This is a genomic window from Streptomyces sp. NPDC056224, from assembly GCF_042267665.1.
Classification (GTDB): Bacteria; Actinomycetota; Actinomycetes; order Streptomycetales; family Streptomycetaceae; genus Streptomyces.
The window spans coordinates 111742-225829 of record NZ_JBHJTK010000008.1 but is presented as its reverse complement, the minus strand read 5'-3'; the positions used below and the strand labels follow the sequence as shown (position 1 = coordinate 225829).

The window sequence follows — 114088 nt, the reverse complement described above, 5'->3', positions numbered from 1 at the left end:
TCGCCAGGACGGTGACCCGCGCGCCCGCGCGCTCGGCCTCGGCGAGCACGGCCCGCGCGATGGCGGGTTCCCCGTTGCCGTGGAAGGTGAGGGCCACCCGGGGCCGGTCTCGTGGACCGTGGCCGATCTCGACGGGCTGCCCGGAGAACCTGCGCGGGACGGCCGGGGCCACCTGCGCGGAGCGGACCGGTCTGGCCGGGCCCGGGGGCGGGGTGGTGGGCGCGGCGGCGGACACGGAGGCTGAGCGGTCCGATCCGCAGGCGGCGCTGAGGCCCGCCGCGGCGGCACCGGTCACCCCGAGACTGGCCGCGCGCAGGACCGCACGGCGGCCTGGTTGTGAGAGCACCTGCCCATTTAAGGGGCGGAAGGCCCGGAAGGTAATGATTGACCCAATTAGGGACGTTCGCCGAAGTGGACCAACAGGGCGACCCAACCGCTACGTGATCAACGATTTACACAGAGCGGTCGATATTTATTCATGGATTGCGAGGTGAGTGGCCCACCTCACCTAGGATTCAGCAAGAAGCTCTCACTATTTGCACACTTATGTCCGAGTAGGGACTTTTGGCGTTCGGGCCCATGTCTGTCATAGTCGGGACCACGACTTCCCCATTGACCCGAGCGAAGTCGCCACGCCGGGGATCACACCCCACTCGATCGTCGGCGCACCCGTGAAGCCCCCGCACCGCCCCACGACGGCGAGCAGGGGGCTTCAGGCGTTCTGGCGGTCGGCGACGCGCATCTCGAACCACGTGATCTTCCCGCGGGGCAGCAGGTCCGCGCCCCAGCGGTCGGAGAGCTTGTCGACGAGGAAGAGACCGCGACCGGTGACGTCCATCTCGTGGACCGGCATCAGACAGGGCAGTCCGCGCGAGGGATCGCGCACCTCCACCCGGATCCAGCCGCGCCGCCTCTTCATGCGCAAGCCGAACGTACGGGCCCCGGTGTGCCGCACCGCGTTGCCGACGAGTTCCGAGACCAGCAGGACGGTGTGCTCGGCGATCTGCGGGGAGAGGCCCCAGAGGCGGACCACCACGCACTGGGCGAGCCTGCGCGCGGTACCGGCCGATTCCGGCATGGACGGCAGGATCACCTCCTCCTCGGCCGGGTTCCCGTGCGACTCCAGCGCCCTGAAGCCCTGTTCGTCCTCGACCGCCGCCGTGAGCCGTACGGCCGAAGCGCTGCCGCGCTGCCGCGGCTGTTCCACACCCTCCAGGCCCGCCATGCCCCCATCATGGACGGCCGCCCCGCCCCTCCGCGCCGTTCCACGGGAAAACACCCCCCGGATCCCGGGAACCCGAGGGGGCGTCCAGGCATATGCGTAAGGCAAGCGGAGGGCTCTTCAACCCATCCTGACCTGCCGTGACGCAGTGCGCGGCGACGATCACCGTGAGTGGATCAACGATGTCGCTTAAGGCCCCCTTAAGGCCTGGCTAATCCACCCACAGGGAGGAACGGGCAACTCGCCCCGCGCGACCGCGTCCCCTGCGAATGCGCCCCCTGCGGTGGCGCCTGCACGACTGCGGCTATACGAACTTGGCCTTGCCCGGGCCCTCCTCGACGAAGCTGCGCATGCCGCGCTCGCGGTCCTCGGTGGCGAACAGGCCCGCGAACCAGTTGCGTTCGATGGTCAGACCGGTGTCGATGTCGGCGTCCAGGCCGGCGTCCACGCACTCCTTGGCGGCGCGCAGCGCGATCGCCGGCCCCTGGGCCAGCCGGGCGGCCCAGGCGTGCGCCTGCTCGTACACCTCGGCGGCGGGGACCACCCGGTCGACCAGGCCGAGGGTGAGCGCCTCGTCGGCCTTGACCATGCGCCCGGTGAAGATGAGGTCCTTGGCCCTGGACGGGCCGATCAGCCGCGACAGCCGCTGGGTGCCGCCCGCCCCCGGGATCAGGCCGAGCAGGATCTCGGGCTGGCCGAGCTTGGCGTTGTCGGCGGCGATCCGGTAGTCGGCGCACAGCGCGAGCTCGCAACCGCCGCCCAGCGCGTAGCCGGTGACGGCCGCGACGACGGGCTTGGGGATCCGGGCCACGGCGGTGAAGGCGTCCTGCAGCGCGCGGGACCGGGCGATCATCGCCGCATGGTCCATCGCCTGCATCTCCTTGATGTCCGCGCCCGCCGCGAACACCTTCTCGCCGCCGTAGAGGATGACCGCGCGGACGTCGGCCCGGTCGGTCGCCTCCACCGCGAGCTCGCGCAGCCGGTCCTGGGTGGCGATGTCCAGGGCGTTCATGGGCGGCCGGTCCAGGCGAATGGTGCCGACGCCTTCGGAGACTTCGAGAGAGAGGGTCATACGCGGAAGGTTAATGGCCAGGGGGTCCGGGGTCTCCCCCGGAAGGACGCAGCACGACAGGTGGCCCGGTGCTGTGTGTCACAGCACCGGGCCACCTGGGGCTACACAGGGGGAACTACTTGATCCACTCCGCCCAGTCCATGTTCCAGCCGTTGAGGCCGTTGTCCGGGGCGATCTGCTTGTCCTTGGAGTTCTTCACGATGACCACGTCGCCGATCAGCGACTCGTTGAAGAACCAGGCGGCGGGCTGGTTGCCGTCGCCGGCGCCGCGGACGTCCTTCAGGCCGACACAGCCGTGGCTGACGTTCTCCGAGCCGAAGGTGCCCGCGGAGGCCCAGTAGTTGCCGTGGACGAAGGTGCCCGAGTTCGACAGCCGCATCGCGTGGGGGACGTCGGAGATGTCGTACTCGCCGCCGAAGCCGACGGTCGCGCCGTTCATCCGGGTCACCTTGTACTTCTCGCTGATGACCATCTGCCCGTTGTACGTGGTCGTCGACGGGGCGCCCGCGGTGATCGGGACGTTCTTGAGCACCTGGCCGTCGCGGACGACCTCCATGGTGTGCTCGCTCGCGTCGACCGTGGAGACCTGGGAGCGGCCGATGTTGAAGGTGACCGTACGGGTCTGCTTCCCGTAGACGCCCGGGCGGCCTTCGACACCGTCGAGGGCGAGCTTCACGGTGACCTTCGTGCCCGCGGCCCAGTACTTCTCGGGGCGGAAGTCGAGGCGGTCGTTGCCGAACCAGTGGCCCTCGACCGGCACGGCCGGCTCGGCCGTCACGGTGATCGCCTTCTCGACGGCCTCGGGGTTGGTGATGCCGCGGCTGAAGTTGATGGAGACCGGCATGCCCACGCCGACGGTGGCGCCGTCCTCGGGCGTGTAGTGGCCGACGAAGGTGTTGGTCGGGGTCAGCGTGGTGAAGGTGGTGTCCTTGGCGGACTCACGGCCGGCCTCGTCCTTGGCGACCGCGTGCACCTTGTACTCGGTGGCGGAGGCCAGGTGGCGGGACGGCTCCCAGCTCGCGCCGTCGTCGGCGACCTTGCCCTCGACCGCGTTGCCCTTGGTGTCGGCGACGGTCACCGTGGTGAGCTTTCCGCCCGTGCTGGTTATCTTCAGGATGCCGCTGGTCGCGACCTCCTTGGCACCGTCGTCCGGCTTGACGTTGACCACGGCCTTGGACGCCTCGGTGCCGGTCTTGCCGTCGCCCCCCGCGTTGTCTCCACCGCTGCCGCTGCTGCTGCCGCCGCCGCTGCACGCGGTGGTCAGCAGCAGGGCCGCCCCCAGCAGAAGGGCCGGCAGGCCGGTGCGGGCGCGGCCGCGTATCGGCTGCAGGTTCACTCGTGTTCTCCCCATGTCCCCCGCGCGCGGGCAGTCGCGCGCTTGTCGACAGGTAATCACATGGGAAGAACACGAAAAGCCACGGTCTTGTCACCGTTCCGTCCCAACTGTCGGTGCCCGGACGGTGACGGTGTCGCAGGTCAGTCCTCGGTTCCGGGCTTGGTGCCCCAGACGTAGACGGCGTCGCCCTCGGTCAGCAGGTTCCAGAGGCGTTCGGCGTCCGCCACGGCGAGGTTGACGCACCCGGCGGATCCGCCGTGGGCGTAGAGGTAGCCGGTGCGGCCGTGCAGGGCCTGGCCCCCGTCGAAGAACTGGGCGTAGGGCATAGGGGAATCGGCGTACAGCGTCGACTTGTGGTCCTTGCTGCGCCAGTACACCTCGTGCCAGCCGGGCCGGGTCTCCTGGGTGTCGCGGCCGGTGCGGATGGGCACGACCGGGAAGACGATCCGGCTGCCCTGCTGCACCCAGAGCAGCTGACGGTCCATGTCCACGCACGTCACGCGGTACGAGCGGACGGGGCAGTCGCCCTCGGCGTTGGGGTTCGGGCGGGCGGCCACGACGAGCATCGTGCGGTGGGTGGCCACGCCGGGGTAGCCGTCCGCGGGAGTGACCCCGTTCTTGCGCTGGAAGGCGCGGACCGCGAAGCAGTCCGCCGAGGACTGCACCCCGTCGACCGGCCGGCCCACGTGCCTCTCCAGTTCGCGCTGGTAGGGCCCGGTGCCCGCCGTGCACGCGGCCTCCGGGCCCGGCCCCGGCGCCGCTGCCGCTGCCGCCGGGGCCGGGTTCAGTCCCGCCAGTACGAGCAGGGCGCCGAGCGCGGCCGCCCGGACACCGCCGCGGCGGCTCGCCACCTGACCTGTAGTCATCCGGGCCTCCTCGGGCCCGCCAGCCGGACCCCCGCCGCCCAGCTAACCCGCGGGGCGGGCGTACGGCCCGTGCTGCTCCGCCGAGGGGGTGAGCGGGCCACTCCGGCGGCGCACCCGCTGGGCGCCCTCGTCCTCGTCCGGGTCCGTGATGGGGACACCGGCGTACGGGTCCCGCTCGTTGCGGACGGTGACCGCGCGCCGTCCGCCCGGGGTTTTTCCGTCCAGGCCCAGCGGGCCGGTCACCGTTCTCGCCGGCAGCACGTACCCCTCGGGGACGTCCGTCTCGACCAGGTAGTACTCGCCGTCGGGAAGCCGGTCGAAGTCGCAGACGCCGTCCTCGTCGGTGGCGCAGCCGGGCCTGGCCCGATGGTCGGCGTTGATGCCCCTGGTCTGCAGCCCCTCGGTGCCGTTGGTCTCCTTCCAGAGCTCGAAGACCGCGCCGGCCAGCGGCGACCCGGTCTTGGCGTCCTTCTTCAGGACCCGGACGACGCCGCTGTACACCGCGCCGCGTTTGCGGTGGGGGACGTTGAGGACGATCCCCACCGTGGTGTCCTCCGCCCTCACGGTGAAGCCGGTGACCGGGTCCTCGGGGGGCTCGTACCCGGCCGGGACGGCGGTCTCCCGCCAGTAGTACGTCTCGCCGGCGGGCAGTTCCACCGTGCAGCTGCCGCGCGCGTCGGTCACGCAGGCGCCCTCGTGCCGCTCGTCGGCGCCCGGTCCGGTGGTCTGGAGCCCCGGCTGGTCGTTGACCTCCCGCCACAGTTCGAAACGGGCACCGGGCAGGGGTGATCCGGTGTCCAGGTCCGTGTTCCGCAGCACCACCCGGGCGCTGGGGACGGGGCCGTCGACACCCGCGGAGTGGGCCGGCGCCGCCGCGGCGACCACCGCCACGGCGGCGGCGAGGCCGAGCGGCCACACCCTTGCTGTCCTGGCTGCCATGACACTCCGTCCGTCGCCTGGGGCTGTCGCGCCCTGACAGGCTGGGGGAGCTTCGTACGCGAGTACGGGAGGACACTCGGCCACTACGGCATTCCGGTCATACCCATCACCCTCCCGTGGCCCCGGGAGGGTGGTGGGCGGTGACGGACGGCGGCCGTCAGGCGATCGCCGAGCCCGCGACCCAGTCGGCCCAGGACATGTTCCAGCCGCCCAGGCCGTTGCTCGGGGCCACCGTCTTGTCCTGCGAGTTCACGACCTCCACGACGTCCCCGACCAGGGTCCGGTCGAAGAACCAGCCGGCCGGGGTGTCCGAGCCGCCGCCCTTGTCGTCGCGCAGGCCCACGCAGCCGTGGCTCATGTTGCTGTTGCCGAAGGTGTCGGGGCTGAGCCAGTAGTTCCCGTGCAGGAAGGTCCCGGAGGAGGTGAGCCGCATGGCGTGCGGGACGTCGGGGATGTCGTACTCGCCGCCGAAACCGACGGTCTGGCCGTTCATCCGGGTGACGTCGAACATCTCCATCACCACCATCTTGCCGTTGTAGGTGGTGGTCTTGGGCGCTCCGGCGCTGATCGGCACGGTCGACAGCAGCTGTCCGTCCCGGCGGACCTCCATCGTGTGCGCGGCCGCGTCCACGGTGGAGATCTGGGAGCGGCCCACGGTGAAGGTGATCGTCTTGTCCTGGATGCCGTAGGAGCCGGGCGCGCCCTCGATGTCGCGCAGCTTCAGCTTCACGGTGACCGCGGTGCCCGCCTTCCAGTACTCCTTGGGCCGGAAGTCGAGCCGCTCCTTGCCGAACCAGTGGCCCACGACCTGCACGGCCGGGTCCGAGGTGACGGTGATCGCCCGCTCCACCTCGGCCCGGCGTTCGATGGGCCGGTTGAAGTTGAAGGAGAGGATCATGCCGGTGCCGACGGTCGAGCGGTTCTCGGGCTTGAAGTAGCCGATGAACCGCTCCTCGGGGACGTAGGTGGTGAAGGTGGTGTGCCGGGCCTGGCGGCGGTTGTGCCCGTCGAGGGCCACGGCGTCCACGGTGTACTTCGCCGCGAGCGAGAGCCGGGCGGCGTCGGGGTCGGGGCTCCAGCTGAGCCCGTCGGCGGCGATGGCGCCGGGAACCTGCTCCTCCTGCGCGTCCTCCACCTTGGTGACCACGACCCGCTCCAGCCGGCCTTCGGGCACGGTGACGCCGAGGCGTCCGTCCGCGGGGACCGCCTTGGCGTTGTCGTCGGGGGTGATCCGGATGGCCTCGTCCGGCGAACGCGGTTTGCCCGGCAGCGCGATCTCGACCGGGGCCCGGCCGTCCTGGGTACATCCGGTCAGGCCGCCGAGGAGGCCCGCCCACGCCGCCACGGCGGCCAAGCCCGCCCCTGCCCGCCTCGTCAGAAGTGTCACGGTCCCTCCAACGACCGGGCCCCTCCGGGGGAAACGTGGGCGGGCCGCACGTTCCGGGCGGATCAGTCCGGGCAGAACAGTGGGAAGGAGCAGACGGGGGCGGGCCCGGGCCGGGACGCCGGGGCCGCACTCCCCTCCCCCGCAGGTACCCAGGAGCCGTGGAGGCGGGCAGTGTCGAGCGCAGCCGAGCAGGAAGAGGCGGTGGAAGCCGCCGGGAACACGGTGGACGCCGTGGATGCCGTTGATGCCGTGGACGGGGTGCGGGGCGGTCTCGCCGCGCCCGCGCCCCGGCTGGACGAACCGCCGGGTGAGCGGCCGAACGGCCAGGTCAGAGGGCAGGTGTTACGGGCGTCGGGGCGCCCGGGACCACCGGTGTGGCCCGGGTCCTCGCATCCCCTGGGGGCCCGGTTCCGCCAGGGCGGGACCGGAGCCGGCGGGACGGAGGGCACCAACTTCGCCCTGTGGGCGCAGGGCGCCGAGGCGGTGGAGGTGTGCCTGTTCGACGCGGGCGGGGCCGAGACCCGCTGCGCCCTGACGGAGCTCACGCACGAGATCTGGCACGGATTCGTGCCGGGCGTGCGCCCCGGGCAGCGGTACGGATTTCGGGTGCACGGGCGCTGGGACCCCTGGACGGGCGCCCGGCACAATCCGGCGAAGCTGCTGCTGGACCCGTACGCCCGGGCCGTGGACGGTGACTTCACCCTGCCGCCGGAGGTGTACGGGCACGTCCGCGACTGGCCGCAGCAGTACATCGCCGACACCGTGCGCGACGACCGGGACTCGGCGCCCTTCGTCCCCAAGGGGGTCGTGGTCCACGATCAGGACGACTGGGCGGACGACGTCCGGCCGAAGACCCCCTGGGCCGATTCGGTGATCTACGAGCTGCACGTGCGCGGCTTCACGATGCGCCATCCGGGGGTTCCCGAGGAGCTGCGCGGCACGTACGCGGGGCTCGCCCATCCGGCGGCCGTCGAGCACCTGGTGAAGCTGGGCGTGACGGCGGTCGAGCTGCTGCCGGTGCACCAGTTCGCGCACGAGGACCACCTGTTGCGCAGGGGGTTGCGCAACTACTGGGGCTACAACTCGGTCGGCTACTTCGCCCCGCACGCGGGGTACTCGTCGAGCGGTACGGCGGGCCAGCAGGTCGGGGAGTTCAAGCGGATGGTGCGGGCCCTGCACGCGGCGGGGATCGAGGTCATCCTCGACGTCGTCTACAACCACACGGCGGAGGCGGGCGAGCTGGGCCCGACCCTGTCGCTGCGCGGCATCGACAACCGGGGCTACTACCGGCTCCAGTCGGACCAGCGTCGCTACGCCGACTACACGGGCTGCGGGAACACCCTGCACGCGGGCCGCCCGCACGTGCTGCGCCTGATCACGGACTCGCTGCGCTACTGGGTCACCGAGATGGGGGTGGACGGTTTCCGCTTCGACCTGGCGGCGGCGCTGGCCCGCTCGATGCACGACGTGGACATGCTGTCGCCGTTCCTCGCGGTGATCGCCCAGGACCCGGTGCTGCGGCGGGTGAAACTGATCGCGGAGCCGTGGGACGTGGGCTCGGGCGGCTATCAGGTGGGAGCCTTCCCGCCGCTGTGGACGGAGTGGAACGACCGGTACCGCGATGCCGTACGGGACTTCTGGCGGGGCGCGCTGCCGGACGTACGGGACCTCGGGTACCGGCTGTCGGGGTCGAGCGACCTCTACGCGTGGGGCGGGCGGCGGCCGTACGCCTCGGTGAACTTCGTGACCGCGCACGACGGTTTCACCCTGCGGGACCTGGTGAGTTACGAGCGCAAGCACAACGAGGCGAACGGGGAGGCGGGCCGGGACGGGACGAACGACAACCGGTCGTGGAACTGCGGGGCGGAGGGCGAGACGGACGATGCCCGGATCGCCGCGCTGCGCCGGCGGCAGCTGCGGAACCTGCTCACCACCCTGCTGCTGTCGACGGGGGTGCCGATGCTCGTCGCGGGGGACGAGTTCGGGCGCACCCAGGGCGGCAACAACAACGCGTACTGCCAGGACAACGAGACGGGGTGGGTGGACTGGTCGCTGCTGGAGGACCCGGCGTGGCGGGAGCTGTTCGCGCTGACGGCCCGGCTGATCTCGCTGCGGCACGCCCACCCGGTGCTGCGGCGGCGGGCGTTCTTCTCGGGGCACCCGCAGGGGGTGGACGGGCTGCGGGACCTGGCCTGGTTCACGCCGGCGGGTACGGAGATGACGGAGCGGGACTGGTACGCGCCGGGCGCCGCGCTGGGGATGTACCTGTCGGGGCGGGACATCCCGGGCCGTGACGAGCGGGGCCGGCAGGTGACGGACGACAGCTTTCTCGCCCTGCTGCACACCGGGGACCGGCCGGTGGCATGGGTGCTGCCGGGGGCGCGGTGGGCGGAGGGCTACGAGGTCGTCCTGGACACCTCCCGCGAGGACCAGTCCGCCGCCCCGCTCACCCGCCACCGCGGCGGCGGGACGGTGACGGTGCCGGCCCGGTCGGTCGTGCTGCTGAGGGTGGTGGGCTGAGTCCGGGCCCCGTGGTCGGCACGGAGCGGGCGCCCCAGTTCGTCCTGCGATGATGTGTTCGACATCGTCGCTGAGGGGGTCCGTGGATGGGCAGAGTCACAACCGCGCTGCGGGAGCTGCGCGGAGCGCAGAAGTCGGCGAAGGGGGTGTCGCTCTACTCGCGGTTCGTCAACCGGCCCGCCGGGCGCTACCTCGCCGCCGGGTCGTACGCGCTCGGGCTCACCCCGAACCAGGTGACGCTGGTCAGTGCCGCCTTCAGCTTCGCGGCCGCCGCCGCGGTCGCGCTGACGGCGCCGTCCTGGGGGCTCGGGATCGCCGTGTGGGCCGCGCTCGCCGTCGGGTTCGCCTTCGACTCCGCCGACGGGCAGCTGGCCCGGCTGCGCGGGGGCGGCAGCGCGGCGGGCGAGTGGCTCGACCACGTCGTGGACTGCGCCAAGCTGACCGCCCTGCACTCCTGTGTGCTGATCGCCTTCTACCGCTTCCCCGACGCGTACGGGACCGGCGGGGCCGGCTGGCTGCTGGTGCCGCTCGGCTTCCAGTTCGCCGCGATCGTGACCTTCTTCGGCGGCCTGCTGACCGAGAAGCTCAAGCCGAGGACGGCTCCGGGAAGTCCCGCCGCCGCGCCGTCGACCGTCCGCGCGGTGGCGTTGCTGCCCGTGGACTACGGGGTGTTCTGCCTGGTGTTCCTGCTGCTCGGCGGCGGAGGGCTGTTCCGGTGGGCGTACGCGGGCCTCGGCGTGGTCGCCGGACTGTTCCTGCTGGCGTTCCTCGCCAAGTGGTACCGGGAGCTCAGCGCCGTTCCGCGGTGACCGGCTCCGAGAGGGGTTCGGCGAGCGCGTCCAGCGCCCGGCGCAGCTGGGTGCTGGAGGTGTGGACGGTGTAGGGGAAGTAGACGACGTCGACGCCGTGGGCGGCGAAGTCCCGCTCCAGCTTGTCGCCCTTGGGGGTGCCCCGCCAGTCGTCGCCCTTGAAGATGACGTCGAAGCGGACCTGCTTCCAGGTCTCCACCTTGTCCGGGACCGTCTCGACGAAGGCGGCGTCCACGTACTTCACGCTGCGGACGATCTCCAGCCGCTCGACGAGCGGGATCATCGGGCGGCGTCCCTTGGCGAGTTCGGCCATCTCGTCGGAGACGACTCCGGCGACGAGGTAGTCGCACCGACTCCGGGCGTGCCGAAGGATGTTGAGATGCCCGATGTGGAACAGGTCGTAGGCGCCCGGCGCGTAGCCGACCCGATACGGCCTGCGCGCGGGCGCACCAAGTTCGGACATCTCCCGCTCCGTCATCTCTTACCCCCCAGCAGCCACACCCCCCGGTGTAGCGGATTAGCAGACAATAGCGTGCACGTTCCGCACCGTGCGGGTGAACGAATAGGGTGACGTGCGCATCATCCAGGGGAGAAGGGGACGTTCAGTGTCGAGATCCGGTCACCGGCGCATGCTGCTGGTTTCCACCAATTACGCTCCCGAACACGCGGGGATCGGGCCGTACGCCACCCAGATCGCGGAGCACTGGGCAGATCTCGGCCACGAGACCCATGTCCTCGCCGGGATGCCGCACTACCCGGCGTGGTCACTGGAACCGGAGTACCAGGGGGCGCTCCGGCGCACGGAACAGCGCGCGGGGGTCACCGTACACCGGCGTGCGCACACCGTGCCGCGGGAGCAGACCGCCGTGAAGCGGGCCCTCTTCGAAGGATCGATTCTGCTGCACGGTGCCGTGGCCCCGCCCCGGATGCCCAAGCCGGACGCGGTGCTCGCCCAGATGCCCAGCCTGGCCGGCGGCGTGCTCGCCGCCCGGCTCGCGGCGCGGTGGAAGGTCCCGTACGTCCCGGTCGTCCAGGACCTGATGGGCGCCGCCGCCGCGCAGAGCGGGATCAGCGGCGGCGACAAGGCCGCCGCGGTCGCCGGCCGCGCCGAGGCGTACGCGCTGAAGCGGGCCACCCTCGTCGGCGTCATCCACGAGACCTTCGTGGACCGGGTCGTGGGCATGGGCGTGGATCCCGGCAGGATCCGCCTCGTCCCCAACTGGTCCCACGTGGCGGTGCCCACCAAGCCGCGCGGCGAGACCCGCCGCCACCTGGGCTGGGCCCCCGGCCAGACCGTGGTGCTGCACTCCGGGAACATGGGCCTCAAGCAGGGGCTGGAGGTCCTCGTGGGCGCCGCCCGGCTGGACCCGGGCGTCCGCTTCGTCCTCATGGGTGACGGCAGTCAGCGCTCGGCCCTCGCCGAGCTCGCCGCCGACGTGCCGAATCTGGACATCATCCCCCCTGCCGCTGACGGCGAGTTCCCCGATATCCTCGCGGCGGCGGACGTACTCGCGGTCACACAGCACGCCGCCGTGCTGGACATGAGCGTTCCGTCGAAGCTCACCTCCTACTTCCAGGCGGGCAGGCCGGTCGTCGCCTCCGTGGCGGCGGAAGGCGGAACCGCCCAGGAGGTGGAGCGCTCGGGGGCAGGGGTGCTCGTACAGCCGGAGGACCCCGAGGCCCTGTTGAAGGCCGTACGGGCCCTGGCGGAGGACCCCGAAGGCGCGGACGCACTGGGAGCGGCCGGACCCCGCCACGTGGCGGCCCACCTGAGCCGCGAAGCGGGCCTGGCCCGCATCGACGCACTGATAGACGAAGCACTTGGGGGATCCCGGCCGTGATCGAGACGAACCGCCCAGCAGCGGCACCGGCCGAGGACGAACCGGACCTCCTCCGGGATCAGTTCCGCCAGCTCCTGCGCTACCGCAGACTCATCGGCGCGGGCATCGGGGTCGGCCTGCTGGGCGGCGTCTACCTCGGCATCTCCACGGCCGACACCTACGTCGCGACCGCCGACGTCGTCCTGCGCGCACCCACCGACGACCCGTTCAACCCGAGCCTCGCCCCCGACAAGGCGATCAACATCGGCTCGGAGCGCCAGGTCGCCCTCAGCTCCTCCATAGCCAACGAGGCCGCGAAGAAGCTCGGCGTGTCCGCCTCCGGCTTCGCGGCCCTGCGCAGCGGCCTCCAGGTGACCAACCCGCCGCAGACGATGGTGCTCCGCTTCACCTACACCGCGTCCTCCCCCAAGGAGGCCGCCAAGCGCGCCAACGCGATGACCGAGGCGTACCTGCTCAAGCGGCAGGAAGCCCTCGACGCCACCCGCGACAAAATGGTCAAGGGCTACAAGGAGCAGCGCGACCCGATCGCCAAGCAGCTCGACGAACTCTCCAAGGAGATCGCCCGGATGCCCGCCGGCGCCGGGCGCGACGCCGCCTCCTCCGCCAAGACCGACCTGCAGAGCGAGGTCGGCGGCTACAACACCAAGATCACCAAGCTCGAAGCCCTCGACATGACCCCGGGCCGGGTCACCAGCGCCGCGACCGCGCCCACCGCGACCGACGGACCGGGCATCGTCATGTCGCTCGCGCTCGGCGCGGCCGTGGGCCTGGCACTCGGCCTGCTGGCCGCCTGGGTCCGGCTGGTCTTCGACCCGGCGCCGCGCTCCGAGGGCGACGTGGCGCGGTCCCTGCGCGCGCCCGTCCTGGGCTACCTCCCCCGCGACAGGACGGGCGGCGGACCGCTGCTCGCCGCCGGCGAGGCCGATCCGCGGGTCGCCGAGGAGTACCGCTCGGTGGCCTTCCGGCTCGCCTACGACTCCCGCTTCGCCGACCGGCGCCGGCTGCTCGTCGTCGCCCCGCGCGGCAGCAGCGAGACCGCCGCGGCGGTCGCCGTGAACCTCGCCGCCTCCTTCGCGGAGACCGGCAAGGACGTCCTGCTCATCGAGGCCGACCTGCGCACCCCGGTCCTGGCCAGCCAGCTGCCGACGGACGCCGGCGGCCGGCCCCGGTGGAGCCGGAACCCGGGCAGCCCGGCCGCCGGACGCCACGCCGACTCCGAGTGGCCCGACGGACGCCAGCTCGTCGTCGACGCCGGGGAGTCCGGCTCGTTCGAGCTGATTCCGGGCGAGCGGGCGCGCAACGTCCCGCGCGCGCTGACCTCCGCACGCGCCACCCAGCTGATCTCCGAGGCCGACTCGCCCAACTCCACCGTGGTCGTGCTCGCGCCGCCCGTCCTCTCGTACGCCGACGCCCTCGCCCTCGTCGACCGTGTCGACGGCGTCCTGGTCGTCTGCAACCCGCGCGCCGTCCACCGCACCGACCTTGCCCGGATCCGCGAGCTGATCAGCGGCGCCGGCGGCACGGTGCTGGGCGCGGTGCTGCACGCGCCGCTGCCGGGCGAGAAGCGCGGCCGGGTCAAGGACAAGGCCGGCCCGTCAGCGGCGGCCCCGGCCACCGGCTCCAAGGCGTCCGGGAAGTCCGCTCCGCAGCCCCAGCCGATCCCGTACGAAGTGGCCGAGCCCGAGCAGCACATCCCCGGCGACGGCACCGACACCGTCGCGCTGCGCACCGTCCGCATGGGCCGCAGATGAGCCGACGCGGCCTCGCCGCCGTCGCGTCGGTGCTGGACCAGGCCGCCTCCAGCGCCACGAACATCCTGGTTCTGGTGCTGGCCGCCCGGCTGTCGACGGAGTCCGGCTTCGCCGACTTCTCGATGGTGTACGTGACCTTCACCGTGCTCCTCGGGCTGAACATGGCCTACGTCGGCCAGAGCGTCGTCCTGGAGAAGGGCGCGCGGCTGGGCGCGGTGTGCCGGTCGGCCGTGGGCTTCACGGGGGCGGCTTCGACGGCGGCCGGGGCCGCGCTGGGGGCCGTGGGCCTGGCCCTGTCCGGCGCCACGGGCCGGGCGTTCCTCGCGCTGGGCCTCGTCCTGCCGCTGGTGCTCCTCCAGGACGGGCTGCGGTACTGCTTCTCGGCGCTGCGCGCCCCCGAGCGGGCGCTGGCCGCCGACGCGCTGCGCCTGGCGTGCGTGGTCGCAGCCCTGGCCTCCCAGCCGTCCGGGGCCTCCGCGGGGCGGCTGGTGCTGGTGTGGGGCCTGTCCGCGCTGCCGGCGCTCGGCCTGGGCCTGTGGCTGCTGCGGCCGTACGTGCACGGGACGCGGGCCGATCTGCGGCCGTACCTGCGCCGCGGGCACCTCGGGCAGCGGTTCGTGGTCGAGTTCGCCGTGGGCAACGGCTCCAGCCAGCTCGCCGTACTGGGCCTCGGCGTCTTCGCGACGCCGCTGGCCGTCGGTGCGCTGCGGGGTGCGACGACCCTGTTCGGCCCGCTGAACGTGCTGTTCAACTCGGCGAACTCGTTCGCGCCGCCGGTGCTGTCGCGGCTCGGCGGCAAACGCGCCACGGTCCGGGCGACCGCGCTGCTGGGCGGGGTGCTGGCGCTGCTCGGCGCCGGGTGGGGAGCCGTGCTGTTCGCGCTTCCCGACCGGGCGGGCCGTCAACTGCTGGGCGACACCTGGGCGTCGGCGTCCGCGCTGCTGCCGGCGACGGGGGCCCAGTACGCGGTGATGGGGCTGGGCACCTGCGCGCTGCTCACCCTGCGGGTGCTGGCCCCCAAGGCCACGCTGTCCCTGCAGGTGGTCTTCTCGCTGCTGTCGGTGGGGCTGCTGCTGGGCGGCTACGCGGTGTTCGGCGTGGCGGGCGCGGCCTGGGGCCTGGCCGCCGGCTCCGCCGCGAAGGCCGGCGCCGGCTGGCTGCGGGTGGCGCGCCTCCCCGCCCCCGGGGCCGCCGCGCCCCGCCCGGCCGCGGCTCCCCTGCCCTGACCCGTTGCGCGGAGCCTCGCCCCGCGCCGCCCCTCCGGGAAACCGGGCTCCGCCCGCACCCGCGCCTCGGTCATGGGCGGGGCCGGACCGCCCTGCGGGTTCTTCACCGGCGGACGGCATCAGCCCGTCCGGCCCCGCCGGCGATCGAGGCGCAGGGGCCTGGGGCGCAGGGGCCTGGGGCGCAGGGGCTTGGGGCGGAGCCCCGGCAGCGCGGCCCCGCACATGTCAGCGCAGGGTCTTGGACTTGTCCGTGCGGTGGGTCGCGACCAGCGCCAGGCACAGGGCCGCGATCGCGACCCGCCCCGACGCCTGCAGCAGCGGCCCGCGCAGCAGGATGAAGGAGTAGCCCGCGACCAGCGGGACCACCACCGAGATCAGACTCCCCGGCGGGGCCCGCCGGGTGGCGCGCTTCGCGTAGCGCCGGTCGACGCGGGCGGAGGCGTAGCCCATGGCCAGCAGGCCGGCGCCCATGCCCAGCGGGCCGAAGTCGATCCACAGCTCCGCCCAGATCGGGGAGGAGAGGTTGGTGTTGACCGTGCCCATCCACTGGCCGACCATCACGCCCGTGTCGCGCGGCTTGCCCGGCCACACCGAGCGCGGCACCGCGAAGAAGACCGACCCGGCCAGCTGGCGGCCGTAGAAGTGCCCCGGTCCGGAGTTCGAGAAGGTGATGGTGTTCGCGAACATGCCGATCTGGTCGTAGTCCTTGAGCGCCATCGGCTCCAGGAAGGACGTGGTCTCGACCGGCCGGTAGTTCTTCTCGTCGTACCGGAAGCGGTCCGCGAACGGGAAGACGAGGAGGGCGATGACCACGGCCATCGACAGGGCCACCCGGTACATGGCCGCGCTGACCGGGAAGACGGTGAAGAGCATCGCGAACATGACCGTCAGGAACCAGTAGCGCGGGTTCGAGATCGGGTTGTTGACCACGAGGTTCAGCAGCGCGAGCGCCGACCAGGTGACGATGATCGAGACCTTGCGGCGGGCGAACTTCGAGGTGATCAGCCAGCGCGTGTAGAGCAGCAGCGAGAGCAGCGCGGGGACGGTGCCGAACCCCCGCAGCAGGGCCTGCCCGGCCTGGCCGTCGCCGTTCGAGACGCCCGCCTCCTGAATGCCCGCGATGATCTCCTGGCGGCTGGAGAAGAAGACCGCCGGACCGCCGAGTTTCACCACGAAGGCCGCGCTGCACGCGAAGGACAGGAGCGTGAGCAGCTGGAGCCGCCGCCGGTGGGCCATGACGGGGCGGGACTTCTTCTGGGAACCGCCCGCGCGGCCGGCGGGCCGGTGACGGGCGAGCAGGACGCCCACGTCGAAGGCGGTGCAGCCGAGCAGCACCAGTCCGATGGCCACGGTGAGGTCGGAGCGGGGCCCGACGACGGGCGTCGGGACCTGCCCGAGGACGGCCTGTGCGAGGGGGGCCACGCCCATGGCCATGTAGACGAAGAGCCAGAAGGAGCCCTGGAGCAGCTTGCGGCGGCTGGTGAGCACCATCGCGGAGAGGCGGGCGCCCGCGTACATGGTGAGCAGCAGCTGGAGCCAGAAGGCCGCGTCGCGCTTGCCCGCGCCGGGCTGCACGGCGACGAGGAGCGGCAGGAAGACGCTGAACCCGAGGGCGAGCGGGACGGACAGCGCGCGGGAGAGCAGGGTGCGCGGGGTGGTGACCCGGCCCCACAGGGTCTCGTCCTCGAGGGGGTGTGGCGGCGGCGCTACGGAAGGCTTGCGTATGTCCGTTGCCACTGCCGCCCCCACCCCATGTGCCTGGTCCGCGCGCAGTCTAGTCTGAGCGGGCGGCGCCCGGGGAGGCGCTGGGGGTCCTCCCGACGCTGTCGGGGGGAGGGTGGACGATCGGGGCTTCAGGTGCGTGACCTTCCTGCCTTCACGCTGGCCGGATACGACAAGGGGCGCGGGCTGCTGACGCAGGCGCTCTGGTTCGCCGTGATGAACACGCTGTTCATGAGCTGGTTCTGTCCGGCGCGGCTGCGGGTCGCGCTGCTGCGCGCCTTCGGCGCGAAGGTCGGCGAGGGGGTGCTGATCCGGCACCGGGTGCGGGTGCTGTGGCCGTGGAAGCTGACCGTCGGGGACCACACGTGGATCGGCGAGGGCGCCTGGCTGCTGAACCTGGAGCCGGTGACGATCGGTTCGCACGTGTGCCTCTCGCAGGAGTCGATGCTGTGCACCGGCTCGCACGACCACCGGGCCGCCGACTTCCGCTACCGCAACGCCCCGATCACGGTCGAGGACGGCGCGTGGGTGGCGGTACGGGCGACCGTGCTGGCCGGGGTGACGGTCGGCCGCTGCGCGGTCGCGGGCGCGGGAGCCGTCGTGCACAAGGACCTGCCGGAGCTGACCCTGCAGACCCAGGACGGGCGGCGCCGCCCGGTGGAGGAGCCGAAGTGAGAGTCCTGCACGCCGTAACGCTGCACTCCCCCACGCACGCCTTCGGCGGGCCCGTCCGGGTCGCGCTGAACCTGGCGAAGGGGCTGCTGGCCCGCGGCCACGAGGCGCGGCTGCTGGCGCTGGGCGAGGGCTTCGAGCAGTGGCCCGTCTCCGTGGAGGGCGTCCCGGCGAAGCTGTTCCCGGCCCGGCGGCTGCTCCCGCTCGGTTTCAGCGGAATGACCTCGCCGGCGCTGCTGGCGTCGGCCGGGCGCCTGGTCCGGGACGCCGATGTCGTACACGTCCACCTGGCCCGGGACCTGGTGACGTTGCCGGTGGCCCTGGCGGCGCTGCGGGCCGCCAAGCCCCTCGTCCTGCAGACCCACGGCATGGTGGACCCGAGCGAGAAGCTGCTGGCCAAGGTGCTGGACGCGGTGGCGGTACGCCGGCTGCTGCGCGGCGCCGACGCGGTGCTCCACCTGACCCCGCACGAACGGCAGGGCCTGGACGCGGTGGTGGGGGCGCCGCCGCTGGCGAACGCGGTCCGCCTGGTCAACGGCACCCCGGCGCAGGAGGAACGCCCCGCCCTCAGCGGCCCGCCGCGGGTCCTGTACTCGGCGCGCCTGCAGGCCCGCAAGCGGCCGGTGGACTTCGTGGACGCGGCCCCGGCGGTCCTCGCCGCTCATCCGGAGGCGCACTTCGTGGTCGCGGGGCCGGACGAGGGCGAGCTGGCGGCCGTCCGCGCCCGCATCACGGCTCTGGGCCTCTCGGCGCGCTTCACCGTCCCGGGAGCCCTGTCCGGCGCGGAGGTCCTGGCGGAGCTGCGCCGCGCGCACGTCTACGTACTGCCCTCCGTGGACGAGCCGTTCCCCATGTCGGTCCTGGAAGCCCTCGCGGTGGGCGTCCCCCCGGTGGTGACCCACTCCAACGGCCTGGCCCGTGACATCGCCGCGGCGGGTGCGGGTCACGCCGTCGAGCCGGGCCCCTCGGGCGTGTCGGAGGCGGTCCTGTCCCTGTTGGACCCGGCGGCGAACGCGGCGGCCTCGCGCGCGGCCCGGAAGCTGGCCGCGGAATCGTTCTCGATGGACGCGGTCCTGGACACCCTGCTCCTGGTGTACGGGTCCGCCCGCGAGAACCGGGCCCTGTCGTCGAAATAGCGTGACGACAGGGCCCGGGCCGCTCTAGACGCCGTCCCGGCGGCGCTCCTCCACCACCGGGATGGCGCCCGCCGTTCGACGGCGTTTGAGGACGCTGGAGTACACGGCGAGGCCGATGGCTCCCGCCGTCATCATGATGAGGCCGACCAGGTCGAGGTCGACGCTGCGCATCTCCCAGTCGGTGGCGAAGGTGAGGATGGCCCCCACCACGATCAGGCCGATGCAGCCGCCCAGGCCGCGCATAGGATCGCCTCCGGAAGCCGGTGTCGTCGTTGCGTACTGGCCCGCGGTTACCCCGCCCCGGTGCACGAAAACGCCCCCGGAGACCGGCAGTCCGGTCCCCGGGGGCGTTCGCGTACGGCGGTGGCCCTTACGCGGGCAGCCAGGCGTAGCAGCCCGAGGAGTTGAACTCCGCCGTGCCGGACGGGATCGTCGCCGTGATCTTGTCGCCCGCCTTGGGCTGGGTCTCGGGGCCCGAGGCCAGGATCGAACCGTCCTTGGCCTTGGCCTCCCACGTACAGGTGGTGGCCTGGGTCAGCGCCCGGTACGTGCCCGCCGCGGGCGACTGGCGGGGCCCCTCGGGGAAGCCCTTCTCGGCCGCCGCGAGGATCGGCTTCTGCTCCGGGCACAACAGGGTGATCGCGTCCTTCGCGCCCGGGATCTCCCCGGTGATGACCGCGCCGGTCGCCGCGTCCTTGTCGCGCTTCGCGGTGCGCTCCACGCGCTGGCAGGCCTCCTGGCCGCTCTGCAGGACGGCCGCCGGGTCCATCTTCTCCGGGACCCGCCCGCTCAGGTACTTCTTCTCCTGCGCCGTGAAACTTCCCGTCTTCGGGGTGAGCTTCGCGTCGGGCAGGACCGGGCCCGTCGGCTTCGCGTCGGGCGCGGAAGCCGAGGGCGCCGCGCTGTCCGCGGGGTCGGGGGCCGCCGACGAGGCCGGGGGCTTCGCCTTGGCCTCCGCGCCGGAGTCGGCCTTGCCCGAACTGCAGGCGGTCAGCGTCAGTGCGGCGGTCAGCAGAACAGCGGCCGCTGCGGAGCGTCGGTACATCGGATGGCTCCCGTACTTACTGGGTGGGACAGGAATGCGGGGCCCGGCCACGTAGAGCCGGGCCCCGCACGCCGTCAGGCGGTTACTACGGTTCTCGTCGCTACTTCGCGCCGAAGGTGAGAACCAGCTGCGGGATGCCGTCCGCCGCCGTGGACTCCGAGGACCAGATCCACAGCGGGTCGGTGCCCGTGCTCGTCAGGCCCAGGCTGTAGTTGGTGCCCAGGACCGCGGAGATGGCGGCGGTGTCCAGCTCGACGTTGTGGACCGCCGAGCCGTCCGGCACGCCCGCGATGGTGCCGAGCGGGGTGGTGCCGAGGGTGGGCTTGGTGTTGAAGGTCGTGCCCGCGCCGCTCCAGGTGCCGGTGACCGGGACCGCGGACACGGTGTCGGCGGTGCCGGCGCCCGTCTGCGTGGTGGTCTTGACCTGCAGGGAGGCGGACTTGAGGACCTGGCCGGCCGGGGCGGCCGGGAGGTCGAAGCGCAGGTACGTCTCGTACGCCGAGGTGCCGCGCACCGCGAGCGAGGAGGACGTGCCGTACGCGGTGCTCGGGGCACCCTGGTTGATGTAGGTGTCCTCGGTCGCGTTGACCTTGGAGACCGTGTCGGTGGGTGCCTTGGCCAGGGTGAAGTGGTTCTTGACCTGGGTCTCGGTGAGCGCCGACGGGTAGACGGCCGTCTCGTCGATCTGGCCGGCGAAGAAGTTGCTCGTCGGGCGGGTCGGCCAGCTGGCCAGGTTGTCGCCGCCGACGTGCCAGTAGCCCGCGTAGGTCGCGTTGCTGGTGGCGTTCAGCGAGCCCTTGTTCTGTCCGTCGACGTACAGGGTGATGCCGCCGGGGCCCTGGGTGCCGACCACGTGGTGCCACTTGTTGTCGTTGTACGTGTCGAGCAGGCCGGTGGTGACGGTCCGCGTCGAGCCGTTGTAGACGCCGAAGACCAGACGGCCGGCGTTGGTCATGTAGATCTGCCGGTCGTACGAGCCGCTGTTGCGGTCGGTGTTGTTGCCGAAGCCGATCAGCTTGCCGCCGCGCGTGGTGCCCGTCTTGAACCAGGTCTCGATGGTGAACGCGTTGCCGACCGTCTGGCGGTGGTCGCTGTAGACCTGCTGGCTGGTGCCGTTGAAGCCCATCGCCGTGCTGGTGCCGGAGACCGCGCCGGGGGTCTGGCGCAGGGCCGGGGCGTTCAGCTGGACGCCGCCGGTGTTGCCGCTGACCGAGGAGTCGGCGACGTACGGGCTGACGGTGTCGTCGTAGCGCCAGTACAGGTTGGCGCCGTCCGCGCGGACCTGGTTCGGGTACGGCTGGACCGCGGTCGGGACCGTCACCGAGACGCTCGCCGACAGGGCGCTGGTGTTGCCGGCGCCGTCGGTCGCGGTCACGCGGTAGCTGTACGACTGGCCGGCCTTGACCGTGGTGTCGACCCAGGAGGCCTGGGGCCGCTCGAACTCCAGGGAGTCCGCGTTCACCGTGGCGGCGGGCGTGGCCGAGCCGTTGCGGTAGATGCGGTAGGTCAGCTTGCTGTCGTCCGCGTCGTAGCTGGTGCGCCAGCGGACCTGCGCCTCGCCGGGCTTGACGCTCGCGGCGCTGACCACCGGGGTGGTCGGGGCGCCGACGTCGCCGGTGGAGGCGAAGCGGGTCAGGGCCTGCTGCGGCTTGCCGTTGATGAGCGTGAACTCACCACCGACCCACATGTACTTGACGTCGTTCTTCTCCGCGACGGACATGACGCGCGGGCCGATGCCCTCGCCGAGGCCGTCGTTGGCCGTGGGGAACCAGCCGAGCTTGCGCGGGCCGCGCACGAAGCCGTTCACGGGCGCGGGGGCTGCGCCGGTGTGATCGGTCGGCTGGGCCAGCAGGAAGTGGCGCTTGCCGTCCGGGTACTCCAGCTCGGTCGAGCAGTCGTGCGCGTGCGAGGAGCTGTAGAGCACCCCGTCGTACGGCTGCACGTACTGGGTGGCGCCGAGGCAGCGGTCGCGCCACTTCTCGCTGAAGTCGGTGCTCAGGCCGATGCGGCCGTCGAAGACGCCGCCGCCGGAGCCCTCGCTGCCCGTGTAGTAGCCCGTCGCGTCGGCCGAGATGTCCTTGACCACGGAGTTGGACGGGATGCTGGTGTACGTCTTGGTGACCGCGCCGGTGGTGGCGTTCACGACGGCCAGCGCGTGCGTGTTGGCGCCGTTGACCGAGAAGAAGTCTCCGCCGAGCAGGACGTTCTTGCCGTCGTTGCTCACCTCGATGGCACGGCCGGGCTCGTCCGCGTTGGCGACGAAGGGCTTCAGGGCGCCGGAGGAGGCGTCGACCGCGGCGAAGCGCTCGCGGGTCTGGCCCTCGACGGAGGCGAAGTCGCCGCCCACGTACAGGGTGTCGTCGGTGACGGCGAGCGCGCGCACGGTGGCGGGGACGCCCGGGTGGAACGCGGCCTTGGGGGTGCAGGTCTCGATGTCGACCGCGGCGAGGCTGGAGACCGGGGTGCCGTTGACGGCTCCGAAGTATCCGCCCGCGTAGAGGGTCTTCTTGTCCTTCGAGACGGCCAGCGTGCGGACCGTCGCGGTGCCGTCGCCCACCGTGAAGGCGAGCTTGCAGGAGGTCGGGTTGCCCGTCGCGGCGTCGAGCGCGACGAAGTTCACGGCTTCCTGTTCGGCGCCCGCGGCACCGTCGGGCGGCCTGACGGCCGAGAAGGTGCCACCGGCGAAGACGGTGCCGTTCGCCTGGGCCATCGCCCACACGATGCCGTTGGGCTGCCACGTCGGCAGGTTGTCGGCGGTGAACGCCACCGGCGCCGTGATGGCGGACGCCTGCGGCATCAGCACCAGGCCGATACCGGTGCCGGCACCGGCCAGTGACAAGACGAGGGCAGCAGTCAGCCCTCTGGATCTACGCATGAGCCCCCCAGGGCAATCGCCCGGTTTGATGGCTGGAACTATCCGAACAGCCATATGTACTGGCGCAGACTAGGGCTCACATAAGGGCCCGGTCACCTCACTTGACCCATTGCATACCAACTTGGAATACAGGGTTCAGCCAGGAGGGTGCACTTCGGACATATAGCAGGTTTGACCCGGCCACACCCACACGGACCTGCGGAATATGACCGGGACAGGGCAAATCGTAGGGGAAATATAAGGCTTCAGCGGTCGATGCGTACGGTCACGCCCGCCAGTTGGTCCTCGACCTGGCGGATGTCGGCGTCGACCATGATCTTGGCCAGTTCGGACACCAGGACCGTCGGCTTCCAGCCGAGTCGGTCATGGGCCTTGGAGGCGTCGCCGATGAGCGCGTCGACCTCGCTGGGGCGCTCGTACTTGGGGTCGTAGCGCACGTGCTCGTTCCAGTCGAGACCGGCGTGCCCGAACGAGGCCTCGACGAACTCGCGTACGGTCGCGGCCACACCGGTGGCGACCACGTAGTCGGTGGCCTCGTCCTGCTGCAGCATCCGCCACATCGCGTCCACGTACTCCGGGGCGTAACCCCAGTCGCGGACGGCGTCGAGGTTGCCGAGGTAGAGCTTCTCCTGGAGACCGGCCTTGATGCGGGCGACCGCGCGGGTGATCTTGCGGGTCACGAAGGTCTCGCCGCGGCGCGGGGACTCGTGGTTGAAGAGGATCCCGTTGACGGCGAACATGCCGTACGCCTCGCGGTAGTTCACCGTGGTCCAGTACGCGAAGACCTTGGCGGCGCCGTAGGGGCTGCGCGGGTGGAAGGGGGTGCCCTCGTTCTGCGGCGGCGGGGTCGCGCCGAACATCTCGGAGGACGAGGCCTGGTAGATGCGGGTGTCGATGCCGCTGGCCCGGATCGCCTCCAGCAGGCGCAGCGCGCCGAGTCCGGTCACGTCGCCCGTGTAGAGGGGCGCGTCGAAGGAGACGCGGACGTGGGACTGCGCGCCGAGGTTGTAGACCTCGTCGGGGCGTATGTCGCGGAGCAGGTTCACCAGGGCGACGCCGTCGGAGAGGTCGGCGTGGTGCAGGACGAAGGACCGGTTGGCGGTCTGCGGGTCCTGGTAGATGTGGTCGATCCGCTCCGTGTTGAAGCTGGAGGACCGCCGCACCAGACCGTGCACCGTGTAGCCCTTGGAGAGCAGGAGCTCGGCGAGGTACGAGCCGTCCTGTCCGGTGACGCCGGTGATCAGTGCGGTCTTGCCCATGGGGTCCCCCTGGTGGTGGTTGCTGTTCGTTGTGTTGAGCGGGCTGCACCCCCGGCAGCCCCCGGCCCGCCGGGGCGCGTGCCCGGGGACTGGATGCGTACCGTACACGCCGGGTCCGGCCGCGTTTGCGGCGGATTCCGCGGTGCGCCGCGCGAGGCGGGAGCGGGACTCCCGCGGGAGGCCCGCCCGTTGCCCGACCGCCCGGGGCCCGGCCGGGCGGGGACGGACCGCGCGGGGACGGACCGGGCGGGGACGGACTGCCGCCGTCTCCGCGGGAGCGGACTGGCATCATCGGCGGTATGACAAGTTCGCTGCCGCTGCTGCCCCCGAACGCCCGTGTCTTCGTCGCGGGCCACCGCGGCCTCGTGGGGTCGGCGGTCGCCCGCCGGCTCACCGCCGACGGCCACGAGGTGCTCACCCGGGGCCGCGCCGACCTCGATCTGCGCGACGCCGCCGCGACCGGGGCGTACCTCAGGGACGTCCGCCCGGACGCCGTGGTGCTGGCCGCCGCCAAGGTCGGCGGGATCATGGCCAACAGCACGTACCCGGTGCAGTTCCTGGAGGACAACCTCAAGATCCAGCTCAGCGTCATCGCCGGTGCGCACGCCGCCGGTGTCGACCGCCTGCTGTTCCTCGGCTCGTCGTGCATCTACCCGAAGCTGGCCCCGCAGCCGATCAGCGAGGACGCGCTGCTGACCGGTCCGCTGGAGCCGACCAACGAGGCGTACGCCCTCGCGAAGATCGCCGGCATCGTCCAGGTCCAGTCGTACCGCAAGCAGTACGGGGCCTCGTACATCTCGGCCATGCCGACGAACCTGTACGGCCCGGGCGACAACTTCGACCTGGAGTCCTCGCACGTCCTGCCCGCCCTCATCCGGCGGTTCCACGAGGCCGCCGCCGAGGGCCGCGAGGAGGTCACCCTGTGGGGCAGCGGCACCCCGCGCCGGGAGTTCCTGCACGTGGACGACCTCGCCGCCGCCTGCGCGGTGCTGCTCGGCGGCTACGACGGCGACGAGCCCGTCAACATCGGCTGCGGCGAGGACCTGACGATCAGGGAACTGGCCGAGACGGTCGCCGAGGTGACGGGCTTCCGGGGCAGGCTCGCCTGGGACACGTCCAAGCCGGACGGGACCCCGCGCAAGCTGCTCGACGTCGGCCGGCTGACCGCCCTCGGCTGGAAGCCCGGCATCCCGCTGCGGGACGGTATCGACGCCACCTACCGGTGGTGGCGCGAGCAGAACGGCTGATCCCAAACCAGAGCCCCTCAGTACGCTCCGCGACCGTCGACGACGGCGCGGAGCGTGCGGCCCATCACGTCGACGTCACTGGTGAAGGACCAGTTGTCGACGTACTGCAGGTCGAGCTGGATCGTTTCATCCCAGGACAGGTCGGACCTTCCACTGATCTGCCACAAACCTGTCATCCCGGGCCGCACGGTGAGCCGGCGCAGTTCGACCTCGTCGTACTTCGCCACCTCCTCCGGCAGCGGCGGGCGCGGGCCGACCAGCGACATGTGTCCGGTCAGGACGTTGATGAGCTGGGGCAGTTCGTCCATCGACGTGCGGCGCAGCAGCCGGCCCACCCGGGTCACCCGGGGGTCGCGGCGCATCTTGAACATCAGGCCGTCGTTCTCGTTGGACCCGGCCAGCTCGGCCTTGCGGGCGTCGGCATCCACCACCATCGTGCGGAACTTCCACATGACGAACGGGATCCCGTCGCGGCCGATGCGCCGCTGGCGGTAGAAGGCCGGGCCGCGCGAGCCCAGCCGTATCGCCAGGACGATCCCGAGGAACAGCGGGGAGAGCAGCAGCAGTCCGGCCGCGGCCCCCGCCCGGTCCAGGACCGACTTGAGCAGGGTCTGCAGGCCGCGGCCGACGGGCGGCGCCACCCGCAGTACGGCGAGTCCGCCCGCGGACAAGGTCTCCAGGCGCTTGACGGATACCTCCACCAGGCCGGGGAAGACGGCCAGTTCCAGCCCGGCGTCGTGCAGGGCCCAGGCCACCCGGCGCAGTCGCTCCCCCGCGATCCGCGCCCCGGGTGCCACCAGGACCAGGTCGGCGTTGTGGCTGTCGACGGCTCCGAGTACGGCCGCGGCGTCCCCTGCGGGCGCCGCGGACATGACCGCGTCGAGCCGGGCCGCCACGGGCACCCCGCTGGTGAGGGTCCCGCCGCCGACCGGGACCACGCCGACGACCACGTACGGATGGTCGGTGCGCGCGGCGAGGTGGGCGATGACGTCCTCGGCGGCGTCGGGCTCCCCTATCACCAGGACCCGGCTGACGGCCTGGGCCTCGCGGCGGGCGGCCGACAGGTGACGGTAGGTCAACTTGTGGCAGGCGACGGTGATCAGCAGGGCGGGCAGCAGGGCCCCGAGGGCGGAGAGCCGGGGGGTGTCCTCCTCGGTCACCACGCGGGCGACGGCCAGCACGCCGATCAGAATCAGCCAGTCGTGCACGACCGGCAGTACTCCGCGGGATTCTCCGAGCACCCGGGCGGCATAACGCCGGCGCAGCAACTGCACCCCGGTCCACGCCAGGGCGGCGCCGAGGGCGCAGTAGAGGGGCCGGACCTGCTGGGCGGCCGCGAAGACGAGTCCTACCGGAACGGCGGCGCCGAGGAAATCGGCGGTGACGGCGGCGGGCAGGTACCAGCGGGCCTTGTCACCCAGGCGCCGTGTGGACTCACGGGCCGTTCCGGCCACCCTTTGCGCAGGAAAATGGACATGCCTCATGGGCCCCCCTGGCACGTGGTCTATGACAGCGGCGAGTATCCACGGCTTCCCCAGGCAGTGGACATCTGTCGCACCGGGAAACAGTACGACAAACACCCGTTCGCCAGGTGCCGTTTGGGGCATCACGACCCCTTGTTGTTCAAGTGTTAGCAAGCGGTACTAGTTGCTCCGCATACCGGACGCCCCTTTGGCACGCAAAGGTGAAGGGTTCGGATACCGGATATGACTGATCGGACAACGAACCGTTTCCGGCCAACCTTTTGACGCGGTCCTGACATCATGGCGAACAGGTGGCACTCTTCGACCGTTCATCGCACCAGCCCTGATCTGCCCGGAGGCCCACCCAGCCATCCGGAACCCGCCTTGCAGAAGGAGTCTGCGTTGAGAGCCACCCCCCAGAGGCGTGCCACCGCGGCCGGCGCGCTCGTTGCCGCGGCAGCCCTGCTCGCCGTAGGCATTCAGACCGGCACCGCGACCGCCGACGCGAACGCGCCGCAGGCCCGACAGGCCGTCAAGTCCAACCCGGGCGCGGCCAACCGCGTACTCAGCGCTTCGGAGCGTGCGACGCTCCTCGCCGAGGCCAACTCGACCACCGCGCAGGCCGCCAAGGCGCTCGGTCTCGGCGGCGGCGAGAAGCTCGTCGTCCGCGACGTGGTCAAGGACGCCGACGGCACCACGCACACCACGTACGAACGCACGTACAACGACCTCCCCGTGCTCGGCGGTGACCTCACGGTCCACGCCAAGGACGGCGTCACCAAGAGCGTGACCAAGGCGACCAACCACGAGATCAAGGTCGCGGACACCGACGCCGCGGTCGCCCCGTCGGCCGCGGAGGGCCAGGCGGTCGCCGCCGCCAACGCCGCCGGCTCCAAGGAGACCAAGGCCGCCAAGGGCGCCCGCAAGGTGATCTGGGCGGCCGAGGGCGCTCCGGTCCTCGCGTTCGAGACCGTCGTCGGCGGCGTCCAGGACGACGGCACGCCGAGCCAGCTCCACGTGGTGACGAACGCCAAGACCGGCGCGAAGATCACCGAGTGGCAGGCCATCGAGACGGGCACCGGCAACACGCAGTACAGCGGCCAGGTGACCCTCGGAACCTCCCAGTCGGGCAGCAACTACACGCTGACCGACGCCGGGCGGGGCAGCCACAAGACGTACAACCTCAACCACGGCTCCTCCGGCACCGGCACGCTCTTCACCGGCACGGACGACATCTGGGGCAACGGCCTGGCCTCCAACCTGGAGACGGCCGGCGCGGACGCCCACTACGGCGCCCAGGTCACGTGGGACTACTACAAGAACGTGCACGGCCGCAACGGCCTGCGCAACGACGGCGTGGCCCCGTACACCCGGGTCCACTACGGCAACGCGTACGTCAACGCGTTCTGGGACGACTCCTGCTTCTGCATGACCTACGGCGACGGCGAGGGCAACAACAAGCCGCTCACCTCGACCGACGTGGCCGCGCACGAGATGACCCACGGCCTGACCTCGGTCACCGGCAACATGACCTACAGCGGTGAGCCCGGCGGTCTGAACGAGGCCACCTCCGACATCATGGCGGCGGCGGTCGAGTTCTACGCCAACAACCCGCAGGACGTCGGTGACTACCTCGTCGGCGAGAAGATCGACATCAACGGCGACGGAACCCCGCTGCGCTACATGGACAAGCCGAGCAAGGACGGCGGCTCCAAGGACTCGTGGTACTCGGGCATCGGCTCCATCGACGTCCACTACTCGTCGGGTCCGGCCAACCACTGGTACTACCTGGCCTCCGAGGGCTCCGGCGCCAAGGTCATCAACGGCGTCAGCTACAACTCGCCGACCTCCGACGGCCTTCCGGTCACCGCGATCGGCCGCGACGCCGCCTCCAAGATCTGGTTCCGCGCGCTGACCACCGGTCTGTTCAAGTCGAACACCAACTACGCGGCCGCGCGTACGGCCACCCTGCAGGCCGCCGCCGACCTGTACGGTGCCGGCTCGGCCACGTACAACAACGTCGCGCACGCCTGGGCCGGCATCGGCGTCGGCTCCCGCCCCGCGGTGGGCGTCTCGGTCACCAACCCGGGTAACCAGACCACCGTCACGGGCGGTGCCGTCAGCCTTCAGATCCAGGCCACCAGCAGCAACGCCGGTGCCCTGAGCTACGCGGCGACCGGTCTGCCGGCCGGCCTGTCGATCAACTCCTCCACCGGCCTGATCTCGGGTACGGCCACCACCGCGGGCACGTCCAACGTGACCGTCACGGTGACCGACTCGGCGAGCCAGACCGGTACGGCGGCCTTCACCTGGACGGTCGGCACCACGCAGCCGAACGTCTTCGAGAACACCACCGACTACCAGATCGCGGACAACTCCACGGTCGACTCCCCGATCACCGTGAACCGCACGGGCAACGCCCCGAGCACCCTCAAGGTGGACGTGAACATCGTCCACACCTACCGCGGTGACCTCCAGATCGACCTGATCGCCCCCGACGGCACGGCGTACCGGCTGAAGAACACCTCCAGCTCGGACTCCGCGGACAACGTCGTCGCCTCCTACACCGTGAACGCCTCCTCCGAGGTCGCGCAGGGTGTGTGGAAGCTGCGGGTCAAGGACGTGTACACGGCCGACACCGGCTACATCAACAGCTGGAAGCTCACGTTCTGACCCCCATCGGGGCCGTGTGAGCAGGAGCTGACCCGCTAGACCACGGGGCCGCCCGGGAGGAACCCTCCCCGGGCGGCCCTGTTCCATGTGACCCGACGCGGGTCCGGCGCCGGATCAGCCGATGGTGCGCAGGACCCGGTCGAGGAAGTCCTCCCCTTCCGCGTCTCCGCGGGCCATGTCCTCACGGGCCATGTCCTCACGGGCCATGTCCTCGCGGGCGGCCTGGTCGTCACGGCCGTTCCAGTCGCCCCGGCCCTCGTCCTGGCGGGCCTGGTCCTCGCGGGCCTGGTCCTGGCGGCCCTGGTCGTCACGCGCCTGGTCGTCACGGCCCTGGTCGTCACGCGCCTGGTCCTCGTGGGCCTGGTCCTCGTGGGCCTGGTCGTCACGGCCCGCGTCCGGCCGGTCGACCGGCTTGAAGAAGACCGAGACGGCCTCCACGTCCTGCGCCCGCTGGCCGGGCTCCAGGACCCGCTCCGCCTTCCCGTCGCACGTCCGGTTGTCGAAGAGGACGGCCAGCGACTCCGTCTCGTTGACCACCTCGACGGCCGGCTCGGCGTCGGAGGTCCGCGTCAGCACGTAGCAGGTGTCGTTCTCGGCGGGCCGGAGCTGCGCGCTGCGCTCGTCGCCCCCGTCGTCGACGAAGCGGTAGTGGAGGGTGCCGAGGGTACGGCCGCCGTTGTCGTCGGCCAACGACTGGCCGGCGGTGGGCAGCACGAGCGCGAGGGCACCGGCGAAGACGACGGCGGTGGTGGTGCGAAGACGCATGGGAAGTCCGTTTCTCGGGGTCCTGGGATGCCGGGTCCGGTGGCATCCGCGGGTCAACGTAGGAGCGGACGGCGGTGACGAAACGATTCGGCATGCTCAGCGCGTTCGAAGGTTCACCCGTCAGATACCAGGGCCACCCGCCTTATGGCCGGGTGCGGTTACCTCCGGGGCGCAGGACTTCCGGCCGCCGGGGCCGTCCGGTCCGGGGCGGTCTGGCCCGGGAGGGCCACCGGGCCGCCCGGAGCCGGCCGCGGGCCGGTGCGGACCAGCAGGAAGACCGCCAGGGCCCCGGCCAGTCCCATCGCGCCCGAGACCAGGAACGTCTCGCGCAGCCCGCTCGCGAAGGCCGAGTCGACCAGCGCGGTCAGCGTCTCGCGCGCCGCTCCCGTCGGCGCCTCCGCGAGCAGCCGCCCGGCGCCGCCGGAGGCCAGCGGCTCCGACAGCTCCCCGCCGCCCGCACCCAGGCCGCCGCGCAGCCCGGCGTGGAAGACCGCGCCGAGGACGGCGATCCCCAGGGCCGTACCCAGCTGCCGCACCGTGTTCAGGGCTCCCCCGGCCATGCCCGCCCGGGCCGGGGCCACGGCCCCCATCGCGGTCGCGGCCAGCGCCGGGGTCGCGGCGCCCACTCCCACGCCGGTCACCAGCAGCCCCGGGGCCATGGCGGACCAGCCGTCACCCGCGTCCAGCGTCCAGGCCAGGATCAGCGCGCCCACGCCGATCAGCAGCAGCCCGCCGCCGATGGTCAGCCGCGCCGGCATGGCGTGCAGCAGCCGTCCGGCCACCGCCGAGACCACGAGCGCGGCCGCGGCCATCGGCATCAGGGCCAGTCCCGCGCCGACCGGGCTCATCCCCCGGACGGACTGCAGCCAGAGGGAGACGTACATGAGGTAGGAGAACGCGGCGCCCGACAGCAGCAGACCGGCCGCCATGACCGCGACGAAGGTGCGGCTGCGGAAGAGCGCGAGGTCCAGCATCGGTCGGGAGCTGCGCAGTTCGACGAGGACGAAGGCGGCGAAGGCGGCGGCGGCGAGGCCGAGCAGGCCGAGCGTGGTGGGCGAGCCCCACCCGTTCTCACCGACGCGGATCACGGCGTAGGTGAGGGCTCCCGCGGCCGTGGTGAAGGTGGCCATGCCCGGCAGGTCGAGGCCCTTGGCGTGCGGATCGCGGGACTCGGTGACGGCCTTGAGGGTCACGTACACGGCGAGCGCGCAGACGGGCAGGTTGATGAAGAAGATCCAGCGCCAGCCGAAGTGCTCGGTGAGCAGCCCGCCGATGACCGGACCGGCCGCGGCGGCGGCACCGTTGACCGAGCCCCAGACGCCGAAGGCGACCCCGCGGTCGCGGCCCTGGTAGGCCCCGCTGAGCAGGGCCATGGTGGTGGCGAACATGGCGGCTCCGCCGATGCCCTGGACCGCGCGGAAGGCGATCAGCTCACCCGGGCCGGCGGCCAGCCCGCAGGCGAGCGAGGCGGCGGCGAACAGCACGAGCCCCGCGAGGTAGACGCGGCGGCGGCCGATCCGGTCGGCGAGCGAACCCGCGCCGAGCAGCAGGGCCGCCAGCGCCAGCGCGTAGACGTCCATGACCCACTGGAGTCCGGCGAAGTCGCTGTGCATGTCGGCGGCCATGTCGGGCAGGGCCACGGTCACGATCGTGACGTCGACCAGGAGCATGAACGCTCCGAGGCAGACGGCCGTCAACGGCAGCCATTTACGCATGGGAGTTCTCCTCTGATGGCGCGGGGGCGGGGGGCGTCCGGGGCGGTCCCCGGTGACCCCAAGTTCTCAGCGGCGCGCACCCCACCCCCACCCAGAGCCCCGTACTTGCCGGATTTCCCTCGCCTAGACTCCAGTGATGACGGAAACCGTGATCAGCCCGGAGCTGGACGCACTCGACCGCTGCCTGGTCCAGGCCCTCACGATCGACGGCCGGGCCGCCTTCAGCCGGCTCGCCGAGGTCCTGGAGGTGTCCGACCAGACCGTCGTGCGCCGCTACCGGCGCTTGCGGACCGCCGGCCTGATCCGCGTCGTCGGGCTGCCGACGGGCAGCCGCGTCGGGCTGTTCGAGTCCTGGCTCCGGGTGCAGTGCGCCCCGGACGCGGCGCTCCCGGTGGCCGAGGCGCTCGCCCGCCGCCCGGACATCGCGTGGGTGACCCTGAATTCGGGGGGCACGGAGATCCACTGCATGACCCGCTCCCGTACCCGCAAGGACCGGGACACCCTGCTGCTGGACAAACTGCCGCGCACCCGCCGGGTGACCGGCATCAGCGCCCACACCATCCTGCGGAAGTTCTTCGGCGGACGGGACGCCTGGGCGGGGCTGGACGTACTGCGGCCCGACCAGATCGCGGCCCTGGAGCGGCCGCCGGCCGGACCCGTCCCGGAGCGGTACGCCATGGACGAGTCGGAGCTGGCGCTGCTCGCCGCACTGGGCCCGGACGGACGCACCGGGTACCCGGAGCTGGCGCGCGCCACCGGCCTGTCGGAGTCCACCGCCCGCCGGAGGCTGGAGCGGCTGCGGGACCTCGACGCGGTCTTCTTCGACGTGGAGTTCGTCCCCGCGCTCTTCGGCTACGAGGCGGAGGCGACCTTGGTCCTGACCGTCCCGCCGGCCCGGCTCGCGCAGGTGGGTGCCGCACTGGCGAGCCACCGCGAGGTGGCCTTCGCGGCGGCCGTGACCGGGGCGGCCTCCTTGATGGCCGTGGTGGTGTGCCGGGACACCGAGGCCCTCTACACGTACCTGACCGAGCGGATCGGCGCCGTGGACGGCGTGGGCCAGGTGGAGCTGATCCCGACCCTGCGCAGCGTCAAGCGGGCCGGGATGCTCGTGGAGGACGGGCGGCTGGTGGATCCGCCGCCCGTCCCCCGGTGAGGGTCACCGCAGCAGTACGCCGCCTCCCGCGTCCGTGTCCACCGGGGCGGCGACCAGGCCCAGTTCGGCCGGATTCGCCAGCAGCCGGTGCGCCGGCAGGATGCGGACCGTGTACCCGTAGGGCCCCGTACGGTCGAGGGCGAGCGGGCCCTCGTACACCCAGCGGCCGTCCAGGTCGGGCCCGGCGGCCGGCTTCAGCGGGAAGCTCCGCCCGTCCCGGATCACGTCCTGCGGATCCACCCGCCCGGCGAAGGCCTGCACCTCCACGTCCTCGGGCCCGAGCGCGTCCAGCGCCACCTGCACGCGCAGGGTGAGGGTGGCCCCGAGCTCGGCGGTGCCGCCCACCGGGGCCGCGGCGAGGGCTTCGACGTGCTCGACGCCGACCCGCGGCCAGGCCGCCCGGACCCGGCCCTTCCACCAGGCGAGGTCGCGTGCCGCGTCGGGGGTGAGGGCGCGGTGGGCCAGCGCCGCGGGGGCGTAGAGCCGTTCCACGTACTCCCGCACCATCCGCCCGGCCAGCACCTTCGGCCCCAGCGAGACGAGCGTGCGCCGGACCATCTCGATCCACCGCACCGGGAGCCCGGTACGTCCGACCCGGTCGTAGAACCGGGGCGCCACCCGGCCCTCGATCAGCTCGTAGAGCGCGTTCGCCTCCAGGTGGTCCCGCCGGTCCTCGTCCGCGCCGACCCCGTCGGCGGTCGGGATGGCCCAGCCGAAGTCGGGCTCGAACCACTCGTCCCACCAGCCGTCCAGCACGGACAGGTTGAGGCAGCCGTTCAGCGCGGCCTTCATCCCGCTGGTCCCGCACGCCTCCAGCGGTCGCAGCGGGTTGTTCAGCCAGACGTCGCAGCCCGGGTAGAGCTTCTGCGCCATGGCCATGCCGTAGTCGGGCAGGAAGACGATCCGGTGGCGCACCCGCGGGTCGTCCGCGAACCGCACCAGCTCCTGCACGAGCCGCTTCCCGCCGTCGTCGGCCGGATGCGCCTTGCCCGCGACCACGATCTGCACGGGCCGCTCGGGGTCCAGCAGCAGCCTGCGCAGCCGTTCGGGGTCGCGGAGCATCAGGGTCAGGCGCTTGTACGAGGGCACGCGCCGGGCGAAGCCGATGGTGAGCACGTCCGGGTCGAGCACGGAGTCCACCCAGCCCAGTTCGGCGTCGGCGGCCCCGCGCTGGCGCCACGAGGCCCGCAGCCGGTCCCGCACCTCCTGCACCAGCTGCTCGCGGAGCACCCGGCGCAGGTCCCACACGTCCTGGTCGGGGATGTCGGCGACCGCGTCCCAGCGGGTGGAGCCGCCGACCGACAGGGCGTCCTCGGTGCGGCCGGCGCCGATCTGGCGGGCGCCGAGCCGGACGACCTCCGGGGCCACCCAGGTCGGGGCGTGCACCCCGTTGGTCACCGAGGTGATGGGCACGTCGGACGGGTCGAAGCCCGGCCACAGCCCGGCGAACATCTCCCGGCTGACCGCCCCGTGCAGGGTGGAGACCCCGTTGGCTCGCTGGGCCAGGCGCAGCCCCATGACGGCCATGTTGAACACCCCGGGGTCGCCCCCCGGGTAGGACTCGGCGCCCAGCTCCAGGATCCGGTCGGTGGGGACGGCGGCCAGCTCCCCGCCGTCCCCGAAGTGCCGGGCGACCAGGGCCCGGTCGAAGCGGTCGATACCGGCGGGGACGGGGGTGTGCGTGGTGAACACGGTTCCGGCGCGGACCGCCTCGAGGGCGGCGTCGAAGCCGAGTCCCTGCTCCCTCTCCAGTTCCCTCATGCGTTCGAGTCCGAGGAATCCGGCGTGCCCCTCGTTGGTGTGGAAGACCTCGGGGCCGGGGTGGCCGGTGAGCCCGCAGTAGAGGCGGACGGCACGGACGCCGCCGATGCCCAGCAGCATCTCCTGGAGCAGCCGGTGGTCGCTGCCGCCGCCGTAGAGCCGGTCGGTCACCTCGCGGGCCGCGGCGTCGTTGTCCTCGACGTCGGAGTCCAGGAGCAGCAGGGGCACGCGGCCGACGCGGGCCTGCCAGATGTGTGCGTACAGGGACCGGGCGCCGGGGAGGGTGAGCGAGATCCGGGCCGGGGAGCCGTCGTCCTGGCGGAGCAGGGTGAGCGGGAGTTCGTTGGGATCGAGTACGGGATAGTGCTCCTGCTGCCAGCCGTCGCGGGAGAGCGACTGGCGGAAGTACCCGTGCCGGTAGAGCAGTCCCACGCCGATGAGCGGGACGCCGAGGTCGCTGGCGGCCTTCAGATGGTCCCCGGCAAGGATGCCGAGGCCGCCGGAGTACTGCGGCAGGGCGGCGGTGATGCCGAATTCGGGGGAGAAATAGGCGATGGCGGCGGGCAGTTCCGTGCCGTTCTCCTGGCTCTGGTACCACCTCCCGCCGTTCACGTAGTCATCGAGGTCGGCTGCGGCGACGGCGAGCCGCCGCAGGAAGCGGCGGTCGCCGGCCAGCTCCGCGAGCCGGGCGGCGGAAACGGCGCCGAGCAGCCGGACGGGATCGCCCCCGGCGGCCTGCCAGCCCTCGGGGTCGACGGATTGGAAGAGTTCGCGGGTCTCCGTATGCCACGACCAGCGCAGGTTGCGCGCGAGGTCGCTGAGCGGCAGCAGGGTCTCCGGAAGGACGGGGCGCACGGTGAATCGACGGATAGCCTTCACGTGTTCCACCTTCGCAGGGGATTACGGATCGGAGCGGCCGCACCACGCTGTGCATCCGCGCATCACCCCCGGAAGGCTAGCGCCGCCCCGCCGCCTCGGCCATGCCGCCTCGGGCATACCGGCTCGGCCTCGCCGCCTCGGGCCGCGCCGGGCCTCGCCGCGCCGGGGGGCCGATCCGGAGCACGTCCGCCCCGTCCGCCCCACAGGTACACGACTCGGCGGGACCGCCGTCCCACTCCGTGAGATCGCGGGCAATCCGTACCGGCCGCCCCCCGGACCCCGGACCGTGCGGGACCGGCCAACTCGGGGGCCGTCCACGCAGCGGTGCGCCCGTGCTCCGGCATCCACGATTCACCCCCTTTTCGTCCTGTTCGCCCCTGCCGCCCGGCGAACCTGAAGCAACCCGTGGGACTGATGAGAAGCACGTTGTCCGTCACTACATCAGGTAGTCCTGGCCGACTTGACGGAGCCCGGGCGGATGTCGATCCGGGGCTTGGTTCCGGGCGTGCCACTACGTACGAGTAGTTAACCGAGCGCGCGGATTGGGCGGGGAGAGAGTGGGAAGGGCTCACCGGGTACACGTCGTACACGCACGGCGCACCCGCCCCCAACCTCTCCCCGCCACCCGAGTGAACGCGGACAGGAGCGGCCATGCCCGCAGCCCAGCCGTCCACCGAGCGGCTAGAAACAGAGCGAACAGAGCGTGCACTACCAGCCGCGATACCGGCTGGCCTGTTGTCACCGAGCCCTGCGAACTGCCCCCAGGTGAGCCCATCATGATCGGTCGCATTCCCGTGCTGGACGTCCGCCCCGCCGTCGACTGCGGCGCCAGACCCGCCAAGGCGGTCGTGGACGAAGTCTTCGAGATCTCCGCCACCGTGTTCCGCGAGGGACACGACGCCGTATCCGCGCACGTCGTGCTGCGCGACCCGAGCGGGCGGCTGCGGCCCCCCGTGCCCCTGCGCGAGCTCGCCCCCGGCACCGACCGGTGGGGGGCCCGGGTGTCCGCCGAGGTCGAGGGGAGGTGGACGTACACCGTCGAGGCGTGGAGCGACCCGGTGGCCACCTGGCGGGCCCACGCGGCGATCAAGATCCCCGCCTGCATCGACACCGGCCTCACCCTCCTCGAAGGCGCCGAGGTCTACGCGCGCGCCGGCGCCCGGATCCCCAAGCGGGACGGCCGCGAGGCCGTGCTGGCCGCCGCCGAGGCGATGCGCGACGAGGACCGGCCGGCCGCCGAGCGGTACGCGGCCGCCCTCGACCCGGCCGTGGACGCGGCGCTCGCCAAGCGCCCGTACCGCGAGCTGGTCACCGCCGCCAAGCCGCTGCCCCTGCTCGTCGAACGCAAGCGCGCCCTCTTCGGATCCTGGTACGAGATGTTCCCCCGGTCCGAGGGAGCCGTCGCCGTGCCCGGCGGGGCTCCGGTCAGCGGGACCTTCCGCACCGCCGCCGAGCGGCTGCCCGCGATCGCCGCCATGGGCTTCGACGTGGTCTACCTGCCACCCATCCACCCCATCGGGAGCACCTACCGCAAGGGGCCGAACAACACGCTGTCCGCCGGTAGTTGGGACCCGGGCGTGCCCTGGGCCATCGGCTCCACCGAGGGCGGGCACGACGCCGTGCACCCCGAGCTCGGCACCATCGAGGACTTCGACGCCTTCGTCGCGCGCGCCCGCGAGCTGGGCATGGAGATCGCCCTGGACTTCGCCCTCCAGTGCTCCCCCGACCACCCCTGGGTGGAGAAGAACCCGCAGTGGTTCCGCCACCGCGCCGACGGGACGATCGCCTACGCCGAGAACCCGCCGAAGAAGTACCAGGACATCTACCCCATCCACTTCGACACCGACATGGCCGGCATCGTCCAGGAGACCTGCCGGATCCTGCGGCACTGGATGGACCACGGCGTCCGCATCTTCCGGGTGGACAACCCGCACACCAAACCCGTCGTCTTCTGGCAGAAGGTGATCACGGACATCAACAAGTCCGACCCCGACGTGATCTTCCTGGCGGAGGCCTTCACCCGTCCCGCGATGATGCGCGCCCTGGCTTCCGTCGGCTTCCAGCAGTCGTACACGTACTTCACCTGGCGCAACACCAAGGCCGAGATCACCGAGTACCTGACCGAACTGTCCGACACCCCGTCGGCCTCCGTCATGCGGCCGAACTTCTTCGTCAACACCCCCGACATCCTCCCCGAGTACCTCCAGCTGGGCGGCCGCCCCGCCTTCGAGGTGCGCGCGGTGCTCGCCGCCACCCTGTCCCCGGCCTGGGGCGTCTACGCCGGCTACGAGCTCTGCGAGAACACCCCGGTGCGGCAGGGCAGCGAGGAGTACCTGAACTCCGAGAAGTACGAGCTGCGGCCGCGCGACTGGGCCGCCGCCGAGCGCGAGGGCCGCACCATCGCCCCGCTGATCACCGCCCTGAACCGGATGCGCCGCCGCAACCCGGCCCTCCAGCAATTGCGCGACATCCACTTCCACTCGACCGACAACGAACAGGTGATCGCCTATTCGAAGCACGCCGGAGCCAATTCCGTACTGGTGGTCGTCAACCTCGATCCGCACCACACCCAGGAGGCGACGGTCTCGTTGGACATGCCGGTACTCGGCCTCGACTGGCACGGGTCCCTCGCGGTGCGCGACGAGCTCACCGGCGAGACCTATCACTGGGGCAGGGCCAACTACGTGCGCCTAGAGCCGGGCCGCACGCCCGCGCACGTACTGGCGGCTCTGCGACCGTCCCCGCCCACCGGAGGGTCACCCACCACATGATGATCAACGATCCCGTCCACGACACCTTCGAGGACACCCCCGCCAAGGACCGCGATCCCGACTGGTTCAAGCGGGCCGTCTTCTACGAGGTGCTCGTCCGCTCCTTCCACGACAGCAACGGCGACGGCGTGGGGGACCTCAAGGGGCTCACCGCCAAGCTGGACTACCTCCAGTGGCTCGGCGTCGACTGCCTCTGGCTGCCTCCGTTCTTCGCCTCACCCCTCCGCGACGGGGGCTACGACGTCTCCGACTACACCTCGGTGCTCCCCGAGTTCGGCGACCTCGCCGACTTCGTGGAGTTCGTGGACGCCGCGCACCAGCGCGGCATGCGGGTGATCATCGACTTCGTCATGAACCACACGAGCGACCAGCACGAGTGGTTCCAGCAGTCCCGCAAGGACCCCGACGGTCCGTACGGCGACTACTACATGTGGGCCGACAACGACAAGCAGTACCAGGACGCCCGCATCATCTTCGTCGACACCGAGACCTCGAACTGGACGTACGACCCGCTGCGCAAGCAGTACTACTGGCACCGCTTCTTCTCGCACCAGCCGGACCTGAACTTCGAGAACCCGGCCGTGCAGGAGGAGATCGTCTCCGCCCTCCGCTTCTGGCTGGACCTCGGCATCGACGGGTTCCGGCTCGACGCCGTCCCGTACCTGTACGCCGAGGAGGGCACCAACTGCGAGAACCTGCCGCGCACCCACGCGCTGCTCAAGCGGGTGCGCGCCGAGATCGACGCGCACTACCCCGACACCGTGCTGCTCGCCGAGGCCAACCAGTGGCCCGAGGACGTCGTCGACTACTTCGGGGACTACGCGAAGGGCGGGGACGAGTGCCACATGGCGTTCCACTTCCCCGTCATGCCGCGCATCTTCATGGCCGTCCGAAGAGAGTCCCGCTACCCCGTCTCCGAAATCCTGGCCAAGACCCCGGCGATCCCGGAGCGCTGCCAGTGGGGCATCTTCCTGCGCAACCACGACGAGCTCACCCTCGAAATGGTCACGGACGAAGAGCGCGACTACATGTACGCCGAGTACGCCAAGGACCCGCGGATGCGGGCCAACATCGGCATCCGGCGCCGGCTCGCGCCGCTCCTGGACAACGACCGCAACCAGATGGAGCTGTTCACCGCCCTGCTGCTGTCGCTGCCGGGCTCGCCGGTGCTCTACTACGGCGACGAGATCGGCATGGGCGACAACATCTGGCTGGGTGACCGCGACGGTGTGCGCACCCCCATGCAGTGGACCCCGGACCGCAATGCCGGTTTCTCCTCCTGCGATCCGGGCAGGCTGAACCTGCCGGTCATCATGGACCCGGTCCACGGGTACCAGGTCACCAATGTCGAGGCCGCGATGGCATCGCCCTCCTCACTGCTGCACTGGACCCGCCGGCTGATCGAGATCCGCAAGGCGAACCCGGCCTTCGGACTCGGCTCGTACACCGAACTGCCCTCGTCCAACCCGGCGGTGCTCGCGTTCCTGCGCGAGTTCGGGGACGACCTGGTGCTGTGCGTGCACAACTTCTCGCGCTTCGCGCAGCCCACCGAGCTGGATCTGCGGTCGTTCAACGGACGGGTCCCGGTGGAGCTCACGGGTGATGTGCGCTTCCCGCCGATCGGCGAGTGGCCGTACCTGCTGACCCTGGCGGGACACGGCTTCTACTGGTTCCGCCTGCGCACCGAGCAGCGCACCGAGCAGCGCGCCGAGCAGTAGCCGGGTACGGGGCGGGCCGCGCGAATGGGTCAATCGCCCGCCCCTGTACGGATCATCCTGACCCGACACTCGCACACGCCGGAGAAGCAACTGCCGCACATCCGGGACACTCTGCGCATTCTGTGACGGCCCGGGGAAAGGACGCGACGCCATGTCGGAGGCTGCATCCGCCCGGAGCCGGCTGACGGCCGACCGGGCCGCCGGGATCGCCGGGACCGCCGGGATCGGCCCACTGGAACCGATGCTGAGGGCCTGGCTGCCCGCACAGCGCTGGTTCGCGGGCAAGGGCCGCACCATCGGCACGCTCAGGGCCGTCTCGGCCGCCGAACTACTGCCCCCGGGGTCCACGCCCGGACTCCTGCACCTGCTCCTCGACGTCGACGGGGACTGCTACCAACTCCTCCTGGGCATCCGCCCCTCCCTGCCGCCCGCGCTCGCGCACACGCTGGTCGGGCACGCCGAGGACGGCCCCTACGCGGGCCGGGCGGTGTACGAGGCGCTGGGCGACCCCCGGCTCGCCGCGATGCTGCTGGAACGATTGCGCTCCCCCGGCAGCCTCGGCCCCCTCCGCTTCGACCGGGACCCGGACGCGCCCGTCCCGACCGGCCTCGTCCCCCGGCCGCTGTCCGGCGAGCAGACCAACTCCTCGCTGATCTACGGGGATTCGTACATCCTGAAGGTGTTCCGCCGGGTCGGCCCCGGGGTCAATCCGGACCTGGAGCTGCCCCGGGCCCTGGCCGCCGTCGGCTGCACCCGTGTCCCGGCGCCCGTCGCCTGGTACGAGGCCGAGCTGCCCGGGAGCGAGTCGCTGACCCTGGGCGTGCTCCAGCCGTACCTGCGCGGTTCCGACGACGGCTGGCAGCTCGCCCTGCGCCGGCTGGACGCCGGGGAGGACTTCACGTCCGAGGCGTACGCGCTGGGCCGGGCCACCGCCGAGGTGCACAGCGCCCTCGCCGCCGCGCTGCCCACCGTCGCGCTCGGCCCGGAACAGACCGCCCGGCTCGCCGCCGGGATGACGGCCCGGCTGGCCGCCACGGCCCGGGAGGTGCCCGCGCTGCGGCCCTACGAGGCGGGGCTGCGGGGGGCGTTCGACGCACTGGCCGCCTCCAGGGGAGCCGGGGTGCCCGCCCAGCGGATCCACGGGGACCTCCATCTGGGCCAGACCCTGCGCACCCTCGACGGCTCCTGGTCGTTGATCGACTTCGAGGGAGAGCCGGCCCGGCCGCTGGCCGACCGGCGCCGCCCCGAACCGGCCGTGCGCGACATCGCCGGGATACTGCGCTCCTTCGACTACGCCGCGCGCTCGCACCGGCCGTTCGCCCCCGCCTGGGCGGACGACTGCCGGAGCGCCTTCTGCGAGGGCTACGCCCGCACCACGGGCCGCGACCCCCGCGAGGACCCGGTACTGCTGCGCGCGTACGAGACCGACAAGGCCGTGTACGAGGCCCGTTACGAATCCCGGCACCGCCCCGACTGGCTGCACGTCCCGATGGCCGCGATCCGGCGGCTCTCCGAGCCGCAGCGCCCCGCCCACCGGGTACCACCGACCCCGCCCGTCCCCGGCACCGTCTCCGCGCATCCCCAACCCCATCAGAAGCCCCCGAGGAGGCCGCTCGCGTGAGCGCCGCACGACAGCCGTCACCGACCGTCCACGACGAAGCCGCACCCGTCCCGGCGTCCGCCAAGAAGCCGCGCGCACCACGGGCCCGCCGCGCCGCCCCGCCCCGCGGGGTCCGGCCGGCGCCCGCACTCGGCGGGGAGGAACGGGCCCGGCTGCTGGAGGGCCGCCACCACGACCCCCACGCGGTACTGGGCGCCCATGCCCAGCGGGGCGGGGTCGCCTTCCGTGTGCTGCGCCCGTACGCCAAGACGGTCACCGTCCTCGCCAAGGGGCTGCGGACCGAGCTCTTCGACGAGGGCGACGGGCTGTTCTCCGGGCTGCTGCCGCTGGCCGGGGTGCCGGACTACCGGCTACTGGTGGCGTATGACAGCGACGAGATCGAGATCCACGACCCGTACCGGTTCCTGCCCTCGCTCGGCGAGCTGGACCTGCACCTGATCGGCGAGGGCCGCCACGAGCAGTTGTGGAAGGCGCTCGGCGCCGAGCCCGTCGAGCACCAGGGGGTGGCCGGCACCCGGTTCACGGTGTGGGCGCCCAACGCCCAGGGGGTCCGGGTCGCCGGTGACTTCTCGTACTGGGACTCGCTCGCCTACCCGATGCGCTCGCTCGGGTCGAGCGGCGTGTGGGAGCTGTTCCTGCCCGGCGTGGGCGCCGGGGCGCTGTACAAGTTCGACATCGCGCGCCCCGACGGCAGCCACACGCTGCGCGCCGACCCGATGGCCCGCTCGGCGGAGGTCCCTCCGGCGAACGCCTCACGGGTGACGGCGAGCGAGCACGAGTGGCGGGACGCGCAGTGGATGGCGAACCGCGGCGCCCGCGCACCGCACCAGGCCCCCTTCTCGGTGTACGAGGTGCACCTGGCGTCCTGGCGGCCCGGGCTCTCCTACCGGCAGCTCGCCGAGCAGCTCCCCGCGTACGTGAAGGAACTCGGCTTCACGCACGTGGAGCTGATGCCGGTCGCCGAGCACCCCTTCGGCGGCTCCTGGGGCTACCAGGTCACCGGCTTCTACGCGCCCACCTCGCGGATGGGCACCCCGGACGACTTCCGCTTCCTGGTGGACGCGCTGCACCAGGCCGGCATCGGGGTGATCGTCGACTGGGTGCCCGCGCACTTCCCGCGCGACGACTGGGCGCTCGCGGAGTTCGACGGGCGGCCGCTGTACGAGCACCAGGACCCGCAGCGGGCCGCGCACCCGGACTGGGGGACGCTGGAGTTCGACTACGGCCGCAAGGAGGTCCGCAACTTCCTCGTGGCCAACGCCGTGTACTGGTGCGAGGAGTTCCACGTCGACGGGCTGCGCGTGGACGCGGTGGCCTCGATGCTCTACCTCGACTACTCGCGCCGCGAGGGCGAGTGGACGCCGAACGAGCACGGCGGGCGGGAGAACCTGGACGCGGTGGCGTTCCTCCAGGAGATGAACGCCACCGTGTACCGGCGCTGCCCGGGCGTGGTGACGATCGCGGAGGAGTCCACCGCGTGGGCGGGGGTGACCCTGCCGACGGACGCCGGCGGGCTGGGCTTCGGCCTGAAGTGGAACATGGGCTGGATGCACGACACGTTGCGCTACATGTCGAAGGAGTCGGTGCACCGCAAGTACCACCACAACGACATGACCTTCGGGATGGTCTACGCCTTCAGCGAGAACTTCGTACTGCCGATCTCGCACGACGAGGTGGTGCACGGCAAGGGTTCGCTGGTGTCGAAGATCCCGGGCGGGGACTGGTGGCAGCAGCGGGCCGCGCACCGGGCGTACCTGGGCTTCATGTGGGCCCACCCGGGCAAGCAGTTGCTGTTCATGGGGCAGGAGTTCGCCCAGGGGTCGGAGTGGTCGGAGAGGTACGGGCCTGACTGGTGGCTGCTGGACGACTCCTACGCGGCGGCCGGCGACCACCGGGGCGTGCGCACCCTCGTGCGCGACCTGAACCGCGGCTACGCGGCGGCGCCCGCCCTGTGGGAGCGGGACTCCGTGCCGGAGGGCTTCGCCTGGGTGGAGGCGGACGCCGCGGAGGACAACGTCTTCGCCTTCCTGCGGTACGCGCAGGACGGCTCGCAGCTGCTGTGCGTGTCGAACTTCTCGCCGGTGGTCCGGCACGGGTACCGGATCGGCGTCCCGGAGGACGTCGCGCTGTGGCACGAGGTCCTCAACACGGACCACGAGCAGTACGGCGGCAGCGGCGTGCGCCTCCTGCAGCCGCTGCGGCCCGAGCCGGTGCCCGCGCAGGGCCGGCCGGCGAGCCTGCGGATGACGCTCCCGCCGCTGGCGACGGTCTGGTTCAGGCCGTAGCGAGCTGCTCCTCCAGTTCCTGCAGCAGGCGGCGCTTGGGCCGGGCGCCGACGATCTGCTGGACGGGCTCGCCGTCGCGGAAGACGAGCAGGGTCGGCATGGACAGCACCCCGTACCGCGTGACGGCGACGGGGTTGCGGTCCGCGTCGATCTGCACGACCTTCAGGCGGTCGGCCTCCTCGGCGGCGATCGCGGACAGCACGGGGGCGAGCTGGCGGCAGGGGCCGCACCAGTCCGCCGTGAACTCGACGAGGACGGGCCTGCCCCGCTCGCCGAGCACCTCCGTCCCGAAGTCCGCGTCGGTCACTTCCGCGACACCCTTTGCGTGGATCATCTCGTGTTCCCTCTCGTGCCGGTCGTGTGGGCGGGCCGTTCAGCCCGTCATCTCGCAGCGCGGGGAGGCCGCCTCCCCAGCGGCCTCCTCGGCGTCGGCCAGCCGCCGCGCGACCTGGTCCCGTACGTCGGCGAGCTGGCCGATCAGGCCGTCCAGCTCGGCGAGCTTGCGCCGGTACACGGCGAGCGAGGCCGGGCAGGAGTCCCCGTCCGGGTGGCCCGCCCGCAGGCAGTCCACGAAGGGCCGGGTCTCCTCCAGCTCGAAGCCGAAGTCCTGGAGCGTGCGGATCTGGCGCAGCAGCCGCAGGTCGTCCTCGTCGTACGTCCGGTAGCCGTTGTCCGCCCGCCGCGCGGGCAGCAGCCCGCGCGATTCGTAGTACCGAAGCGCCCGGGTGCTGGTCCCGGCCCGCTCCGCGAGTTCGCCGATGCGCATGGAGCGACCGTATTCCTTGACGCCGACGTCAAGGCAAGAGGAGGGCTCGGGGCGGCGGCCGGGGGCGGGGTGGACGTGCGGTTCAGGTTTGTGCAGGGGCTGTGAGGGGTCTTGCGCCGGCGGGCGCTGGCTGGAAACGTACGGGGGGCAGCCGATCGTCACTCGCACCGGTTACCGGACAGTCGCACAGGAAACCGATAAAAGCCCCCTCACTCCATAGGACTTTCCTACGAGTTATGGGCTTGTTTGATTGGTCTGTAGTCGCCACAGCCCGGCCACTCCTACGGTGTGCCGTGTGCACTCCAGCCCACCTTTCAATGCCCCCGCCGCGCGTCGCCTGCGCGCGGCCCTGGGCATGGCTCCCGGTCATGTCGCCTATGGCCTGCGCGCCCAGTACGGACTGATCGTCGCGCCCGAGACCGTGACGGCCTGGGAGCGCGGCGAGATATCGCCCACCTCGGCCGAGCTCACCGCCCTCGCCGGCGTCCTGTGGTGTTCCCCCGGGGAGCTGCTGGCCGAGCCGGTCACCCTGCGGGAGCACCGGATCGCCAGGGGGCTGGCCGCCGAGGAGCTGGCCCGGCGGATCGGGCTGGAGGCGAACTCGTACCAGAAGATGGAGGACACCGGGCGCTGGAAGGGCAACGAGCGCCAGTCCGTCTCCCTCGCGACGGTGCTCGGTCTGACGCTGGCCCAGTTCGTGAGGGCCACCGGCAAGCAGGAGGAGCTGGCGGAGCTGCTGCGCAGTGCGGTGACCACGCGCTGGCAGGCGTACGTGAAGCCGCTGGGCAAGTTGCTGCCGATCCCCAAGGCCAACCTGGAGCGGGTGCTGGAGCACCTGCACGGGGACTACCAGTCGCGGATGGTGGCGACGCTCAGCTGGGGCGGCGGCCAGGGCGAGGCGGGCAGCGGGGACGCGGGCCGGGAGTTCCTCGCCGAGATCGTGGACCGTTTCTGGCACCTCGCGGGCGGCGGTCAGTAGTCCGGGCCCCGGGCGGGGACGAGGCCCCTCGGGCGTGTGGTGAGGGTCCCGCCCGGCCCGCGACGCCTGGCGCCGCGACACGCCTGGTAGCACTAGGTCAGCGGCGCGTGGACCACGACGGCCGCGCTGCCGGCGGCGGCCAGGTCCTCCCTGAGCCGGTCCGCGGTCTTCCGGTCCCCCACCAGGACGGTCGGCGCGGCGGGGCAGGAGGCGATCGCGGTCTTCAGCCTGCCCAGCGAGGTCCGGTATTCGTTCTCCTCCACCGCCGCGGGTCCGCCGAGCTTGACGTGGAAGACCTCGTACAGCCCGACCATGTTGCCGGCCTGGTGGGTGAGGATCTGGGCGAGGAAGGTCGACTTCAGGTTGTAGTAGGAGTCGTTGCTGTACAGGGCGATCACCGGGGAGGTGACGCCCGGCAGGTCGCGCTCGGTCAGCACGGCGGCCGCCGGTCCCATGTCGCCCTTGGCCTCTCCCCTGGCCCACTTGAGCATGGGGCTGCCGTACCAGGCCGAAGGATGGCTCCAGCCGGAGGGCACGCCCCACTGGACGTTGCCGAACAGGGCCAGCGCGGCGGCCGCGGCGAGGCAGGAGCGCAGCAGCAGGTCCGCCCGGCGGCGCAGCGCGGGGCCCGTCGCCCGGCCGTCGGGCGGCAGCATCAGCCCGATCAGGCCGAGCGAGAGCAGGGCGATCACCAGTCCGGCGGCGGCCAGCTTCTCGAAGTAGTACGAGTAGTAGCCGATGGTGTGCTTCTGCCAGGCGCCGAAGACACCGATCACCGCGGCCGCGCCGAGGACGACGGCCAGGACCATCCGGCCGGTTCCCGTGCGGCGGTTCACCGGGAGGGTGGCCGCGACCAGGGCGAGCAGTCCGAGCCCGATGAACACGGGGCGGTCGGGGATGACCATCGGGCCGGCGAGGTTCGAGGTCTTGGCGACGTCCAGCTTCGTGAGGACGGAGAAGACGCTGGGCAGTCCCGCCACCAGGGTGGCGGCGGCCAGTGCACCGAGGACCGGGATCCACCGCCCGGTGAACCGCCGCCGGTGGACGAACAGCACCGCGGCGAGGGCGAGGCCGACGAGGACGCCGTACAGGTTGTAGACGTACGTGACGGCGATCAGCCCGGCCGCCGCGACGAGCACGAACTCGGCCCGGCCCGTCGCGGGCCGCACCAGTACGGCCAGGGCGACGGCCAGGAAGAGCAGGCCGATGGTCTCGGAGTCGAAGCCGCGTTCGATCAGCTCGGCCATCGATCCGGACACGATCACCGCGGCCGCGGTGGCGCAGACCGCGGCCGCGCGCCAGCCGCGCAGGCGGGGGCCGCCGATCCAGCGGGCGGCCCAGACCAGCGCGCCGCAGAACAGCGCGTAGGCGGCCAGGACATAGAGGAAATAACGGTTCGTCATGGCGAGGGCGGAGCCGGCCCCGGCCGAGGACGTCACCAGGGCGTCGACCCAGGCCAGCAGGAAGTGGGAGCCCTGCGGGTAGACCGCCTCGGACGGCGTCATCATGTACGTCCGCGCAGCGTCCTGGTGGAGGAAGGCGTAGCCCCCGACCTGACGGATCCCGGCGAAGTACGAGAAGTGCCCCATCCGGTCCTCGGAGGTGACGAAATAGGCCAGCCGGTCGGCGGCCGGCTTTCCGGCCACGGGGTGGTGGACGTAGTGCCAGACCACGGCGACGGTGCCGGCGACCAGCGCGTCCGAACCGCGCAGCCGCAGCGGGAGACGGGGCCTGCGCCGGGCCAGCCAGCCGGAGACGGCGGCGACGGTCAGCAGCAGACCGGCGCCGGGTACGGGGGCGAGGCCCCACGGCCAGACGGAGAAGAGCAGGCCGGCCGCCATCACCGCGCCGCAGAGCAGGAAGGACGCGACCACGAGGCGGTCGAGCAGTCCGCCGCCCACCCGGATCAGGGAGGCGGTCGTCAGGACGAGTACGGGAAGGAGCAGTACGTCGAGGGCGAGCGCGTCGAGCAGCAGCGGCACCGCCCAGGAGGCGGCGAGGACGGCGGCGAGGACGGACCAGCTGCGCCGTGGGGCGGCGGGGCCGGGGGCCCCGGGGGTCGGTCTGATGCCGACCGGTTCGGCGGTCGGGGCAGCAGGGCTGGTCGCCACAGGAGTGTTCCCATCGAGCACGAGCGGACGGATGACGGGGCCCGGACGTGCGGGCCCGATCCGTCCACGCGGCTCGGCCACCGATCCCCCCGTCAAAATCTTAACCACCGGCCTGCGGGGTCCGGGGCACGGCGAGGCCCCGGAGCGCCGGGCTCCGGGGCCTCGCGGCTCGAAGGTCCTGGCCGCCGGGGTGCTCAGAACACCGACTCGGCCTCGTACATGCGGTTCACGGGGACGGTCTTGAGCTCGGTGACGGCCGAGGCCAGCGGGGCCATCACGATGTCCGTGCCGCGCAGGGCGGTCATGTTGCCGAAGTCGCCGCGGTGCACGGCCTCGACGGCGTGCCAGCCGAAGCGCGTCGCGAGCACGCGGTCGTACGCGGTGGGGGTGCCTCCGCGCTGGACGTGGCCGAGGATGACCGGGCGGGCCTCCTTGCCCAGGCGCCGCTCCAGCTCGACCGCGAGGCGGTTGCCGATGCCGGCGAAGCGCTCGTGGCCGTACTGGTCGATCGCACCCTTCTCGTACGGCATGGAACCCTCGGCCGGGTGCGCGCCCTCGGCGATGCAGACGACGGCGAACTTCTTGCCGCGGGCGAACCGTTCCTCCACCATCTTCACCAGGGCGTCCACCTCGAACGGGCGCTCCGGCAGGCAGATCCCGTGGGCGCCGCCGGCCATGCCGGACTCCAGGGCGATCCAGCCCGCGTGGCGGCCCATGACCTCGACGACCATGACGCGCTGGTGCGATTCGGCGGTGGTCTTCAGCCGGTCGATGGCCTCGGTGGCGACCATGACGGCGGTGTCGAAGCCGAAGGTCCGGTCGGTGGAGGAGATGTCGTTGTCGATGGTCTTCGGTACGCCGACGACCGGCATCCCGGCGTCCGACAGCATCCGGGCGGCGGTCAGGGTGCCCTCGCCGCCGATCGGGATGAGGGCGTCGATGCCGTACCGCGTCGCCAGTTCCTGCGCGTTCTCGGCGGCCTCGTGCAGACGTGCGCGCTCCATGCGGGCCGAACCGAGGATCGTGCCGCCGCGCGCCAGAATGCCACTGACCGCATTGATGTCGAGCGGGCGGAAGTGTCCGTCGAGGAGGCCCTTGAAACCGTCCTCGAAACCGATCACCTCGTCCCCGTGCCCGACCATGGCCCGGTGTACGACCGACCGGATGACAGCGTTGAGGCCCGGACAGTCGCCGCCCGCGGTGAGAACTCCGATACGCATCGTGCTGTGTCTCCTGCCGTACATATGAAGGGCGTAATGGTGAAGCCTGTCCGATTGTTCCACGGGCCCGGGGTGCGGCGCGTGTTCTGCTGCTCCGCCCTCCAGGCCTCTCGGCCCGTCCGGCCTGGCCTTTTCCCGGGGGGCGTCTTATCCAGCGGCAGAGGTATTGTCAAGAGGTCAAGCCAGACTAAACAGACATTCACAGCAAGGGATGGAGAGCAGGCGTGACGCGCAGCGTGTATGTGACCGGCATCGAGCGGGGGGACGGCCGACAGGTCGTGGAGCTGGGGATCATGGAGCTCCTGACCCGGCAGACGGGCCGGGTCGGCGTCTACCGCCCGTTGCTCCACGACGGACCGGACCGGCTCTTCGATCTGCTCAAGGCCCGCTACCGGATCGACCAGGACGCGGCGACCGCCTACGGCATGGAGTACGACGAGGCCTCGGCGATCCTCGCCGAGAAGGGCACCGACGAGCTGGTCTCCCGGCTGGTCGACCGCTACCACCGGGTGGCCCGCGGCTACGAGGTCATGCTGGTCCTCGGAACCGACTACGCCGACACCAACCTCCCCGACGAACTCGCGCTCAACGCCCGCCTCGCCAACGAACTGGGCGCGGTCGTCGTTCCCGTCGTGGGCGGCACCAAGCACCCCGCGGAGGCCGTGCGCGCCGAGGTCCGCAACGCCTACCGCGCCTACGAGGGCCTGGGCTGCCACGTCGTGGCGATGGTGGTCAACCGGGTGGCCGCCGAGGACCGCGACCTCATAGCCGAGCGGCTGGCCGCCCGGCTCCCCGTGCCCTGTTACGTACTGCCGGACGACAAGTCGCTGTCCGCCCCGACGGTCGCCGAGATCACCCGCGCGCTCGGCGGCGAGGTGCTCCTGGGCGACGAGGCGGGGCTGGCCCGCGACGCGCTGGACTTCGTCTTCGGCGGTGCCATGCTGCCGAACTTCCTGAACGCCCTGACCCCCGGCTGCCTGGTCGTCACCCCCGGGGACCGCTCCGACCTGGTCATCGGCGCGCTGGCCGCGCACACCTCGGGCACCCCGCCGATCGCCGGTGTGCTGCTCACCCTGAACGAGCGCCCGGGCCCGGACATCCTGACGCTCGCCTCGAAGCTCGCTCCGGGCACGCCCGTGGTGTCCGTCGCCGGCAACAGCTTCCCGACCGCCGCCGAACTCTTCGCGCTGCAGAGCCGCTTGAACTCCGCGACCCCGCGCAAGCTGGAGACCGCGCTCGGCCTCTTCGAGCGGCACGTGGACACCGGCGAGCTGCGCGACCTGCTGTCGGTGGCCCGTTCGGAGCGCGTCACGCCGATGATGTTCGAGCACGAGCTGCTGGAGCGGGCCCGCTCCGAGCGCCGCCGCGTGGTACTGCCCGAGGGCACCGAGGAGCGCGTGCTGCGCGCCGCGGACGTGGTGCTGCGCCGGGGGGTCTGCGACCTGACGCTGCTGGGCGAGGAGTCGGCGATCCTGAAGAAGGCCGCCGACCTCGGTATCGACATCTCGGCCGCGCAGCTCATCGACCCGGCCACCTCCCCGCTGCGGGAACGGTTCGCCGACTACTACGCCAAGGCCCGCGCCCACAAGGGCATGACCGTCGAGCTGGCCAACGACGTCGTCACCGACGCCAATTACTTCGGCACCCTGATGGTCCAGGAGGGCCTGGCCGACGGCATGGTGTCCGGCGCGGTCCATTCCACCGCGGCGACCATCCGCCCCGCCTTCGAGATCATCAAGACGAAGCCGGAAGCGTCCATCGTCTCCTCGGTCTTCTTCATGTGCCTGGCCGACCGGGTCCTCGTCTACGGCGACTGCGCCGTCAATCCCGACCCCGACGCCGAGCAGCTCGCCGACATCGCCGTCCAGTCGGCCGCCACCGCCGCGGCCTTCGGTGTCGAGCCGCGCATCGCGATGCTCTCGTACTCGACCGGCACCTCGGGCAGCGGGGCGGACGTGGAGAAGGTCCGCAAGGCCACCGAGCTCGTCCGCGAGCTGCGCCCCGACCTGGCCGTCGAGGGCCCGATCCAGTACGACGCGGCCGTGGAGCCCTCGGTCGCCGCGACGAAGCTGCCCGGGTCCGAGGTGGCGGGCCGCGCGAGCGTGCTGATCTTCCCCGACCTCAACACCGGCAACAACACGTACAAGGCCGTGCAGCGCTCGGCCGGCGCCGTGGCGGTCGGCCCGGTGCTCCAGGGGCTGCGCAAGCCGGTCAACGACCTCTCGCGCGGCGCGCTCGTCCAGGACATCGTCACCACGGTGGCCATCACCGCGATCCAGGCACAGGGCGCACCCTCAGCCGCAGCCGCACCCACCGCCTGACCCCTCCCACCACCGTCTGCGAGAAGGAAAGACCTCCACCGTGACCGCATCGCGCGTACTCGTCCTCAACTCCGGCTCCTCGTCGGTCAAGTACCAGCTCCTCGACATGGCGGACCGCTCCCGGCTCGCCGTCGGCCTGGTGGAGCGCATCGGGGAGGAGACCTCCCGGCTCGTGCACGAGCCGCTGGCGGGGCCGGGCGCCGCGGGCGGGACGCGGGAGAGGCTCGGCCGGATCGCCGACCACGAGGCGGCGCTCGAGGCCGTCGCCGCGGAGCTGGCCGCCGACGGGACGGGCCTGGACTCCCCCGAACTGGCCGCGGTGGGACACCGGGTGGTGCACGGCGGGACGAGGTTCACGCAGCCGACCGTCATCGACGACGAGGTGCTGGCGGAGATCCGCAGCCTGATCCCGCTGGCCCCGCTGCACAACCCGGCGAACGTGACGGGCATAGAGGTGGCGCGCGGGCTGCGCGCGGACGTCCCGCAGGTGGCCGTCTTCGACACGGCCTTCCACTCCACGATGCCGGAGTACGTGGCGCGGTACGCGATCGACGCCGCGACGGCCGACAAGTACGCCATCCGGCGGTACGGCTTCCACGGCACCTCCCACGCCTACGTCTCGCGGGCGACGGCCGCGCTGCTGGGCCGGCCGGTGGAGGACGTGAACGTGATCGTGCTGCACCTGGGCAACGGCGCCTCGGCCTCGGCCGTCCGCGGCGGGGTGTGCGTGGAGACGTCCATGGGCCTGACCCCGCTGGAGGGTCTGGTCATGGGTACCCGTTCAGGTGACCTGGATCCGGCGGTCGTCTTCCACCTGGCACGGGTGGGCGGCCTCTCGGTGGATGAGATCGATTCGCTCCTGAACAAGAAGAGCGGTCTGCTGGGCATGTGCGGCGACAACGACATGCGCGAGGTGCTGCGGCGGGCGGGCGAGGGCGACGAGGCGGCGAGCACCGCCTTCGCGGCGTACGTCCACCGCCTGAAGAAGTACATCGGCGCCTACTCGGCGGTGCTCGGCCGGGTGGACGCGGTGACGTTCACGGCCGGGGTGGGCGAGAACGCCCACCAGGTCCGGGAAGCTGCGGTGGACGGCCTGGCCGAGCTGGGCCTGGTGCTGGACCGGGAGGCCAACGCGGTGCGCTCGCCCGAGCCGCGGCTGGTCTCGGCGGACCGTGCCCGGGTGGCCGTCGCCGTGGTCCCGACGGATGAGGAACTGGAGATCGCCACCCAGGCGTACGCGCTGGTTACCCGCTAGTCACTTGGACTTTCCGCCAGACGGAATATTCCGCTACGAAACAAACCGATAGGATCCGCTCCATGCGCCGTTCCAAAATCGTCTGCACGCTGGGCCCCGCCGTCGACTCGTATGAGCAGCTGAAAGCGCTCATCGAGGCAGGTATGAACGTGGCCCGATTCAACTTCAGCCACGGATCCCAGGCAGAACACCAGGAGCGGTACGACCGCGTCCGGAAGGTCTCCGAGGACACCGGGCGTGCGGTCGGCGTCCTCGCCGACCTCCAGGGTCCGAAGATCCGTCTGGAGACCTTCGCCGAGGGTCCCGTCGAGCTGGTGCGCGGTGACGAGTTCACCATCACCACCGACGACGTCCCGGGTGACAAGTCCATCTGCGGCACCACCTACAAGGGTCTGCCGGGTGACGTCTCCAAGGGCGACCAGATCCTGATCAACGACGGCAACGTCGAGCTCCGCGTGACCGAGGTCGAAGGCCCGCAGGTCAGGACCATCGTCATCGAGGGCGGTGTCATCTCGGACCACAAGGGCATCAACCTGCCGGGTGCCGCCGTCAACGTCCCCGCCCTGTCGGAGAAGGACGTCGACGACCTCCGCTTCGCCCTGCGGATGGGCTGCGACATGGTCGCCCTGTCCTTCGTCCGCGACGCCAACGACGTCAAGGACGTCCACAAGGTCATGGACGAGGAGGGCCGCCGGGTCCCCGTCATCGCCAAGGTGGAGAAGCCGCAGGCCGTCGAGAACATGGCGGCGGTCGTCGCCGCCTTCGACGCCGTGATGGTGGCCCGCGGTGACCTGGCCGTCGAGTACCCGCTCGAAAAGGTCCCGATGGTCCAGAAGCGGCTCATCGAGATGTGCCGCCGCAACGCCAAGCCGGTGATCGTCGCGACCCAGATGATGGAGTCGATGATCACCAACTCCCGCCCGACGCGTGCGGAGGCGTCCGACGTCGCCAACGCGATCCTCGACGGCGCGGACGCGGTCATGCTGTCGGCCGAGTCCTCGGTGGGCGCGTACCCGATCGAGACCGTCAAGACGATGTCGAAGATCGTCACGGCGGCCGAGGAGGAGCTCCTGTCCAAGGGCCTCCAGCCGCTGGTCCCGGGCAAGAAGCCCCGTACCCAGGGCGGCTCCGTCGCCCGCGCGGCCTGCGAGATCGCGGACTTCCTCGACGGCAAGGCGCTCATCGCCTTCACCCAGTCCGGTGACACGGCCCGCCGGCTGTCGCGCTACCGCGTGACCCAGCCGATCCTGGCCTTCACCACCGACACCAACACCCGCAACCAGCTCACGCTGAGCTGGGGCGTCGACGCGTACGTCGTGCCGCACGTGAACAACACCGACGCGATGGTCGACCTGGTGGACGGCGAGCTGCTCAAGCTGGGCCGCTACAACCAGGGCGACACCATGATCATCACCGCCGGCTCGCCCCCCGGCGTCCCGGGCACCACCAACATGGTCCGGGTCCACCACCTGGGCGGCGACGCGCGCGCCTGACCCGGCACCCGCCGATCGAACTCTGCCGCACAGAGACCGAGGGCGGCACCCCGATCCCGACAGGGATCCGGGGTGCCGCCCTCGGTGTTTTCTCGTGCGGGTCCTGCGGACTACTCCGGCGGGCCGATGTAGTTCTTCAGGCCCGGGACGGTGAGGGTGCCGCCGAACTGGCCGGCCTGGACGACCTTCACGTCCGTGAAGAACGCGAACGGGACGTTCAGCGGCGGCGGGCTGTTCGGGGTGAACTCGATCGGGATCAGGCCGAAGAGGTTGCCCTTGAGGCTCTCGGTGTACATCGTCACCGTGCCGCCGCGGATCTTGGACGTGGAGCCCGGACGGGACTTCAGGTGGGCGACGTTCCCCTCCTTGCCGACCGTCTGGTACAGGTCCTTGATGTCCAGCGAGTCCGCGGTGAACTTCAGGACCTTCTTGGTCTTGCCGCCGGCCGTCTTCACCTCCACGATGCCGTGGTAGTCCAGGCCGTAGAGGGTCAGCAGGGAGCTGTCGAGGTACCAGGGCTCGTCCGGCAGGAGCGGGACGCCCTGCTCCAGCTCGGCGTCGGCCAGCGCCTTGGCGTCGTAGGTCGGGCAGGGGAAGGGTTCCTTCCCGTCCGGGTCCTTCGTCTCGTCCGACGTGGTCTTGTCGTCGTCGGCCTTGCCCTCGCCCGTCTCGTCCTTCGGGGTCTTGGCGGTGTCCTTGACCTCGTCGGACAGCTCCTCGACGTCGACGCCGGCGTTCTTCGCCGCGTCGCGGATCGCGTCCGCCGCCGGGTCCGGGGTCGTGGTCGGGGCCGGGGCGGGCGTCTGCGGAGCGGTCGTGGAGGGCGCGGGCGTCGGGGTCGCCGTCGCCTTCGCGTCCTTGAGGGGGTTGCCGAGCTCGTCGACCAGACCCTTGAGCGCGTCGCCGAGACCCAGCGGGTCCAGCGGGTTCGTGGTCTTGGTCGGCGACGGGGTCGCGGACGGGGTCGTCTTCGGCGCCGGGGCGTCGGCCTGCTTGTCCGCCGCGGGCTTGGTCGCCGACGGGGACGGGGAGGTGCTCGGTTTCGGCTTCGCGGAACCCGACGCGGACGGCGAGGGGCTCGCGGTGGCCGACGCGCTCGGCGAAGGCGACGCCGTGGGCGTCGGGGACGCGGACTCGGTGGGCTCGTCGGACCGCGTGACACACGGGCCGGGCGCGAAGGGGATGTCCTTCTCGTCGGCCACGGCCAGCTTGGGCGCCATGCCCATCCCGACGAACACGGCCGTCGGCATGGCCGCCAGCGCCATCGTCTTTCCGACGGGTATCTGGAGCTTGTTCAGCAGCGATTTCCTGGGCGCCGCATGCCGCGGCCCCTTGATCTCGCGGGACTCTGCGCCTGGGGCCACGCCCCGCTGCGTCTCGTCACCCCGCACTGTTCCTCCCGCCATCGGCGTGGGCAGTCGTCTCGCTCGCGTGTGCCGTTTCCGTCTCACGGGGACCGGGGAAGCCCTGGGGGCCCACCGCCGACTCCGCCTTGCCCATGTCCACCACTGCGGGCCGCCGGTCGGCCGGGACCTCTTCCACCGGCTCACCGGGGGCCCACGACAGGGCGAGGGCGCCGCCGAGCATGGAGAGGATGAAGCCCATGAAGAAGCCGCCGAGGTTGGACACCGGGAGCGAGACCAGGGCGAGCAGGATCGCGGCGACACCGGCGAAGACGCGGATGGCCTGCTGGAACCAGAGGGCGAGGCCCAGCGTGATCAGCAGTACGCCGATGATCAGGGCGCCGGCGCCACCCGTGGTGGCCATCGCCAGACTGACGTTGCCCAGCCGGAGGTCCGCGTACGGGAAGTACGCGATCGGGAAGCCGCCGAGGAACGTGAACAGCCCGGCCCAGAACGGACGGCGGCCGCTCCACGCGTGGAAGCGGTAGTACACCGCGGTGAGCCAGGCGTCGTCTTCGGCGCGAACGTAAACCGGGGCCTGGGGGTTCATGGACAACAGCTCCCTGGAAACGGTGGTACTTGAGAACTCTGTGGAGCCCGGACGGGGCGGTCGGCGACTCGCGCCGCCGACCGCCCCTCCGGTCACTCGCCGGGACGGGTTACTTCTCGTCCTGGTAGCACGGCTGGTCGCCGCCCATGAGGCGCAGCTTGAGGTCGGGCAGCTTGAAGGTGCCCGCCGTCGTCGCCCACGCCTTCTGGCGCACGTTGGTCAGGATCGCCTTGTCCGCACGCTGCGAGAACGCGTACGGGCTGGCGACCGTGCCGGCCTGCGGCTTGGTCTTGTGGCTCGCGTCGCCAACGGCGACACCGATGTCGAGGTTCTTGAACTCGGCGTCGGTGTCGAGCTCGGCAACATCCAGGTAGATGTTGTCGGCGACGGCCGGCTTGCCCTTGTGGCCCGTACGCAGCTGCAGCGTGATGTTGCCCAGCGGCGTCGGGGTCACCAGCGACTGGCACATGTTGGTGATCTCGGCGTGGCTGAACCCGGAGATGGTGACCGGGTGGTGCTGCGCGTTGCCCTTGAGGTCGTGACCCTCGGCAATGCCGCCGTACTGGATGAGGTTGTCACCGTCGAGCTTGTCGGCCGAGACCTTGAAGTCCTGGCCGGAGACGCTGAAGGACGCCGCGAGGGCACCCTGCGCCAGACCCACACCGACCGCGGCCGTGGCCGCGATGCTCGGCACCATGACGAGCGCGAAGCGCTTCCATCTGGTCCCGCCACGAACCTGAGAACTCATTTTCGTTCCTCCTTCTCGGACGTACATCTCCGGTCCGGGCCGTGCCCGTCCTGGGATGGGAGAAGTGCTACGTCCTCGGGAAGGAGCGCCGGCGGTCCGGCCGCGGCTGCGCCACGTCCCGTACACCGGCGATCACCCCCGAGCGACAACCACTGGGCCACGCGTTCGCGCAACCTGGAGGACAGGCCCTGCCGTGTGGCAGAGACCCCCCTGTCCCACGGCCGGTGCCACTGCCACAGGCCGGCTCGGTGGGGACCCTCCACCGCGGCTCCGGATGAGCGGCTCTGCGGGAAGGACCGAGCGTCGCCGATCGTGGTCCATTACCGGCCGGGGCACAAGGGGGTTCGTTACTGGCGGGTAACGGCCAGATAACCGGGGTACTGCCTCCTGTTGTCGGGCAGCAACACAGGGTGTCACCGAGGGCCACGACAGAACGGGGGAAGAGTGAACACACCGGACAGTTCACGGGGTTCGGCTTACTGCGAGTAACAGCGGCCGCGATTGCCAAGTTTTGGCAAAGTGCGGCCGCTGTTTATCTCCGTGTCAACAAATCGCCGGTGGTCCACCGGCCTTCGCGGCGCCTCTCGACCCCGCTCCTGGAGCCGTTTCCGGAGCCTCCTAGAACAGCACCCGCGCCAGCGCCGTACGCGCCGCCGACACGCGCGGGTCGTCCGCGCCGATGACCTCGAACAGCTCCAGCAGACGCAGCCGTACGGCGTCCCGGTCCTCACCGAACGTCACGCGCACGGTGTCCACCAGGCGCCCGAAGGCGTCCTCCACGTGCCCGCCGACCAGATCGAGGTCGGCCGCGGCGATCTGCGCCGCCGGGTCGCGCGGGTTCTCGGCGGCCGTGGTGCGCACCGCCTGCGGGTTCATGTCCTGGACGCGGACGAGGAGTTCGGCCTGGGCCAGGCCCAGCTTGGCCTCGGTGTTGCCCGGGTCGTCGGACAGGACGTTCTTGTACGCCTGCACCGCGCCGCCCAGGTCCCCGGCGTCCAGCGCGGCGACGGCCGCTTCGAGCAGGGCGTCGTACGGGCCGGCCGGAACCTCGGCCCGGGCGGCCGGGGCCGCACCCTCGGCGTCCGGGTCCACCTCGATGCCGATGATCCCGAAGCGCTCCTCGGCGACCTGGACCAGCTGGGCGAGGGTCTCGCGGATCTGCTGCTCGGGGGCGACGCCCTGGAACAGCGGCAGCACCTGGCCCGCGACCACGGCGAAGACGGCCGGGATGCCCTGGATGCCGAACTGCTGCATCAGCATCTGGTTGGCGTCCACGTCGACCTTGGCCAGGACGAGGCGGCCGTTCGCCTCGACGGTCAGGCGCTCCAGGAGCGGGCTGAGCTGCTTGCACGGCTCGCACCACTCCGCCCAGAAGTCCAGGACGACCGGGACCTCTGCGGAGAGCTGGAGCACATCGCGTTCGAAGCCGGCCTCGTCTACGTCGATGACGAGCGCGGACGGCGGTACTGCGCCGGCGGCCGGGCCGGCCCCGCCGCCCTGCGCCGCCTGCCGTGCCGATTCGGCGCGGGCCTGCTCGGCCTTGGCCTTGGCCTCGCCGGCCGCCTTCACCGCGGCGAGGTCGACGACGCCGCTCATGGACATGTTTCTGGGCTGCATGCGTACATCCTCCCCCGTGTGCGCGCGCCGACGAAAAAGATCGCGAGAATTGCCTCGTCGCGACGGTCGAACCGTTGCGGCGCCGGGTCCCCACCTGGCGCCAGTAGCCCTTCGCGTGGTTGTCGCTCTTACGCTACGAGCCGTAGCGTAACTCCTCCGGGCGCCGTGGCGCCCCGTGATCTGAACCACAGCGGCCCAATAGGCTACCGACGGGTATGGTCTCGGCCATGCGCAACCCCAGCCCTGGCCGGACCGGCCGCCCCCGCAGCGCCGCCGCGGACGCCGCCATCCTCGCCGCGACGCGGGACGCGCTGGTGGACCTGGGCTGGTCGAAGCTGACGATGGGCGACGTCTCGGCCCGGGCCGGCGTGGCCAAGACCACCCTCTACCGGCGCTGGGCGGGCAAGAACGAGCTGGTCGTGGACGCGGTCGCGGAACTCTTCGACGCGCTGGAGCTCCCCGACCGCGGCTCCCTCGAAGCCGACGTCGAGCACGTGGTCCTGCAGTTCGCGGAGCTGCTGCGGCGCCCGGAGGCCCGTACGGCCCTGATGGCGGTGGTCGCCGAGTCCACCCGGGACGAGGCCCTGCGCGACCGGATCCGGTCGGCGATCGTGGACCGACAGAAACGTCTTGTCGTACTGGGTCGCGAGCGGGCCCAGGCGCGCGGGGAACTCCCCTACGAGGAGGACGAGTCGGTCGCGGGCCGCACCACCGACCTGATCTTCGACGTGATCGCGGGCACGGTGGTGCACCGCGCACTGGTGAGCTCCGAACCGGTGGACGGGCTCTGGGTGTCCACCTTCACGGCGCTCCTGATGCACGGCCTCCGGGGCCCTGCCCAGCCCTGACGGGGCGGCGCCCGGTGCCCTCCCCGGGCTTCGGCCGTGGCTTTCCGGGCCAGTTCACCCGGATCTGCCGGCCCTGGTCCCGCGGCGCGGGTCCCGGCCCGACGGCCGCGAGGGCGGCGCGGCCCGCCTCCCGGCCGGCCGGCCGGTAGCCGTGGTCCCTGGAGTCGACCTCGTGGAAGCCCCCGTCGGTGAGCAGCACGGTGGCCGCCACCCCGTCGGGCCCTTCCCCGATGCCCTCCCACACGGCGGGCGGGAACGCGTGCGGCAGCCGCTCCTCCGGCACGGTGTGCAGGAACTCCGACTCGCCGCCGGGGCCGGGCGGTTCGACGTCGGCGACGATGTACGCGTACGGTCCGCAGCCGGTCTGCATCGCCACACGGACGCTCACGCCGGGCACGGCGCGGTGGACCGAAACAGCGGGAAGGCCGGTCATGCCGCCACCGTGGGGCGCCACGACCGGCCGTTCCAGCCGGCGGGGGGTCAGAAGCCGGGCGGCTCGGTGTAGGTGCCCCACTCCTCGCGGAGCACGTTGCAGATCTCGCCCAGCGTGGCCTCGGCCCGCACCGCGTCCAGCATGGCCGGGATCATGTTCGACCCGTCCCGGGCGGCCTCCAGCATCGCGGCCAGCGCACCGGACACCTTGGCGTCGTCGCGCCGGCCCTTGCGCTCGGCCAGCTCCCGCACCTGGACCTTCTCCACCTCGTGGCTGACCCGCAGGATCTCCAGGTCCCCGGTGACCGACCCGTGGTGGACGTTGACGCCGACGACCCGCTTGTCGCCCTTCTCCAGCGCCCGCTGGTACTGGAAGGCCGACTCGGCGATCTCCCCGGTGAACCAGCCGTCCTCGATGCCGCGCAGGATGCCCGAGGTGATCGGCCCGATCGGGTGCTGCCCGTCGGGGTGGGCGCGCAGGCCGCGCTCCTTGATCTGGTCGAAGATCTTCTCGGCCTCGGCCTCGATGCGGTCGGTGAGCTGCTCCACGAACCAGGAGCCGCCGAGCGGGTCCGCCACGTTGGCGACGCCGGTCTCCTCCATCAGCACCTGCTGGGTGCGCAGGGCGATTTCGGCCGCCTGCTCGCTCGGCAGGGCGAGGGTCTCGTCGAGGGCGTTGGTGTGCAGGGAGTTGGTGCCGCCGAGGACGGCCGCGAGGGCCTCGACGGCGGTGCGCACGACGTTGTTGTACGGCTGCTGCGCGGTGAGGGAGACCCCGGCGGTCTGGGTGTGGAAGCGCAGCCACATGGACTTGTCGCTCTTCGCGCCGTAGACCTCCTTCATCCAGCGGGCCCAGATCCGGCGGGCGGCGCGGAACTTGGCGATCTCCTCGAAGAAGTCGAGGTGCGCGTCGAAGAAGAAGGACAGGCCGGGCGCGAAGTGGTCCACGTCCATGCCGCGGGACAGTCCGAGCTCCACGTAGCCGAATCCGTCGGCGAGGGTGTACGCGAGCTCCTGCGCGGCCGTGGCTCCGGCCTCGCGGATGTGGTAGCCGGAGACGGACAGCGGCTTGTAGGCCGGGATGCCCTTCGCGCAGTACTCCATGAGGTCGCCGATGAGCCGCAGGTGCGGCTCGGGCTCGAAGAGCCACTCCTTCTGGGCGATGTACTCCTTGAAGATGTCGGTCTGGAGCGTGCCGTTGAGGGAGGCGGGGTCCACGCCCTGCCGCTCGGCGGCGACCAGGTACATGCAGAAGGCGGGCACGGCGGGGCCCGAGATGGTCATCGAGGTGGTGACGTCACCGAGCGGGATGTCCTTGAAGAGGATCTCCATGTCGGCGGCGGAGTCGATGGCGACCCCGCAGTGGCCGACCTCGCCGAGGGCGCGGGGGTCGTCGGAGTCCCGCCCCATGAGGGTGGGCATGTCGAAGGCGACGGAGAGCCCGCCGCCGCCGGCGGCCAGGATCATCTTGTAGCGCTCGTTGGTCTGCTCGGCGTTGCCGAAGCCGGCGAACTGGCGGATGGTCCAGGTCCGGCCGCGGTACCCGGTGGCGTGCAGGCCTCGGGTGTACGGGTACTCGCCCGGCCAGCCGATGCGCTCGAATCCCTCGTACGCGTCGCCGGGCCGGGGCCCGTAGACCGGTTCGACGGCATCGCCGGAGAGCGTGGTGAAGTCGGCCTCGCGCTTGCGGGCCTTGTCGTAACGGGCCTGCCAGCGAAGGCGGCCTTCCTCGATGGCGTCTGCGTCCATACCCACGAATTTACTAGGACGTCCTAGTAAATGTCGATGGCAAACCCCCGGGAGATGCCCCGGGGGTGTGTGACGATCAGGCCTCGGCGGTCGCGAGACCGTCGCTGACCAGCGGCTCGACCTCAGCGCGGACCTTGCGCTCGACGAAGAACGCGGCCAGCGGGATGGTGCCGCTGAGCATGACCCAGAGCATCTTGCCGAAGGGCCAGCGGGCCTTCGAGCTCAGGTCGAAGGCGAAGACCAGGTAGATCATGAAGAGCACGCCGTGGGCCTGGGACACCACGAACGTCAGATCGGCGCCCTTGTCGAAGCCGTACTTGAAAATCATGCAGGTGCACAGCACCAGCAGCATCACGGCAGTGGCAAAGGCCATCACCCGGTAGCGGGTCAGCACGCTCTTCTTCATGCCACTGAGCCTAACCGTCCGTTTTGCTCGATCTTGACGGGGGCTTACTTCTCCTCGAAGTCCCCGCTGGCGACCCGCAGCGGACGCAGCAGCGCGAAGATCTCCGCGCACTCCTCGGCGTCGTACGCGCCGAGCCCGAAGTCGATCTCCATCAGGTCCCGGGTGGCTGCCTCGACGACCTCACGGCCCTTGTCCGTGATGGAGGCGAGGGTGCCGCGGCCGTCGTTCGGGTTGGGCCGCTTGTCGACGAGCCCGGACCGCACCAGCCGGTCGACGGTGTTCGTCACCGACGTGGGGTGGACCATCAGCCGCTCGCCGATCTTCGACATCGGCAGTTCGCCGGCCTTGGAGAAGGTGAGCAGCACCAGCGCCTCGTACCGCGCGAAGGTCAGACCGTACGGCTTGACCACCGCGTCGACCTCGCCGAGCAGGATCTGGTGCGCCCGCATGATCGAGGTGATGGCGGCCATCGAGGGCACGGGCCCCCAGCGCTGCTGCCAGAGCTCGTCGGCGCGGGCGATGGGATCGAAGGGAAGGCTGAGCGGCTTGGACACGCGTCAGACCCTACCGGGCGGTCATTTGGCGGCGAGTCCCGTCTCACTCCTCGGCCGCTCGCGCTCCGGGGCGCAGGCGCGGAGTTCGGCGAGCAGCAGCAGGACGACGGCCGTGCCGAGCACTCCGGAGGCGGTGACGACCTCGTGCACCGGGAAGAACTCGGCTGCGAGGCCGGCCAGGGCCATGCCCACGCCCTGGAGGGTCATCAGACCGGTGCTGAGCAGGGTCATCGCGCGGCCGCGCAGCTCCTCGGGGACGGCGTCGAGGTACCACTGGTCCAGGCCGAGGGTGTAGGCGTGGGCCAGGCCGGCGAGCAGCAGCGCGGTGAGCGCCAGCGGCACGCCGGGCCGGAACCCGTACAGGAGGAGCGGCAGCAGTCCGGCGGCCACGAGCGGGCCCGTGATCCGGGAACGCGTTCGGGCGGTGAGCGCGGAGCCGGCCCACAGTTCACCGACGATGGTGCCGACGGGCATCGCGCACATCATTAGCCCGAGCACCCCGGTCCCGGCGGCGAGCCCGGCGGCGTACGGGGCGAGCAGGGCCTCCGGTACGACGACGAAGACGGGCGGCAGCCAGAACAACAGGGTGAGGGCCCGGATCCGGCGGTCCCCCAGGACGGCGCGCAGCCCGCGCAGCGGGGATTCGCGCGAGCCCCCGCGGGCGGGGCGGCCGCGCGTGCCGAGGCCCAGCAGGAGTGCGGAGCCCAGGAACCCGGCGGCGGTCAGGGCGATGGCCCCGCGCGGCGCGAGGACGGTGAGCAGCAGCCCGCCGAGGCCGAAGCCGATGAGCTGGGCGCTCTGGGCCACCATGCGCAGCAGCGAGCGGCCGAGGACGAAGGCGTCGCCGGCACCGAGGATGTCGGCGAGGGAGGCGGCGCGGGCGCCCTGGAACAGCGGCGCCACGAACGCCATCGCGCAGCGCAGTACGAGGAGCAGCGCGACGGGGGTGCCCGGCAGGGCCATGGCGGCGGCGCAGGCCGCGCACGCGAGGTCGCAGCCGACGAGCACCCGCCGGGCGGGACGGCGGTCGGCGGTCCCGGCGAGCAGGGTGCCGCCGAGGACGTAGGGGAGGAAGCCGAGGGCGAAGGTGAGCGCGCTCAACAGGGGCGAGCCGGTGGCGCGGTAGACGAGGACGGTGAGGGAGATCTCGGCGACGACCACGCCGAGCACGGAGAGCAGGTGCGCGGCGAAGACGGCGCGGAACTCACCGGTACGGAAGACGGCCCGGTAGCCGGTGGAGGGGGAGGTGTCGGCTGACATGCCCGGCAGCTTCGCGGCGGATACCGTGGGCCCCGTAGAGATTCGTCCGGGCACGAATCTCCGCGCGCGCAGGTGGCCGAGCCGGCGCGCAGGGGGCCGAGGAGGGGGCGCGATGGGGTTCCACTACCGGTTCGGGCCCGCCGACCTGTTGCGGTGCCGCTTCGCCGTGTCGCCGCGCTGGGAGACGCAGGAGGCGGTGCGGACCCTGCTGCGGCCGCACCGGCAGACCTACCATCTGCCGTGGCTGCGGCAGGTCCGGGCGGCCGCCGAGGGGCTGGACCTGCGTCCGCTGTGGCTGCTGATGCCGCGGGCCGGGCACCATCCGGACTTCCTCAGCCCGTCGCCGCTGGGGCCCTCCGTCACCTTCGACGAGGAGCTGGCGCGGGTGCGCGCCGCCGATCCGGAGGCGGCGCGCGAGGACCTGCGGCTCTCCCTGGTGTGCACCCCGGGCGCCGTGGAGAGCGACATCGGGCGGCGGATGCTCGCGGATCCGGCGCGAGCGGTACGGGAGCTGGCCGATCTCACCGAGCGGGCCTGGGACGCGCTGGTCGCCCCGCACTGGCCGCGGCTGCGCGCGCTGCTGGAGGCGGACATCGTCTTCCACTCGCGGCGCCTCGCGGCGGGCGGCCTCCGGGCCCTGTTCGACGGGCTCCACCCGGACCTGCGGTGGTACGAGGAGACGGCGACGCTGACCATCGAGCGGCCCGCGCACCACGACCGCGCCCTGGACGGGCAGGGGCTGCTGCTGATGCCGAGCGCCTTCGTCTGGCCGGAGGTGGTCGGCGGCTACGACCCGCCGTGGCAGCCGACGCTCGTGTATCCGGCGCGGGGCGTCGGCGCGCTCTGGACCGCCCGGGCGGGTCCGACCCCGCACGCGCTGGCCCGTCTGCTGGGCCGGGCCCGGGCCGACGTGCTGTGCGCACTGCACGAACCGGCCTCCACCACGGCGCTGTCCCACCGACTCGGGCTGGCCCCCTCCACCGTCTCGGCGCACCTGACCGTCCTGCACGCGGCGGGCCTGCTCGTCTCCGCCCGCCACGGCCACCAGGTCCTCTACGAGCGCACCCCGCTGGCCATCGCCCTCACGACGGGCGACCCGGCCCCCTGACCGGCACGGTGGCGGAGCCCGGGGCGTCACCGCACCTGGGCGGGGGGCCGCGCCGGGTCGTGGCGCCGGCGGAGGTGTCGGCGATCGCCGTGCCCGGCCGCCGGCGTGCGCAAGGCGGGCCGGGCTTCGAGGAGTTCTCCCCGGTGGCGGGGCTCACGCCCGGGGCCCATCGCGGGGGCTCTCGCGAGGGGGCCGGCCGCGTGCGGCGCCGCCGGTGTCCGAGCCCGCGTACGCGAAAGCGCCCCCGGCCTGCACGGCCGGAGGCGCTCCGGGAGTACTGCGGCGGGCGGGTCAGCCCCCGGCGAGGTGGCGTTCCACCGTCTCGACCTTCGAGGTCATCCCGTCGCAGACACCGGGCCGGATGTCGGCCTTCAGGATGAACGAGACCCTCGGCGCCCGCGCCTCCACGGCGGCCACGGCGCGCCGGACCACGTCCATGACCTCGTCCCACTCACCTTCCACGGTGGTGAACATGGCGTCGGTGCGGTTGGGCAGGCCCGACTCGCGGACCACGCGCACCGCGTCGGCGACGTACTCCCCGACCTCTTCGCCGACTCCCAGCGGGGTCACGGAGAACGCGACGATCACGCTTCGGCCGCCGCACGCGCGCGGGCCGCGATCACGCTGTCGGCCTCGTCCCGCTTGAGCAGCCGGTCGCCGTACAGGCCGCCGAACGGCAGCATCGCCAGCACGAAGAACAGGGCGACCTTCGTGACCGGCCACTTCGCCTTGTTCCAGACATCCAGCAGGAAGACCGCGTAGATGACGAACAGGATGCCGTGGAGGATGCCCAGCGGCATCATCAGGTAGTCGATGTCCGAGATCCGGCTCAGCAGCGAGCCGAAGATCAGCAGAGCCGGGAACGACAGCGCCTCCGGGACGGAGATGAGGCGCAGCCGGTGCAGGGCGGAGGCGGTCTTGATGTCCACGGGGAACCTTCGGGGTGTCTGGAGGCCTGGAGCACCCCCTGACGGAGTCGGGGGGAGGCCGTCCCAGTGTCTCAGCCGCTTTGCGGGATCTTGACCCGGGCCCCCGGCCGCTGGCTCCGGAACGCCCGCGCGGGCCCTCCGTACGGCGCCCGTTACCGCCCGGGTGTGGCGTATATCGGCCACGGGACCCTGTTCGTGCCCGCCCGCTGCCGATAACGTCATCCCGTGGCTCAGTTCCGACTCCAAGGCAGCAAGGTGCTCGCCGTCGACCTGACCGGGGATGCCGTGAAAGCGAAGAACGGCTCCATGGTCGCGTACGACGGGCAGATGGCCTTCAAGAAGATGACCGGCGGTGGCGAAGGCCTCCGCGGAATGGTGACCCGCCGGCTGACCGGCGAGCAGATGACCGTGATGGAGGTGCAGGGGCACGGCACCTGCTTCTTCGCCGACCGCGCGAGCGAGATCAATCTGGTCAATCTGCGCGGCGAGAAGCTCCACGTGGAGTCCAGCAACCTGCTGTGCACCGACGCGGGGCTGCGCACCGGCACGACCTTCACCGGTCTGCGGGGTGCGACGACGGGCAACGGCCTGTTCACCACCACCGTCGAGGGCTCGGGCCAGGCGGCGATCATGTCCGACGGCCCGGCGGTGGTGCTGCGCGTGAGCGCCCAGTACCCGCTGTCCGTCGACCCGGGGGCCTACATCGCGCACACCGGCAACCTCCAGCAGTCCTTCCAGTCCGGCGTGAACTTCCGCACCCTGATCGGCGAGGGCTCCGGCGAGTCCTTCCAGATCCGCTTCGAGGGCGAGGGCCTGGTGTACGTGCAGCCCAGCGAGCGCAACACCGTCGGGGGCGACGTCTGATGCCGTTCCGCGAGATCAACTCGAAGATGGTCGAGGCCCAGCTGATCCCCGGGCAGAGGATGTACAGCCAGCGCGGCGCGATGCTCGCGTACCGCGGCGAGGTCTCCTTCACCCCGAGCCTGACAGGCGGTCAGGGCGGGGTGATGGGCATGATCGGGCGCCGGGTGGCGAACGAGCAGACCCCGCTGATGACGGTCGAGGGCAACGGCACCGTGATGTTCGGCCACGGCGGCCACCACATCCAGGTGATCAGCCTGACCGGCGAGACGCTCTACGTCGAGGCCGACCGGCTGCTGGCCTTCGACGGCAACCTCCAGCAGGGCACGATGTTCATGGGCTCGCAGGGCGGGGTCATGGGCATGGTCCGCGGCCAGGTGACCGGCCAGGGGCTGTTCACCACGACGCTCAAGGGACACGGCTCGGTCGCCGTGATGGCGCACGGTGGGGTCATCGAGCTCCCCATCACCCCCCAGCGCCCGGTCCACGTGGACCCGCAGGCGTACGTCGCCCACCACGGGGACGTGCGCAACAAGCTCTCCACCGCGCTCGGCTGGCGGGACATGGTGGGGCGCGGCTCGGGCGAGGCGTTCCAGCTGGAGCTGTCCGGCCAGGGCGCGGTGTACGTACAGGCCTCGGAGGAGAAGCTGTGAACTTTGGTCCCGTGACCGGCGGACCCGGCGGCCCGACGGTCTTCGACCCGTACACCCTGCCCTCCGACGACAACGTGAACGCGTACACCTTCTGCGTGGAGCTCAAGGGGAGCCAGTGGTTCCTGCAGAAGGGCAAGATGATCTCGTACTACGGGAGCATCGAGTTCAACGGCATCGGCAACGGCCGCTTCGACCGCCTGCTGCGCACCAGCTTCCACTCGCCGCTGCACGCCGGCGACTGGGTGGTGGCCGAGGGCCAGGGCAAGATGCTGCTGGCCGACCGGGCCTTCGACGTGAACTCGTACGACCTGGACAACGGCAACCTGACGATACGGTCGGGCAACCTGCTCGCGTACCAGCCCTCGCTCGCCCTGAAGCAGTCGATCGTCCCGGGCTTCCTCACGCTGATCGGGACGGGCAAGTTCGTGGCGGCGTCCAACGGGCCGGTGGTCTTCATGGAGCCGCCGCTGCGAGTGGACCCGCAGGCGCTGGTGGGCTGGGCGGACTGCCCCTCGCCGTGCCACCACTACGACCACGGCTACATGTCGGGCGTGATGGGCGGGCTGCGCTCACTGACCGGCATCGGCGGCGCCTCGGGCGAGGAGCACCAGTTCGAGTTCGTGGGGGCGGGCACCGTCCTGCTGCAGTCGTCGGAGATGCTGATGGCGGAGCAGGCGGTCGGCGCGGTCGGCGCCGGCGCGGCCACGGGCAACGCCCAGGGCGTACCGGGAGCCGGCCAGGGGCCGCTCGGGCAGCTGGGCGTGCCGCGGATGCCGGGGCAGCTGGGTGATCTCCAGCGCCGCTTCGGACTGTAACCCGTTCATTCGCCCCGATTTTTTGTACGTAATTCAACTTTTTAGGTAGAGTTCACTCATGGAGACCATGGAGACCGGGACGGCAGCCCTCCCCCGGACGGAGTCCGGCGGCACCCGCTGGCTGACCGACGCGGAGCAGTGCGCCTGGCGCACCCACCTGGATGTCAGCCGGCTGCTGATGCACCAGCTGGAAAAGGACCTCCAGCCCTTCGGTCTCACGAACAACGACTACGAGATCCTCGTGAACCTCTCGGAGTCGCCGGACCACCGGATGCGGATGAGCGATCTCGCGACCGCCACCCTTCAGTCCAAGAGCCGGCTGTCCCACCAGATCACGCGCATGGAGGCGGCGGGCCTGGTCCGCCGCGTGAACTGCGAGTCCGACCGCCGCGGCCTGTTCGCGGTGCTCACGGACGAGGGCATGGAGACGATGCGCAAGGTCGCCCCGCACCACGTGGCGTCCGTCCGTCGGCACTTCATCGACCTGCTGCCGCCCGAGGCCTTGGCAGCGCTGCGCGAGTCGCTGCACCCGGTGGCGGAGCACCTGCGGGGCAACCGCGGCAAGGCCTGACGCCGGCCGGCCCCGGTCCGGGGTGCCGTCGCCGACGGCAGCCCGGAGAATGGGTGGTCGGTAACGCTCGCTCGCCGGCCGCCCGCCGGGCAACCGTAAGCGCATGGCCGGCCTGAGGAGGTCAGCCATGCACACCAAGCACAAGGCGTACGTCTCGTCGGCCGCGGCCGTGGCCCTGATGGTCGGGGGCCCGGTGGCGGCCGCCGCCGCGAGTACGGCGGACGCGGCGGGATCCGCCCCCGCGGCCGCGGCGGCCCGCTCCGACATGAACGCCGAGCAGGCGGTCGCCGCCGCGCTGAAGAAGTACCCCGGTGTCGTGGAGTCCCTCGACAAGGACGACGCCGTCTGGCACGTCGACATCACCGGCAAGAACGGCAAGCACGCGGAACTGACGGTCGACACCCGCACCGGCAAGGTGTTCACCGAGAACGCGGACGGCGACGGCGACGACAACGGCGGGAACAAGGCGCTGCTCACCGCGAAGGTCACCGCCCAGCAGGCGATGAAGGCGGCCCTCGCCGCCCACCCCGGCCAGGTCTGGTCGGTGGAATGGGACGACGATGACGACAACGGCGCCCGTTACTGGAACGTCGAGGTCAAGTCCGGCGACAAGACCACCGACGTGCACGTGGACCCGACCTCGGGGAAGGCGACGGTGTCCCAGTCGGACTCGGACGACAACGACAACGACAGCGACGACAACTGACACCCACCGGCCCCGCGGGATCTGATGCGGACCGGATCGGCCGCCCCTAGACTGGCGAGCGCCCGGATTACCCCGATCTTCGAGGGAGTGGCGTCATGGCCAAGCGCGGCAACAAGAAGCGAGCACGCAAGAAGAAGAAGGCGAACCACGGCAAGCGTCCCAACGCCTGACCGGTCCGCCCCGCAGACGCAGCGGAGCCGCGCCCCGGAAGGAACGGGGCGCGGCTCTCGCGCATGCGGCCGGCGCGCGGCCGCTCAGGCCGCTCAGGCCGCTCAGGCCGCTCAGGCCGCTCAGGCCTCTGTCAGCGTCGCCAGGAGCGTGTCCGCGGCCGCGTACGGGTCCAGCTCGCCGGCGGCGACCCGGGCGGCCAGGGCACCGAGGTGCGCGTCCCCGTGCACGTCCGCCATCCGGGCGCGCAGGGTCGTCACCGCGATCGTCTCCACCTCGCGCGCGGCCCTCGCCGTACGGCGCTCGGCCAGCACCCCGCGCTCGTCCATCCACGCGCGGTGCTTCTCCAGCGCCTCGACGAGTTCGTCGAGGCCCTGCGCCCGCGCGGCGACGGTCTTGATGATCGGCGGACGCCAGTCCCCCGCCCCCCGGGACTCGCCCAGCCCCAGCATGTGGTTCAGCTCCCGGGCGGTGGCGTCCGCCCCGTCCCGGTCGGCCTTGTTCACCACGTACACGTCGCCGATCTCCAGGATCCCCGCCTTCGCGGCCTGGATCCCGTCGCCCATCCCGGGCGCCAGCAGCACCACCGAGGTGTCCGCCTGCGCCGCGATCTCCACTTCCGACTGCCCGACCCCGACCGTCTCGACCAGGATCACCTCGCAGCCGGCCGCGTCCAGCACCCGGATGGCCTGCGGGGCCGCCCAGGCGAGACCGCCCAGATGGCCGCGGGTGGCCATCGAGCGGATGTAGACCCCCGGGTCGGAGGCGTGGTCCGACATCCGCACCCGGTCGCCGAGCAGCGCCCCGCCGGAGAACGGCGAGGACGGGTCGACGGCGAGGACGCCGACCCGCTTCCCGGCCTTGCGGTACGCCGACACGAGCGCCGAGGTCGAGGTCGACTTGCCGACGCCCGGCGAGCCCGTCAGCCCCACCACGTACGCGTTGCCCGTGAGCGGGGCCAGCGCCGCCATCACCTCGCGCAACTGCGGGGACGCCCCCTCCACCAGCGAGATCAGCCGGGCCACCGCTCTCGGCCGGCCCTCACGTGCCTGGGCCACCAGCTGGGGGACGTCCACCGCCGTCATACGTGCTGCGCTCCTCGGTTCTCGTACGGGTACGGGCGGGTGCTGCCGGGTTCTCGCTACGCCTTGGGCACGCGGACGATCAGGGCGTCGCCCTGGCCGCCGCCACCGCACAGCGCGGCCGCGCCGACCCCGCCGCCACGGCGCTTGAGCTCCAGCGCCAGGTGCAGCACCACGCGGGCGCCGGACATGCCGATCGGGTGCCCCAGGGCGATGGCGCCACCGTTGACGTTCACCTTTTCCGGGGTCACGCCGAGGTCCTTCATTGACTGCACGGCGACCGCCGCGAAGGCCTCGTTGATCTCGATGAGGTCCAGGTCGGCAACCTCCAGGCCCTCCTTCTTCAGGGCGTGCGCGATGGCGTTCGACGGCTGCGACTGGAGGGAGTTGTCGGGACCGGCCACGTTGCCGTGGGCGCCGATCTCGGCGAGCCATTCCAGGCCCAGCTCCTCGGCCTTCGCCTTGCTCATCACGACCACGGCGGCGGCGCCGTCGCTGATCTGCGACGAGGTGCCGGCGGTGATCGTGCCGTCCTTGGCGAAGGCCGGGCGCAGCTTGCCCAGGGACTCCGCCGTGGTCTCCGGGCGGATGCCCTCGTCCTGCGAGAAGACCACCGGCTCGCCCTTGCGCTGCGGGATCTCGACCGGGGTGATCTCCGCCTCGAAGACGCCGTTCTTCTGCGCGGCCGCGGCCCGCTGGTGCGAGGCGGCGGCGAACGCGTCCTGCGGGGCGCGCTCGATGCCCAGGCGGGTGTTGTGCTTCTCCGTGGACTCGCCCATCGCGATGTTCTCGAAGGCGTCGGTGAGACCGTCGTGGGCCATCGCGTCGAGCACCTCGATGGCGCCGTACTTGTAGCCCTCGCGCGACTTGGGCAGCAGGTGCGGGGCGTTCGTCATGGACTCCTGGCCGCCGGCGACCACGATGTCGAACTCGCCCGCGCGGATCAGCTGGTCGGCGAGCGCGATCGCGTCCAGCCCGGAGAGGCACACCTTGTTGATGGTCAGGGCGGGCACGTTCATCGGGATACCGCCCTTGACGGCGGCCTGGCGGGCGGGGATCTGGCCCGCACCGGCCTGGAGCACCTGCCCCATGATCACGTACTGCACCTGGTCGCCGGAGATCCCGGCCCGGTCCAGCGCGGACTTGATGGCGAAGCCGCCGAGGTCGGCACCCGAGAAGGACTTCAGCGAGCCGAGCAGCCGCCCCATGGGCGTGCGGGCCCCGGCGACGATCACTGAGGTGGTGTTGTTCGATCCGGACATGAGGCACAGCCCCTTGAGGATGAGGAGTGAACGAGGGTTTACCTGAATGTACTGAGCGGTACCCGCGCCGTCACCGGGCTGCCGGTGTGATCGCTGGCACGTTGCGTAACCACCCTCCTCGGCAGTGCACTGGTTCCATGCTGACAAGGATCGACCACATCGGGATCGCCTGCTTCGACCTGGACAAGACCGTCGAGTTCTACCGTGCCACCTACGGGTTCGAGGTCTTCCACTCCGAGGTCAACGAGGAGCAGGGCGTCCGCGAGGCCATGCTCAAGATCAACGAGACGTCCGACGGCGGCGCCTCCTACCTCCAGCTGCTGGAGCCCACCCGCGAGGACTCCGCGGTGGGCAAGTGGCTGGCGAAGAACGGCGAGGGGGTCCACCACATCGCCTTTGGCACCGAGGACGTCCAGGGCGACTCGGAGGCCATCCGCGGCAAGGGCGTCCGCGTCCTCTACGACCAGCCCCGGACCGGCTCCATGGGCTCCTCGATCACCTTCCTGCACCCCAAGGACTGCCACGGAGTCCTCACCGAACTGGTCACCTCCAACCCCGAGCAGTCGACCGCCGGTCACTGACGGGCCCGCGTTGCGGCACACCGCCGGCCGCGGTGTGCCGTCCGCGTCCGCCCGCGCGCGTGCGCGGACGTCTGCGGGAGCTCCTGGGAGGCCCGGTTCGGCCTGTCGATGACCTGCACCACGGCTTCACGTCAACGACGGTACGCTGCGACCCGGACACATATATTCGAACATCGCAAATCGTCGCGCCGTGGACCCGAAGAGGCAATTGCCGCAAGGTCAGCTCCCGGGGTCCTGACAAGAGCGTACTGATGTCCCCATTCCCCGGCCGGTAGAGTGGCCATGGCTCGGCCGGGGTTCGGTGCGGAGACGGGGTCGGGGCCTGTGATCCCTGCCCCGGTATCTGACACCATTCACCCGGGGGCGTCGTTCAGCGGGCGAGCGATGCTCATTTGGGAATGAGCTTGCGACCAGGGGACGGATGGGACCGCGCTGTGCGGGGCTACGAAAGCCAGGAGAGCCATCAGGCCGAGGCCGACCATCTCTCGCGCTTCGAGGCCGAGATGGAGCGGCTGAAGAAGGAGCGCGGGAAGGCCGTCCAGCACGCTGAGGACCTGGGATACCAGGTCGAGGTGCTGCGCGCCAAGCTCCACGAGGTACGCCGAGCTCTGGCGTCCCGCCCCGCCTACGACGGCGCGGACATGGGGTACCAGGCGGAGCAGCTGCTCCGCAATGCCCAGATCCAGGCCGACCAGATGCGCTCCGACGCCGAACGCGAGCTGCGCGACGCCCGGGCCCAGACCCAGCGCATCCTCCAGGAGCACGCCGAGCACCAGGCGCGCCTGCAGGCCGAACTGCACGCCGAGGCCGTCAACCGCCGCCAGCGCCTCGACCAGGAGCTCAACGAGCGCCGCCAGACCGTCGAGGCGCACGTCAACGAGAACGTGGCCTGGGCCGAGCAGCTGCGCGCCCGTACGGAGTCCCAGGCGCGCCGGCTCATGGAGGAGTCCCGCGCCGAGGCCGAGCAGTCCCTGAACGCCGCCCGTGCCGAGGCCGCCCGGGTCGCCGAGGAGACCCGGCGCCGGATGGCCGCCGACGCGGAGACCGCCCGTGCGGAGGCCGAGGCCACCCTGCTGCGCGCCCGCAAGGAGGCCGAGCGGCTGCTGACCGCCGCCTCCTCGCAGGCCCAGGAGGCCAGCGAGCACGCCGAGCGGCTGCGTTCCACCACCTCCGCCGAGGCGGAGCAGACCCGTCAGCAGACCCTTGACCTCGGCCGGGTCGCCGAGTCGCGCGTGCAGGAGGCCGACGCCGCGCTGCGTGAGGCCCGCTCCGCGGCCGAGAAGCTCCTCGCCGAGGCCAAGGAGAGCGCGGCCCGGCAGCTCGCGTCGGCGGAGTCCGTCAACGAGCAGCGCACCCGCACCGCCAAGGAGCAGGTGGCCCGGCTGGTCGGCGAGGCCACCAAGGAGGCCGAGGCCCTCAAGTCGGAGGCCGAGCAGTCCCTGGCCGACGCCCGCGCGGAGGCCGAGCGGCTGCGCAGCGAGGCCGGCGAGCAGGCCCGTACGGCGGCGGCCGAGGACACCGCGGCGCAGCTGGCGAAGGCCGCCCGCACCGCGGAGGACGTGCTGAACAAGGCCTCGGAGGACGCCCGGGCCACCACCCGGGCCGCGTCCGAGGAGGCCGAGCGGATCCGCCGCGAGGCCGAGGCGGAGGCCGATCGGCTGCGCCTGCAGGCGGCGGCCACGGCCGATGAGCTCAAGGGCGCCGCGAAGGACGACACCGAGGAGTACCGGGCCCGTACGGTCGAACTCCAGGAGGAGGCCCGGCGGCTGCGCGGCGAGGCCGAGCAGTTGCGTGCGGAGGCCGTCGCCGAGGGCGAGCGGATCCGCGGCGAGGCCCGCCGCGAGGCGGTCCAGCAGATCGAGGAGGCGGCCCGGACGGCCGAGGAGCTCCTCGGCAAGGCCAAGGCGGACGCGGACGAACTGCGCGGCGGGGCGAGCGCCGAGAGCGAGCGCGTCCGCGCCGAGGCCGTCGAGCGGGCCACCACCCTGCGCAGGCAGGCCGAGGAGACCCTGGAGCGGACCCGCGCCGAGGCGGAGCGGCTGCGCGCCGACGCCGAGGAGCAGGCCGAGGCCGTACGGGCCGAGGCGGACGCCGCGGCTGTCGCCCGGCGCACGGAGACCGAGCAGGCCCTCGCCGCGAAGCGGGCCGAGGCCGACGAGGAACTCGTACGCCTCCACACGGAGGCCGAGAACCGGCTGGGCACGGCCGAGCAGACGCTGCGCGACGCCCGCGTCGCCGCGGAGAACATCCGCCGGGAGACCGGCGAGGAGACCGACCGGCTGCGCGCCGAGTCGGCGGAGCGGATCCGGACCCTCCAGGCGCAGTCGCAGGCCGAGGCCGACCAGCTGCGCGACGACGCGGCGCAGGACGCCGGCCGGGTGCGCGCGGAGGCCGAGCAGGCAGCCGTACGGCTGACCGGCGAGGCCGAGGCCGAGGCCGAGCGGGTGCGCTCCGAGGCGCAGGAGACCGCGGACCGGCTGCGGGCCGAGGCGAAGGCGGCGGCCGAGCGGGTCGCCGCAGAGGCCGCGGAGGCGCTGGCCGCCGCGCAGGAGGAGGCCGCCCGGCGCCGCCGGGAGTCCGAGGAGACCCTGGCGTCGGCGCGGACCGACGCGGAGAACGAGCGGGCCCAGGCCCGGGAGCAGAGCGAGGAACTGCTGGCGCAGGCCCGCAAGCGCTCGGAGGAGGCGCAGGCCGAGGCGGTCTGGCTGACCGAGGAGGCCGAGCGGCGCGCGTCCGAGGTCGTGGCGGCGGCGGAGGCCACCGCCCAGCAGGTCCGGGACTCCGTGGCCGGGCTGCACGAGCAGGCCGAGGAGGAGGTCGCCGGACTGCGCAGCGCGGCCGAGCACGCGGCGGAGCGCACGCGGACCGAGGCCGAGGAAGAGGCCGGGCGGGTCCGCGGCGACGCGTACGCGGAGCGGGAGCGGGCCACCGAGGACGCCAACCGGATCCGCAGCGAGGCGCGCGCCGAGACGGACGCGGCCAAGGCGCTCGCGGAGCGGACGGTCGGCGACGCGATCGCCGAGGCGGAGCAACTGCGCAGCGACACCGCCGAGTACGCGCAGCGGGTGCGGACCGAGGCCACGGACGCCCTGGCGGCGGCCGAGCGGGACGCCGCCCGTACCCGGGCGGATGCCCGGGACGACGCGAACCGCATCCGCGGCGAGGCGGCGGAGGCCCTGGAGGCGTCGCGCGCCGAGGGTGCCCGGATCGCCGCCGAGGCGACGGCGGAAGCCGAGCGGCTCACCGAGGAGACCCTGGCGGCGAACGAGGCCATGGTCGGCGAGGCGACCGCCGAGGCCGAGCGGATCACCGCCGAGGCGGCGGCCGCGGCGGAGGCCACCCGCGCGGAGGCGGCGCTCACGCTGGACGAGGCGCGCGCCGAGGCCGGTCGGCTCACCAAGGAGACCCTGGCGGCGAACGCCGAGAGGGTTGGCGAGGCGACGGCGAAGGCGGAACGGCTCACCAAGCAGGCGGCGGACACCCTGGCCGCGGCCGAGCGGGACGCCGCGAGGGTGCTGGTCGACGCCCGTACCGAGGGCGACCGGCTGGTCGACGAGACCCGTGCGGCCAACGAGCTCACGGTCGGCGAGGCCGCCGCGGAGGCGGAGCGGCTGCGCGCCGAGGCGGCGCGGACCGTGGACGACGCCCGTGCGGAGGGCGGCCGGATCGTCGGCGAGGCCACCGCGGAAGCGGACCGCGTCACGGCCGCGGCGAACGAGACCCTGGCGAGCGCCGAGCGGGAGTCCGAGCAGACGCTGGACGAGGCGCGCGCCGAGGCGAACCGGCTGCGGACCGAGGCGGCCGAGCAGGCGGACCGGCTCATCACCGAGGCGGCGGCGGAGGCGGACAAGCTCACCGCCGAGACCCGCAAGGCGAACGAGCGCACGGTCGGCGAGGCCGCGAGCGAGGCCGAACGGCTGCGCGCGGAGGCGTCGGAGGCGCTGTCCTCGGCGCAGGAGCACGCGACGCGTACCCGTTCGGAGGCCGAGCGGGTCAAGGCGGAGGCGGCGACCGAGGCCGAGCGTGTCCGTACGGAGGCCCGTGCGGAGTCCGAGCGGCTGCTGGACGAGGCCCGCGAGGAGGCCAACAAGCGCCGCAGCGAGGCCGCGGAGCAGGTCGACCGGCTCATCACCGAGGCCGCGGCGGAGGCCGACAAGCTCACCGCCGACGCGGGCAAGCAGGCGCTGGCCGCCACCACGGCCGCCGAGGAGCAGGCCGACGCGATGGTCGACGCGGCGCGCAAGGAGGCCGCGCGGATCGCCTCGGAGGCGACCGTGGAGGGCAACTCCCTGGTGGAGAAGGCCCGTACGGACGCGGACGAGCTCCTGGTCGGGGCGCGGACGGACGCGTCGGCCATAAGGGAGCGGGCCGAGGAGCTGCGCGGCCGCGTCGAGGCGGAGGTCGAGGAGCTGCACGAGCGGGCCCGCCGGGAGTCGGCCGAGCAGATGAAGTCGGCCGGCGAGCGCGTGGACAAGCTGGTGCGGGCGGCGACCGAGCAGAGCGTCGAGGCCGAGGCGAAGGCCAAGGAGCTGGTGTCGGACGCGAGCAGCGAGGCGAGCAAGGTGCGCATCGCGGCGGTGCGCAAGGCCGAGGCGCTCCTGAAGGAGGCCGAGCAGAAGAAGGCCGAACTGGCCCGCGAGGCCGAGCGGGCCCTCGCGGAGGCGAAGGCGGAGGCCGAGCGGCTCGTCGACGAGGGGCGCCGTGAGCTGGAGGTGCTGGTGCGCCGGCGCGAGGACATCCAGGCGGAGATCTCCCGTGTCCAGGACGTTCTCGAGGCGTTGGAATCATTCGAGGCGCCTTCGGGCGGCGGAAAGCCGGCGGTCGGCGGCCAGGGTGCGGGGGGCGTGAAGGCCGGAGCTGCTGCGGGGTCCACTCGTTCGGGTGGCAAGTCGTCGGAGGGGTAGCCGGCGCGCGGGATGTGTGTTCCTGATGAAGGTTCAGTCGAACGAGTGACAAGCATTCTGTGGTCTTGCCACTCAAAAGGGGTGTCATTGTCCAGATCAATCGCGGATTGACTCGATGACACGCCGTCCTGGCGCCTAGGATTCCCCTTAACACCTCACGTAGCACCTCATCGGTCTCATTCGACAGGAACCCCATGAGCGACACTTCCTCCCCCTTCGGCTTCGAGCTCGTGCGGCGTGGTTACGACCGCGGTCAGGTGGACGACCGCATTACCAAGCTGGTCTCCGACCGCGACAGCGCCCTTGGACGTATCAACTCTCTGGAAAAGCGGATCGAGGAGCTGCACCTCGAAACGCAGAACGCCCAGGCCCAGGTGAGCGACGCTGAGCCGTCGTACGCCGGCCTCGGCGCCCGGGTCGAGAAGATCCTGCGCCTGGCCGAGGAGGAGGCGAAGGACCTGCGCGAGGAGGCCCGTCGCGCGGCCGAGCAGCACCGTGAGCTGGCCGAGTCGGCTGCCCAGCAGGTGCGCAACGACGCCGAGTCGTTCGCCGCCGACCGCAAGTCGAAGGCGGAGGACGAGGGCGTCCGTATCGTCGAGAAGGCCAAGGGCGACGCCTCCACCCTGCGCGCCGAGGCCCAGAAGGACGCGGCCTCCAAGCGCGAGGAGGCCGACGCCCTGTTCGAGGAGACCCGCGCCAAGGCCGCCCAGGCCGCCGCGGACTTCGAGACCAACCTGGCCAAGCGCCGCGAGCAGTCCGAGCGCGACCTGGCCTCGCGTCAGGCCAAGGCCGAGAAGCGTCTCGCGGAGATCGAGCACCGCGCCGAGCAGCTGCGTCTCGAGGCCGAGAAGCTGCGTACGGACGCCGAGCGGCGTGCCCGTCAGACCGTGGAGACCGCGCAGCGCCAGGCCGAGGACATCGTGGCCGACGCCAACGCCAAGGCGGACCGTATCCGCAGCGAGTCCGAGCGCGAGCTGGCGGCGCTCACCAACCGCCGCGACTCCATCAACGCGCAGCTGACCAACGTCCGCGAGATGCTGGCGACGCTGACCGGTGCCGCCGTCGCGGCGGCCAACCCGATCGTCGACGACGAGCCGGTCTCGCGCGGGGTCCCGGCGCAGCAGAGCCGCTGACCCCCGCGTCGCGGTTTACCGGGCGGTCCCGTTTGCCCGTTTCACGACCGAAGCAGGGCCGTGCGTCACCTTTCGGAGGTGGCGTACGGCCCTTCGGCGTTCTAGCGTGGCCTGCATGATCGAGCTTGAGGGCCTTACGAAACGATTCGGCGCGAAGACCGCCGTGGACAACCTCAGCTTCCAGGTCAAACCGGGGGTGGTGACCGGCTTCCTCGGCCCCAACGGGGCGGGGAAGTCCACGACCATGCGCATGATGCTCGACCTCGACAACCCGACCAGCGGTACGGTCCGGATCGACGGGAAGCACTACCGGGATCTGCCGGAGCCGCTGAAGTACATCGGGGCGCTGCTTGACGCGAAAGCGATGAACGGTGGCCGAACTGCATACAACAACCTTCTCTGCCTGGCCCAGTCGAACCGGATCCCCGAACGCCGGGTCGCCGAGGTACTGGACCTGGTCGGCCTGACGGCCGTCGCGAAGAAGAAGTCGAAAGGATTTTCGCTGGGCATGGGCCAGCGGCTGGGAATCGCCTCCGCGCTGCTCGGTGATCCCCGAATCCTGATGTTCGACGAACCCGTCAATGGTCTGGACCCGGAGGGAATTCTCTGGATCAGGAATCTCATGAAGGGACTGGCGGCGGAGGGAAGAACGATCTTCGTCTCCTCCCACCTCATGAGCGAAATGGCCCTCACGGCCGACCATTTGATCGTCATCGGCCAGGGAAAGCTGCTGGCAGACCTGTCGATGGCCGATTTCATCCACCAGAACTCACGCAGTTACGTCCGGCTGCGCTCGCCCCAGCAGGAGCGGCTCAAGGACGTCCTGCACGACGCGGGGATCAACGCCGTCAGCGTGCCCGCCACCGGCGCGCTGGAGATCGACGGCGTGGGCCCGGAGCGGCTCGGCGAGCTGGCCGCCCAGCACCAGATCGTGCTGCACGAACTCAGCCCGCAACGGGCTTCACTGGAGGAAGCGTTCATGCGCATGACGGCGGACTCCGTCGAGTACCACGCCCACGCACCGGGCGCGCCCGTGCCCGCGGGCATGGCCGTCGGCGATCCCTCCCGGCCCGCCGGCGTTCCCGGCTGGGGCGCCGGCTACGAGGCGACGCGCAAGGGCGGTGAGTGAGCATGGCCTTCTCCGCCGTCCTCAAGTCCGAGTGGACCAAGATCCGCACCGTCGCCTCCACGAGCTGGACCCTCACCACCGCGTTGCTGGTCACCGTCGCCATGGGCGCCGGACTGTGCGCCGTGGTCAACGCGACCTTCAACGATTTGCCCAAGGAACAGCAGTTCACCTTCGACGCCACCCAGATGAGCTTCTCCGGGATGCTCTTCGGCCAGGTGGGAATCCTCATCTTCGGGGCGATGGTGGTCGGCAGCGAGTACAGCACCGGCATGATCCGCACCTCCCTCGCAGCCGTGCCCCGCCGCGCCAACCTGCTGCTCGGCAAGGTCTCCGTGGCGACCGGCCTGACCCTCGTGGTAGGCCTGGCCACGGGCTTCGTGTCCTTCTTCCTCGGGCAGGCCCTCCTCGGCGACCACGGCATCGGGCTGGGCGGGGAGAACGTACTGCGCGCGGTGATCGGCGTCGGCCTGTACATGGCGCTGCTCGCACTGTTCGCCATCGGCGCGTCGATGATGCTGCGGAACACAGCCGCGTCGATCGCGATCCTGATCACCTTCATCGTGGTCCTGCCCATCGTCCTGAGCGTCGTCGACGCCACCCGCAAGATCGCCTACTACCTGCCGAACCAGGCCGGCTCCGCGATCATGCAGACCGTGTCGGCGTCTCCGAGCAGCTCGGACGTGCCCTACGGGCCGTGGGGCGGTCTCGGGATCATGGCGCTGTGGGCGCTCGCCGCGGTGATCGGCGGCTACCTCGTCCTCAAGAAGAGGGACGCCTGACGTACTACGGGACATCCCCGGGTCGGTCTCAGGGGCAGCTCAGGGATCCGGCCCGGGACGGAACCGTAGGAGACTGGATATCCTCTTAACCCTTACGCGGGCGAAAGTCGTCCCGGCCTGGTAAGGGGCAGCAAGATGATCGAGGCAGTCGGCCTGACCAAGCGCTACGGCGCCAAGACCGCCGTCGACCAGCTGTCCTTCCAGGTCAGGCCGGGTCACGTCACCGGTTTCCTGGGGCCCAACGGCTCCGGGAAATCCACCACCATGCGCATGATCGTCGGCCTCGACCGGCCCACCTCCGGTCATGTCACGATCAATGGCCGCCCCTACCGTGAGCTGCCGAACGCCCAGCGGCACGTCGGGGCCCTGCTCGACGCCAAGGCCGTGCACGGCGGCCGCCGGGCCCGTACCCACCTGCTCTCGATCGCCCAGCTCTCCGGGATCCCCGCGAAGCGGGTGGACGAGGTACTGGCCGTGGTCGGCCTCCAGGACGTCGCCCGCCAGCGCACGAAGGGCTTCTCGCTCGGCATGGGCCAGCGGCTCGGCATCGCCACCGCCCTGCTCGGGGACCCCCAGGTGCTCCTGTTCGACGAGCCGGTCAACGGGCTGGACCCCGAGGGGATCCTCTGGGTCCGCAACCTCATGCGCCGGCTGGCCGCCGAGGGGCGTACCGTCCTCGTCTCCTCGCACCTGATGAGCGAGATGGCACTGACCGCCGACCACCTGATCGTGATCGGCCGGGGGCGGCTGCTGGCCGACATGGGCACCCAGGAGTTCATCACGCACAACTCGGCCGGATTCGCTCGGGTGCGTGCGGCCGACACTGATCCCGATGGCCGGGACACGCTGGGTGCGGCCCTCGCCGAGGCGGGCGGCCGGGTCCTCCAGGAGCCCGACGGAGCACTGCGCGTGACGGGGCTGGAACTCCCCCGTATCTCCGACCTCGCGCACCAGGCCGGCGTACGGCTGTGGGAGCTCTCGCCGCACCGGGCCTCGCTGGAGGAGGCGTACATGCGGATGACCCAGTCCTCCCTGGAGTACACCTCCACCGACGACCCGCGGGCCGAGCTGTGGGAGCCGGAGCCGCTGACCGTCCCGGCCTGGGAGGAGGAGGCGCCCGCACCGGAGATCCCGCGGACGGGCTTCTTCGCGCCCCCGCCGCCCGGAGCCGGCGGCCGGCCCTTCCTGATGCCGGACAGTCCCGGCGAGCTCGCCCGGGCCGCCCAGAACAACCCCGAGGAAGCCCGATGAACCCGTCGACGACCGCGGACCGGCCCAAGAGCTACAGCTCGCCGCTGCCGACACCGCGGCCGCACCTGGGACACGCCCTCGCCTCGGAGTGGACCAAGATGGTCTCGGTCCGCTCCACCCTGTGGACGCTCGGCTCGCTCGTGCTGACCGTCGTCGGCGCCGGGCTGCTCTTCGTCGTACAGACCCGGGACGTGGACTACGCGGGCATCTCCTTCACCACGCCCGCCCTCTTCGGCCTGCTGATCGGGCAGCTCGCGGTGATCGTCCTCGGCGTCCTGACGATCACCTCGGAGCACGCCACCGGACTGGTGCGGACCACCTTCACCGCGGCCCCGGAGCGGCACCGGGTGCTCACCGCGAAGTACCTCGTCTTCGGCGCCACGTCGTTCCTCGTCACCGCCGGGTCGGTCTTCCTGGTCGGGCTGGCCGCGGCGCTCGTGCACGACGGCGCCGCCGCCGGACCGCACGCGGCCGGTGAGTGGTTCGGCGCGCTGAAGGGCATCCTCTACGTCACCCTGCTCGGCGTGCTCGCGCTCGCCGTCGGCGCGCTGGTGCGGCATTCCGCCGGGGCGATCGCGGTGATGCTCGGCGTCGTCACGCTGCCGCCGGTGGCGGGCGGGATGCTCACCGCCTGGGAGGCGTCGACCCCGGTGGGCCAGCTGATCCTCCAGTACAACGCCCCGGTGGCGCTGATGCAGCTGTTCGGCATGTCGGACACCGGCTCGGAGACGACCCCGATGCCCGGCAGCCTCGCGCACATGACGCTCATCCTGCTGGTGGCGGGCGGCGCCGTGGCCGCCTCGTACGTGGTGGTCGGCCGCCGGGACGTGTGACGGGCGCTCAGTAGCGGGGCGCGTTGCGGGACCGCTGCACCTTCGAGGTGCGGCGGTCCTTCGCGTTCCAGCAGGCCTTGTGCCAGTGCCGCCGGTCGTCCACGCCGCCGTACTCCGGCCAGGCCACCAGGTGCGGGGTGCCCGAGGGGATCTCCTGGTCGCAGCCCGGGCAGCGGTAGCGCTTGCCCGCGGCGCTCGCGCCCGCGACGTGCCGGACCTTCCACTCCTCGCCCTGGTACTCCTCCGTGCGCTCCAACCCGTAGCGGTCGAGGCCGGTGCTCGGGCGTTCGTCCGGAGTCTCGCCGCCCTTGGGGCGGTTGTGGCGCGGTGACACGTATACCTCACGGATGGGCGGGCGGCAGTGATTTCTCCCAGACTACGCGCAGCGAGGCCGGGTACCCGCAGGGTGGCTACGGGAAGCCGGCCACGCAAAGGTGAATGGCCCGACAATCCCAATAACTTTCGCGTCGGCCCGTGCCTTTGGCACGTGTCGGACGTTGTTGCCATAGGAATAACCGGTCAGCCTGGGGAGACCGCGTCAGCCGCGAGGAGGACAAAGGCGATGCGCGTAGGAGCGTTTGTACTGGCTGCCCAGTTCCCGGGCCAGGGACAGGGCGAAGCACTGCACCGGGCGGTGCGCACGGCCGAGGTGGCCGAGGAGTCCGGGCTCGACTCGGTCTGGCTCGCCGAGCACCACTTCGTCCCGTACGGGGTCTGCCCCTCGGCGGTGACGCTGGCGGCCCTGCTGCTGGGCCGGACCCGGCGGCTGCGGGTGGGCACGGCGGTCAGCGTGCTGCCGAGCACGCACCCGGTGACCCTCGGCGAGCAGGCGGCGCTGCTGCACCTGACCTCGGGCGGGCGGTTCAGCCTCGGGGTGGGCCGCGGCGGACCGTGGGTCGACCTGGAGGTCTTCGGCGGCGGCCTGGACTCGTACGAGAACGGCTTCCCGGAAGCCCTGGACCTGCTGCGGCGCTGGCTGACGGAGGCGCGGGTGGGGGCCGTCGGCGAGCGGTACCGCTTCCGCGAGGTGGCCGTCGTACCGCGCCCGTCGGAGGCGCTGGACGTGGAGGGGCCGGGCCCGGAGGTCATCGTGGCCTGCACCTCCCCCGCATCGGTCCGGCTGGCCGCGCAGCGGGGGCTGCCGATGCTGCTGGGCATGCACTGCGGAGACGAGGACAAGGCCGGGATGGTCGGGCTCTGGCGCGACGCGGCGCTGGCGGCGGGTCATTCCCGGGAGTACGTGGCGGGAGCGGACCATGTCTCCGCCGGGGTGTGCCAGCTGGCGGACCGTGCGGCGGACGCCCGCGAGTCGCTGCTGAAGGCGATGCCGGGCTGGCTCAGGCAGGGCCTGGACGCCCATGTGACGGTGGACGGCCGGGCGCGCGCGATGCGCGACCCGGTCGCGTACACGGAGCTGCTGTGCGACCTGCACCCGGTGGGCACGCCGGCCCTGGCGGCGGACCGGCTGGCGGCCACCTCCGAGCGGACCGGCATCACGCGCTTCGCACTGCTGACGGAGGGGTCGGGCGATCTCGCCGCGACGGAGGAGAACGTACGGCGCCTCGGCGCCGAAGTCCTGCCCCGCCTCGGCTGAGATCTGCCCCGTGCTTCTAGCAGTCCCGCAGTTCGGGCGACTGGTTGAGCAGCTGGCCGCGGATCGAAGTGAACTTGGCCAGCCGGTCGTCCACCGAGGCATCCAGCGGGAACACCGCCACCCGGTGGCAGTTCTGGAACGCCAGGCGCACCCCGAAGTGCCGCTGCAGCGCCCCGCGTATCGCGTCACTCGCGAGGGCACGCAGCAGCTGCCCCCGCGCCTGCTCGTCGGGCGGCGGCGTCTGGTTGTCGGCGAACTGTCCGCCGTCGACCTTCAGCTGGGCCACCAACGAGCTGATCATCTCCCATGCGTAGGGCAGGGAGGTCCGGACGCAGTCGACGAATGCGGCTTCGTCGACCTCGCCTCGCTCGGCCTGTTCGAGTAGGGCCGGTGAGACGTCGAGCGACATGGGTTCTCCTCTCGCGACCCCGGCGGACTGGTTGCCGGGGTCTTACGGGCAGGGAAGGAGGCCGCGACGCTGCGTACACGCTCGGCAACCTCCCGCTCACCACGGTAGGCGTCCCATGGGTGACGCACCAGGAGAATGCGCATACAACGCGCCATCGGCGAAGGGGGCTTTCGGGGGCGAATCGCGTGGAGCCCCGTCGGTCGAGTAGCGTTGCCGACCATGCGTCTCGTCATTGCCCGCTGCTCCGTCGACTACGCGGGCCGGCTCACCGCCCACCTGCCCTCGGCACCCCGTCTGATCCTCGTGAAGGCCGACGGCAGTGTCTCGATCCACGCGGACGACCGGGCGTACAAACCGCTCAACTGGATGTCGCCCCCGTGCACCCTCAAAGAGGGGAGCGGTGACGAGGCCGGCGTGTGGACCGTCGTCAACAAGGCGGGTGAGAAGCTCATCATCACGATGGAGGAAGTCCTGCACGACTCCTCCCACGAGCTCGGCATCGACCCCGGGCTGATCAAGGACGGCGTGGAAGCACACCTCCAGGAGCTCCTCGCGGACCGCATCGAGACGCTGGGCGAGGGCTACACCCTGATCCGGCGCGAGTACATGACGGCGATCGGGCCGGTGGACATCCTGTGCCGGGACGCCTCCGGGGCGACGGTGGCCGTGGAGATCAAGCGGCGCGGCGAGATCGACGGCGTCGAGCAGCTGACCCGCTATCTGGAGCTGCTCAACCGCGACCCGCACCTGGCCCCGGTACGGGGCGTCTTCGCGGCGCAGGAGATCAAGCCGCAGGCCAAGGTGCTGGCGACGGACCGCGGGATGGACTGCGTGGTCCTCGACTACAACGCGATGCGCGGCATCGAGGACGACAAGCTCCGCCTGTTCTGACCTCCGGCCCTTCCCGTCACGACGGCTCCGTCCACGAGGACGGAGCCGTCGTCGTTCACTGGACGGTGTCCGTGCCCGGGCCGGTCGCGGTGCCCGTGCCGGTGGCCGTGGCGGTGGCCGTTCCCGTCGTGGCGGAGGCCGACGGCGACGGAACGGCCGACGCCGAGGGCGAGTCGGACGGGGTCGGCCCGGCGGAGGTGGGCGGCACGGGGGCCGACGACGAGGCCGGGGGCTGCGGCGCGGTCGACTGCGGGCGGCGCGACGGCGTCCGGGAGGGGGTCCGACCCGGGGCGGGGGCGCCGGCGGTCTCGCCCGGGGTGGTGGGCTGCGACGGCGGGTTCACCGCCGGGTCGGACGGCTCCGCAGGAGAATCGTTCTTGCTGGGTCCCGGCGCCGACGGCTGGACCGTCCGCGTCGGGCTGGTCGACACCGCCGGGCCCTGCGCGGGCTGCTCGGTGTCCGAGGAGGCCAGCGCGAGGCTCACCACCGTGCCCAGCGCGACCACGGCGAGCGCGCCCGCCCCGGCCAGCAGCGCCCGGCGCCGGCGCCCGGAGTCCGCAGCGGGTCCGGCCGGGGGCGCGGGGGCCGCGGCGGGGACGCGGGCGGGCTTCGGCGACAGCGGGAAGGCGTCCTCGAACACCTCCGACAGCGTCGTGGGCGGCTCCTGGCGCCGGGTCACGGGCACCACCGGGGCCACCCGCGTCACCGCCTCGGGGGCCACCGGCCGGGCTCCGGCCGCAGCGGACCCGGCCGCCGTACGGGCCAGGGGCGCGCGGACCGTGACGGCCTCCGAAGCCCCGGAACCCTTGGGCAGGGCCGGCGCCGTGACGCCCGCGGCCGGCGTGGCTGCCGACGAGGCGACCGGTGCGACGGCAGGCGCGATGGCGGGTGCGATGGCGGGCGGCTCCAGCCGCAGCGGCGGCGACACCGTCACCTCCGCGGCCTCCCGGTCCACGACCAGCGCCAGCGCCCGCCGGCCCGCGACCGTGCCCCGCTTGTCGGCCAGCGCGCCGCGCAGCCCGATCGAGGTCTCCAGTTCGGCCCGCGCCCGGTCCAGGCGTCCCTCGCACAGCGCGAGCACACCGAGTTCGTGGTGGAAGTAGGCCTGCTCGGCGACCTCGCCCGCCTTGCGCGCGGCCTCGGCCCCCGCGCGCAGCACCCGGTCCCAGGCCTCCCAGTGCAGCGAGGCGGCGAAGGCCGGAGCCGCCGTGCGCGCCAGCAGTACGGCCGCCACCACGTCCGCGCCGCCGAGCGCGGCGAGGACCGCGTCCGCCTCGGCCGCGACGCGCCGCGGGTCCACCGAGGTGTGGCCGGTCCACCAGGCGTAGTGCCGGGCGGCCGTACGGGCCTCCTCGGCCGCGGTGTCCCCGTACCCGACCTCCTCCAGCTGCCGCGCGACCCCGGCGGCCAGCCGGTAGCGCGGGCCGACCCGGGTCAGCAGTCCGCAGCCGAGCAGTTCCGCCACCGCCGAGTCGGCGTGGGTGTCCCCCACCAGTGCGGGCAGGTGCGCGTGGTGCGGCAGTTCGCCGCCCAGGGCGCAGGCGATCCGCAGGGCCGCACGGGCCGACTCACTGACCCGCGAGGCCAGCAGCTCCGCCGGAGCGGCGCCCTCGGCCAGCGTCGGCAGCGGCACCTCGACGGTGTCGCGCGGACGCTCCTCGAAGACGCCCGGCTCCTCCTCGTCGTCCACCTCGTCGGTGTGGTTGATCTCGTCCCGCTGCCGCAGCAGCGCGGCGGCCTGTACGAAGCGCAGCGGGAGCCCCTCGGAGGCGAACCGGAGGTCGGCCGCCCAGGCGGTCTCCGCCTCCGTCAGCGGGCGGCCGACGCCCGCCTCCAGCAGTTCCAGGCATGCGTCCTTCCCGAGCCCGCCGAGGAGGACCTCTTCGATGTGCGGGTCGTCGGAGGGGCCCCGGGTGTCGGGGGTCGCAGCCAGCAGGTAGGCGCATTCGGGGGTGGCGCGCATCAGCTCGTCGAGGGCGGCCCCGCCCAGCTCCAGGTCGTCGAGGAGGACGACGGCGCCGATGTCGCGCACGCGCGCGAGGAGCTCGATCCGGTCGGGCCGCGCGTCCGAGGCCTCGTACACGGTCGCGTAGAGCGTGTGGAGCAGCTCGGCGGGCTGCTGGTGTCCGTGGCCGCAGAGCCGTACGACCCCGTCGGGGGCGAGGCCGGCGCACTGGGCGGCGACCGCGTCGAGCAGCGCGCTGCGGCCCGATCCGGCGGGCCCGGTCAGGCGTACGGACCGCCCCCGGCCGAGCAGTCGTACGAGGCGCTCCAGCTCCTCCTCGCGCGCCCGCAGGGGACGGGCGGACACGGGAGCCCCGGGGAGCACGGGCGGCTGTGCGGCGGCGTCCCGGGCGGCGCGGGCGGCCGCGTCGCGCTTGGCGGGGCGGCCCGCCCCCGTGCCGGGCCGGAGCGGTTCGATCTCGCTGCCGTCGACCGGGTTGACGGTGAGGACGAAGTCCCCCGCGGTCAGGGTGACCACCCGGGCGGGCGCTACGGGCGCGGGCAGCGCCGCGGCACCTCCGGAGGGCTCCTCCGGATCGGCCTGCCCCTGTATGCGGTCCATGACCAAGTCCCCCGATCGCGCCGTGCGCCTCGCCGTCGTACCACCCGGCCTTCGTACACGCCGCTGTCGCTACTGGTCCGGTTTCCGCCCGAACCCTAGACCGTGGCCGGTCCTGCGGGGAACCGCGGGGGTGCCATCACCACCGGACCGTTACGTTTCCGCAGGAAAACGGAACACTGTGTTCACACCCTGGGCAGGGACTCCGCTTCCAGTCCGCCCTCGATCGCGAGGATCCGGTGCAGGCGGGTGGCCACGAGCAGCCGCTGCATCTGCGGCGGCACCCCGCGCAGGACGAGGCGCCGTCCGGTCCGGCCGGCCCTGCGGTGCGCACCCATGATCACGCCGAGGCCGGTCGCGTCCCAGGAGTCGAGCCCGGTGAGGTCGAGCACGAGGTCGCCGTGGCCGTCGTCGAGGGCGGAGTGGAGGACCGTACGGGCGTCCGCCGCGCTGCGCACGTCGAGGCGGCCCCCGACAGCGAGTTCGGCGTGGTCGCCCCTGATGTGCATGTGTACTCCCAGCAGTACGCGTACGTATGGTCCGACTGGTCCGTGGTCGGCAACTCTCACTGCAACTGACTGCCTCGCGGGCAGGGAAGTTGCCGACCGTGAGCGAACCGATACCTAATTCACCCGGAGGGGTGAAGGCATTCGAACGGTGGTGCTCGGTGGCGCGGCCTCAGTGCTTGTAGAAGCCCTGCCCGCTCTTGCGGCCGATGTCCCCGGCGTCCACCATCCGGCGCATCAGCTCCGGCGGCGCGAACTTCTCGTCCTGGGACTCGGTGTAGATGTTGCTGGTGGCGTGCAGCAGGATGTCGACGCCCGTGAGGTCCGCGGTGGCCAGCGGGCCCATCGCGTGCCCGAAGCCCAGCTTGCACGCGATGTCGATGTCCTCGGCGGAGGCCACGCCCGACTCGTACAACTTGGCGGCCTCGACGACCAGGGCGGAGATCAGACGGGTCGTCACGAAACCGGCGACGTCACGGTTGACGACGATGCAGGTCTTGCCGACGGACTCGGCGAACGCCCGGGTGGTGGCGAGGGTTTCGTCGCTCGTCTTGTAACCGCGGACGAGCTCGCAGAGCTGCATCATCGGGACGGGCGAGAAGAAGTGCGCGCCGACGACCCGCTCCGGACGCTCCGTCGCGGCCGCGATCTTGGTGATCGGGATGGCCGAGGTGTTGGAGGCCAGGATGGTGTCCTCGCGCACGATCTTGTCCAGGGCGCGGAAGATCTCGTGCTTGATCTCGATCTTCTCGAAGACCGCCTCGACCACGATGTCGACGTCGGCGACCGCGTCCAGGTCGGTGGTCGTCGTGATGCGCGCGAGGGCCGCCTCGGCGTCCTCTGCGGTCAGCTTGCCCTTGGAGACGAACTTGTCGTACGAGGCCTTGATCCCGTCCGTGCCGCGCGTCAGCGCGGCGTCGGTGACATCGCGCAGTACGACGTCCCAGCCCGCCTGAGCGGAGACCTGGGCGATACCGGAACCCATCAGTCCGGCACCGATGACGGCAAGCTTCCCAGCCACTGCACACCCCACGTTCTTGATACGGCCCGGCCTCGAAACGGCCCGGACTCCTGGCCCCTCCGGCGGAGACTAGCGTCCGGGCGGTGCGGTGTGACCGCGAAGTAACACGCGTCACGTCTCAGATGACGGACATCACACCGGTACGGCTCAGTAGTCCGCCGGTTCGCCCAACCACTCCTCGATCGACGGCAGTCGCCCGGCCTCGCGCGCCTCCGTGCCGGTGTGGCCGGGCCCGGGGTCGAGGGCCGTCCGCCGGGCGGGCGTGGGGGCCGTGGACGTCCTCGTGCGCGTACGGGTCAAGTGCTCGCGCGAGGGGGCTCCGTGGGAGCGGGTCCCGGACACGGCCCGCCCGGACGGCGCGGGTGGCCTCCCGGAGCCGCGCCCGTCCGTCCGGCTCGGCGCAGTGGTACCGGTACCGGGCGGGGTGCATCCGCGATGCGTCAGGCGCGCGGGGTCCCCTGTGTGGTGCGGTCCGGCAAGCCCGCCAGGACGTCGACCCGCTGGGCCGGTTCGGCCGGCTGACCGGTTCCGCACATGTCGGTCAAACCGTCACCTCTCCGCCCTCCCGGGCCCCTTTCGGGCCGCCCGCGGACGGGGTACCGGGCTCACGGGCGCCTCCGCGTGCGGTGTTCCGGCGGGCGTCACTACCCTGGCCGCATGGTGAACCTCACGCGCATCTACACCCGTACCGGCGACAAGGGCACGACCGCCCTGGGCGACATGAGCCGCACGGCCAAGACCGATCTGCGGATCTCCGCGTACGCCGACGCCAACGAGGCCAACGCGGCCATCGGGACGGCGATCGCCCTCGGAGGCCTGCCGCAGGACGTGGTGAAGGTCCTGGTCCGGGTGCAGAACGACCTGTTCGACGTCGGCGCGGACCTGTGCACCCCGGTGGTCGAGAACCCGCAGTACCCGCCGCTGCGGGTGGAGCAGTTCTACGTGGACAAGCTGGAGGCGGACTGCGACTCCTTCAACGAGCATCTGGAGAAGCTGCGCAGCTTCATCCTCCCCGGCGGCACCCCGGGCGCGGCCCTGCTGCACCAGGCCTGCACCGTCGTCCGGCGTGCCGAGCGCTCGACGTGGGCGGCGCTGGAGGTGCACGGCGAGGTCATGAACCCGCTGACCGCCACCTACCTGAACCGCCTCTCCGACCTCCTGTTCATCCTGGCCCGTACGGCCAACAAGGAGGTCGGCGACGTGCTGTGGGTGCCGGGCGGCGACCGCTAGTGCTGTGACCGGAGGGGTTTGCCCGGAGGACCCCTCCGGGCAACCCCTCCGGTCACGGCACTAGGTCCTCGGCTCTGCCGCGACGTCGCCCGCCGGGGCCTTCCTCGGCCAGATCGAGTAGGTCGCGGCGATGAGGGCCTGGATCCCGAGCACCCGCAGGGCCGCGAACTGCCAGGCGTGGAGCGCGCTCGTGTCGCCCGCGTCGCCGACGTACCAGATCGCGGCCTGGAGCAGCCCGATCGCGACGGCGGCGGCGGCCAGGGTCCGGGTCCACAGCTTCCACTCGTGGACGGCCCGCGCCTTGCCGTACGTGGGCCCGGGCGGCTTCGGGCCGCCGCCGAAGCGGTGGGCGGCGTGCCGGTCGAGCCATTTCACGGTGTAGTGGCCGTAGCCCACCGTGTAGCCGATGTAGAGCGCGGCCAGGCCGTGGGTCCAGCTCGGCTCTCCGCCGTTCTTCAGGTCGAGGGTGGTGACGACCAGCAGGACCAGCTCCAGCAGCGGCTCGCACAGCAGCACGGCGGCGCCCAGCCTGGGCATGTTCGCGAGGTAGCGCAGGGCCAGCCCGCCGGCCAGCAGCACCCAGAAGGCGACCTCGCAGGTGATGATCAGCGCGACGAGCACGGCGCTCTCCGTTCCATTCGTTTCCGGACGTCTTCGGTTCTCCTCCAGACTCCCGCCCGGTCCGGCCCCGTTCGTCGTCGTCGCTGACGAAAGACCACTGCATCCTTCGATGTAGTCGACGTCCCCCTGGGTACCGAGGCCCGCGCCCCGCCCACCGTGTTGGATGGGACCGTGACCGAGAAGAGCCTGCGCCCCCACCGCCACGACGTCCTGCTCGCCGTGGTCGGCGTGCTCGCGGGCCTGGCGATGTGGTCGCTGGGCGTCTACAGCAGCGCCGGCCGGCACTTCCTGCCCGCCTGGGCCGCCCTGGTTCCCCTCGTGATCGTCGGCGCGATGGAGCTGCTGCGCCGCTCCAGGCCCGCGGCCGCCCTGGCCGTCGGCACTCTCTGCGTGATCGCCAACGAGTTCACGGTCGGCAGCCTCGCGACCGTCCTGATCTTCACCGACCTGATGTACGCCGCCGTCGTCTACGGGAAACCCGCCACGGCCCGGCGGCTCCCGGTCAGCACCGGCCTGATCACCGTGGCCGTCACCATCGCCGCCCTGGCCTGGCTGCGCACGCCCGAAGCGCTGCTGATCGGCGTGGTCACCGGCCTCGTCAGTTTCGGTCCGGCACTGACCGGCGCCACCCTGCGCAACCACCGGGAGGCCGCGGTGGCGGCCCGGCTGCGCGCCGAGCAGACCGCGCTGCTGGCCGAAATGGACCGTACGCAGGCGGTCGTCGCCGAGCGCGCCCGGATGGCCCGGGAGCTGCACGACATGGTGGCCAACCACCTCTCCGCCATCGCCATCCACTCCACCGCCGCGCTCTCCATCGACCGGGCCGAGACCAGTCGTGACGCCCTCGGGGTGATCCGCGAGAACAGCGTCCAGGGCCTGGCCGAGATGCGCCGGCTGATCGGGCTGCTGCGGGACGCCGGGGCGGAGCGCGAGCCGGTCGCCGTACCCACGCTGGACGGTCTGGACGCCCTGGTGGGACAGGCCCGGACCAACGGCTCGGCGAGCGGGCTGGACTTCGTACTGCACGACGAACGGCCGCCCGGGGAGCCGACGCCGGCCCCGGTGGAGCTGGCCGCGTACCGGATCCTGCAGGAGTCGCTGACCAATGCCCTCAAGCACGCCGCCCCGGGCACGGTCACGGTCCGCGTGGGCCGCGCGGCCGGGCTGCTGACCGTGACGGTGGACTCCCCGTACGGGGAACGGCCCGGTCCGCGCGCGCCCGGCTCCGGTGCCGGGCTGATCGGCATGCGGGAGCGGGCGGAGCTGCTGGGCGGGGAGTTCACGGCCGGCCGGGCCGGCCGGGTGTGGCGGGTGCGGGCGGCACTGCCCGCGGATGAGAAGGCGGTGGAGGCATGACCATCACGGTGGTGGTTGCGGAGGACCAGAGCGCGGTACGGGCGGGGCTGGTGCTCATCCTGCGCAGCGCGGCCGGCATCGAGGTGGTCGGCGAGGCGGCCGACGGGGAGGAGGCCGTGCGGCTCGCGCGCGAGCTGCGGCCGGATCTCGTCCTCATGGACGTGCAGATGCCGAAGCTCGACGGGGTGTCCGCGACCCGCGAGGTGGTCGCGGAAGGACTGGCCGACGTGCTGGTGCTGACCACCTTCGACCTCGACGAGTACGTCTTCGGGGCGCTGCGGGCGGGAGCCGCGGGCTTCCTCCTGAAGAACGCGGAGGCCGCGGAGCTGATCGGGGCGGTACGGACCGTGGCGCGCGGGGAGGGCCTGATCGCCCCGTCGGTGACCAGGCGGCTGATCGCCGAGTTCGCGGCGCCGCGTCCGGCGCGGGCGTCGGTGCCGCCGGAGACGACGGCGGCCGTGGCCTCCCTGACGCGGCGGGAGCGGGAGGTACTGAGCGCTCTGGGCGAGGGCCTGTCGAATGCGGAGATCGCCGAACGCCTGGAGATGGCCGAGTCGACGGCGAAGACGCACGTCAGCAGGTTGCTCGGGAAGCTGGAGCTGCGCAGTCGGCTCCAAGCGGCCGTGCTGGCACAGGAGTTGGGGATCTAGGGCTACGGCCGCACACCGGTCTGGACCTCTTGACGGTTGGTCCAGACCTTTCTACCCTCACGAGCACTGTGGTGAGCGTGCCATGACAAAGCGTGCTCACGGGCGGCGCAGGTCCCACCCCCATGTCGACGTCGGCCCCACGACCGCGACGGACCTACGGAGGATCACCCTTGAGCACAGCATCCCCACCCCGCACCCGGCGCACCCGGTTCTTCACGCGGGTCGCGGCGATCGTCGCCGCGCTCGCCCTGCCCGTCACCGGACTCGTCGCGCTGGCAGGACCCGCCCAGGCCGCCACCTCGGCGACCGCGACGTACACCAAGGTCTCCGACTGGGGCACCGGCTTCGAGGGCAAGTGGACGGTGAAGAACACCGGCACCAGCACGATCACCTCGTGGACCCTCGAGTGGGACTTCCCGGCCGGCACCGCCGTCACCTCCGCCTGGGACGCCACCGTCACCAGCTCAGGCACCCACTGGACCGGTAAGAACGTCGGCTGGAACGGCACCCTCGCGCCCGGCGCGACCGCCAGTTTCGGGTTCAACGGCACCGGCGGCGGCTCCCCCGGCGGCTGCAGGATCAACGGCGCTTCCTGTGACGGCACCCAGCCCGGCGACACTCCCCCCACCGCTCCCGGCACCCCCACCGCGAGCACTGTCGCCGACACCTCCCTGACCCTGAGCTGGTCCTCCGCCACCGACGACAAGGGCGTCAAGAACTACGACGTCTACCGGGGCTCCAGCAAGATCGCCACCGTCACCGGGACCAGCTACGCGGACTCGGGCCTGACCAAGGGCACCACCTACACGTACAGCGTCACCGCCCGCGACACCATCGACCAGACCGGCCCCTCCTCCGGCTCCCTCTCGGTGACGACGACCGGCGGCGTCATCCCCCCCGACCCGGGCGGCAAGGTAAAGCTCGGCTACTTCACCGAGTGGGGCGTCTACGGCCGCAACTACCACGTCAAGAACCTCGTGACCTCCGGCTCCGCCGCGAAGATCACCCACATCAATTACGCCTTCGGCAACGTCCAGAACGGCCAGTGCACCATCGGTGACGCCTACGCCGACTACGACAAGGCCTACACCGCCGACCAGAGCGTCGACGGCGTCGCCGACACCTGGGACCAGCCGCTGCGCGGCAACTTCAACCAGCTGCGCAAGCTGAAGAAGCAGTACCCGAACATCAAGGTGCTGTGGTCCTTCGGCGGCTGGACCTGGTCCGGCGGCTTCGGCCAGGCCGCCGCGAACCCGGCCGCCTTCGCCCAGTCCTGCTACAGCCTGGTCGAGGACCCGCGCTGGGCCGACGTCTTCGACGGCATCGACATCGACTGGGAGTACCCGAACGCCTGCGGCCTGTCCTGTGACACCAGCGGCGCCGCCGCCCTGAAGAACCTGATGTCCGCGCTGCGCACCAAGTTCGGCGGCTCCAACCTGGTCACCGCGGCCATCTCCGCCGACGGCTCCAACGGCGGCAAGCTCGACCTCGCCGACTACGCGGGCGCCGCGCAGTACGTCGACTTCTACAACGTGATGACGTACGACTTCTTCGGCGCGTGGGACGCCAAGGGCCCGACCGCCCCGCACTCCCCGCTCACCTCGTACACCGGCATCCCGATCGCCGGCTTCAACTCCGAGGCCGCGATCACCAAGCTCAAGGGCAAGGGCATCGCGGGCTCCAAGCTGAACCTCGGCATCGGCTTCTACGGGCGCGGCTGGACCGGCGTCACGCAGGCCGCCCCCGGCGGCACCGCGACCGGACCCGCACAGGGCACGTACGAGCAGGGCATCGAGGACTACAAGGTGCTCAAGGGCAGCTGCCCCGCGACCGGCACGGTCGCCGGCACGGCCTACGCCAAGTGCGGCAGCAACTGGTGGAGCTACGACACCCCCGCCACCATCGCCGGAAAGATGACCTGGGCCAAGAACCAGGGCCTCAAGGGAGCCTTCTTCTGGGAGTTCAGCGGCGACACCGCCAACGGTGAGCTCGCGAACGCGATCCACACCGGACTCCAGTAAGGACCGAAGCCGGGGAGACGGGTCCGCCCCCGTCTCCCCGGCTTCTTCACGTCAGTGCGACCTCAGGCCCCTGGCCTCAGGCCCTCAGGCCCTCAGGCCCTCAGGCGACGTTCACCCTCTGCCCGGGGGGCGCCGCCTCCAGCCACGCGAGGAAGCCGGTCAGCGCGTCCTCGCTCATCGCCAGCTCCAGGCGGGTCCCCCGGTGGACGGCGCCGAGCACGACGGCGTCGGAGAGCAGGGCCAGCTCTTCCTCGCCCTCGGGGGCGCGGCGCGAGACGACCTCGATGGAGGAACGCTCCAGCAGCCGGCGCGGGCGGTGCGAGTAGCTGAACACGCGGAACCACTCGATCCGGTCACCGCTGTAGCGTGCGACCCCGTACACCCAGCCCTTGCCGGAGGTGTCGGCCTCCTCGGGCACACCCCAGCGCATGCTGCAGTCGAAGGTGCCGCCGGACCGCTGGATGAGTCTGCGGCGCAGCCCGAAGACAAACAGCCCGATCACCACCAGGGCTACGACCAGGCCGCTCACAAGCAGAGCGAGGAGCATCTTCACCGACCTCCTCGCTCATCGAAACCCACATGCGAAAAAAACGACCTGCATCGCCTCAGCCGCGACCCGGTCTGGAAAATTCCAGAACGGACCGCGGCTGAGGTCTGCCGCGTCCCGGAGGGTGGCCCCCCGGGACTCAGCGGTTCAAACTCCGACGGGTGTTCAGCCCGTTACGGCGCGCAGCCGGACATCCGCGCGACGCTCGGCGGCGGCGTCCGCCTCCGCCTTCGCGCGCTCCAGTGCCCGCTCCGCACGCTGGACGTCAATCTCGTCCGCGAGCTCGGCGATCTCGGCCAGCAGGGACAGCTTGTTGTCCGCGAACGAGATGAAACCGCCGTGCACCGCGGCGACGACAGTGTCGCCCGCGCTGGTGCGGATGGTCACAGGGCCCGATTCCAGCACACCGAGAAGCGGCTGGTGACCGGGCATGACGCCGATGTCGCCGGACGTGGTGCGGGCGACAACAAGGGTGGCCTCGCCGGACCAGACATTGCGGTCCGCCGCGACCAGCTCGACGTGCAGCTCAGCAGCCAAGGTGGCTCCTCGGGTCACCACCCGGCGGGTCAGCCGGGTGTTGGGTCAAATTCTAATGGGCGTGGGGAGAGGGACGGGACATACCCGCCCCTCTCCGTCAGTCAGCTGTGCTCGCGAGGAGCGCGGCTTCAGGAGACGCCCAGCTCCTTGGCGTTGGCCTTCAGGTCCTCGATGCCACCGCACAGGAAGAACGCCTGCTCGGGGAAGTGGTCGTAGTCACCGTCGCAGATCGCGTTGAACGCGGTGATCGACTCCTCGAGCGGAACGTCCGAACCGTCCACACCGGTGAACTGCTTCGCCACGTGGGTGTTCTGCGACAGGAAGCGCTCGACGCGACGGGCACGGTGGACAACGAGCTTGTCCTCCTCGCCCAGCTCGTCGATACCGAGGATCGCGATGATGTCCTGGAGGTCCTTGTACTTCTGCAGGATCCCCTTGACACGCATGGCGGTCGCGTAGTGGTCCGCCGCGATGTACCGCGGGTCGAGGATGCGGGACGTCGAGTCCAGCGGGTCCACGGCCGGGTAGATGCCCTTCTCGGAGATCGGACGGGAGAGAACCGTCGTCGCGTCGAGGTGGGCGAAGGTGGTCGCCGGCGCCGGGTCGGTCAGGTCGTCCGCGGGGACGTAGATCGCCTGCATCGAGGTGATCGAGTGACCACGGGTCGAGGTGATGCGCTCCTGGAGGAGACCCATCTCGTCGGCCAGGTTCGGCTGGTAACCCACCGCGGAGGGCATGCGGCCGAGCAGGGTCGACACCTCGGAACCCGCCTGGGTGTACCGGAAGATGTTGTCGATGAAGAAGAGCACGTCCTGCTTCTGCACATCGCGGAAGTACTCCGCCATGGTCAGACCGGCCAGCGCGACGCGAAGACGGGTGCCCGGGGGCTCGTCCATCTGACCGAAGACGAGCGCCGTCTTGTCGATGACGCCCGAGTCGGCCATTTCCTCGATGAGGTCGTTGCCCTCACGGGTACGCTCACCGACGCCCGCGAACACCGACACACCGTCGTGGTTGTTGGCGACGCGGTAGATCATTTCCTGGATCAGAACGGTCTTGCCGACACCGGCACCACCGAACAGACCGATCTTTCCACCCTTGACGTACGGGGTGAGAAGGTCGATGACCTTGACGCCGGTCTCGAACATCTCGGTCTTCGACTCGAGCTCGTCGAAGCGAGGGGCCTTGCGGTGGATCGGCCAGCGCTCGGTGACGTTGGCGTTCTCCTCCGGGTAGTTCAGCACCTCACCGAGGGTGTTGAACACCTTGCCCTTGGTGAAGTCACCGACGGGGACGGTGATGCCCTCGCCCGTGTCGATCACCGGGGCCTGGCGGACCAGACCGTCGGTCGGCTGCATCGAGATGGTGCGGACGACGCCGTCACCCAGGTGCTGCGCGACCTCGAGGGTCAGGGTCTTCAGCGCGCCGTCCTGGGCCGGGTCGGCGACCTGGACCTTGAGGGCGTTGTAGATCTCGGGCATGGCGTCGACGGGGAACTCCACGTCGACGACCGGGCCGATGACCCGGGCGACGCGGCCCGTGGCGGCGGCCGTCTCAACAGTGGTCGTCATTACTTGTCACTCCCCGCGGTCGCGTCAGCCATGGCGCTCGCGCCACCGACGATCTCGCTGATTTCCTGGGTGATTTCGGCCTGGCGGGCCGCGTTGGCAAGCCGGGAGAGGCTCTTGATGAGGTCTCCGGCGTTGTCGGTCGCCGACTTCATCGCGCGGCGGCGGGCGGCGTGCTCGGAAGCGGCCGACTGCAGCAGTGCGTTGTAGATGCGGCTCTCGACGTAGCGCGGCAGAAGGGCGTCGAGGACGTCCTCCGCCGACGGCTCGAAGTCGAACAGCGGAAGGATCTCGCCCTTCGCGCCGGTCTCCTCCTCTGCCTTGTCGAGGCTGAGCGGCAGCATCCGGCCGTCGACCGCGTTCTGCGTCATCATCGACACGAATTCCGTGTAGACGACGTGCAGCTCGTCGACGCCGCCCTCGGCCGTGTCCAGCTGGATGGCCTCGATGAGCGGTCCGGCGACGCGCTTGGCGTCGGCGTAGGCCGGGCTGTCGGTGAAGCCGGTCCACGAATCCGCGACCTTGCGCTCGCGGAACCCGAAGTAGGCGACACCCTTGCGGCCGACGATGTAGGTGTCGACGTCCTTGCCCTCAGCGCGCAGCCGCTCGGTGAGCCGCTCCGCCTGCTTGATGGCGTTCGAGGAGTAGCCGCCGGCCAGACCGCGGTCGCTCGTGATGAGCAGGACCGCGGCGCGGGTCGGCGCCTCGACCTCGGTCGTCAGGGCGTGCTTGGTGTTCGAACCGGTCGCCACCGCGGTCACCGCACGGGTGAGCTCGGTCGCGTACGGCATCGACGCCGCCACCTTGCGCTGCGCCTTGACGATGCGCGAGGCGGCGATCATCTCCATCGCCTTGGTGATCTTCTTGGTCGCCGTGATGGCACGGATGCGACGCTTGTAGACCCGGAGCTGCGCTCCCATGAGTCAGGTCCCTTCCGTCGTCACTTGGAGACGTTGACGGCCGGTGCGTCCTCGCCCAGGAGCTTGCCGTCCGAGGTCTCGAACTGGCGCTTGAAGCCGGCGATGGCGTCAGCGATCGACGTCAGGGTGTCGTCCGACATCTTGCCGCCCTCGGCGATGGAGGTGAGGAGGTCCTTGCGCTCGCGGCGCAGGTGCTCCAGCAGCTCCGACTCGAAGCGACGGATGTCGGCGACCGGAACGTCGTCCATCTTGCCGGTGGTACCGGCCCAGACGGAGACGACCTGCTCCTCGACGGGCATCGGCTGGTACTGGCCCTGCTTCAGCAGCTCGACCAGGCGCTTGCCGCGCTCCAGCGAAGCCTTCGAAGCGGCGTCCAGGTCGGAACCGAAGGCGGCGAACGCCTCCAGCTCGCGGTACTGGGCGAGGTCCAGGCGCAGACGGCCGGAAACCTGCTTCATGGCCTTGTGCTGGGCGGAGCCACCGACACGGGAGACCGAGATACCGACGTTCAGCGCCGGGCGCTGGCCCGCGTTGAACAGGTCGGACTCCAGGAAGCACTGGCCGTCGGTGATGGAGATGACGTTGGTCGGGATGAACGCCGACACGTCGTTCGCCTTGGTCTCGACGATCGGCAGACCGGTCATCGAACCGGCACCCATCTCGTCGGACAGCTTCGCGCAGCGCTCCAGCAGACGGGAGTGCAGGTAGAAGACGTCACCCGGGTAGGCCTCGCGGCCCGGCGGGCGGCGCAGCAGCAGCGACACGGCGCGGTAGGCGTCGGCCTGCTTCGACAGGTCGTCGAAGATGATCAGGACGTGCTTGCCGGCGTACATCCAGTGCTGGCCGATGGCGGAACCGGTGTACGGCGCCAGGTACTTGAAGCCGGCCGGGTCGGACGCCGGGGCGGCGACGATCGTCGTGTACTCGAGCGCGCCGGCGTCTTCCAGGGCGCCGCGAACGGACGCGATGGTCGAGCCCTTCTGGCCGATGGCGACGTAGATGCAGCGGACCTGCTTGTTCACGTCGCCCGAGCGCCAGTTGTCGCGCTGGTTGATGATCGTGTCGACGGCCAGAGCGGTCTTACCCGTCTGACGGTCGCCGATGATCAGCTGACGCTGGCCGCGGCCGACGGGGACCATCGCGTCGATGGCCTTGTAGCCGGTCTGCATCGGCTCGTGGACCGACTTGCGGACCATGACGCCGGGGGCCTGCAGCTCGAGGGCGCGGCGGCCTTCGGTCGCGATCTCGCCGAGACCGTCGATCGGGTTGCCGAGCGGGTCGACAACGCGGCCGAGGTAGCCCTCGCCGACGCCGACGGAGAGAACCTCACCGGTGCGCTGCACCGGCTGGCCCTCCTCGATACCGCTGAACTCGCCGAGGACGACCGCACCGATCTCGCGCTCCTCGAGGTTGAGGGCGAGACCGAGGGTGCCGTCCTCGAACTTCAGCAGCTCGTTCGCCATGGCGGAGGGCAGGCCCTCCACCTTCGCGATGCCGTCGCCGGCAACGCTGACCGTTCCGACCTCCTCGCGCGAGGCCGCGTCCGGCTGGTACGACTGGACAAAGTTCTCCAGTGCGTCCCGGATCTCCTCCGGCCGGATCGTGAGCTCCGCCATCTGGGTTCCCTGCTCTCCTTGTTGGGCCTGAAGCTTCTTTGGGGTCTGGGGGCGACCCCCAGGAATCTTCTGCAAGTTCTGCACGGCCCAACCGGGCCGCTAGGAATGCGTTGTTCTATTGGTGGCTGGTCAGCCGGCCATACGACGGGACGCCTCACTGAGACGCTCCGCGATGGTGCCGTCGATGACCTCGTCACCGACGCGCACCTGGATTCCGCCGAGGACCGCGGGGTCCACGTCGAGGTTCAGGTGCATCTGGCGGCCGTACAGCTTGGCCAGCACCGCGCCGAGACGCGCCTTCTGCACATCGCTGAGCGGAACCGCGGTGGTCACGGTGGCGACCATGCGGTTGCGGCGCTCGGCGGCGAGCGTGGAAAGGGACTCGAGTCCCGCTTCCAGGCTACGTCCACGCGGGTGCGTGACAAGACGCGTCACCAGGCGCTCGGTGACGGCGTTCGCCTTGCCGCCGAGCAGGCTGCGCAGCAGCTCGCTCTTGGCGGAGGCGGTGGCCGCCCGGTCGGTCAGCGCGGCGCGCAGCTCGGTGCTCGAGGAGACGATCCGGCCGAACCGGAACACCTCGTCCTCGACGTCGTCGAGCGCGCCGCCCTGCTGGGCCGCCGTGAGCTCGGCGGTGGCCGCCAGCTCCTCCAGCGAGTCCACCAGGTCACGGGACTGCGACCAGCGGGACCGCGCCATGCCCGACACCAGGTCGAGGGCTTCCCCGCTGACCTGGCTGCCCAGCAGCCGACCCACCAGCTCGGCCTTGGCCTCACCGGACTGCGCCGGGTCCGTGATGACCCGACGCAGCGAGACCTCACGGTCGAGCAGCGCGGTGACGGCTGCCAGCTCACCGGCGAGCTTCGCCGCGTCGACGGACGTGTTGTCCGTCAGCGCGTCGAGACGCTCGCGCGCGGAGGCCAGCGCCTCGCGGCTCGCTCCGTTCATCGGGCGGCCTCGGCCTTCTCCTCGAGCTCGCTGAGGAAGCGGTCGATCGTGCGGCTCTGCCGGGCGTGGTCCTCGAGGGACTCACCGACGAGCTTTCCGGCCAGGTCGGTGGCGAGCTTGCCGACGTCCTGGCGCAGCGCCTGAGAGGCGGCCTTGCGGTCTGCCGCGATCTGGGCGTGGCCGGCAGCGATGATCTCCTCACGCTGCCGCTGGCCCTCTGCGCGCAGTTCTTCCTTCAGCGCAGTGCCCTGCTCCAGCGCTTCCTGGCGCAGGCGCGCGGCCTCGTGCCGGGCTTCAGCGAGCTGGGCCTTGTACTGCTCCAGCACGCTCTGAGCCTCGGTCTGAGCGGCCTCAGCCTTCTCGATACCGCCCTCGATGGCCTCACGACGCTCTTCCAGAACCTTGTTGATGTTCGGGAGGAGCTTCTTCGCGAGGAAGCCGAAGACGATGACGAAGGCGATCAGACCGATGACGAGCTCGGGGATCGGCGGAACGAGCGGGTTTTCCGTCTCAGCCGCGAGAACCAGGAGGTTCACATCAGTGCCTTTCGTCTAATCGGACTAGTAGTCGCAGCTCGTCTTAGTAGACGAACGGCATGACCAGACCGATGAGGGCGAGCGCCTCACAGAAGGCGAAGCCGAGGATCTGGTTGGCGCGGATCAGACCGGCAGCCTCGGGCTGACGGGCGAGAGCCTGCGTGCCGTTACCGAAGATGATGCCGACGCCGACACCCGGGCCGATGGCCGCGAGACCGTAACCAACGGAGCTGAGGGAACCGGTGACGCCTTCGGCGGCAGCGAGGATCTGGGACATGCCAGTTCTTCCTTCTCTTTCACGGACCGGTGGGGGTTGGCCACCGGACGACAGGGGGTTTGGGGAGGGCGGGGCTCAGTGGTGCTCGGCGAGCGCGCCCTGGATGAAGCTGCAGGCCAGGAGGACGAAGACGTAGGCCTGGACAGCCTGGATGAAGAGCTCGAACGCGGTCATCACGATGACCATGACGAACGAGACGCCCGCGTAGGCGATGCCGATCCCGTTCAGCAGGTACCAGCTGGCGATGGTGAACAGCAGCAGCAGGGTGTGACCGGCGAACATGTTCGCGAAGAGTCGGACCGCGTGGGTGAACGGGCGCACCAGGACGTTCGAGAAGAACTCGATGACCATGACGAGCGGGAGCACCGGGCCGAGCGACTTGTCGTAGCCCGTCAGGTTCTTGAAACCGCCGACGAAACCGTGACGCTTGAACGTCACCGACATCCAGATGAAGTACACGATCGCGGCGAGGATCGCCGGGTACGCGATGATCGCGGTCACCGGGAACTGGGCCACCGGGACGATCGACCAGACGTTGAGGATCCAGACGAAGAAGAACAGCGACACCATGAAGGGGACGTACTTCTCGCCCTCCTTCTTGCCCAGCGTCTCGTACACGATGCCGCGGCGCACGAAGTCGTAGCCGGCCTCGGCGACCATCTGGAGCTTGCCCGGGACGACCTTCGGCTTGCCGAAGGCGATCCAGAAGAAGGCGACGATGATGACCGAGCCCAGGAGGGCCAGCAGCATCGGCTTGTTGAAGTACGCACTGGTGGTACCGGCTTCGCCCCACAGCGGCTCGAAGAGGAACGAGTGCAGGCCCGGGCCGGGGAAGCCACATCCGTCGAAGATGTGACAGTCGGTCTCGAAAGCGAGGACCTGCGTCGGGTCAGCACTCACCGCGGGCTCCTTCAGCGTGGCGCATAGGTACGGCAACCTCGTTGTGTCGGCGCGGCAAGCAGCCGCGGTTCGGCACTGGACTGGTGTTACGGATGGTGGGGCGGCAGTCAGGCATCGAGCCTCGCGATGGGACAGGCGTCAGCTCAGATGCCCGCGCCCGCAGTGCCGCAGTTGGCACCGGACGATAGCAGGACGCCGAACTCGCACTTATCCCGACCCTACCCCTCACGACTTCGATCCCGGATTTTCGGGCTTGTCGCCCTTCATCGAATCCGGTTCGACGTAGAGGATCTTGGCCTTCATGTGAGCACGGGTCTGTGCGCCGATCCACACGAGGGTGGTGGCGACGAGCGTGATCGCGAAGGCCTTGGGGTGGAACAGGGTGGTGTTCTTGAACGCGGCGAGAAAGACGAAGAGCAGCAGGATCTGGGCCGCGTAGAGCATGAGCCCCATGGCCTGGAAAAGGTGCGGGAGTGATTTCGCCGTGCGCTGCAGAACGACGAATCCGATGCCCATGAAAAGGATCACGACCAGCGTCGCGACGATGGCACCGACCGCACCCTTGCCGCCGACGACCAGCCCGCTGATCAAGGCGGCTACAGCGCCTGCGACAGCGGTGGGTACGGCAGCTTGAAGGAGGGATCGGACGTCATCTGACCGCATGGCGGTTTGCTCCGCGTGGTGGTGGGGGCACGGGACTCGTACGGGACGAGCGTAAGCCCGGTCCGAGAGGGAACCTCGGGCCAATGGACCGTCGCACTACGGTCCTTCGGCTCTGTCGCCGGGTTTAGTGAACGGTATCACAAACTATTTGATGAGAGCTTTACCTGCGGAGTGTGCTGACTGTCACACATGAGAGGGACCCTGCGCGTGTGTGCGCGACAGCGGGGCCTCTTGTCTGGTAAAGGGGGTTCATGTCCGACATGCGTCGGCGCCGTCAGCGGGCCGATTCAGCCTTACGCCGCTCGGGGAAGCGCGAACGGGGGCCGATGGCGGTCGCGCCGTTGACGCCCGACACACCGGCGGCGATCGGCCCGACGGGTTCCGGCTCGGTTCCCGAGGCGTCCGCGGCGGCGGCTTCCGCCGCGGCCTCTGCGGCCCGCGCGGCGTGCCGGTAGCGCGGCGGCACCAGCCGCTCCGCCCAGCGCGGAGCGCGCGGGGTGAAGCGCGGCAGGAGCAGCAGGGTCAGGCCCACCGCGCTGAGCGCGGCGATCGCCAGCACGATCCACATCGAGGCGGAGTTCACCGAATACGCCACGGTGCCGAAGGCGATCAGGCCCGACCAGAAATACATGATCAGCACCGCGCGGCTGTGCGAGTGCCCGAGTTCGAGGAGCCGGTGGTGCAGGTGCCCGCGGTCGGCGGCGAAGGGCGACTGGCCCTTCCAGGTGCGCCGGACGATGGCCAGGATCAGGTCGGCCATGGGGATCGCGATGATGGTCAGCGGCAGCAGCAGCGGGATGTAGGCGGGGAGCATCGCGTGCGTCGCGTTGCGCTCACCGCCCGCGAACAGGGCCAGCGCGTCGGGGTCCACCTGGCCGCTGATCGAGATGGCGGCGGCGGCGAGCACCAGGCCGATGAGCATCGAGCCGGAGTCGCCCATGAAGATCCGGGCGGGGTGCATGTTGTGCGGCAGGAAGCCGAGGCACATGCCCATCAGGATCGCGGCGAAGAGCGTCGCGGGCGCGGCCGCCTCGATGCCGTAGCCGAACCAGATCCGGTAGGCGTACAGGAAGAACGCGGTGGCGGCGATGCAGACCATGCCGGCGGCGAGGCCGTCGAGGCCGTCCACGAAGTTCACGGCGTTGATGGTGATCACGACGAGGGCCACGGTGAGCAGGTTGCCCTGCCACTGGGTGAGCGAGACCGTTCCGATCCCCGGGACGGGGATGAACAGGATGGTCAGACCCTGCATGACCATCACGCCGGCGGAGATCATCTGCGCGCCGAGCTTGATCAGGGCGTCGATCTCGAACTTGTCGTCGAGTACGCCGACCAGCCAGATCAGGGCTGCGCCGGAGAGCAGGGCGCGCGGTTCGTTCGACAGCTCGAAGACGCCGTTGAGGTTGCGCAGGTGGTCCGCGACCAGCAGTCCCGCGCACAGACCGCCGAACATGGCGATGCCGCCCAGCCGCGGCGTGGGCTCGCGGTGCACGTCACGCGCACGGATCTCCGGCATGGCCCCGGCCGCGATCGCGAACTTCCGCACGGGCCCGGTCAGCAGGTAGGTCACCGCGACCGTGACGCAAAGCGTCAGCAGATATTCACGCACGGGCTGCCCCAGATGTATCGCCGGCCATCTCAGCCCCACACATTAGCTGTGATGTCGCCACCACCGAGGACGCGAGGGGGCGGCATCCCGGTTGCACTACGCCCCTCTTGTCCTGATTACTCACCGTACGGGGGGAATTCCAGCGTCAGCTCGTTGACCTCCGTACGGGTCTTCGCGGCTTCCCCGTGCAGCGCGGCGGCAAACAGTGCCGCGATGCGGAGCATCTCCGGCTCCCCCATCCCCTGGGTGGTCACGGCGGCCGTGCCCAGCCGGATGCCCCGCTGGTCCCCGTACGGGAGGGCGCAGGTGTCGAGCACGATCCCGGCGGCGGCCAGCCGGCCGCGCGCGGTCGGGCCGTCGACGCCCAGCGGGGCCGGGTCGGCGGTGATCAGGTGCGTGTCCGTGCCGCCGGTGGTGATCGTGAAACCGTGGTCCTCCAGCGCCTCCGCCAGCGCCCGGGCGTTGCCGACGACCCGGTGGGCGTACGTGGTGAAGGCGGGGCCCGCGGCCTCCCCGAAGGCGACGGCCTTGGCGGCGATGGTGTGCATCTGGGCGCCGCCCTGGGTGAACGGGAACACCGCCCGGTCGATCCGCTCGGCGAACTCGGCGCCGCACAGGAGCATCCCGCCGCGCGGCCCGCGCAGCACCTTGTGCGTGGTCGCGCAGACGATGTCGGCGTACGGGACCGGACTGGGCGCGGCCCCGCCGGCCACCAGCCCGATCGGATGGGCGGCGTCGGCGATCAGATAGGCCCCGACCTCGTCGGCGATCTCCCGGAAGGCCGAGTACTCGGGGTGGCGGGGGTAGGAGATGGACCCGCAGACGATCGCCTTGGGGCGGTGCGCGCGGGCGAGGTCCTGCACCTGCTGGTAGTCGATGAGGCCCGTCTCGGCGTCGACCCCGTACCCGACGAAGTCGAACCACCGGCCGGAGAAGTTGGCGGGCGAGCCGTGGGTGAGGTGGCCGCCGTACGGGAGCCCCATCGCCAGCACCGTGTCCCCGGGCCGCAGGAGCGCCGCGTAGGCGGCCAGGACGGCGGAGGAGCCGGAGTGCGGCTGTACGTTGGCGTGCTCGGCCGCGAACAGCGCCTTGGCCCGTTCCACGGCGATCCGCTCGGCCACGTCGACGTACTCGCACCCGCCGTGGTAGCGGTTGCCGGGGTATCCCTCGGCGTACTTGTTGGAGAGCGTCGACCCGACTGCGGCGAGCACGGCGGGCGAGGTGAAGTTCTCGGCGGCGATCAGCTGCAGCGTGCTCGCCTGCCGCTGTCGCTCCCCCGCGAGCACGTCGGCCATCTGCGGGTCCTGCCGTCGCAGGAGGTCCGTGGGCTGGGTGATGACGCTCATGGCGCGACTCCAGGGGTACCGGGTACCAGCCACTGTAGGCCCGGGCCGCGCATCGCGCCCCGCGACGGGCCGCGCGTCGGGGCCCCGCTGCGGACCCCGCGGGCTCAGCGGGAGGCGGTGACGCCCGTCAGGGCCGTGACCACCGGGTCCAGCGCCTGGTTGATCTCGTCGCCGATCGAGCGGAAGAAGGTGATCGGCGCCCCGTAGGGGTCGTACACCTCGTCCGCGTCGGGCGACGGGGCCAGCAGCCAGCCCCGCAGGGCCGCCGCGGCCCGTACGAGCGCCCGCGCCCGCTCCGCCATGCCGTCGTCCAGCGGCGGCAGCGTGGCCGGATCTATCGCCCGGACCAGCCGGGTGAACTCCTTCAGCGTGAAGGTGCGCAGCCCCGCCGAATGCCCCATCGAGATGACCTGGGCCCGGTGGTCGCGCGTGGCGGTCAGCACCAGGTCCGCGCGTATGACGTGCTCGTCCAGCAGCTCCCGCCCGGTGAACCCGGACGCGTCGGCCCCGAAGTCCGCCAGCACGGCGGCCGCGTTCGCCTCCATGGGGGCGCCCTCGTGGCCCCAGGTGCCGGCGCTCTCCACGATGAGGTCCCCGTGGACGAGGCCGCCGAGGCGGTGCGAGAGGGCATGGCGCGTCAGCCGCTCGGTGATGGGCGAGCGGCACACGTTGCCGGTGCTGACGTGGAGGATGCGGAAGGTGTCTCCCCCAGCCTCTGCCGGGAGGTACCCCGTTGCTATGCCACGCCCCTCAGGGCTCACGGGGCGACCTCGAGGTCGGGTACGACCTCCCGCAGCTGGTCCGCGGTGAGCGCCCCTTCACGCAGCAGGACGGGAACCTTCCCCGTGACGTCGACGATCGACGACGGCTGGATGCCGGGGGTCGGCCCGCCGTCGAGGTACACGGACACCGAGTCCCCGAGCATCTCGCGCGCCGCGTCGCAGTCCTCCGGCGCCGGGTGCCCGGACAGGTTCGCCGAGGACACCGCCATCGGGCCGACCTCGGTCAGCAGCTCGATCGCGACGGGGTGCAGGGGCATGCGTACGGCGACGGTGCCGTGGGTGTCGCCGAGGTCCCACGCGAGCGAGGGCTGGTGCTTGGCGACCAGCGTCAGCGCCCCCGGCCAGAACGCGTCGACGAGCTCCCACGCCTGCTCGGAGAAATCGGTGACCAGGCCGTGCAGGGTGTTCGGGGAGCCGATGAGGACGGGGGTGGGCATGCCGCGGCCCCGGCCCTTGGCGGCGAGCAGGTCGTTCACGGCCTCGGGGCTGAAGGCGTCCGCGCCGATCCCGTACAGGGTGTCGGTGGGCAGCACGACGAGCTCGCCGCGGCGCACGGCGGATGCGGCTTCGCGCAGGCCCGTCTTGCGGTCCGTCGCGTCGTTGCAGTCGTATCGCCGGGCCATCAGCGGGCCTCCTCAAGCAGCAGGGGGGTGACGGGAAGGGTCGCGCCGGTCACGGCAGTGCCTTGCGGGCAGTCGCGAAGCGCGGGCGGTTGTTGAGATCCGGATGGTCGGCGGCGTCGGCCCAGCCCTGCTCCTCGGCGAAGATCCACGGGACCTGGCCGCCCTGGGTGTCGGCGTGCTCGATGACGACGATGCCGCCGGGCCGCAGCAGCCGGTGCGCGGTGCGCTCGATGCCGCGGATGGTGTCGAGGCCGTCCTCGCCGGAGAACAGGGCCATCTCCGGGTCGTGGTCGCGCGCCTCGGGGGCCACGTACTCCCACTCGGTGAGCGGGATGTACGGCGGGTTGGAGATCACCAGGTCGACCTGGCCGTCGAGCTCCGGCAGGGCGCTGAGCGCGTCGCCCTGGTGGACGGTGACCCGGGAGCCCTCGGCGTTCTTGCGGGTCCACCGCAGGGCGTCCTCGGACAGCTCGACCGCGTGCACGCGCGAGCGCGGCACCTCCTGCGCCATGGCCAGTGCGATCGCGCCGGAACCGGTGCACAGGTCGACGATCATCGGCTCGACGACGTCCATCGCCCGGACGGCGTGTATGGCCCAGTCCACGACCGACTCGGTCTCGGGCCGCGGGACGAAGACCCCGGGGCCGACCTGGAGCTCCAGGTACCGGAAGAAGGCGCGGCCGGTGATGTGCTGGAGCGGCTCGCGCGCCTCGCGGCGGGCGACGGCCTCCCAGTAGCGGGCGTCGAAGTCCGCGTCCTTGACGTGGTGCAGTTCCCCCCGCTTGACGCCGTGCACGAAGGCCGCGAGCTCCTCCGCGTCGAAGCGCGGTGAGGGCACGCCGGCGGCGGCCAGCCGCTGGGTGGCCTGGGCCACCTCGGCAAGCAGCAAGTTCACGCTGGTCCTCCGGGCTGCTGTCGTACGGGGTGAAGCGGGGGGGCAGGCAGGTCAGGCAGGGGTCAGTGCGCGGCCGCGAGCTTCGCGGCGGAGTCCGTGTCGACGCAGGCCTGGATGACCGCGTCGAGGTCGCCGTCGAGCACCTGGTCCAAGTTGTACGCCTTGAAACCGGTCCGGTGGTCCGAGATCCGGTTTTCCGGGTAGTTGTACGTACGGATCTTCTCGGAGCGGTCCACGCTGCGCACCTGGCTGCGGCGCACGTCGGAGGCCTCCTGCTCGGCGGCTTCCTGGGCGGCGGCCAGCAGGCGCGAGCGCAGGATGCGCATGGCCTGCTCCTTGTTCTGGAGCTGGCTCTTCTCGTTCTGGCAGGAGGCGACCACGCCGGTCGGCAGGTGCGTGATGCGCACGGCCGAGTCGGTGGTGTTGACGGACTGGCCGCCGGGGCCCGACGAGCGGTAGACGTCGATGCGGAGGTCGTTCATGTTGATCTCGACCTCGACCTCCTCGGCCTCCGGGGTGACGAGCACGCCGGCGGCGGAGGTGTGGATGCGGCCCTGGGACTCGGTGGCCGGAACGCGCTGGACGCGGTGCACGCCGCCCTCGTACTTCAGGCGGGCCCACACGCCCTGGCCGGGCTCGGTGGCGCCGTTGCCGCCCTTGGTGCGGACGGAGACCTGGACGTCCTTGTAGCCGCCGAGCTCGGACTCGGTGGCGTCGATGATCTCGGTCTTCCAGCCCACGCGCTCGGCGTAGCGCAGGTACATGCGCAGCAGGTCGCCGGCGAACAGGGCCGACTCGTCGCCGCCCGCGCCCGCCTTGACCTCCAGGAGCACGTCCTTGTCGTCGCTGGGGTCGCGCGGGACCAGGAGCAGGCGGAGCTTCTCGGTGAGCTCCTCGCGCTGCTGGGTCAGCTCCTTGACCTCGGCTGCGAAGTCCGGGTCGTCGGCCGCGAACTCCTTGGCCGTCTCGATGTCCTCGGCCGACTGCTTCCAGGCGCGGAAGGTCGCAACGATCGGGGTCAGCTCCGCGTAGCGCTTGTTCAGCTTGCGGGCGTTGGCCTGATCGGAGTGGACCGAAGGGTCGGCGAGCTTCTTCTCAAGATCGGCGTGCTCGCCGATCAGTTCCTCGACCGCCTCGAACATCGGGGTACTCCTGGGGTGAAAGTGCGGGGGTACCGCACGGGGCTGGGTTACGGGCTAGACGACGACAAAGGCGCCGGTCCGGCCGCCCCCGAGTGGACAGGGAGCGACCGGAAACCGGCGCCTGGGTCGCGCTACTTCTTGGCCGCACCCTTGCCGAAGCGAGCCTCGAAGCGGGCCACACGGCCACCGGTGTCGAGGATCTTCTGCTTGCCCGTGTAGAACGGGTGGCACTCGGAGCAGACCTCGGCACGGATGGTGCCCTCGGTGAGGGTGCTACGGGTGGTGAACGACGCGCCACAGGTGCAGCTGACCTGGGTCTCGACGTACTGGGGGTGGATCTCGCTCTTCAAGGTGTCTCCTAGATTCGGGAGGGCGCCGGGTCGCAGGAGCCGAATTGCGCGCTGCGTGAACCGGGGCCGACAGACCAGTCTGCCAGGACCGGGCTGCCTGTCAAAATTCTGAGGACGCCTCCCTCAACGGAGGGGGGTCGCCGTCTATTCCGCACCGGCTTCCCTACCGGACGACGGCGCCCGCCGTGCCCTTGTCCCCGGTGGAGTTCACGGTGGCCTCGGCGGGGATGGGCTGGTCCGCCAGCAGGGCGTCCCAGACCAGCTTGCACTCCTTCTTGAGCGGGGCCACGCGGTTCTCGTCGATCGCGTCCGTGGTCACCGGCATGGTGATCATCTGCATGTCCTGGGCGTCGATGCCCTGGAGGCTCTGGGCGAACCCCATGAGGGACTTCACGTCACCGAGCGCCCGGTCGGTGGTGAGCGCCTTGGTGCCGGTGTCCGCGAGGCCGAGCAGCTGCTTGGGGTTGTCGAAGAGGCCGATGCCCTTGACCTGCTTGATCAGCGCCTTCATGAAGGCCTGCTGGAGCTGTATTCGGCCGAGGTCGCCGCCGTCCCCGACGCCGTGGCGGGTACGGACTAGGCCCAGGGCCTGTTCGCCGTTCAGCTTGTTGGGGCCGGCCGGGAGGTCCACGTGGGCGAGCTCGTCCTTGATCGGCTTCGAGGTGGTCACCTCGACGCCGCCGAGGGTGTCGATGATCTTCTTGAAGCCCGTGAAGTCGACCTCGACGTAGTGGTCCATGCGGATCCCGGACATCTTCTCGACGGTCTTGACCGCGCAGGCGGCCCCGCCGATGGTGTACGCCTCGTTGAACTGCTTGCGCGAGCCGCCGGGGTTGGTCTTCCCCTTGCCGGTGGGGCATTCGGGCCGGCCGGTCATGAGGTCGCGGGGGATCGATATGACGCTGGCCTTCTCGTGGCCCTCGTACAGGTGGACGATCATCGCGGTGTCGGAGCGCGCGGAGCCGCCGTCGTCCGGGCCGTACTCGGAGTTCGCGCCGCCGCGGGAGTCCGAGCCCAGGACCAGGATGTCCATGGACCCGTTGTCGACGTTCTGCGGGCGGTCGGCGCCGAGCGCCTGGTCGATGTCGACGGTCTTCAGATTGCCGTTGAGCTTGAAGTAGAAGTAGCCGAGGCCCGCCCCGCCGAGCAGGACCACGCCCGCGGCGCTCCACGCGGCGATGACGAGGGCCCTGCGGCGCTTCGGCGGTTTCCGTCGGCGCCGGCCTGCGGCGCGCCGGCCGCTGCCCGTGCTGTCGTCGCTCATGCTCTCCTCGGTCCTCAAGTCCGTTTCCCCGGTCATCTGCGGCCGCCGTAACCGTGCGGTCTCTGACAGAGACGGCCGGGCGCCGCTCGGGGTTCCACGGCGCCCTCGGCGCGGGACGGTTGTGCGCAAGAGCACAGCCGCCCCCGCCGCGGATGCGGCGGGGGCGGCTGTGGTGACGCCGTGACGCGGGTCAGTCGTCGTTCTTGCCCGACGGAGTCGTCTTGGCGATCTGCATCAGGAACTCGGCGTTCGACTTCGTCTGCTTCATCTTGTCGAGGAGCAGCTCGATCGCCTGCTGCGAGTCGAGCGCGTGCAGCACCCGGCGCAGCTTCCACACGATGGCGAGCTCCTCCGCGTTGAGGAGGATCTCCTCCTTGCGGGTGCCCGACGGGTCGACGTCGACGGCCGGGAAGATGCGCTTGTCGGCGAGCTTGCGGTCGAGCTTGAGCTCCATGTTGCCGGTGCCCTTGAACTCCTCGAAGATCACCTCGTCCATGCGCGAGCCGGTGTCGACCAGCGCGGTGGCCAGGATGGTCAGCGAGCCGCCGTCCTCGATGTTGCGCGCGGCACCGAAGAAGCGCTTCGGCGGGTACAGCGCGGTCGAGTCGACACCACCGGACAGGATGCGGCCGGAGGCGGGCGCCGCGAGGTTGTACGCGCGGCCCAGACGGGTGATGGAGTCCAGCAGGACGACCACGTCGTGACCCAGCTCGACGAGGCGCTTGGCGCGCTCGATGGCCAGCTCGGCGACGGTGGTGTGGTCCTCGGCCGGACGGTCGAAGGTCGAGGAGATGACCTCGCCCTTGACCGACCGCTGCATGTCGGTGACCTCTTCCGGACGCTCGTCGACCAGGACGACCATCAGGTGGCACTCGGGGTTGTTGGTGGTGATCGCGTTGGCGATCGCCTGCATGATCATGGTCTTGCCGGTCTTCGGCGGGGCCACGATCAGGCCTCGCTGACCCTTGCCGATCGGCGACACGAGGTCGATGATGCGGGTCGTCAGCACGCCCGGGTCGGTCTCCAGACGGAGCCGGTCCTGCGGGTAGAGCGGGGTCAGCTTCTGGAACTCCGGTCGGCCGCGGCCGGATTCGGGCGCCATGCCGTTCACCGAGTCGAGGCGCACCAGGGCGTTGAACTTCTCGCGGCGCTCGCCGTCCTTGGGCTGGCGCACGGCACCCGTGGTGTGGTCACCCTTGCGCAGACCCGCCTTGCGGACCTGGGCGAGGGAGACGTACACGTCGTTGGGGCCGGGCAGGTAGCCCGAGGTCCGGATGAACGCGTAGTTGTCGAGGATGTCGAGGATGCCCGCGACGGGGATCAGCACGTCGTCGTCGGCGACCTGCGGCTCGTTCGGGGCGAACTCGTCGCGGCCGCGACGGCCACGGCGGTCGCGGTAGCGGCCGCGACGGCCACGGCGGCCGCCCTCGTCGTCGAAGTCGTCCTGCGGACCGTTGTCCTGGCGGTCCTGACGGCCCTGCTGCTGACGGTCCTGACGGCCGCCCTGCTGCTGGCGGTCGCCGCGCTCGGCGCGGTCCTGACGGCCGCCGCCCTGCGCGCCCTGGCCCTGCTGGACCTGGCCGCCCTGGCCGCCCTGGCCGCCCTGGCCGCCCTGACCCTGCTCGTCGGCCTTGGCACCGCGGTCGCGGCGGTCACGCTGACGGTCGCCGCGCTCGGCACGGTCACCGCGGTCGGCGCGGTCACGGCGGTCGCGACGGCCACGGCCCTCGCCGTCCTGCGCGGGGGCGGAGACGGCGGTGGCCGCCTCGGCCTTCACGTCCGTCTGCGGCGCGCTGACGGCCTCGGCCTTGGCGGTCTCGGTCTTCTGCTCGACCTGTACGGCGACGGGGGCCGAGGCCTCCGGGCTGCCGGAGGGCGCGGTGGCCCGGCGGCGGCGGCGCTCGCCGACCGGGGCGTCTTCTCCGGCTTCGCTCACGCGGGAGGGGCCTCCGGCCGGCTGCCCCGGGATGTCGATCTGCGCCTGCGCGGCAGGCTTCTCGGCGGGCGCCTCGGCGGCGGCCTCGCCCGTACGGGCCTTGCTGGTGGCACGGCGCTTCGGCTTGGCCTCGGCGGCGCCCGCGGCGGCGGAGGCGGCCTTGGACGCACCTGCGCCACCTGCCTGCGTCTCCTTGATGACCTCGATCAGCTGGCTCTTGCGCATCCGCGCGGTGCCCCTGATGCCGAGGCCCGACGCGACCTGCTGCAGCTCGGCCAGGACCATGCCGTCAAGGCCGGTGCCGGTGCGGCGACGCTTGGGTGCGGCGCCCGCGGCGGGGGCACTGGTGTCGACAGATGCGTCGGCAGCGCCCATCAGATCGGTGGTGTCGCTCACGAAGGGTCCTTCCCTGGAGCGGACGTCGGCCTGTCTGGCTCGGCGACCGGTTGTGCTGTCCGACAACAGTCCATTACTTGATGGGTCATGGACTGTGCCGGGGCGGTGGTCCGCCGGTAGAGATACGGCGGAGAGAAACGTGCATGGGTGGTTCCGGCGAGAAGCCCC

The 114088-nt window shown here is 71.5% G+C and carries 99 protein-coding genes (1 of these 99 cut by a window edge); 39 read left to right on the top strand and 60 right to left on the bottom strand.

The annotated features are described in order from the left end of the window. From ACFCZ1_RS14150 to ACFCZ1_RS14120, 7 genes are all read right to left on the bottom strand, one after another. Positions 1-346 carry the 5' end (the start) of a polysaccharide deacetylase family protein gene (locus tag ACFCZ1_RS14150; RefSeq protein ID WP_376678636.1) on the bottom strand. The gene continues 464 nt to the left of window position 1, outside the view, so only the first 346 of its 810 coding nucleotides appear in the window; it begins with the start codon at positions 344-346; its stop codon lies off the left edge, out of view. Positions 347-712: 366 nt separating this feature from the next. Further along, a complete protein-coding gene (locus ACFCZ1_RS14145; protein ID WP_376678635.1) occupies positions 713-1330 on the bottom strand; it encodes an ATP-binding protein in 618 nt (205 codons plus the stop codon). Positions 1331-1526: 196 nt separating this feature from the next. Next, complete coding sequence (locus tag ACFCZ1_RS14140) at positions 1527-2294, bottom strand: enoyl-CoA hydratase/isomerase family protein (protein ID WP_376678634.1); 768 nt, start codon at positions 2292-2294, stop codon at positions 1527-1529. A gap of 115 nt (positions 2295-2409) precedes the next feature. Then, positions 2410-3645, bottom strand: a complete 1236-nt coding sequence (locus ACFCZ1_RS14135; protein ID WP_376678633.1) for an Ig-like domain-containing protein — start codon at positions 3643-3645, stop codon at positions 2410-2412. 125 nt (positions 3646-3770) lie between these two features. Continuing rightward, positions 3771-4496 (bottom strand): L,D-transpeptidase family protein, encoded by a 726-nt coding sequence (locus ACFCZ1_RS14130; RefSeq protein WP_376678632.1) that lies wholly within the window; start codon positions 4494-4496, stop codon positions 3771-3773. Positions 4497-4538: 42 nt separating this feature from the next. Continuing rightward, positions 4539-5435: a collagen binding domain-containing protein gene (locus ACFCZ1_RS14125; protein WP_376678631.1), complete on the bottom strand. Its 897-nt coding sequence runs from the start codon at positions 5433-5435 to the stop codon at positions 4539-4541. Between the two features lie 157 nt (positions 5436-5592). Continuing rightward, positions 5593-6813, bottom strand: a complete 1221-nt coding sequence (locus tag ACFCZ1_RS14120) for an Ig-like domain-containing protein (protein WP_376678670.1) — start codon at positions 6811-6813, stop codon at positions 5593-5595. 180 nt (positions 6814-6993) lie between these two features. Between ACFCZ1_RS14120 and glgX the strand changes: the two genes are divergently transcribed. Both glgX and ACFCZ1_RS14110 read left to right on the top strand, forming a co-directional pair. Beyond that, on the top strand, positions 6994-9342 hold the full coding sequence (gene glgX, locus ACFCZ1_RS14115) for a glycogen debranching protein GlgX (RefSeq protein WP_376678630.1): 2349 nt from the start codon (positions 6994-6996) through the stop codon (positions 9340-9342). Between the two features lie 86 nt (positions 9343-9428). Further along, positions 9429-10151, top strand: coding sequence for a CDP-alcohol phosphatidyltransferase family protein (locus ACFCZ1_RS14110; RefSeq protein ID WP_376678629.1), 723 nt, complete (start codon positions 9429-9431; stop codon positions 10149-10151). On the opposite strand, the gene ACFCZ1_RS14105 is transcribed toward ACFCZ1_RS14110, so the two are convergent. Next, positions 10132-10614 carry an adenylyltransferase/cytidyltransferase family protein gene (locus ACFCZ1_RS14105; protein WP_376678628.1) on the bottom strand — a complete coding sequence of 161 codons (483 nt, stop codon included), beginning with the start codon at positions 10612-10614 and terminating at the stop codon, positions 10132-10134. The two genes, ACFCZ1_RS14110 and ACFCZ1_RS14105, sit on opposite strands and share 20 nt — an antisense overlap. Before the next feature lie 166 nt (positions 10615-10780). Here ACFCZ1_RS14105 and ACFCZ1_RS14100 point away from each other — a divergent pair, with 166 nt between their 5' ends. The 3 genes from ACFCZ1_RS14100 to ACFCZ1_RS14090 are packed head-to-tail and all read left to right on the top strand — an operon-like array spanning position 10781 to position 14969. Next, positions 10781-11992 carry a glycosyltransferase family 4 protein gene (locus ACFCZ1_RS14100; RefSeq protein WP_376678669.1) on the top strand — a complete coding sequence of 404 codons (1212 nt, stop codon included), beginning with the start codon at positions 10781-10783 and terminating at the stop codon, positions 11990-11992. Beyond that, positions 11989-13743 (top strand): lipopolysaccharide biosynthesis protein, encoded by a 1755-nt coding sequence (locus ACFCZ1_RS14095; RefSeq protein ID WP_376678627.1) that lies wholly within the window; start codon positions 11989-11991, stop codon positions 13741-13743. Before ACFCZ1_RS14100 ends, ACFCZ1_RS14095 begins: the two co-directional genes overlap by 4 nt. Next, positions 13740-14969 carry a hypothetical protein gene (locus ACFCZ1_RS14090; RefSeq protein ID WP_376678626.1) on the top strand — a complete coding sequence of 410 codons (1230 nt, stop codon included), beginning with the start codon at positions 13740-13742 and terminating at the stop codon, positions 14967-14969. Before ACFCZ1_RS14095 ends, ACFCZ1_RS14090 begins: the two co-directional genes overlap by 4 nt. 225 nt (positions 14970-15194) lie before the next feature. Here the strand turns inward: ACFCZ1_RS14090 and ACFCZ1_RS14085 are convergent, their stop codons facing one another. Beyond that, positions 15195-16694 carry a hypothetical protein gene (locus ACFCZ1_RS14085; RefSeq protein ID WP_376678668.1) on the bottom strand — a complete coding sequence of 500 codons (1500 nt, stop codon included), beginning with the start codon at positions 16692-16694 and terminating at the stop codon, positions 15195-15197. A 132-nt stretch (positions 16695-16826) separates the two neighbouring features. Here ACFCZ1_RS14085 and ACFCZ1_RS14080 point away from each other — a divergent pair, with 132 nt between their 5' ends. Further along, complete coding sequence (locus tag ACFCZ1_RS14080) at positions 16827-17366, top strand: WcaF family extracellular polysaccharide biosynthesis acetyltransferase (RefSeq protein ID WP_376678625.1); 540 nt, start codon at positions 16827-16829, stop codon at positions 17364-17366. Further along, positions 17363-18499, top strand: a complete 1137-nt coding sequence (locus ACFCZ1_RS14075) for a glycosyltransferase (RefSeq protein WP_376678624.1) — start codon at positions 17363-17365, stop codon at positions 18497-18499. The genes ACFCZ1_RS14080 and ACFCZ1_RS14075 overlap by 4 nt, the downstream gene beginning before the upstream one ends. A gap of 24 nt (positions 18500-18523) precedes the next feature. Here ACFCZ1_RS14075 and ACFCZ1_RS14070 read toward each other — a convergent pair whose 3' ends face one another. The 4 genes from ACFCZ1_RS14070 to gmd form a co-directional block, all read right to left on the bottom strand. Further along, on the bottom strand, positions 18524-18742 hold the full coding sequence (locus tag ACFCZ1_RS14070) for a DUF6458 family protein (protein WP_376678623.1): 219 nt from the start codon (positions 18740-18742) through the stop codon (positions 18524-18526). 127 nt (positions 18743-18869) lie between these two features. Beyond that, on the bottom strand, positions 18870-19544 hold the full coding sequence (locus tag ACFCZ1_RS14065; RefSeq protein ID WP_376678622.1) for a hypothetical protein: 675 nt from the start codon (positions 19542-19544) through the stop codon (positions 18870-18872). A 100-nt stretch (positions 19545-19644) separates the two neighbouring features. Then, positions 19645-22419 carry a DNRLRE domain-containing protein gene (locus tag ACFCZ1_RS14060; RefSeq protein WP_376678621.1) on the bottom strand — a complete coding sequence of 925 codons (2775 nt, stop codon included), beginning with the start codon at positions 22417-22419 and terminating at the stop codon, positions 19645-19647. 245 nt (positions 22420-22664) lie between these two features. Further along, positions 22665-23678: a GDP-mannose 4,6-dehydratase gene (gene gmd, locus ACFCZ1_RS14055; RefSeq protein ID WP_376678620.1), complete on the bottom strand. Its 1014-nt coding sequence runs from the start codon at positions 23676-23678 to the stop codon at positions 22665-22667. 299 nt (positions 23679-23977) lie between these two features. Here gmd and ACFCZ1_RS14050 point away from each other — a divergent pair, with 299 nt between their 5' ends. Further along, positions 23978-24925: a GDP-L-fucose synthase family protein gene (locus ACFCZ1_RS14050; protein WP_376678619.1), complete on the top strand. Its 948-nt coding sequence runs from the start codon at positions 23978-23980 to the stop codon at positions 24923-24925. Positions 24926-24942: 17 nt separating this feature from the next. Here ACFCZ1_RS14050 and ACFCZ1_RS14045 read toward each other — a convergent pair whose 3' ends face one another. Next, positions 24943-26409: an exopolysaccharide biosynthesis polyprenyl glycosylphosphotransferase gene (locus tag ACFCZ1_RS14045; RefSeq protein WP_376678618.1), complete on the bottom strand. Its 1467-nt coding sequence runs from the start codon at positions 26407-26409 to the stop codon at positions 24943-24945. Positions 26410-26790: 381 nt separating this feature from the next. On the opposite strand from ACFCZ1_RS14045, the gene ACFCZ1_RS14040 reads away from it, so the two are divergent. Next, positions 26791-29061: a M4 family metallopeptidase gene (locus ACFCZ1_RS14040; protein ID WP_376678617.1), complete on the top strand. Its 2271-nt coding sequence runs from the start codon at positions 26791-26793 to the stop codon at positions 29059-29061. 114 nt (positions 29062-29175) lie between these two features. Here the strand turns inward: ACFCZ1_RS14040 and ACFCZ1_RS14035 are convergent, their stop codons facing one another. Both ACFCZ1_RS14035 and ACFCZ1_RS14030 read right to left on the bottom strand, forming a co-directional pair. Beyond that, on the bottom strand, positions 29176-29826 hold the full coding sequence (locus tag ACFCZ1_RS14035) for a hypothetical protein (RefSeq protein WP_376678616.1): 651 nt from the start codon (positions 29824-29826) through the stop codon (positions 29176-29178). A gap of 158 nt (positions 29827-29984) precedes the next feature. Beyond that, positions 29985-31541 carry an MFS transporter gene (locus ACFCZ1_RS14030; RefSeq protein ID WP_376678615.1) on the bottom strand — a complete coding sequence of 519 codons (1557 nt, stop codon included), beginning with the start codon at positions 31539-31541 and terminating at the stop codon, positions 29985-29987. A gap of 136 nt (positions 31542-31677) precedes the next feature. Between ACFCZ1_RS14030 and ACFCZ1_RS14025 the strand changes: the two genes are divergently transcribed. Beyond that, positions 31678-32694, top strand: a complete 1017-nt coding sequence (locus ACFCZ1_RS14025) for an Lrp/AsnC family transcriptional regulator (RefSeq protein WP_376678614.1) — start codon at positions 31678-31680, stop codon at positions 32692-32694. A 3-nt stretch (positions 32695-32697) separates the two neighbouring features. On the opposite strand, the gene glgP is transcribed toward ACFCZ1_RS14025, so the two are convergent. Then, complete coding sequence (gene glgP, locus ACFCZ1_RS14020) at positions 32698-35334, bottom strand: alpha-glucan family phosphorylase (protein WP_376678613.1); 2637 nt, start codon at positions 35332-35334, stop codon at positions 32698-32700. Between the two features lie 776 nt (positions 35335-36110). Between glgP and ACFCZ1_RS14015 the strand changes: the two genes are divergently transcribed. The 4 genes from ACFCZ1_RS14015 (at position 36111) to glgB (ending at position 43729) form a co-directional block, all read left to right on the top strand. After that, entirely contained in the window at positions 36111-38105 is a 1995-nt protein-coding gene (locus ACFCZ1_RS14015) for a maltotransferase domain-containing protein (protein WP_376678612.1), read from the top strand. Next, positions 38102-39823 carry a maltose alpha-D-glucosyltransferase gene (treS, locus tag ACFCZ1_RS14010; RefSeq protein ID WP_376678611.1) on the top strand — a complete coding sequence of 574 codons (1722 nt, stop codon included), beginning with the start codon at positions 38102-38104 and terminating at the stop codon, positions 39821-39823. Before ACFCZ1_RS14015 ends, treS begins: the two co-directional genes overlap by 4 nt. Positions 39824-39974: 151 nt before the next feature. Beyond that, complete coding sequence (locus ACFCZ1_RS14005) at positions 39975-41444, top strand: phosphotransferase (RefSeq protein ID WP_376678610.1); 1470 nt, start codon at positions 39975-39977, stop codon at positions 41442-41444. Further along, positions 41441-43729: a 1,4-alpha-glucan branching enzyme gene (gene glgB / locus ACFCZ1_RS14000; protein WP_376678609.1), complete on the top strand. Its 2289-nt coding sequence runs from the start codon at positions 41441-41443 to the stop codon at positions 43727-43729. Before ACFCZ1_RS14005 ends, glgB begins: the two co-directional genes overlap by 4 nt. Here the strand turns inward: glgB and ACFCZ1_RS13995 are convergent. Together ACFCZ1_RS13995 and ACFCZ1_RS13990 are read right to left on the bottom strand one after the other, a co-directional pair. Continuing rightward, positions 43719-44063, bottom strand: coding sequence for a thioredoxin family protein (locus ACFCZ1_RS13995; protein WP_376678608.1), 345 nt, complete (start codon positions 44061-44063; stop codon positions 43719-43721). The genes glgB and ACFCZ1_RS13995 overlap by 11 nt on opposite strands. Positions 44064-44102: 39 nt before the next feature. Next, positions 44103-44495, bottom strand: a complete 393-nt coding sequence (locus ACFCZ1_RS13990) for a MerR family transcriptional regulator (RefSeq protein ID WP_376678607.1) — start codon at positions 44493-44495, stop codon at positions 44103-44105. A gap of 355 nt (positions 44496-44850) precedes the next feature. Here ACFCZ1_RS13990 and ACFCZ1_RS13985 point away from each other — a divergent pair, with 355 nt between their 5' ends. After that, positions 44851-45474 (top strand): XRE family transcriptional regulator, encoded by a 624-nt coding sequence (locus tag ACFCZ1_RS13985; RefSeq protein ID WP_376678667.1) that lies wholly within the window; start codon positions 44851-44853, stop codon positions 45472-45474. A 92-nt stretch (positions 45475-45566) separates the two neighbouring features. On the opposite strand, the gene ACFCZ1_RS13980 is transcribed toward ACFCZ1_RS13985, so the two are convergent. Together ACFCZ1_RS13980 and ACFCZ1_RS13975 are read right to left on the bottom strand one after the other, a co-directional pair. After that, positions 45567-47585, bottom strand: a complete 2019-nt coding sequence (locus ACFCZ1_RS13980; RefSeq protein WP_376678606.1) for a hypothetical protein — start codon at positions 47583-47585, stop codon at positions 45567-45569. 194 nt (positions 47586-47779) lie between these two features. Further along, the gene (locus ACFCZ1_RS13975) at positions 47780-48805 is read right to left on the bottom strand and encodes an ATP-dependent 6-phosphofructokinase (RefSeq protein ID WP_376678605.1); all 1026 of its coding nucleotides are present in this window, start codon (positions 48803-48805) and stop codon (positions 47780-47782) included. Between the two features lie 224 nt (positions 48806-49029). Here ACFCZ1_RS13975 and pta point away from each other — a divergent pair, with 224 nt between their 5' ends. From pta to pyk, 3 genes are all read left to right on the top strand, one after another. Beyond that, positions 49030-51126 carry a phosphate acetyltransferase gene (gene pta, locus ACFCZ1_RS13970; protein WP_376678604.1) on the top strand — a complete coding sequence of 699 codons (2097 nt, stop codon included), beginning with the start codon at positions 49030-49032 and terminating at the stop codon, positions 51124-51126. Positions 51127-51166: 40 nt separating this feature from the next. Further along, positions 51167-52381, top strand: coding sequence for an acetate kinase (locus ACFCZ1_RS13965; protein WP_376678603.1), 1215 nt, complete (start codon positions 51167-51169; stop codon positions 52379-52381). Between the two features lie 62 nt (positions 52382-52443). Further along, a complete protein-coding gene (pyk, locus tag ACFCZ1_RS13960) occupies positions 52444-53874 on the top strand; it encodes a pyruvate kinase (RefSeq protein WP_376678602.1) in 1431 nt (476 codons plus the stop codon). 110 nt (positions 53875-53984) lie between these two features. Here pyk and ACFCZ1_RS13955 read toward each other — a convergent pair whose 3' ends face one another. From ACFCZ1_RS13955 to ACFCZ1_RS13940, 4 genes are all read right to left on the bottom strand, one after another. Next, positions 53985-55265 (bottom strand): hypothetical protein, encoded by a 1281-nt coding sequence (locus tag ACFCZ1_RS13955; RefSeq protein ID WP_376678601.1) that lies wholly within the window; start codon positions 55263-55265, stop codon positions 53985-53987. After that, positions 55255-55827, bottom strand: coding sequence for a DUF6114 domain-containing protein (locus ACFCZ1_RS13950; protein ID WP_376678600.1), 573 nt, complete (start codon positions 55825-55827; stop codon positions 55255-55257). Before ACFCZ1_RS13950 ends, ACFCZ1_RS13955 begins: the two co-directional genes overlap by 11 nt. A 109-nt stretch (positions 55828-55936) precedes the next feature. Then, entirely contained in the window at positions 55937-56575 is a 639-nt protein-coding gene (locus ACFCZ1_RS13945) for a DUF6230 family protein (RefSeq protein ID WP_376678599.1), read from the bottom strand. 618 nt (positions 56576-57193) lie between these two features. Beyond that, positions 57194-58192 (bottom strand): tetratricopeptide repeat protein, encoded by a 999-nt coding sequence (locus tag ACFCZ1_RS13940; RefSeq protein WP_376678598.1) that lies wholly within the window; start codon positions 58190-58192, stop codon positions 57194-57196. A 227-nt stretch (positions 58193-58419) separates the two neighbouring features. Between ACFCZ1_RS13940 and ACFCZ1_RS13935 the strand changes: the two genes are divergently transcribed. Then, positions 58420-59040: a TetR/AcrR family transcriptional regulator gene (locus ACFCZ1_RS13935; RefSeq protein ID WP_376678597.1), complete on the top strand. Its 621-nt coding sequence runs from the start codon at positions 58420-58422 to the stop codon at positions 59038-59040. On the opposite strand, the gene ACFCZ1_RS13930 is transcribed toward ACFCZ1_RS13935, so the two are convergent. The 5 genes from ACFCZ1_RS13930 to ACFCZ1_RS13910 all read right to left on the bottom strand — a co-directional run bounded on the left by ACFCZ1_RS13930 (position 58994) and on the right by ACFCZ1_RS13910 (position 63441). Further along, positions 58994-59473, bottom strand: coding sequence for a hypothetical protein (locus ACFCZ1_RS13930; RefSeq protein ID WP_376678596.1), 480 nt, complete (start codon positions 59471-59473; stop codon positions 58994-58996). The genes ACFCZ1_RS13935 and ACFCZ1_RS13930 overlap by 47 nt on opposite strands. A 47-nt stretch (positions 59474-59520) precedes the next feature. Further along, positions 59521-61221 (bottom strand): methylmalonyl-CoA mutase, encoded by a 1701-nt coding sequence (locus tag ACFCZ1_RS13925; RefSeq protein WP_376678595.1) that lies wholly within the window; start codon positions 61219-61221, stop codon positions 59521-59523. A 76-nt stretch (positions 61222-61297) separates the two neighbouring features. Next, positions 61298-61627, bottom strand: a complete 330-nt coding sequence (locus ACFCZ1_RS13920; protein WP_376678594.1) for a DUF3817 domain-containing protein — start codon at positions 61625-61627, stop codon at positions 61298-61300. A 44-nt stretch (positions 61628-61671) separates the two neighbouring features. Beyond that, complete coding sequence (locus ACFCZ1_RS13915) at positions 61672-62181, bottom strand: MarR family winged helix-turn-helix transcriptional regulator (RefSeq protein WP_376678593.1); 510 nt, start codon at positions 62179-62181, stop codon at positions 61672-61674. Positions 62182-62202: 21 nt separating this feature from the next. Further along, positions 62203-63441: an MFS transporter gene (locus tag ACFCZ1_RS13910; protein ID WP_376678592.1), complete on the bottom strand. Its 1239-nt coding sequence runs from the start codon at positions 63439-63441 to the stop codon at positions 62203-62205. Positions 63442-63553: 112 nt separating this feature from the next. On the opposite strand from ACFCZ1_RS13910, the gene ACFCZ1_RS13905 reads away from it, so the two are divergent. Continuing rightward, complete coding sequence (locus tag ACFCZ1_RS13905; RefSeq protein ID WP_376678591.1) at positions 63554-64549, top strand: DUF5937 family protein; 996 nt, start codon at positions 63554-63556, stop codon at positions 64547-64549. 291 nt (positions 64550-64840) lie between these two features. On the opposite strand, the gene ACFCZ1_RS13900 is transcribed toward ACFCZ1_RS13905, so the two are convergent. Both ACFCZ1_RS13900 and ACFCZ1_RS13895 read right to left on the bottom strand, forming a co-directional pair. Beyond that, positions 64841-65137 carry an MTH1187 family thiamine-binding protein gene (locus ACFCZ1_RS13900; protein ID WP_362402941.1) on the bottom strand — a complete coding sequence of 99 codons (297 nt, stop codon included), beginning with the start codon at positions 65135-65137 and terminating at the stop codon, positions 64841-64843. Next, positions 65134-65478, bottom strand: coding sequence for a DUF3817 domain-containing protein (locus ACFCZ1_RS13895; protein ID WP_376678590.1), 345 nt, complete (start codon positions 65476-65478; stop codon positions 65134-65136). The genes ACFCZ1_RS13900 and ACFCZ1_RS13895 overlap by 4 nt, the downstream gene beginning before the upstream one ends. 225 nt (positions 65479-65703) lie before the next feature. Between ACFCZ1_RS13895 and ACFCZ1_RS13890 the strand changes: the two genes are divergently transcribed. The 6 genes from ACFCZ1_RS13890 to ACFCZ1_RS13865 all read left to right on the top strand — a co-directional run bounded on the left by ACFCZ1_RS13890 (position 65704) and on the right by ACFCZ1_RS13865 (position 69254). Then, entirely contained in the window at positions 65704-66342 is a 639-nt protein-coding gene (locus ACFCZ1_RS13890) for an AIM24 family protein (protein ID WP_376678589.1), read from the top strand. Then, a complete protein-coding gene (locus tag ACFCZ1_RS13885) occupies positions 66342-66992 on the top strand; it encodes an AIM24 family protein (protein ID WP_376678588.1) in 651 nt (216 codons plus the stop codon). Before ACFCZ1_RS13890 ends, ACFCZ1_RS13885 begins: the two co-directional genes overlap by 1 nt. A gap of 11 nt (positions 66993-67003) precedes the next feature. Beyond that, on the top strand, positions 67004-67807 hold the full coding sequence (locus ACFCZ1_RS13880) for an AIM24 family protein (protein WP_376678666.1): 804 nt from the start codon (positions 67004-67006) through the stop codon (positions 67805-67807). A 67-nt stretch (positions 67808-67874) separates the two neighbouring features. Beyond that, positions 67875-68378 (top strand): MarR family winged helix-turn-helix transcriptional regulator, encoded by a 504-nt coding sequence (locus ACFCZ1_RS13875; RefSeq protein ID WP_376678665.1) that lies wholly within the window; start codon positions 67875-67877, stop codon positions 68376-68378. A 127-nt stretch (positions 68379-68505) separates the two neighbouring features. Continuing rightward, positions 68506-69084, top strand: a complete 579-nt coding sequence (locus ACFCZ1_RS13870; RefSeq protein ID WP_376678587.1) for a PepSY domain-containing protein — start codon at positions 68506-68508, stop codon at positions 69082-69084. 95 nt (positions 69085-69179) lie between these two features. Continuing rightward, positions 69180-69254, top strand: a complete 75-nt coding sequence (locus tag ACFCZ1_RS13865) for a 50S ribosomal protein bL37 (protein ID WP_099895366.1) — start codon at positions 69180-69182, stop codon at positions 69252-69254. Between the two features lie 120 nt (positions 69255-69374). Here the strand turns inward: ACFCZ1_RS13865 and meaB are convergent, their stop codons facing one another. Then, the gene (meaB, locus tag ACFCZ1_RS13860) at positions 69375-70337 is read right to left on the bottom strand and encodes a methylmalonyl Co-A mutase-associated GTPase MeaB (protein ID WP_376678586.1); all 963 of its coding nucleotides are present in this window, start codon (positions 70335-70337) and stop codon (positions 69375-69377) included. Between the two features lie 56 nt (positions 70338-70393). Further along, positions 70394-71596 carry an acetyl-CoA C-acetyltransferase gene (locus ACFCZ1_RS13855; RefSeq protein ID WP_376678585.1) on the bottom strand — a complete coding sequence of 401 codons (1203 nt, stop codon included), beginning with the start codon at positions 71594-71596 and terminating at the stop codon, positions 70394-70396. A 137-nt stretch (positions 71597-71733) separates the two neighbouring features. Between ACFCZ1_RS13855 and mce the strand changes: the two genes are divergently transcribed. The 7 genes from mce to ACFCZ1_RS13820 all read left to right on the top strand — a co-directional run bounded on the left by mce (position 71734) and on the right by ACFCZ1_RS13820 (position 82206). After that, the gene (gene mce / locus ACFCZ1_RS13850; protein ID WP_376678584.1) at positions 71734-72177 is read left to right on the top strand and encodes a methylmalonyl-CoA epimerase; all 444 of its coding nucleotides are present in this window, start codon (positions 71734-71736) and stop codon (positions 72175-72177) included. A gap of 434 nt (positions 72178-72611) precedes the next feature. Further along, positions 72612-77081 carry a polarized growth protein Scy gene (gene scy / locus ACFCZ1_RS13845; protein ID WP_376678583.1) on the top strand — a complete coding sequence of 1490 codons (4470 nt, stop codon included), beginning with the start codon at positions 72612-72614 and terminating at the stop codon, positions 77079-77081. Between the two features lie 194 nt (positions 77082-77275). Beyond that, positions 77276-78214 carry a cellulose-binding protein gene (locus ACFCZ1_RS13840; protein WP_150259415.1) on the top strand — a complete coding sequence of 313 codons (939 nt, stop codon included), beginning with the start codon at positions 77276-77278 and terminating at the stop codon, positions 78212-78214. 115 nt (positions 78215-78329) lie between these two features. Then, positions 78330-79343: an ABC transporter ATP-binding protein gene (locus tag ACFCZ1_RS13835; RefSeq protein ID WP_376678582.1), complete on the top strand. Its 1014-nt coding sequence runs from the start codon at positions 78330-78332 to the stop codon at positions 79341-79343. 2 nt (positions 79344-79345) lie between these two features. Beyond that, positions 79346-80122, top strand: coding sequence for an ABC transporter permease subunit (locus tag ACFCZ1_RS13830; protein WP_376678581.1), 777 nt, complete (start codon positions 79346-79348; stop codon positions 80120-80122). 135 nt (positions 80123-80257) lie between these two features. Then, positions 80258-81373 (top strand): ABC transporter ATP-binding protein, encoded by a 1116-nt coding sequence (locus tag ACFCZ1_RS13825; protein ID WP_376678580.1) that lies wholly within the window; start codon positions 80258-80260, stop codon positions 81371-81373. Continuing rightward, entirely contained in the window at positions 81370-82206 is an 837-nt protein-coding gene (locus tag ACFCZ1_RS13820; protein ID WP_376678579.1) for an ABC transporter permease, read from the top strand. The genes ACFCZ1_RS13825 and ACFCZ1_RS13820 overlap by 4 nt, the downstream gene beginning before the upstream one ends. A gap of 7 nt (positions 82207-82213) precedes the next feature. On the opposite strand, the gene ACFCZ1_RS13815 is transcribed toward ACFCZ1_RS13820, so the two are convergent. After that, the gene (locus ACFCZ1_RS13815) at positions 82214-82540 is read right to left on the bottom strand and encodes an ATP/GTP-binding protein (protein ID WP_376678578.1); all 327 of its coding nucleotides are present in this window, start codon (positions 82538-82540) and stop codon (positions 82214-82216) included. A 228-nt stretch (positions 82541-82768) separates the two neighbouring features. Between ACFCZ1_RS13815 and ACFCZ1_RS13810 the strand changes: the two genes are divergently transcribed. After that, positions 82769-83800, top strand: a complete 1032-nt coding sequence (locus ACFCZ1_RS13810) for an LLM class flavin-dependent oxidoreductase (RefSeq protein ID WP_376678577.1) — start codon at positions 82769-82771, stop codon at positions 83798-83800. Between the two features lie 16 nt (positions 83801-83816). On the opposite strand, the gene ACFCZ1_RS13805 is transcribed toward ACFCZ1_RS13810, so the two are convergent. Further along, positions 83817-84209: an SCO5389 family protein gene (locus ACFCZ1_RS13805; protein ID WP_328968488.1), complete on the bottom strand. Its 393-nt coding sequence runs from the start codon at positions 84207-84209 to the stop codon at positions 83817-83819. 219 nt (positions 84210-84428) lie between these two features. Between ACFCZ1_RS13805 and nucS the strand changes: the two genes are divergently transcribed. Next, a complete protein-coding gene (gene nucS / locus ACFCZ1_RS13800; protein WP_376678576.1) occupies positions 84429-85100 on the top strand; it encodes an endonuclease NucS in 672 nt (223 codons plus the stop codon). A 55-nt stretch (positions 85101-85155) separates the two neighbouring features. On the opposite strand, the gene ACFCZ1_RS13795 is transcribed toward nucS, so the two are convergent. The 4 genes from ACFCZ1_RS13795 to ACFCZ1_RS13780 form a co-directional block, all read right to left on the bottom strand. After that, entirely contained in the window at positions 85156-87666 is a 2511-nt protein-coding gene (locus ACFCZ1_RS13795; RefSeq protein ID WP_376678575.1) for an ATP-binding protein, read from the bottom strand. A 182-nt stretch (positions 87667-87848) separates the two neighbouring features. Beyond that, on the bottom strand, positions 87849-88172 hold the full coding sequence (locus ACFCZ1_RS13790) for an STAS domain-containing protein (protein ID WP_267717808.1): 324 nt from the start codon (positions 88170-88172) through the stop codon (positions 87849-87851). 169 nt (positions 88173-88341) lie between these two features. After that, entirely contained in the window at positions 88342-89190 is an 849-nt protein-coding gene (locus tag ACFCZ1_RS13785) for a 3-hydroxyacyl-CoA dehydrogenase family protein (protein WP_267032614.1), read from the bottom strand. 147 nt (positions 89191-89337) lie between these two features. Then, on the bottom strand, positions 89338-89490 hold the full coding sequence (locus tag ACFCZ1_RS13780; protein WP_376678574.1) for a hypothetical protein: 153 nt from the start codon (positions 89488-89490) through the stop codon (positions 89338-89340). 357 nt (positions 89491-89847) lie between these two features. Here ACFCZ1_RS13780 and ACFCZ1_RS13775 point away from each other — a divergent pair, with 357 nt between their 5' ends. Continuing rightward, positions 89848-90420: a cob(I)yrinic acid a,c-diamide adenosyltransferase gene (locus tag ACFCZ1_RS13775; protein WP_376678573.1), complete on the top strand. Its 573-nt coding sequence runs from the start codon at positions 89848-89850 to the stop codon at positions 90418-90420. Between the two features lie 60 nt (positions 90421-90480). Here ACFCZ1_RS13775 and ACFCZ1_RS13770 read toward each other — a convergent pair whose 3' ends face one another. After that, positions 90481-91041 carry a hypothetical protein gene (locus tag ACFCZ1_RS13770; RefSeq protein WP_376678572.1) on the bottom strand — a complete coding sequence of 187 codons (561 nt, stop codon included), beginning with the start codon at positions 91039-91041 and terminating at the stop codon, positions 90481-90483. A gap of 171 nt (positions 91042-91212) precedes the next feature. Between ACFCZ1_RS13770 and ACFCZ1_RS13765 the strand changes: the two genes are divergently transcribed. The 3 genes from ACFCZ1_RS13765 to ACFCZ1_RS13755 all read left to right on the top strand — a co-directional run bounded on the left by ACFCZ1_RS13765 (position 91213) and on the right by ACFCZ1_RS13755 (position 95068). Then, positions 91213-92397: a sensor histidine kinase gene (locus ACFCZ1_RS13765; RefSeq protein ID WP_376678571.1), complete on the top strand. Its 1185-nt coding sequence runs from the start codon at positions 91213-91215 to the stop codon at positions 92395-92397. Then, positions 92394-93047, top strand: coding sequence for a response regulator (locus ACFCZ1_RS13760; protein ID WP_376678570.1), 654 nt, complete (start codon positions 92394-92396; stop codon positions 93045-93047). The genes ACFCZ1_RS13765 and ACFCZ1_RS13760 overlap by 4 nt, the downstream gene beginning before the upstream one ends. Positions 93048-93169: 122 nt before the next feature. Then, a complete protein-coding gene (locus tag ACFCZ1_RS13755) occupies positions 93170-95068 on the top strand; it encodes a glycosyl hydrolase family 18 protein (RefSeq protein ID WP_376678569.1) in 1899 nt (632 codons plus the stop codon). Positions 95069-95168: 100 nt separating this feature from the next. Here ACFCZ1_RS13755 and ACFCZ1_RS13750 read toward each other — a convergent pair whose 3' ends face one another. The 19 genes from ACFCZ1_RS13750 to rho form a co-directional block, all read right to left on the bottom strand. Continuing rightward, positions 95169-95615 (bottom strand): DUF2550 domain-containing protein, encoded by a 447-nt coding sequence (locus ACFCZ1_RS13750; protein ID WP_376678568.1) that lies wholly within the window; start codon positions 95613-95615, stop codon positions 95169-95171. A gap of 165 nt (positions 95616-95780) precedes the next feature. After that, positions 95781-96152, bottom strand: a complete 372-nt coding sequence (locus ACFCZ1_RS13745) for a F0F1 ATP synthase subunit epsilon (RefSeq protein ID WP_376678567.1) — start codon at positions 96150-96152, stop codon at positions 95781-95783. 128 nt (positions 96153-96280) lie between these two features. Continuing rightward, entirely contained in the window at positions 96281-97723 is a 1443-nt protein-coding gene (atpD, locus tag ACFCZ1_RS13740) for a F0F1 ATP synthase subunit beta (protein ID WP_376678566.1), read from the bottom strand. Beyond that, a complete protein-coding gene (locus ACFCZ1_RS13735) occupies positions 97723-98640 on the bottom strand; it encodes a F0F1 ATP synthase subunit gamma (RefSeq protein ID WP_376678565.1) in 918 nt (305 codons plus the stop codon). Before ACFCZ1_RS13735 ends, atpD begins: the two co-directional genes overlap by 1 nt. A 20-nt stretch (positions 98641-98660) precedes the next feature. Continuing rightward, a complete protein-coding gene (atpA, locus tag ACFCZ1_RS13730) occupies positions 98661-100256 on the bottom strand; it encodes a F0F1 ATP synthase subunit alpha (protein ID WP_376678564.1) in 1596 nt (531 codons plus the stop codon). Positions 100257-100385: 129 nt separating this feature from the next. Further along, positions 100386-101201 (bottom strand): F0F1 ATP synthase subunit delta, encoded by an 816-nt coding sequence (locus ACFCZ1_RS13725; protein ID WP_376678563.1) that lies wholly within the window; start codon positions 101199-101201, stop codon positions 100386-100388. After that, positions 101198-101737 (bottom strand): F0F1 ATP synthase subunit B, encoded by a 540-nt coding sequence (locus ACFCZ1_RS13720; protein ID WP_376678562.1) that lies wholly within the window; start codon positions 101735-101737, stop codon positions 101198-101200. Before ACFCZ1_RS13720 ends, ACFCZ1_RS13725 begins: the two co-directional genes overlap by 4 nt. 43 nt (positions 101738-101780) lie before the next feature. Next, positions 101781-102014 (bottom strand): ATP synthase F0 subunit C, encoded by a 234-nt coding sequence (atpE, locus tag ACFCZ1_RS13715; RefSeq protein WP_030857147.1) that lies wholly within the window; start codon positions 102012-102014, stop codon positions 101781-101783. 75 nt (positions 102015-102089) lie between these two features. Continuing rightward, positions 102090-102929: a F0F1 ATP synthase subunit A gene (gene atpB / locus ACFCZ1_RS13710; RefSeq protein WP_376678664.1), complete on the bottom strand. Its 840-nt coding sequence runs from the start codon at positions 102927-102929 to the stop codon at positions 102090-102092. Positions 102930-103139: 210 nt separating this feature from the next. Next, complete coding sequence (locus ACFCZ1_RS13705; RefSeq protein ID WP_376678561.1) at positions 103140-103577, bottom strand: hypothetical protein; 438 nt, start codon at positions 103575-103577, stop codon at positions 103140-103142. Positions 103578-103851: 274 nt separating this feature from the next. Next, positions 103852-105186, bottom strand: coding sequence for an MraY family glycosyltransferase (locus ACFCZ1_RS13700; RefSeq protein ID WP_376678560.1), 1335 nt, complete (start codon positions 105184-105186; stop codon positions 103852-103854). Between the two features lie 116 nt (positions 105187-105302). Continuing rightward, the gene (gene glyA / locus ACFCZ1_RS13695) at positions 105303-106532 is read right to left on the bottom strand and encodes a serine hydroxymethyltransferase (protein WP_376678559.1); all 1230 of its coding nucleotides are present in this window, start codon (positions 106530-106532) and stop codon (positions 105303-105305) included. A gap of 104 nt (positions 106533-106636) precedes the next feature. Further along, positions 106637-107293, bottom strand: coding sequence for a protein-tyrosine-phosphatase (locus tag ACFCZ1_RS13690; RefSeq protein WP_376678558.1), 657 nt, complete (start codon positions 107291-107293; stop codon positions 106637-106639). Continuing rightward, positions 107290-107937, bottom strand: coding sequence for an L-threonylcarbamoyladenylate synthase (locus ACFCZ1_RS13685; protein ID WP_376678557.1), 648 nt, complete (start codon positions 107935-107937; stop codon positions 107290-107292). The genes ACFCZ1_RS13690 and ACFCZ1_RS13685 overlap by 4 nt, the downstream gene beginning before the upstream one ends. A gap of 49 nt (positions 107938-107986) precedes the next feature. Further along, positions 107987-108832, bottom strand: coding sequence for a peptide chain release factor N(5)-glutamine methyltransferase (gene prmC, locus ACFCZ1_RS13680; protein WP_376678556.1), 846 nt, complete (start codon positions 108830-108832; stop codon positions 107987-107989). 62 nt (positions 108833-108894) lie between these two features. Then, entirely contained in the window at positions 108895-109974 is a 1080-nt protein-coding gene (gene prfA / locus ACFCZ1_RS13675; RefSeq protein ID WP_362392970.1) for a peptide chain release factor 1, read from the bottom strand. A gap of 131 nt (positions 109975-110105) precedes the next feature. Continuing rightward, positions 110106-110324, bottom strand: coding sequence for a 50S ribosomal protein L31 (gene rpmE / locus ACFCZ1_RS13670; RefSeq protein WP_215148851.1), 219 nt, complete (start codon positions 110322-110324; stop codon positions 110106-110108). Positions 110325-110487: 163 nt separating this feature from the next. After that, the gene (locus tag ACFCZ1_RS13665) at positions 110488-111588 is read right to left on the bottom strand and encodes an LCP family protein (RefSeq protein WP_376678555.1); all 1101 of its coding nucleotides are present in this window, start codon (positions 111586-111588) and stop codon (positions 110488-110490) included. A 190-nt stretch (positions 111589-111778) separates the two neighbouring features. Next, positions 111779-113920 carry a transcription termination factor Rho gene (gene rho / locus ACFCZ1_RS13660; RefSeq protein WP_376678554.1) on the bottom strand — a complete coding sequence of 714 codons (2142 nt, stop codon included), beginning with the start codon at positions 113918-113920 and terminating at the stop codon, positions 111779-111781. Positions 113921-114088: the final 168 nt, after the last annotated feature.

What these genes read in the sequence shown, in the direction of transcription:
- ACFCZ1_RS14140 (WP_376678634.1), bottom strand. Translation starts at nt 2,294, where the DNA reads ATGACCCTCTCTCTCGAAGTCTCCGAAGGCGTCGGCACCATTCGCCTG.
- ACFCZ1_RS14135 (WP_376678633.1), bottom strand. Translation starts at nt 3,645, where the DNA reads ATGGGGAGAACACGAGTGAACCTGCAGCCGATACGCGGCCGCGCCCGC.
- ACFCZ1_RS14130 (WP_376678632.1), bottom strand. Translation starts at nt 4,496, where the DNA reads ATGACTACAGGTCAGGTGGCGAGCCGCCGCGGCGGTGTCCGGGCGGCC.
- ACFCZ1_RS14125 (WP_376678631.1), bottom strand. Translation starts at nt 5,435, where the DNA reads ATGGCAGCCAGGACAGCAAGGGTGTGGCCGCTCGGCCTCGCCGCCGCC.
- ACFCZ1_RS14110 (WP_376678629.1), top strand. Translation starts at nt 9,429, where the DNA reads ATGGGCAGAGTCACAACCGCGCTGCGGGAGCTGCGCGGAGCGCAGAAG.
- ACFCZ1_RS14105 (WP_376678628.1), bottom strand. Translation starts at nt 10,614, where the DNA reads ATGTCCGAACTTGGTGCGCCCGCGCGCAGGCCGTATCGGGTCGGCTAC.
- ACFCZ1_RS14100 (WP_376678669.1), top strand. Translation starts at nt 10,781, where the DNA reads ATGCTGCTGGTTTCCACCAATTACGCTCCCGAACACGCGGGGATCGGG.
- ACFCZ1_RS14090 (WP_376678626.1), top strand. Translation starts at nt 13,740, where the DNA reads ATGAGCCGACGCGGCCTCGCCGCCGTCGCGTCGGTGCTGGACCAGGCC.
- ACFCZ1_RS14070 (WP_376678623.1), bottom strand. Translation starts at nt 18,742, where the DNA reads ATGCGCGGCCTGGGCGGCTGCATCGGCCTGATCGTGGTGGGGGCCATC.
- ACFCZ1_RS14065 (WP_376678622.1), bottom strand. Translation starts at nt 19,544, where the DNA reads ATGTACCGACGCTCCGCAGCGGCCGCTGTTCTGCTGACCGCCGCACTG.
- ACFCZ1_RS14060 (WP_376678621.1), bottom strand. Translation starts at nt 22,419, where the DNA reads ATGCGTAGATCCAGAGGGCTGACTGCTGCCCTCGTCTTGTCACTGGCC.
- gmd (WP_376678620.1), bottom strand. Translation starts at nt 23,678, where the DNA reads ATGGGCAAGACCGCACTGATCACCGGCGTCACCGGACAGGACGGCTCG.
- ACFCZ1_RS14050 (WP_376678619.1), top strand. Translation starts at nt 23,978, where the DNA reads ATGACAAGTTCGCTGCCGCTGCTGCCCCCGAACGCCCGTGTCTTCGTC.
- ACFCZ1_RS14045 (WP_376678618.1), bottom strand. Translation starts at nt 26,409, where the DNA reads ATGAGGCATGTCCATTTTCCTGCGCAAAGGGTGGCCGGAACGGCCCGT.
- ACFCZ1_RS14035 (WP_376678616.1), bottom strand. Translation starts at nt 29,826, where the DNA reads ATGCGTCTTCGCACCACCACCGCCGTCGTCTTCGCCGGTGCCCTCGCG.
- ACFCZ1_RS14030 (WP_376678615.1), bottom strand. Translation starts at nt 31,541, where the DNA reads ATGCGTAAATGGCTGCCGTTGACGGCCGTCTGCCTCGGAGCGTTCATG.
- ACFCZ1_RS14025 (WP_376678614.1), top strand. Translation starts at nt 31,678, where the DNA reads ATGACGGAAACCGTGATCAGCCCGGAGCTGGACGCACTCGACCGCTGC.
- ACFCZ1_RS14015 (WP_376678612.1), top strand. Translation starts at nt 36,111, where the DNA reads ATGATCGGTCGCATTCCCGTGCTGGACGTCCGCCCCGCCGTCGACTGC.
- treS (WP_376678611.1), top strand. Translation starts at nt 38,102, where the DNA reads ATGATGATCAACGATCCCGTCCACGACACCTTCGAGGACACCCCCGCC.
- ACFCZ1_RS14005 (WP_376678610.1), top strand. Translation starts at nt 39,975, where the DNA reads ATGTCGGAGGCTGCATCCGCCCGGAGCCGGCTGACGGCCGACCGGGCC.
- ACFCZ1_RS13995 (WP_376678608.1), bottom strand. Translation starts at nt 44,063, where the DNA reads ATGATCCACGCAAAGGGTGTCGCGGAAGTGACCGACGCGGACTTCGGG.
- ACFCZ1_RS13990 (WP_376678607.1), bottom strand. Translation starts at nt 44,495, where the DNA reads ATGCGCATCGGCGAACTCGCGGAGCGGGCCGGGACCAGCACCCGGGCG.
- ACFCZ1_RS13985 (WP_376678667.1), top strand. Translation starts at nt 44,851, where the DNA reads ATGGCTCCCGGTCATGTCGCCTATGGCCTGCGCGCCCAGTACGGACTG.
- ACFCZ1_RS13975 (WP_376678605.1), bottom strand. Translation starts at nt 48,805, where the DNA reads ATGCGTATCGGAGTTCTCACCGCGGGCGGCGACTGTCCGGGCCTCAAC.
- pyk (WP_376678602.1), top strand. Translation starts at nt 52,444, where the DNA reads ATGCGCCGTTCCAAAATCGTCTGCACGCTGGGCCCCGCCGTCGACTCG.
- ACFCZ1_RS13950 (WP_376678600.1), bottom strand. Translation starts at nt 55,827, where the DNA reads ATGAACCCCCAGGCCCCGGTTTACGTTCGCGCCGAAGACGACGCCTGG.
- ACFCZ1_RS13945 (WP_376678599.1), bottom strand. Translation starts at nt 56,575, where the DNA reads ATGAGTTCTCAGGTTCGTGGCGGGACCAGATGGAAGCGCTTCGCGCTC.
- ACFCZ1_RS13940 (WP_376678598.1), bottom strand. Translation starts at nt 58,192, where the DNA reads ATGCAGCCCAGAAACATGTCCATGAGCGGCGTCGTCGACCTCGCCGCG.
- ACFCZ1_RS13935 (WP_376678597.1), top strand. Translation starts at nt 58,420, where the DNA reads ATGCGCAACCCCAGCCCTGGCCGGACCGGCCGCCCCCGCAGCGCCGCC.
- ACFCZ1_RS13930 (WP_376678596.1), bottom strand. Translation starts at nt 59,473, where the DNA reads ATGACCGGCCTTCCCGCTGTTTCGGTCCACCGCGCCGTGCCCGGCGTG.
- ACFCZ1_RS13925 (WP_376678595.1), bottom strand. Translation starts at nt 61,221, where the DNA reads ATGGACGCAGACGCCATCGAGGAAGGCCGCCTTCGCTGGCAGGCCCGT.
- ACFCZ1_RS13920 (WP_376678594.1), bottom strand. Translation starts at nt 61,627, where the DNA reads ATGAAGAAGAGCGTGCTGACCCGCTACCGGGTGATGGCCTTTGCCACT.
- ACFCZ1_RS13910 (WP_376678592.1), bottom strand. Translation starts at nt 63,441, where the DNA reads ATGTCAGCCGACACCTCCCCCTCCACCGGCTACCGGGCCGTCTTCCGT.
- ACFCZ1_RS13905 (WP_376678591.1), top strand. Translation starts at nt 63,554, where the DNA reads ATGGGGTTCCACTACCGGTTCGGGCCCGCCGACCTGTTGCGGTGCCGC.
- ACFCZ1_RS13885 (WP_376678588.1), top strand. Translation starts at nt 66,342, where the DNA reads ATGCCGTTCCGCGAGATCAACTCGAAGATGGTCGAGGCCCAGCTGATC.
- ACFCZ1_RS13875 (WP_376678665.1), top strand. Translation starts at nt 67,875, where the DNA reads ATGGAGACCGGGACGGCAGCCCTCCCCCGGACGGAGTCCGGCGGCACC.
- ACFCZ1_RS13870 (WP_376678587.1), top strand. Translation starts at nt 68,506, where the DNA reads ATGCACACCAAGCACAAGGCGTACGTCTCGTCGGCCGCGGCCGTGGCC.
- meaB (WP_376678586.1), bottom strand. Translation starts at nt 70,337, where the DNA reads ATGACGGCGGTGGACGTCCCCCAGCTGGTGGCCCAGGCACGTGAGGGC.
- ACFCZ1_RS13855 (WP_376678585.1), bottom strand. Translation starts at nt 71,596, where the DNA reads ATGTCCGGATCGAACAACACCACCTCAGTGATCGTCGCCGGGGCCCGC.
- mce (WP_376678584.1), top strand. Translation starts at nt 71,734, where the DNA reads ATGCTGACAAGGATCGACCACATCGGGATCGCCTGCTTCGACCTGGAC.
- ACFCZ1_RS13840 (WP_150259415.1), top strand. Translation starts at nt 77,276, where the DNA reads ATGAGCGACACTTCCTCCCCCTTCGGCTTCGAGCTCGTGCGGCGTGGT.
- ACFCZ1_RS13835 (WP_376678582.1), top strand. Translation starts at nt 78,330, where the DNA reads ATGATCGAGCTTGAGGGCCTTACGAAACGATTCGGCGCGAAGACCGCC.
- ACFCZ1_RS13830 (WP_376678581.1), top strand. Translation starts at nt 79,346, where the DNA reads ATGGCCTTCTCCGCCGTCCTCAAGTCCGAGTGGACCAAGATCCGCACC.
- ACFCZ1_RS13825 (WP_376678580.1), top strand. Translation starts at nt 80,258, where the DNA reads ATGATCGAGGCAGTCGGCCTGACCAAGCGCTACGGCGCCAAGACCGCC.
- ACFCZ1_RS13820 (WP_376678579.1), top strand. Translation starts at nt 81,370, where the DNA reads ATGAACCCGTCGACGACCGCGGACCGGCCCAAGAGCTACAGCTCGCCG.
- ACFCZ1_RS13810 (WP_376678577.1), top strand. Translation starts at nt 82,769, where the DNA reads ATGCGCGTAGGAGCGTTTGTACTGGCTGCCCAGTTCCCGGGCCAGGGA.
- ACFCZ1_RS13805 (WP_328968488.1), bottom strand. Translation starts at nt 84,209, where the DNA reads ATGTCGCTCGACGTCTCACCGGCCCTACTCGAACAGGCCGAGCGAGGC.
- nucS (WP_376678576.1), top strand. Translation starts at nt 84,429, where the DNA reads ATGCGTCTCGTCATTGCCCGCTGCTCCGTCGACTACGCGGGCCGGCTC.
- ACFCZ1_RS13795 (WP_376678575.1), bottom strand. Translation starts at nt 87,666, where the DNA reads ATGGACCGCATACAGGGGCAGGCCGATCCGGAGGAGCCCTCCGGAGGT.
- ACFCZ1_RS13790 (WP_267717808.1), bottom strand. Translation starts at nt 88,172, where the DNA reads ATGCACATCAGGGGCGACCACGCCGAACTCGCTGTCGGGGGCCGCCTC.
- ACFCZ1_RS13775 (WP_376678573.1), top strand. Translation starts at nt 89,848, where the DNA reads ATGGTGAACCTCACGCGCATCTACACCCGTACCGGCGACAAGGGCACG.
- ACFCZ1_RS13760 (WP_376678570.1), top strand. Translation starts at nt 92,394, where the DNA reads ATGACCATCACGGTGGTGGTTGCGGAGGACCAGAGCGCGGTACGGGCG.
- ACFCZ1_RS13755 (WP_376678569.1), top strand. Translation starts at nt 93,170, where the DNA reads ATGTCGACGTCGGCCCCACGACCGCGACGGACCTACGGAGGATCACCC.
- ACFCZ1_RS13750 (WP_376678568.1), bottom strand. Translation starts at nt 95,615, where the DNA reads ATGCTCCTCGCTCTGCTTGTGAGCGGCCTGGTCGTAGCCCTGGTGGTG.
- atpD (WP_376678566.1), bottom strand. Translation starts at nt 97,723, where the DNA reads ATGACGACCACTGTTGAGACGGCCGCCGCCACGGGCCGCGTCGCCCGG.
- ACFCZ1_RS13735 (WP_376678565.1), bottom strand. Translation starts at nt 98,640, where the DNA reads ATGGGAGCGCAGCTCCGGGTCTACAAGCGTCGCATCCGTGCCATCACG.
- atpA (WP_376678564.1), bottom strand. Translation starts at nt 100,256, where the DNA reads ATGGCGGAGCTCACGATCCGGCCGGAGGAGATCCGGGACGCACTGGAG.
- ACFCZ1_RS13725 (WP_376678563.1), bottom strand. Translation starts at nt 101,201, where the DNA reads ATGAACGGAGCGAGCCGCGAGGCGCTGGCCTCCGCGCGCGAGCGTCTC.
- atpE (WP_030857147.1), bottom strand. Translation starts at nt 102,014, where the DNA reads ATGTCCCAGATCCTCGCTGCCGCCGAAGGCGTCACCGGTTCCCTCAGC.
- ACFCZ1_RS13705 (WP_376678561.1), bottom strand. Translation starts at nt 103,577, where the DNA reads ATGCGGTCAGATGACGTCCGATCCCTCCTTCAAGCTGCCGTACCCACC.
- glyA (WP_376678559.1), bottom strand. Translation starts at nt 106,532, where the DNA reads ATGAGCGTCATCACCCAGCCCACGGACCTCCTGCGACGGCAGGACCCG.
- ACFCZ1_RS13685 (WP_376678557.1), bottom strand. Translation starts at nt 107,937, where the DNA reads ATGGCCCGGCGATACGACTGCAACGACGCGACGGACCGCAAGACGGGC.
- prfA (WP_362392970.1), bottom strand. Translation starts at nt 109,974, where the DNA reads ATGTTCGAGGCGGTCGAGGAACTGATCGGCGAGCACGCCGATCTTGAG.
- ACFCZ1_RS13665 (WP_376678555.1), bottom strand. Translation starts at nt 111,588, where the DNA reads ATGAGCGACGACAGCACGGGCAGCGGCCGGCGCGCCGCAGGCCGGCGC.